The organism is Micromonospora avicenniae, assembly GCF_900156065.1.
Taxonomy (GTDB): Bacteria; Actinomycetota; Actinomycetes; order Mycobacteriales; family Micromonosporaceae; genus Micromonospora; species Micromonospora avicenniae.
The window spans coordinates 1-86566 of record NZ_FTNF01000023.1 but is presented as its reverse complement, the minus strand read 5'-3'; the positions used below and the strand labels follow the sequence as shown (position 1 = coordinate 86566).

At 69.2% G+C, this 86566-nt stretch carries 66 protein-coding genes and 1 pseudogene; 35 read left to right on the top strand and 32 right to left on the bottom strand.

Annotation, left to right across the window (positions count from 1 at the left end):
• Positions 1 to 369 precede the first annotated feature (369 nt).
• Positions 370 to 2109, top strand: a complete 1740-nt coding sequence (locus BXA10_RS25635) for an amidohydrolase (RefSeq protein WP_076473407.1) — start codon at positions 370 to 372, stop codon at positions 2107 to 2109.
• 32 nt (positions 2110 to 2141) lie between these two features.
• Here BXA10_RS25635 and BXA10_RS25630 read toward each other — a convergent pair whose 3' ends face one another.
• The gene (locus BXA10_RS25630; protein WP_217696849.1) at positions 2142 to 3113 is read right to left on the bottom strand and encodes an NADP-dependent oxidoreductase; all 972 of its coding nucleotides are present in this window, start codon (positions 3111 to 3113) and stop codon (positions 2142 to 2144) included.
• Positions 3114 to 3299: 186 nt separating this feature from the next.
• Here BXA10_RS25630 and BXA10_RS25625 point away from each other — a divergent pair, with 186 nt between their 5' ends.
• Positions 3300 to 4331: a questin oxidase family protein gene (locus BXA10_RS25625; protein ID WP_076473406.1), complete on the top strand. Its 1032-nt coding sequence runs from the start codon at positions 3300 to 3302 to the stop codon at positions 4329 to 4331.
• Between the two features lie 121 nt (positions 4332 to 4452).
• Here BXA10_RS25625 and BXA10_RS25620 read toward each other — a convergent pair whose 3' ends face one another.
• The 6 genes from BXA10_RS25620 to BXA10_RS31040 form a co-directional block, all read right to left on the bottom strand.
• Positions 4453 to 6264, bottom strand: a complete 1812-nt coding sequence (locus BXA10_RS25620) for a glycoside hydrolase family 15 protein (RefSeq protein ID WP_076473405.1) — start codon at positions 6262 to 6264, stop codon at positions 4453 to 4455.
• 34 nt (positions 6265 to 6298) lie between these two features.
• Entirely contained in the window at positions 6299 to 6775 is a 477-nt protein-coding gene (locus BXA10_RS25615; RefSeq protein ID WP_076473404.1) for a hypothetical protein, read from the bottom strand.
• Positions 6776 to 7173: 398 nt separating this feature from the next.
• A complete protein-coding gene (locus tag BXA10_RS25610; RefSeq protein ID WP_076473403.1) occupies positions 7174 to 7929 on the bottom strand; it encodes an SDR family oxidoreductase in 756 nt (251 codons plus the stop codon).
• A gap of 163 nt (positions 7930 to 8092) precedes the next feature.
• The gene (locus BXA10_RS25605; protein ID WP_076473402.1) at positions 8093 to 8707 is read right to left on the bottom strand and encodes a TMEM175 family protein; all 615 of its coding nucleotides are present in this window, start codon (positions 8705 to 8707) and stop codon (positions 8093 to 8095) included.
• 140 nt (positions 8708 to 8847) lie between these two features.
• The gene (locus BXA10_RS25600; protein ID WP_076473401.1) at positions 8848 to 9612 is read right to left on the bottom strand and encodes a DUF427 domain-containing protein; all 765 of its coding nucleotides are present in this window, start codon (positions 9610 to 9612) and stop codon (positions 8848 to 8850) included.
• Between the two features lie 168 nt (positions 9613 to 9780).
• Positions 9781 to 10218: a hypothetical protein gene (locus tag BXA10_RS31040; protein WP_139338142.1), complete on the bottom strand. Its 438-nt coding sequence runs from the start codon at positions 10216 to 10218 to the stop codon at positions 9781 to 9783.
• A 216-nt stretch (positions 10219 to 10434) separates the two neighbouring features.
• On the opposite strand from BXA10_RS31040, the gene BXA10_RS25590 reads away from it, so the two are divergent.
• Both BXA10_RS25590 and BXA10_RS25585 read left to right on the top strand, forming a co-directional pair.
• Positions 10435 to 13599, top strand: coding sequence for a glycoside hydrolase family 97 N-terminal domain-containing protein (locus tag BXA10_RS25590; protein ID WP_175649313.1), 3165 nt, complete (start codon positions 10435 to 10437; stop codon positions 13597 to 13599).
• A 220-nt stretch (positions 13600 to 13819) separates the two neighbouring features.
• Entirely contained in the window at positions 13820 to 15490 is a 1671-nt protein-coding gene (locus BXA10_RS25585; protein ID WP_076473412.1) for a GAF domain-containing sensor histidine kinase, read from the top strand.
• Positions 15491 to 15513: 23 nt separating this feature from the next.
• On the opposite strand, the gene BXA10_RS25580 is transcribed toward BXA10_RS25585, so the two are convergent.
• Positions 15514 to 16152 carry a response regulator gene (locus BXA10_RS25580; protein ID WP_076473398.1) on the bottom strand — a complete coding sequence of 213 codons (639 nt, stop codon included), beginning with the start codon at positions 16150 to 16152 and terminating at the stop codon, positions 15514 to 15516.
• A gap of 165 nt (positions 16153 to 16317) precedes the next feature.
• Here BXA10_RS25580 and BXA10_RS25575 point away from each other — a divergent pair, with 165 nt between their 5' ends.
• Genes BXA10_RS25575 through BXA10_RS25565 form a run of 3 tightly spaced genes read left to right on the top strand, consistent with a single transcriptional unit; the run spans position 16318 to position 18974 of the window.
• Positions 16318 to 17325 carry an Acg family FMN-binding oxidoreductase gene (locus BXA10_RS25575; protein WP_076473397.1) on the top strand — a complete coding sequence of 336 codons (1008 nt, stop codon included), beginning with the start codon at positions 16318 to 16320 and terminating at the stop codon, positions 17323 to 17325.
• Positions 17326 to 17341: 16 nt separating this feature from the next.
• Positions 17342 to 18361 carry a hypothetical protein gene (locus BXA10_RS25570; RefSeq protein WP_076473396.1) on the top strand — a complete coding sequence of 340 codons (1020 nt, stop codon included), beginning with the start codon at positions 17342 to 17344 and terminating at the stop codon, positions 18359 to 18361.
• A gap of 49 nt (positions 18362 to 18410) precedes the next feature.
• A complete protein-coding gene (locus BXA10_RS25565) occupies positions 18411 to 18974 on the top strand; it encodes a hypothetical protein (RefSeq protein ID WP_076473395.1) in 564 nt (187 codons plus the stop codon).
• A gap of 142 nt (positions 18975 to 19116) precedes the next feature.
• Here the strand turns inward: BXA10_RS25565 and BXA10_RS25560 are convergent, their stop codons facing one another.
• Positions 19117 to 19851 carry a GNAT family N-acetyltransferase gene (locus tag BXA10_RS25560; RefSeq protein ID WP_084753261.1) on the bottom strand — a complete coding sequence of 245 codons (735 nt, stop codon included), beginning with the start codon at positions 19849 to 19851 and terminating at the stop codon, positions 19117 to 19119.
• A gap of 153 nt (positions 19852 to 20004) precedes the next feature.
• Here BXA10_RS25560 and BXA10_RS25555 point away from each other — a divergent pair, with 153 nt between their 5' ends.
• The 3 genes from BXA10_RS25555 (at position 20005) to BXA10_RS32615 (ending at position 21987) form a co-directional block, all read left to right on the top strand.
• Positions 20005 to 20703: a hypothetical protein gene (locus BXA10_RS25555; protein WP_076473394.1), complete on the top strand. Its 699-nt coding sequence runs from the start codon at positions 20005 to 20007 to the stop codon at positions 20701 to 20703.
• Positions 20700 to 21047, top strand: a complete 348-nt coding sequence (locus tag BXA10_RS25550; RefSeq protein ID WP_076473393.1) for a transcriptional regulator — start codon at positions 20700 to 20702, stop codon at positions 21045 to 21047. The genes BXA10_RS25555 and BXA10_RS25550 overlap by 4 nt, the downstream gene beginning before the upstream one ends.
• Before the next feature lie 412 nt (positions 21048 to 21459).
• Positions 21460 to 21987, top strand: coding sequence for an HAD domain-containing protein (locus BXA10_RS32615; RefSeq protein WP_076473410.1), 528 nt, complete (start codon positions 21460 to 21462; stop codon positions 21985 to 21987).
• 45 nt (positions 21988 to 22032) lie between these two features.
• On the opposite strand, the gene BXA10_RS25540 is transcribed toward BXA10_RS32615, so the two are convergent.
• A complete protein-coding gene (locus BXA10_RS25540) occupies positions 22033 to 22845 on the bottom strand; it encodes an alpha/beta hydrolase (protein WP_076473392.1) in 813 nt (270 codons plus the stop codon).
• Positions 22846 to 23027: 182 nt separating this feature from the next.
• Positions 23028 to 23450, bottom strand: a complete 423-nt coding sequence (locus BXA10_RS25535; RefSeq protein ID WP_076473391.1) for a MarR family winged helix-turn-helix transcriptional regulator — start codon at positions 23448 to 23450, stop codon at positions 23028 to 23030.
• 144 nt (positions 23451 to 23594) lie between these two features.
• Between BXA10_RS25535 and eno the strand changes: the two genes are divergently transcribed.
• The 3 genes from eno to BXA10_RS25520 all read left to right on the top strand — a co-directional run bounded on the left by eno (position 23595) and on the right by BXA10_RS25520 (position 26487).
• Positions 23595 to 24902, top strand: coding sequence for a phosphopyruvate hydratase (eno, locus tag BXA10_RS25530; protein ID WP_076473390.1), 1308 nt, complete (start codon positions 23595 to 23597; stop codon positions 24900 to 24902).
• A 209-nt stretch (positions 24903 to 25111) separates the two neighbouring features.
• Positions 25112 to 25429, top strand: coding sequence for a DUF6176 family protein (locus BXA10_RS25525; protein WP_076473389.1), 318 nt, complete (start codon positions 25112 to 25114; stop codon positions 25427 to 25429).
• Between the two features lie 179 nt (positions 25430 to 25608).
• A complete protein-coding gene (locus BXA10_RS25520) occupies positions 25609 to 26487 on the top strand; it encodes an oxidoreductase (RefSeq protein WP_076473388.1) in 879 nt (292 codons plus the stop codon).
• A gap of 93 nt (positions 26488 to 26580) precedes the next feature.
• Here the strand turns inward: BXA10_RS25520 and BXA10_RS25515 are convergent, their stop codons facing one another.
• Positions 26581 to 27177: a helix-turn-helix domain-containing protein gene (locus BXA10_RS25515; RefSeq protein WP_076473387.1), complete on the bottom strand. Its 597-nt coding sequence runs from the start codon at positions 27175 to 27177 to the stop codon at positions 26581 to 26583.
• Between the two features lie 66 nt (positions 27178 to 27243).
• Here BXA10_RS25515 and BXA10_RS25510 point away from each other — a divergent pair, with 66 nt between their 5' ends.
• The 8 genes from BXA10_RS25510 (at position 27244) to BXA10_RS25475 (ending at position 36689) form a co-directional block, all read left to right on the top strand.
• A complete protein-coding gene (locus BXA10_RS25510) occupies positions 27244 to 27870 on the top strand; it encodes a class I SAM-dependent methyltransferase (protein ID WP_076473386.1) in 627 nt (208 codons plus the stop codon).
• Positions 27871 to 27944: 74 nt separating this feature from the next.
• Complete coding sequence (locus tag BXA10_RS25505; protein WP_076473385.1) at positions 27945 to 29537, top strand: MFS transporter; 1593 nt, start codon at positions 27945 to 27947, stop codon at positions 29535 to 29537.
• Positions 29538 to 29681: 144 nt separating this feature from the next.
• Positions 29682 to 30059 (top strand): hypothetical protein, encoded by a 378-nt coding sequence (locus BXA10_RS25500; protein WP_076473384.1) that lies wholly within the window; start codon positions 29682 to 29684, stop codon positions 30057 to 30059.
• 12 nt (positions 30060 to 30071) lie between these two features.
• Complete coding sequence (locus BXA10_RS25495; RefSeq protein WP_084753258.1) at positions 30072 to 30719, top strand: hypothetical protein; 648 nt, start codon at positions 30072 to 30074, stop codon at positions 30717 to 30719.
• A gap of 405 nt (positions 30720 to 31124) precedes the next feature.
• The gene (locus tag BXA10_RS25490) at positions 31125 to 33617 is read left to right on the top strand and encodes an NPCBM/NEW2 domain-containing protein (protein WP_175649312.1); all 2493 of its coding nucleotides are present in this window, start codon (positions 31125 to 31127) and stop codon (positions 33615 to 33617) included.
• 27 nt (positions 33618 to 33644) lie between these two features.
• Positions 33645 to 34892 carry an ABC transporter substrate-binding protein gene (locus tag BXA10_RS25485; RefSeq protein WP_076473382.1) on the top strand — a complete coding sequence of 416 codons (1248 nt, stop codon included), beginning with the start codon at positions 33645 to 33647 and terminating at the stop codon, positions 34890 to 34892.
• Positions 34889 to 35821: a carbohydrate ABC transporter permease gene (locus tag BXA10_RS25480; protein ID WP_076473381.1), complete on the top strand. Its 933-nt coding sequence runs from the start codon at positions 34889 to 34891 to the stop codon at positions 35819 to 35821. Before BXA10_RS25485 ends, BXA10_RS25480 begins: the two co-directional genes overlap by 4 nt.
• Positions 35814 to 36689, top strand: a complete 876-nt coding sequence (locus BXA10_RS25475) for a carbohydrate ABC transporter permease (protein WP_084753254.1) — start codon at positions 35814 to 35816, stop codon at positions 36687 to 36689. Before BXA10_RS25480 ends, BXA10_RS25475 begins: the two co-directional genes overlap by 8 nt.
• Before the next feature lie 99 nt (positions 36690 to 36788).
• On the opposite strand, the gene BXA10_RS25470 is transcribed toward BXA10_RS25475, so the two are convergent.
• From BXA10_RS25470 to BXA10_RS25445, 6 genes are all read right to left on the bottom strand, one after another.
• The gene (locus BXA10_RS25470) at positions 36789 to 37718 is read right to left on the bottom strand and encodes an AraC family transcriptional regulator (RefSeq protein WP_076473379.1); all 930 of its coding nucleotides are present in this window, start codon (positions 37716 to 37718) and stop codon (positions 36789 to 36791) included.
• 212 nt (positions 37719 to 37930) lie between these two features.
• Positions 37931 to 38314 carry a VOC family protein gene (locus BXA10_RS25465; RefSeq protein WP_076473378.1) on the bottom strand — a complete coding sequence of 128 codons (384 nt, stop codon included), beginning with the start codon at positions 38312 to 38314 and terminating at the stop codon, positions 37931 to 37933.
• A gap of 130 nt (positions 38315 to 38444) precedes the next feature.
• Positions 38445 to 39524, bottom strand: coding sequence for a hypothetical protein (locus BXA10_RS31925; protein WP_217696848.1), 1080 nt, complete (start codon positions 39522 to 39524; stop codon positions 38445 to 38447).
• Positions 39525 to 39814: 290 nt separating this feature from the next.
• On the bottom strand, positions 39815 to 41044 hold the full coding sequence (locus BXA10_RS25455; protein WP_076473376.1) for an erythromycin esterase family protein: 1230 nt from the start codon (positions 41042 to 41044) through the stop codon (positions 39815 to 39817).
• 77 nt (positions 41045 to 41121) lie between these two features.
• Positions 41122 to 41421, bottom strand: coding sequence for a DUF6069 family protein (locus BXA10_RS25450; protein WP_245828488.1), 300 nt, complete (start codon positions 41419 to 41421; stop codon positions 41122 to 41124).
• A 68-nt stretch (positions 41422 to 41489) separates the two neighbouring features.
• The gene (locus BXA10_RS25445; RefSeq protein WP_425436116.1) at positions 41490 to 42491 is read right to left on the bottom strand and encodes an RNA polymerase subunit sigma-70; all 1002 of its coding nucleotides are present in this window, start codon (positions 42489 to 42491) and stop codon (positions 41490 to 41492) included.
• A gap of 322 nt (positions 42492 to 42813) precedes the next feature.
• Here BXA10_RS25445 and BXA10_RS25440 point away from each other — a divergent pair, with 322 nt between their 5' ends.
• Together BXA10_RS25440 and BXA10_RS25435 are read left to right on the top strand one after the other, a co-directional pair.
• A complete protein-coding gene (locus BXA10_RS25440; RefSeq protein WP_175649311.1) occupies positions 42814 to 44109 on the top strand; it encodes an endonuclease/exonuclease/phosphatase family protein in 1296 nt (431 codons plus the stop codon).
• 25 nt (positions 44110 to 44134) lie between these two features.
• A complete protein-coding gene (locus BXA10_RS25435) occupies positions 44135 to 44827 on the top strand; it encodes a class F sortase (protein WP_076473372.1) in 693 nt (230 codons plus the stop codon).
• An 89-nt stretch (positions 44828 to 44916) separates the two neighbouring features.
• Here the strand turns inward: BXA10_RS25435 and BXA10_RS25430 are convergent, their stop codons facing one another.
• Positions 44917 to 45195 carry a YciI family protein gene (locus BXA10_RS25430; RefSeq protein ID WP_076473371.1) on the bottom strand — a complete coding sequence of 93 codons (279 nt, stop codon included), beginning with the start codon at positions 45193 to 45195 and terminating at the stop codon, positions 44917 to 44919.
• A 59-nt stretch (positions 45196 to 45254) separates the two neighbouring features.
• Between BXA10_RS25430 and BXA10_RS25425 the strand changes: the two genes are divergently transcribed.
• Positions 45255 to 45917 carry a Crp/Fnr family transcriptional regulator gene (locus BXA10_RS25425; protein ID WP_084753251.1) on the top strand — a complete coding sequence of 221 codons (663 nt, stop codon included), beginning with the start codon at positions 45255 to 45257 and terminating at the stop codon, positions 45915 to 45917.
• Positions 45918 to 45977: 60 nt separating this feature from the next.
• On the opposite strand, the gene BXA10_RS25420 is transcribed toward BXA10_RS25425, so the two are convergent.
• A complete protein-coding gene (locus BXA10_RS25420; protein WP_245828485.1) occupies positions 45978 to 46658 on the bottom strand; it encodes a carboxymuconolactone decarboxylase family protein in 681 nt (226 codons plus the stop codon).
• 885 nt (positions 46659 to 47543) lie between these two features.
• On the opposite strand from BXA10_RS25420, the gene BXA10_RS25415 reads away from it, so the two are divergent.
• Complete coding sequence (locus BXA10_RS25415; RefSeq protein ID WP_076473368.1) at positions 47544 to 49082, top strand: TROVE domain-containing protein; 1539 nt, start codon at positions 47544 to 47546, stop codon at positions 49080 to 49082.
• 145 nt (positions 49083 to 49227) lie between these two features.
• On the opposite strand, the gene BXA10_RS25410 is transcribed toward BXA10_RS25415, so the two are convergent.
• The gene (locus tag BXA10_RS25410; protein ID WP_139338140.1) at positions 49228 to 50493 is read right to left on the bottom strand and encodes a hypothetical protein; all 1266 of its coding nucleotides are present in this window, start codon (positions 50491 to 50493) and stop codon (positions 49228 to 49230) included.
• Between the two features lie 630 nt (positions 50494 to 51123).
• On the opposite strand from BXA10_RS25410, the gene BXA10_RS25405 reads away from it, so the two are divergent.
• On the top strand, positions 51124 to 54093 hold the full coding sequence (locus BXA10_RS25405) for a PxKF domain-containing protein (protein WP_076473366.1): 2970 nt from the start codon (positions 51124 to 51126) through the stop codon (positions 54091 to 54093).
• Positions 54090 to 54635, top strand: coding sequence for a hypothetical protein (locus BXA10_RS25400; RefSeq protein WP_139338138.1), 546 nt, complete (start codon positions 54090 to 54092; stop codon positions 54633 to 54635). Before BXA10_RS25405 ends, BXA10_RS25400 begins: the two co-directional genes overlap by 4 nt.
• Before the next feature lie 232 nt (positions 54636 to 54867).
• Here the strand turns inward: BXA10_RS25400 and BXA10_RS25395 are convergent, their stop codons facing one another.
• A complete protein-coding gene (locus tag BXA10_RS25395) occupies positions 54868 to 56178 on the bottom strand; it encodes an RNA polymerase sigma factor (protein WP_084753248.1) in 1311 nt (436 codons plus the stop codon).
• A complete protein-coding gene (locus BXA10_RS25390) occupies positions 56175 to 56537 on the bottom strand; it encodes a YciI family protein (RefSeq protein ID WP_076473364.1) in 363 nt (120 codons plus the stop codon). Before BXA10_RS25390 ends, BXA10_RS25395 begins: the two co-directional genes overlap by 4 nt.
• Before the next feature lie 169 nt (positions 56538 to 56706).
• Here BXA10_RS25390 and BXA10_RS25385 point away from each other — a divergent pair, with 169 nt between their 5' ends.
• Positions 56707 to 57183: a DUF6069 family protein gene (locus BXA10_RS25385; RefSeq protein ID WP_076473363.1), complete on the top strand. Its 477-nt coding sequence runs from the start codon at positions 56707 to 56709 to the stop codon at positions 57181 to 57183.
• A gap of 563 nt (positions 57184 to 57746) precedes the next feature.
• Here BXA10_RS25385 and BXA10_RS25380 read toward each other — a convergent pair.
• On the bottom strand, positions 57747 to 58250 hold the full coding sequence (locus tag BXA10_RS25380; protein WP_076473362.1) for a MarR family winged helix-turn-helix transcriptional regulator: 504 nt from the start codon (positions 58248 to 58250) through the stop codon (positions 57747 to 57749).
• A 46-nt stretch (positions 58251 to 58296) separates the two neighbouring features.
• Between BXA10_RS25380 and BXA10_RS25375 the strand changes: the two genes are divergently transcribed.
• Positions 58297 to 59376, top strand: coding sequence for a bifunctional NAD(P)H-dependent oxidoreductase/GNAT family N-acetyltransferase (locus tag BXA10_RS25375; RefSeq protein WP_245828494.1), 1080 nt, complete (start codon positions 58297 to 58299; stop codon positions 59374 to 59376).
• 208 nt (positions 59377 to 59584) lie between these two features.
• Here the strand turns inward: BXA10_RS25375 and BXA10_RS25370 are convergent, their stop codons facing one another.
• Positions 59585 to 60739: a serine hydrolase domain-containing protein gene (locus tag BXA10_RS25370; RefSeq protein ID WP_175649310.1), complete on the bottom strand. Its 1155-nt coding sequence runs from the start codon at positions 60737 to 60739 to the stop codon at positions 59585 to 59587.
• 153 nt (positions 60740 to 60892) lie between these two features.
• Here BXA10_RS25370 and BXA10_RS25365 point away from each other — a divergent pair.
• The 3 genes and pseudogenes from BXA10_RS25365 to BXA10_RS25355 all read left to right on the top strand — a co-directional run.
• A pseudogene (locus tag BXA10_RS25365) lies at positions 60893 to 61003 on the top strand (ATP/GTP-binding protein); the annotation flags it as partial.
• Between the two features lie 45 nt (positions 61004 to 61048).
• On the top strand, positions 61049 to 61501 hold the full coding sequence (locus tag BXA10_RS25360) for a hypothetical protein (protein ID WP_076473408.1): 453 nt from the start codon (positions 61049 to 61051) through the stop codon (positions 61499 to 61501).
• A gap of 274 nt (positions 61502 to 61775) precedes the next feature.
• The gene (locus BXA10_RS25355; protein WP_076473359.1) at positions 61776 to 62312 is read left to right on the top strand and encodes a hypothetical protein; all 537 of its coding nucleotides are present in this window, start codon (positions 61776 to 61778) and stop codon (positions 62310 to 62312) included.
• 179 nt (positions 62313 to 62491) lie between these two features.
• Here the strand turns inward: BXA10_RS25355 and BXA10_RS25350 are convergent, their stop codons facing one another.
• From BXA10_RS25350 to BXA10_RS25340, 3 genes are all read right to left on the bottom strand, one after another.
• Positions 62492 to 64405 (bottom strand): transketolase, encoded by a 1914-nt coding sequence (locus BXA10_RS25350; protein ID WP_139338137.1) that lies wholly within the window; start codon positions 64403 to 64405, stop codon positions 62492 to 62494.
• A 216-nt stretch (positions 64406 to 64621) separates the two neighbouring features.
• The gene (locus tag BXA10_RS25345) at positions 64622 to 65443 is read right to left on the bottom strand and encodes an alpha/beta fold hydrolase (RefSeq protein ID WP_076473357.1); all 822 of its coding nucleotides are present in this window, start codon (positions 65441 to 65443) and stop codon (positions 64622 to 64624) included.
• A gap of 188 nt (positions 65444 to 65631) precedes the next feature.
• Positions 65632 to 66264 carry an MBL fold metallo-hydrolase gene (locus BXA10_RS25340; protein WP_076473356.1) on the bottom strand — a complete coding sequence of 211 codons (633 nt, stop codon included), beginning with the start codon at positions 66262 to 66264 and terminating at the stop codon, positions 65632 to 65634.
• A gap of 236 nt (positions 66265 to 66500) precedes the next feature.
• Between BXA10_RS25340 and BXA10_RS25335 the strand changes: the two genes are divergently transcribed.
• Positions 66501 to 69512 carry a S8 family serine peptidase gene (locus tag BXA10_RS25335; RefSeq protein ID WP_175649309.1) on the top strand — a complete coding sequence of 1004 codons (3012 nt, stop codon included), beginning with the start codon at positions 66501 to 66503 and terminating at the stop codon, positions 69510 to 69512.
• Positions 69513 to 69829: 317 nt separating this feature from the next.
• On the top strand, positions 69830 to 72784 hold the full coding sequence (locus tag BXA10_RS25330; protein WP_084753246.1) for an immunoglobulin-like domain-containing protein: 2955 nt from the start codon (positions 69830 to 69832) through the stop codon (positions 72782 to 72784).
• 413 nt (positions 72785 to 73197) lie between these two features.
• On the opposite strand, the gene BXA10_RS25320 is transcribed toward BXA10_RS25330, so the two are convergent.
• Entirely contained in the window at positions 73198 to 76656 is a 3459-nt protein-coding gene (locus tag BXA10_RS25320; RefSeq protein WP_076473352.1) for an alpha-glucuronidase family glycosyl hydrolase, read from the bottom strand.
• Between the two features lie 631 nt (positions 76657 to 77287).
• On the opposite strand from BXA10_RS25320, the gene BXA10_RS25315 reads away from it, so the two are divergent.
• Complete coding sequence (locus BXA10_RS25315) at positions 77288 to 78277, top strand: LacI family DNA-binding transcriptional regulator (RefSeq protein WP_076473351.1); 990 nt, start codon at positions 77288 to 77290, stop codon at positions 78275 to 78277.
• Between the two features lie 190 nt (positions 78278 to 78467).
• Here BXA10_RS25315 and BXA10_RS25310 read toward each other — a convergent pair whose 3' ends face one another.
• The 3 genes from BXA10_RS25310 to BXA10_RS25300 form a co-directional block, all read right to left on the bottom strand.
• A complete protein-coding gene (locus tag BXA10_RS25310) occupies positions 78468 to 80222 on the bottom strand; it encodes a family 43 glycosylhydrolase (RefSeq protein WP_175649308.1) in 1755 nt (584 codons plus the stop codon).
• Positions 80223 to 80313: 91 nt separating this feature from the next.
• The gene (locus BXA10_RS25305) at positions 80314 to 83049 is read right to left on the bottom strand and encodes a beta-L-arabinofuranosidase domain-containing protein (RefSeq protein WP_076473349.1); all 2736 of its coding nucleotides are present in this window, start codon (positions 83047 to 83049) and stop codon (positions 80314 to 80316) included.
• Between the two features lie 148 nt (positions 83050 to 83197).
• On the bottom strand, positions 83198 to 85912 hold the full coding sequence (locus BXA10_RS25300) for an arabinofuranosidase catalytic domain-containing protein (protein ID WP_084753244.1): 2715 nt from the start codon (positions 85910 to 85912) through the stop codon (positions 83198 to 83200).
• Between the last annotated feature and the right edge of the window lie 654 nt (positions 85913 to 86566).

The window sequence follows — 86566 nt, the reverse complement described above, 5'->3', positions numbered from 1 at the left end:
TGCGTCGACTGGCCCGACGCGGCGAGGCTCTGCACGTAGTGCGCCTCGGCCTCGGCCCGCCACGGCTTGTACTGATCCTCGGTCATCGGCTTCAGTCGTACGTCCGTCATGATCGACAACCTACCGAGTCAGAAGCACCCGCGTCAGTTTGGACGGGAGCCCGCGCCGATCTCAGTCCGTGACCGTGGCGTCCTGAATGTGGGACCGGGTCGGTCCGCATGGCCCGCCCCACCGATCTTGACCATTGATCTTCGTCGCTGATAGCGTCGGTGCGAAGGAAGCCGTCGATGTGACGGACCTCTGCCGGGCCTACGCCGCCCGCCCGTCGCGTGGACGACTCACGCTGCTCGAAACCGCCGAGGAGTCCCCGTGTGTGAGGCCTGCGCCACCCCGCCCCCCAGCCCGAACCTCACCCGCGCCCAGCTCCTGAGACTGCTCGGCGTCGGTGTCGGCGCCGCCGTGCTCCCGGCGCTGCCGGGCGGCGCGGCCCAGGCCGCCACGTCGCACGGCACCGGACGAGGACCGGTCCTGGTGGAGAACGTCCGCGGCTACACCCTCACCCGCAAGGGGCGGCTGCGGGAGTTCTCCAGCATCCTGATCGCGCCGGACGGAAAGGTCGCCGGGCTCGACGCGCACGCGGGCCGGGGGGTACGACGCGTCAACGGTAAGGGCCGCGTCCTGCTCCCCGGCATGCACGACGCCCACGGCCACCTGTGGAGCTACGGTGCGCTGGCCTCGGAACTGGACCTCAGCGGCACCCGGTCCCTCGCCGAGGCGCAGCAGGCCCTCGCCGCGTACGCGGCCGCCCACCCGGACCTGACCTGGATCACCGGACGGGGCTGGAACCAGGTCATCTGGGGACTGGGGCGATTCCCGACCGCGGCCGACCTCGACGTGGTCGTCAGCGACCGGCCGGTGTGGCTGACCCGGGTCGACGGCCACGCGGGTGTGGCCAACACCGCGGCGCTGACTGTCGCCGGCGTCACCCGGGACACCCAGGACCCCGCCGGCGGCCAGATCATCCGCGACGCGGACGGCAACCCGACCGGGACGTTCATCGACAACGCGATGGGCCTGGTCTCCTCGGAGCTTCCCGCACCGACCATCGAGGACGTACGGCAGCGCGCCCTCACCGCACAGCAGAAGCTCAACGCCGTCGGTATCACCTCCATCTCCGACGCCGGGACCGACGCCGCCGGCTACCTGATCCTGCGCGAGCTGGCCGGCGCGGGCACGCTGACGATGCGGGTGAACGCCTTCCTGAGCTGGGACGCGTTCACCGAGGTCGGCGCCGACGTCCGCACGGACTCGTTCGCGGCCGACATGCTTCGCGTACGCACGGTGAAGCTCTACGTCGACGGGGCGTTGGGCAGCCGAGGCGCCGCCCTGCTCCAGCCCTACAGCGACGACCCCGCCAACACGGGGCTGCTGCGCATCGAACCGGAGGAGTTGGACCGGCGGGTCCTGGCGATCCTCCGCCAGGGTTACCAGGTGGCGGTCCACGCCATCGGTGACCGGGGCAACCGGCTCGTGCTCGACGCGTACGAGAAGGCCTTCCGCCGGGTCGGGGACCGGGGCCTGCGGCACCGGATCGAACACGCCCAGGTCGTCGCGCTCGACGACATCCCGCGGTTCAAGAAGCTGGACCTCATCGCGTCGATGCAGCCGGTGCACGCGACCGACGACATGAACATGGCCGAGGACCGGGTGGGCCCGGAGCGCATCAAGGGTGCGTACGCGTGGCGCAAGCTGCTCGACCAGGGCACCGTCATCGCTTCCGGCTCCGACCTGCCGGTCTCCTCCGCCCTGCCCTTCGAGGGCATGCACGCCGCCGTGACCCGCACCGACCGGGAGGGCCGGCCGGCCGGCGGGTGGTACTCCGAGGAGGCCATGACGCCGGTCGAGGCGCTGCGGTCGTTCACCCTGGACGCCGCGTACGCGGCCCACCAGGAGCGGGTGATCGGCACCCTCGAGCCGGGCAAGTGGGCCGATTTCGTGATCACCGACATGGACCCGTTCCACCTGCCGGCCGGCCGGGCGATGTGGCAGACCGGCATCCTGCGGACCTGGGTCGGTGGGCGGCAGGTCGGCGACTACGGCGACCTCTGAGCAGTCGCGCCGAGGGTTCCGCGGCGGAGCGCCTAGCGCACGGTGAGCAGCAGCTTCCCCGGGTAGGAGGTCTGCAGGCGCCGATGCGCCTCCGCCGCCCGGCCCAGCGGGAACTTCTCGGCGACGTGCACCTGGAACGGGCCGGCCTCGATGAGCTGGTTCAGGCGCTGCAGCTGCTCGGGGCCGGTCTGTCCGTCGTACGCCTGGACCGTCATGCCGGGCCGCTCGGACGGCACCGGTTGCACCCCGTTGGCGTACGCGAGCACGCCGTCGTCGCGCAGCGTCTCGCTGAGCCGGTCCACCGTCTCGCCGCCCGCCATGGCGAGCAGGCCGTCGACGCCGTCCGGCGCGACCTCGCGGATCTGCGCCAGCACCTGGGCGATGTCGCCGTGCCCGTCGAGGGCCACGTCGGCGCCGAGCCGGGTCACCAGTGCCACGCCGTCGGCGCCGGACGCCACGGCGATCACCTTGAGGTCCTGCCGTTTGGCCAACTGCACGGCCAGATGTCCCTGACCGCCACTCGCGCCGAAGATCAGCAGCCAGGCTCCGGCCGGTAGGCCGAGGACGTCCAGCCCCGTCAACGCGGTCAGCGCGTCGGTGGGCATGGCACCTGCGTGCTCCACCGGCACGCCTGCCGGGAGCTTCGCGGCGTACTGCGCCTTGGTCGCCGCGTATTCGGCGTAGAAGCCGCCCTTGGGGCGGGTGGAGTCGTACACGTAGACCAGGTCGCCCACGGCCACGTTGGTCACCTGACCGCCCGCGGCGACGACCGTCCCCGCGCCGTCGGTGCCGGGCACGATCGGAAACGACGCGCCTTCGGGCACCAGCATGCCCTCACGCTCGAGGGCGTCCCACACCCCCACGCCGGCGCTCCAGACCTTGATCAGGATCTCGTCGTCGGCGATCTGCGGCACGGGCAGGATGCGCGGGGTGATCACCTCCGGACCGCCGAACTCGTCGAGGGCCGCCGCCTGCATCCGGTCGGGCACGTCGCCGTCTGCCATCTGGAATTCCTCTCCGCCCCGGCATCGTCGATCGCAGTATGCCGTAAGCCCATCCCCGCCGGTCGGTGCTGAGCGCTGTTCACCCGGTCGGGCTACCACCCACGGGGCGATGTCGGGAGCCTCATGGCGGTCATTCGACCTGCTGTGCTTGACCTCAAGCATTGTTCAGCTTGCAAGGTCGTTCACATGACGGATTCAGTGCTTGACGAGGTGTACGAACGGGTGCGCCACACCGGCCCGGAGCGCAACGGCTGGCTGTCCAACCACGCGCCGATGGCGGCCGAGGCGCTGGCGCAGCGCGGCCACGAACGGGCCGTTCACCGATGGTTCGACTCCTACGCCCACCTGTTGGAAGAGCGCCCACGAGGAATCCGCACCATCCCGGAGGACGAGTGGCGTGATCCGCTCGGCGACCCGGTACGTACCGGCGACTGGCTTAACCACTTCGACCGCGCGCTCGCCGGTGAACAGTGGCGAGACGTACTCGTCCGATGGTGGCCGCGGTTGCTGCCGGGCATCGCCGCAGGCGCCACCCACGGGGTGATCCGCGTCGGTCACGCCGTGCGGGCCCTGCTCGACGGCGAGACCGAGCCGCGAGTCGCCGAACTCGGCCAGGGGTTGGCCTACTGGGCCGCACGGTGGCAGCCCCTCGCGCCGCCCGGCGCCGGACCGTACCGGGCGACCGACGCGCGGTCGGCGCTCGACACGGTTCCCCGCGTACCCGACCAGCGCTCCGGCATCCGGGCTCGCCTCGCCCAACTGGCGGACCTGCCCGCCTGGCCGGCGGCGGCCGGCGCGGTGCCCGGCAGTTCCAGCGACGACGTGTCGGCCCGGCTCGCCGACATCGTGGACGCCGCCGTCGCCCGGCACGGCACGCACGGGTACGCCAACCCGGTCATGCTCGTGCACGCCGCCACCGCGCCGAACGCCGTCCTGCGGACCCTGCCGGCCCTGCCGTCCGCCCTCTGGGCACCGAGCCTCGCCGCAGCCTGGGCCGCGACGGCCGCGGTCACCGCCGCCTACGCCCCGGCCGAGGCGCGGCCCGTCCCGACCGTCGACAGCGGGCTGAACTTCGACGAGATCATGCTCCGTGCGGTGGACAGCGGGGACGCTCACGCGATCAAGTTCGTCGACACCGCCATCGACGCGTACGCCCGCATCGGGGATCCCACCCTGCGCGCTGTCGCCGCCCAATCGGTAGCGCAGATCGCCGAGTGACGTTCTCGTCCGTCGCGTCTCGGGCGAGCGGCTGGCGGCGGCTCCTCGGTGCGGGCAGGCGCACCGAGGAGCGGCGCCGCCTGTCGAGCGCCGTTCGGGGGACGCGGGGCACCCTGCCCGGCTAACCGGGCGCGTCGCGAATGGCGAGTGCGGCTTGGACGAGCGCGGCGTGGGTCAGTGTCTGCGGGTAGTTACCGAGGTGAGCGCCGGTCGCGGGGTCCAGCTCCTCGGCGTAGAGGCCGAGTGGGCTGGCGAGGTCGAGCATGCTCCGGAACAGCTCGACCGCCTCGCTGCGGCGTCCGGTGCCGGCCAGAGCCTGGACGAGCCAGAACGAGCAGGGCAGGAAGGCGCTCTCGGTACCGGGTAGGCCGTCGCGTCCCGGGGGGTAGCGGTACAGCAGCGGACCGCCGGCGGAGAGCCGGTCCCGGATGGCGTCGACGGTGCCGCGAACCCGGGGCGGATCGCCACTGTCCATGCCGAGCAACGGCAGGACGAGCAGGGCCGCGTCGAGGTCCCGGGATGCGTAGCCGCGGACGTAGCTGGTCGCTGTCGGGTCGAAGCCGGATACCCGGACCTCGGCGGCGATGGCGTCTCGTGCTTCCTGCCAGCGTCGGCGTTGCCGGCCGGGCAGGGGGTGAGTGTCGGCGATACGCAGGGCCCGGTCCAGGGCGAGCCAGCCCATGAGCTTGGAATGTATGTGTTGGGCGGGTTCGCGAACCTCCCAGATGCCGGCGTCGGGTTCCTGCCAGCAACGGCTGACCACGTCGGCGAAGCCGCGCACCGCCCGCCACGTCTCGCTGTAGAGGGGCTGCCCGGCCTGCACGAACGCCCAGGCGGCGTCGATGACCCAGCCGTAGCCGTCGAGTTGGTGTTGCCCCGCGGCGGCGTTGCCGATCCGTACGGGAACGCTGTCGAGGTAGCCGGGCCAGCCGGGCAGTTCCCGCTCTGGCGGTACGTGCCGGCCGTGCAGGGTGAGCAGTGCCGGCAGCCGTGGCCGCTGCAGCCGACTGGCGTGCAGCAGCCAGGCGAGGAACCCGCGCGCCTCGCCGGGTTTGCCGACGCTGAGGAAGGCGCTGACGCAGATGCTGGCGTCACGGGGCCAGACGTAACGGTAGTCCCAGTTCCGGGTTCCGCCGGGATCCTCGGGCAGGGACGTCGTGGGTGCGGCCACCGGGGCTCGCGAGGGCGAGTAGGTCAGCAGCCGCATGGTGAGCAGGCTTCGTACGACGTGTTCCCGGAAGGGCAGTGACTCGTCGATCTCGGCGGTCCAGGCTCGCCAGCGGTCCTCGTCCTCGTTGAGCAGTTCCCAGGCGGATGCCGGCTCGACGTGGATCAGCGGTTCGCGGTGCGCCACGGCGAGCGCGAAGGTGACCGGCCGGCCGGGTCGAACCGTGATCACGGTAGGCCGGCCCGGTTCGATGGTGAGAGCGGGACTGCTGCTCAGCGAGACGGCGAGCGACCCCCACTGACACACCAGGGCCTGGTGCCGGTGGTGGACTCGGGGGCGCCGGTGCCGTACGCCGAGGCGAGGGTCGAATTCGACGACCGCGTCGACCGCCGCGTCCTCGGTCGACAGCCGCCGCACGATCAGCGTCGTGGGTAGCAGGCGGCCGCTGACCTCGGCGATCATGCCCTCGGTGAGGGTGAGCCGGCTGCCGCCCACCGCCCAGGTCGTTTCGAGGGTGGCGCTGTGCCGGCGGTAGCGCCGTTCGACGACGGTGGCCGGTCGGGCCGGACCGATCCGGAACGTTCCCGCGTCCCGACCTCCGATCAACCGGCCGAACAGGGGCTCGCCGTCGAAACGCGGAACGCAGAGCCAGTCGAGGGCGCCGTCGCTGGCGACGAGGGCGGCGGTGCGGGTGTCTCCCAGCAGCCCGTAGTCGCTGATCGGCGCGGGGGATCGGGGGCTGGTCGTGTCGGACCGGCCGGTCATGGAGATCGCCTCCTGAGGAGTCGCCGGACGCGAGTCAGTGGGGTTGGAGGAGTACTCCGAGGACCACCCCGTACATGATGTGAACGACGGCCGCGACCGCCGGCGTCTGGTTTCCGTAGTTGAGGGCGAACAGGCCGGGCGGCTCCAGCACGGCCGTGCTGGCCGGCCCCGCCCGCTGCGAGGCGATGCGCGGGTGGACGCCCGGAAGCAGCGGCAGGAGCACCGTCAGCGCGATTCCGACGTGGATGGTCCCGAGCAGCGCCCCGATCCACCAGGTGGCGCGGTGCAGCAGGGCGAACGTGGCCGTGTAACCGAGGGCGAAGCCCTGACCGGCGGCGAGGTGCATGAAGAAGCCGACGACGCGGGCGCGGTCGGGGTCCTCGGTGACGAGGGTTCCGAGTAGCAGCGGAAAGTCGATCCGAGTAAGGCCGGCCAGTTGGGCAGCGGTCAGTGCCGCGGTGAGCGCCGTGGTGGCGACCAACCCGAACAACGCCCATCCGGCCCAGTCCATCTCAGCAGTGGTGGACGACGCGCGCGTTCGGTGTCGGCCCGGTGCCGGCCGCGTAAGGGCCGGCGACGGCGGCCCTGGCGTGCGACCTGCTGGCGCGGGAGGGGTGGTCCGTCGACACCCGGCGCCGCGACGTCAGCTTGGTCATCGGTCCGCCCTCCGGCTGGACAGGGTGAGTCAACGGCCATGATCGTGGTGCTCGTGTCGCGCCGCCTGGGGCCGACGGCGGGGGTGCCGGTTTTTCACCATAAGTCACCGGGCCCCGACCTGTGGTCAGCTTGTGGAGATGCAACCGGGCCACGGGCACTTCGAGCGCAACGGCCTTCGAGTGGATCCGCATCGGGGACAGGGCCGCGTCGAACCGTTGCCGCCGCTCGGCGATCGCGCGGCTCGGTGTCGCGTTACCTGCCGGACCCGGCCCGGCCCAGCCAGTCGGCGTACTTGATCTCCCCGAGCACCGCCCCGTCGTCCGGCACCAGGCTCCGCTCGTCCAACTCCGAGCCGAAGTAGCGCGCGTGCGGGTCGGTGACCACCTTTCGCGGATCACCCAGGGCAGCCAGGGCGTTGCGGAAGAACTCGTCCATCCGGAGCCGCTCAGGCCCGGCGATCTCGAGCCGACCGTTCAACGGCGACCCCACCGCCACCCGGTCGAGGGTCTGGGCCACCTCGTCGCCGGCGATGGGTTGGAAGAGCACAGGTGCCATCCGGACCGTGTCGCCGTCCGCGGCGGAGTCGGCGATGCCCTTGACGAACTCGAAGAACTGCGTCGCGTGCACGATCGAGAACGGGATCGACGACGCCTCGATCAGCTTCTCCTGCGCGACCTTCGCGCGGAAGTAGCCGTTCTCCGGCAGTCGATCGGTCCCCACGATCGACAGCGCCACATGGTGCCCGACGCCGGCAGCCGCCTCCGCGGCGAGCAGGTTCCGGGTGGAGGTCTTGAAGAACTCGAGCACGGCGTCGTCCTCCCACGAGGGGGCGTTCGCCACGTCGACCACCACGGACGCGCCGGCCAACGCCTCGGCCAGGCCCTCGCCGGTGATGGTGTTGACGCCGGTTTTCGGTGACGCCGGTACCGCCTCGTGACCCTGCTCGCGAAGCTTCGCCACGAGCTTCGACCCGATCAGGCCGGTGCCGCCGATTACCACGATCTTCATGACGATCCTTCCTGTTGGCCGGGGCACCAGTTGCCATCCGGTACCAGTTAAGACCGGGAATCACCCGGCCTGTGACAGCTCCAGGGAAATGCCGCCCAAAGGCGCGCTACCTGCGTCCCGGCGGTCCGCGGTGTGACCGGCTCCTGTCCACGGCCGCGGGCTCTCAGGCGGGAACCTCGTTCTGACGCAGCGCACGGTAGATACGGCGGTCGGGGACGACCCAAATGATCACGACGAGGACGAAGCACGACATGGCGAGCCAGACGCCGACGTGCCCGTCGCGGTCGATCGTCAGGGCACTGAGGACGCCGGCGACGTCGAACGCTATGGAGAGTTTGCCCTTGAGGTCGGCTCCGACGGCCCGGTGTAGCGGTGAGTCCGGTCCCTCCCGCCGGATGATCACCGTTTGGAGTACGACGTAGGCGACGGCGGCACTGAGCAGGTCCAGGCCGTAGATGACGACCGGAGTCTGTTCGAACCTCGATTCGGAGACCCAGGCCGTCGTGAACGGGACAAGCGACAGGCAGAACAACAGCCCCAGGTTCGCCCACAGCACACCGCCGCTGACCTGCCGAACCAGGTGGAACAGCTGATGGTGGGTGTTCCAGTAGATACCCACGAACACGAAGCTGAGCAGATACACCAGCAGCCCGACTCCGCTGGTGTGGATGAGGTCGGTGTAGCTGTGCCCATCCGGGACCTTCAGCTCCAACACCATGATCGTGATGATGATGGCGAGCACGCCATCACTGAACGCCTCAAGCCGACCGGTCCTCACCGCGGCACCCGTCCTTCTCCTGCTGATACTCGACGCCGTCGTGGCTTCGGGGGACTTCTTCAGCAGCCGAGACAGGATTGCGACGCCGGCCGTGACGAGGTGTGCCCGCCGTCACAGGACTCTCGCCGGTGCGGCCGCGGTCAGGAGAAGTGCGTCTTCGGCCGGGTGAGCCGCTGGCCGTCGATGACCAGGTCAACTTTCTCGTTGTAGAAGGCGATCAGCCCGGCGATCGGGATGAGCGCGCTGGTGGGGAACTCGTACGACCAGGCCAGGTCCGGTTGGACGGTGCCGCCGACGCGTACCGACCAGTAGCGGCTCGTCCGGCCCTTGTACGGGCAGGCGGTCGTCGTCTTCGACGCCACGAGGTGCTCGAAGTTCACCTCGGTCCGGTTGAGGTAGTAGCGGATGGGCAGCCCGGTCTCGAAGACCAGCACCGGTGACGCCGACTCGGCCAGTACGAGCCCGTCGAGTTCCACCCGTACGTGCCGGGTGGACCGCAGCGCATCGACCCGGGAGTACGGGTTGCGGGGGTGCACGAAGACCTCTTCGTCCTCCTCGAACCAGCTGTCCATGGCGGCCCAGTCGAATCGAACCGTGTCCGCCAGTCCGGGCAGCGCGTCGTCTCCATAGCATCGAGCGGACGACGGGCGGGACGTCTCACCGACCTGCAGCCCGTACACCCGTCCGGTCCCGCACGGGATCCGCTCCGTGCGGTGCTCATCGACCAGCAGGCTGCGGTTCACGTCATTGAGCGGGATGTAGTAGTGGGGGTAGAACGGCCACTCCCACACGTACTGTGCCCGTGTCGTGTCCAGCACCAGCTCGCCGGCGAGGTACGCGCGGATCCGGCGCGGCACCGGCTCGACGCGGTCGTCCGGGCCGATCGCCTGCGGATAATCTCGCACCTTTCCTCCAGTTCACGACGGGCCGGGTTCGGGTGGCACCGGCTCAACGATCAGGGGGCCTATGACGTCTCGCGGCGGTCGACCGCCGACCACCCGATCCTGGAGTGGCGCCGTGGCCGTGCCGACGTGTCGCGCGTGCCGCTCGACGAGGGTGCACCGCCAGGAAGCTCAGTGCCCGGCACCTCGGTCCGGCCCGTTGCGACCGCGAATGGCGGCCTCCAACCGCAGGCCAAGACCGATGACGACGAACAACCAGGCCAGGATGAATGGACGGTCAGTGGTCGTGCCGAGGGTGAGCATGGCGATGAGCAGCCCGACCACGATTGCCGCGGTACCGACGTTCCGCAGGGTCACGGTGATGAACACGCCGCTGAGTGTGTCAGGAGCCAGGGCGGCCCGCGGTTCGGCCGCGCTGCCGGCGGCACCCCCGCCGACGCGACTGTGGACGTGCCACGTCGCGCTGTCGCGCAGGCGCCTGCCGCCGTCCTTCGAGGATTGCCGATTCTCCGTGCGCAGCCCGTCGATTGGTGACGCGCATAACAACAGACAGCAAGGTATTTCCAGCGTAAAGGGCCCTGAATCCTCGGAATTCTGAGGATTGACCACCGGCGCACGGCATCCCTAGGGTCCCTGATTGTTTCGGTCGGGTTACGGCCGCTTCGGTCGAGGATGGGACAGACGATGAACAGTGCTGGCCGAAGGCCGACGCTGAGGACCGCTTTGGTGGCAACGACAGCCCTCGCGCTCTCAGCCGGGATCCTCGCGGCGCCTGCGCGCGCGAACGAGCCGCTGGTTCCAGCCGTACCGGCAGCTATGATCGCGGTGCCGGAGAGCGCTGGGCAGGTGGTGAAGTCTCCGGACGGATCGCTGGGCGTCGCGATCAGCGCTGACGGCGGGCGGCTCACCTACAGCGTCACGAATCGCGGCCAGGTGGTGGTCGGCGCCTCCGGGCTCGGTATCGACCTCGCGGGACGACCCAGCCTGACCCAGGCCATGAGCATCGAGTCCGTGCAACGCCGCACCATCGACGAGACGTGGAAGCCGCTCTGGGGGACTGACAGCAAGGTCCGCAACCACGCTCGTGAACTCACGGTCCACGCCGTGCAGGCGGACACCGGGTTCCGTCTGGACGTCATCGTTCGTGTCTTCGACGACGGCGTCGGGTTTCGCTACCACATCCCGGCCCAGCCGGGACTCGACGCCTACACGGTGACCGCCGAGCGAACCGAGTTCGCTTTGGACCCTGCCTCGCGAAGCTGGTCGCTGGCCGCCGGCACGGACTGGAACGCCGACGAGCAGCACTACCGCGACCAGCCACTGTCGGCCGTACCGACGGCCCAGACGCCCATCACCCTGGCGGCCGGCGACACCTACCTGGTGGTGCACGAAGCCGACCTGACCGACTATCCGAGCATGACGCTGAAGGCGGTGCCGGGCCAGCCGGGCCGGTTCACGAGCGACCTGATCAGTCTGCCGGACGGCACGAAGGCGAAGCTGCGCGGCGAGTTCTCCACCCCGTGGCGCACCCTGACCATCGGTGAGCGGCCCGGTGACCTGGCCGAGTCCCACCTGATCGAGAATCTCAACGACCCGTGCGAGATCTGCGCCGGCGACACGTCCTGGATCAAGCCCGCCACGTACGTCGGTGTGTGGTGGGAGCTTCAGCGCCGCCAGACCACCTGGAACTACGGACCGAACCACGGAGCCACGACCGCTCGCGTGAAGCAGTACATCGATCTGGCGAAGCGGGCGGGTTCCAAGTACGTACTCGCCGAGGGTTGGAACACGAACGCCGGCGGCACCTGGGCGAACCAGGACTTCCTCACCCCGCAGCCCGACTTCGACCTGCCCGCGGTGCTCGAGTACGCCGAGCAGAACGGTGTCGGGTTCATCGCGCACAACGAGACGCGGGGCGACGTCGACTACTACGACACGCACATCGAGGAGATCTTCTCCCGGTACGAGGAACTCGGTATCCACGCGATCAAAACCGGCTACGCCACCAAGTTCCTGCTGGGTGGGGTGAACCGCAGCCACTTCGACCAGGAAGCCGTGCGGCACTACCAGCGCGTGATCGACGCGGCGGCCCGCCACCACATCACGATCGACGCCCACGAGGCGATCAAGCCGACCGGGCTCGCCCGCACCTACCCCAACATGATGACCGGTGAGGGCGTCGCCGGGATGGAGCAGCAGAACCACAAGGGCGTGAACGGCAACCCGCCGGCGCAGGCCACCATTCTGCCGTTCACCCGGTTCATGGGTGGCCCGGCCGACTACACCCCCGGTGTCCTGAACGTCACCTGGGACCCGGCCAAGCTCGGCACCCGCGTCCAGACCACCTCGGCCGCCCAGTTGGCGCTCTCCACGCTCTTCTACAGCCCGATGCAGATGCTCGCGGACACCCCTGAGAACTACGCCGCGCATCCGGGCTTCGCGTTCCTGAAGGACATGCCCACCACGTGGGACGAGAGCCGGATCCTCGACAGCGCGATCGGCGACTACACGACGGCGGCCCGACGTCACGGCGACACCTGGTACCTCAGCGCGATCACCGACGAGAACGACCGCACCCTCGAGATGCCCCTGTCGTTCCTGGCGCACGGCGAGTACGTGGCCGAGATCTACTCCGATGCGGCCGAGACGACCTGGCGCGGGAATCCGCTGCCGATCGAGATCAGTAAGGTGCTCGTCCGCTCGTCGACCGTGCTCAGCATGTCGATGGTCGGCGGAGGCGGGCAGGCGGTCCGGATCCGGCCGGCGACCAAGGAGGACCGGCGCACGCTCGACCGGTACACCCCGCCCCGCCCCAGCTTTGGAGCCGCCCAAGCCACCCTGGACGCGGGCACGCAACGCCTGACCGTGACCGCGCCGCTCACCAACCCCGGAAGCACCGTGGCGGCTGTCCCCACCCAACTGGTCCTCGACGGACGTGCCGTCGGCGAGCCGCGGACCGTACGGATCGCCGGAGCCGGAACCAGCACCGTCGAGCTGACCCTGCCGGCGAGCCAGGTCCCTGACCAGGATTTCAAGGTCGCCGTCGGCTCACCGAACGGCGAACGCGGTAAGCCGACCCGGGTCACGCAGACGCGGTCGATGTCGCAGCTGATCCGCCAGCTGCACAAGTCCGGCGCGGTGACGGGGTCGGCGCTCACAACGCTGCAACGCCGAGTGAACAATGCCGAGTCCGAGCTGCGTCACGGCGATGTGACGGGACGGCTGCTCGCGCTTCAGGACCTGCGCATGGATCTCTACCGTCTGCCGGTTGCGCAGGTGAGTGCGGAGGCGCGGACCGCGATCGACGAGCTGCTCAGCATCCGGCTCGGCTCGCCTCGCGGGTTGCTCTCGATCGCCGGGAACGTACGACTGGCAACCGACCAGGGGAGCATCGCCCCAGCACTGTCGCAGCGGCTTCTCGACGAGATCACGGCTGCGGCCCAGTCGGCATCCGCGAACGACAACGCGGCGATGCGGGACGCACTCGAGCGGTTCGGTGCCCTCATCACGGCCGCTCCGGCCGGACAGGTCGACCCTGACGTCGCAGCGGACCTGCTCGCGTCCATCGACGTGATCGCCGCCGGTCCCCGTATCCACGAGGCGGAGGCCGCGCAGCTGCTCGGTGCGGCCTGCCTGCGTACCGATCACACCGGTTACACCGGCAGCGGCTTCGTGGCCTGTCTCAAGACCAAGGAGAGCGGCCTACGGTTCAACGGCGCCGTGGCGGCGGACGGCGACTACACGCTGCGAATTCGGTACGCCAACGCCATGGGTAACACCCGGACCATGACCCTGAGCAGCGGAGCCGAGTCGCTCGTGCTCCAGTTGCCGACCCTCGCGAACTGGGACACCTGGTCCGAGCACACCGTCACACTCCCGATCGCCGCCGGCGACGCCGTGAACATCGTGTTCGGTCCCAACGACGACGGCAACGTCAACGTCGACTCGATCACCCTCGAACCAGACCTGGGGGTAGTCAAGCGAGCGTGAGGTTCAAGGTGGGGAGGGCTGGCCCATCGGGTCCGCCCTCCCCGCCGTTTCTGCCCGCTGGTCGGCGCGAGGCGCCGGCCACGAACACAGGGGAGACCGGGTCCCGAGCCAGGAAGTGCCTCATCAGGGCTGCCGGACCGACCTGGGCCGCCGATACCATCAGCGCGTGACCGAGTCGACGCCACCGGCCGAGGAAGGCTTCTCGCCTTTGTCGCTGGGCATCACCCCACTGTCCCGGGTCCGGCTTGACGAACTGCTTCAGGAGACGCTGGACCGGGTCGGCGAGGTGGTCACCAGCCGGGAGCGGCTACGTGCGCTGCTGGACGCGGTGGTCGGAATCAGCACCGACCTGGATCTGCACAGCACCCTGGACCGGATCGTGGCCGCGGCCTGCCGGCTCGCCGGAGCCCGGTACGGCGCGCTGGGCATCATCGGCGCCGACCGGGAGCTGACCGACTTCATCACGTACGGCATCGACGCCGGGACGAGGGCCCGGATCGGTGACCTGCCTCATGGGCGCGGGGTGCTCGGCCTCCTGATCGCCGACCCTCGCCCGGTCCGGATGCCGGACATCACCCGGCATCCCCAGTCGTACGGCTTCCCCCCGAACCATCCGCCGATGCACAGCTTCCTCGGCGTTCCGGTGCGGATCCGGGACCAGGTGTTCGGCAATCTCTACCTGGCCGAGAAGCAGGGCGCGGCGGAGTTCACCGACGACGACGAGGAGATCGTCGCCGCGCTCGCCGCCGCCGCCGGGGTGATCATCGAGAACGCCCGACTGTTCGCGGTGGCGCATCGCCGGGAACGGTGGTTGGCGGCTGCGGCCGAGATCACCGGTGTCCTGCTGGGCGAGGTACGCCGTACCGACGCGCTGCGGCTGATCGCCCGACGAGCCCGGGAGGTCGCCGGGGCCGAAGTGGCGATGGTCCTGCTCTACGACGACGAAGCCGGAGTGTTCACGGTGGAGGTCGTCGACGGCGCCGCGGCGTCCGGCGAGTTGGTCGGTGCGGTGCTGGCCGCGGCGGACACCGATTTCGTGGAGCCGGTGACCCGGCGCCGGCAGGCCGTGGTGGAGAGCCTCGCCAAGGCGGCGCCGTGGCCGTCGCCGGTCGGTACGGGCCCGGCGTTGATCTCGCCGTTGACGGCCGGCGACGCCCTGCACGGTGTGCTCGTGATCGCCTACCCGCCCGGGCAGCAGGCGGGCAGCGATGTGGAGGGCACCCTGTTGGCGACGTTCGCCGGGCAGGCTGCGCTGGCCCTGGAGCGGGCCCGGGCGCAGGAGGAACGGGAACTGCTGGTGGTCCTGGAGGACCGGGAGCGGATCGCCCGGGATCTGCACGACGTGGTGATCCAGCGGCTGTTCGCGATGGGCCTTCAGCTGCAGACGGTGGCGCCGCTGGCCGGTCGGCCGGACGTACGGCAGCGACTCAACGCCACAGTCGACGACCTGGACTCCACGATCCGGGACATCCGGCGGGCGATCTTCGAGCTGCGTACCCCGATGACGGCCGCCCTTCGCACCGAGATCCGGGACCTGGTCGCCAGTTCCGCAGAGGCGTTGGGCTTCCGTCCGGAGCTGGAGCTGACCGGCCCGGTCGACAGCGCCGTGCCCGACGGGCTGCGTCCCGACCTGCTCGCGGTGCTCAACGAGGCCCTGTCGAACGTGGTACGGCACGCGCGGGCGAGCCAGATCACGGTCGTTGTCGATGTCCGCGACGGCGAGCTGGTCGTACAGGTGGCCGACGACGGTGTCGGCACCGATCCGGCGCGGGCTCGCGGTGGTCTGGTGAACCTCCGGGAACGCGCGGAACGGTACGGCGGGACGCTGCGGATCGACCAGGCAGAGCCGAGCGGCACGGTTCTCCTGTGGCGGGTGCCGCTGCGCGACTGACTCCCGGGGGCGACCGGGGCGGATCAGCGCCGATCGCCGAGCAGGCGGGTGGCCAGCACCGCGGCCTGGGTACGCCGCTCCAGGCCGAGCTTGGCGAGCAGACTGGAGACGTAGTTCTTCACGGTCTTTTCGGCGAGGAACATCCTTCCGGCGATCTCCCGGTTGGTGAGCCCTTCCGCCACGTACTCCAGGATCCGCCGTTCCTGCTCGGTCAGGGATTGGAACTCCCGGGGCCGCTCCACACCGGTGCGGATGCGTTCGAGTACCCGGGCGGTGACGGCGGGGTCGAGCAGCGACTGTCCGGCCGCCACCCGCCGGACCGCGTCGACCAGGTCGGTGCCGCGGATCTGCTTGAGCACGTATCCCGCCGCTCCCGCCATGATCGCCGCGAACAGAGCCTCGTCGTCCTCGTACGAGGTGAGGATGAGGCCCTTGATCGTGGAGTCGACCGCACGTACGTCCCGGCACACGTCGATGCCGTTGCCGTCCGGTAGCCGGGCGTCGAGGATCGCCACGTCGGGACGGAGCGCCGGAATGCGGCTCGCCGCCTCCCGCGCCGAGCCGGACTCGCCGACCACCTCTATGTCACCGTCGCTCTGAAGCAGGCCGGCCAGGCCACGTCGGACCACCTCGTGGTCGTCGAGCAGGAAGACACGAATCACTCCTCCTTCCTACCCGCCGCTGCCGTCGGCCGGCAGGGTCGAAAGTCCCGAACCGGCGGCTGCGGTGCAGGAGATGCGGCCTGTCGTGGCGGGACCTGCGGCCCTGACGGCACGACCCCGCAGCGGCGCAGTGTTGCTGGAGACAACCGGCGAGGAGGAACGAAGATGACCGCACCACACCCGGGCCCAGAACCGACCGAGGTCCGGTCCGCGCTTGCTGCTGCCGCCGAGTACGCCCTGTTCGCGCCGTCGGTTTTCAACACCCAACCCTGGCGTTGGCGGATCAGTTCCGGTGGCGTGCTGGCTCTGCGGGCCGATGCCGGCCGGCAGTTGCACCGTACCGACCCGCACCGCCGGCTGCTGCTGGTCAGCTGCGGGGCTGCCCTGCACCACGCGCGGTTGGCGCTGGCGGTGGCGGGATACCGCGCGGAGGTCGTGCGGTTCCCGGACGACGCCGACCCGGATCTGCTGGCGGAGATCACGATCGTCGGGCGGCAGGATCCCGATCCGGAGCAGCTGCGCCAGCACCAGGCGGCCGGCCGTCGACGTACCGATCGGCGTGCCTTCGACGACCGGCCAGTGCCCGAGACGGTCCTGCACCGGCTTCGCCGGGTCGTGGAGGCCGAGGGCGCATTCCTGCATCTGGTCCGTCCCGACCAGATGCCGATGCTGGCTGTCGCGACCGCCAACGCCGCCGCGGCCGAACTCGAGGACCCGGCATACCGCAGCGAGCTCCGGCAGTGGACCACACGGCCGTCGGAGCGACGTGACGGGGTACCCGCCTCGGTGGCGGTCCGGCCCGCACCGCGTCGGGTGCCGATCCGCGACCACACGCTGGGCGGCGACCCCGGGCTGGAAGCCGGTCCCGGCACGGATCGCGGTGCCGCCTACCTCATCCTCTTCGGTCGCGGCGACACCCCCGCCGGCCTGCTGACCGGCGGTGAGGCACTGTCCGCGCTGCTGCTCACCGCGGTCGCCGAGGGCCTGGCCACCGCACCGCTGAGCGACCCGATCGAACTGGACTGGCCGCGATGGCTCCTGCGCAACCTGCTGGCCGACGTCGGTGAACCGTACCTGGTCGTCCGGGTCGGGTTCTGCGCCGACAGCGGTCCGCTGCCCGGCACACCACGTCGGCAGCCAGCCGACGTCATCGAGTACACCGACCCGACCTGAACCTCGGAGCCGACGGATGGGGGGATACGGGCAGGCGGACCTGGCCCACGCGGCGGCCGCCGCCGCGCAGGCGCCCGGACCGGACGACGGCAGGCCGACGTACCGACTGCACGACGGTGGCATCGACGTGCTCGTCGACCAGCCCTGGGCGGCAGTCAGCTCCGATTCCGCCGCGCATGCCGGCCGGCTCGCCGCCGGCGCCGGCATCCTCAACGCGCGGCTCGCACTGGCGGTGCGCGGCCGGCCGGCGCTCGTGCGATTACGGCCGCACCGCGACGAACCGGATCTGTTCGCCCGGATACAACCGGGCGCTGCCCGAGCGCCTACCCGGATCGAGCAGGACCTCTTCGCGACGGTGCCGCGCTGCTCGGTCCTGCCCGTGCCGTTCGGCCCGGTGTCCGTGCCGATCGAGGTGCGGCGGCGTCTGGCCGCCGCGGCCGAGGCCGAACATGGTTGGCTGGACCTCATCACCGGGCGTTCGGCGGTGGCCGCGGTGACCCAGATCGCCGCGACCGCCCACCAGGTTCTGGTGGGTGCCCATTCCCGGGTACGCCCGGCTGAACGCGGGAGCGTCGGGTCCTCGCACCCCGTTCCGGGCCACGGTCCCTGCCCCGCGCTACCGGGCAGACCGAACGCGGCCTCGTCCGCGCGGGCATTCGTCCCGAGTGGCGGCGATCAGTCGGAGTGCGACCCGTTGGCGGTGGTGCTCGGCAGCCCGATGGACACCCCGACCGAAGACCTGCGGGCCGGTCAGGCGCTTCAACGCGTACTGCTGACCGTCGCCGATGTTCACCTGGCGGCCTATCTGCTACCCCAGGTGATCGACGTGCCGGCGGCGCGGGAGCAGCTCCGCCTGGCGCTCGGACGCTCCGGCCCGCCCCAGATGGTGCTCCGGGTCGGCTACGCCAGGGCGGCCTCCGAGTCACCCGCGACCGCGGCAGTCACCACCCGTACGTCCCGCGAGGACGGGTCCAAGGTCTCGTGGGCGAACGGTCCGGCGGCCCTGCCCCGACCGGTGGCCGGAGATGTCGAATGAAGACAGCCGCGAGGGATCACCGCGGAGGACCAGAGAGGACGTGGCCAGAATGACCGCGATCAGCCAGCCGCCCGTCACCCGCCGGACCGCCCCGGGGGCCCCTCAGTTGGGTGTCGAATCCACGGCCCAGAAGGCCACCCGATACGTGTTCGCCGGTATCCGGCTGGCCCTGGGCTGGACCTTCCTGTGGGCGTTCCTGGACAAGACGTTCGGCCTCGGTCACGAGACCGAGAGCAAGGCCGCCTGGATCAACGGCGGCAGCCCGACCAAGGGATTCCTGGCGTTCGGCGCGGAAGGCCCCTTCGCCGGGTTCTACCGCGCCATCGCCGGTACCGCCTGGGTCGACGCGCTGTTCATGCTCGGCCTGGCCGCCATCGCCGTCGCCCTGCTCGCCGGGGTCGGACTGCGCGTCGCCGCGGTGGCCGGCGGCATCCTGTACGTCATGATGTGGACGGTCGTCCTGCCCCCCGAGAACAATCCGTTCCTCGACGACCACCTCATCAACGCGGCCATGCTGGCCGGGCTCGCCCTCACCGCCGCGGGCGACACCTGGGGATTCGGCCGGATGTGGGCTCGCCTTCCGATCGTCCGACGCTGGGCCTGGCTGAAGTAGCTGGACGTCCCGTCGGGCCGGTGTGGGCGCCACCAACAGGTGGTGCCCACACCGGCTTGTGCGCCGGTACCGCAACCATGTCGGGCACCCAGCCGACTTCGGTCTTCGGCTTACCAACGGTCGTCATCGGAACCACTGGTGGTCAGAACGACAGCAGCTGGAAGCTGCCCACGGTGCGGAAGCCCAGGTTGCGGTAGACGGGTTCGCCGATGGCGGTCGAGGTGAGGGCGGCGGTGCGTACGCCGCGCTCGCGGGCCAGGTCGAGAGCCGCCCGGGTCATCGCGGCACCGATGCCCTGTCGCCGATGTTCAGGTTGGGTGCCCACGTAGTAGAGCGTGACGACGTCATGGCTGAGCCAGGCGACCGCCGTCCCGACGATTCGGCCGTCGTCGAGGCGGCCGGCCAGCCTGACCAGGATGCCGTCCCCGGCGAACGACCGCTCCCGGGTGATCGCCGCCGGCACGCCGGCCGCCGGAATGCCGGAAACCCGGGCGTAGGCGGTGACGAACTCGTCCACGTCGGTGGTCTCCGTGATGCGGACACCGGCGGGGACGGGGGCGGGGGAGGCCTGATCGATCGACACCGCCATGATCGGCAGGGTCATGATCGCGACGGCCCCGAGGGACGCCAGAGCGTCGGCCGTCCCGGCGTCGCTGTCCGGTCCGACCCACCAGACCCGCGGCACGCCGTCGAGGCGTCGGCGGGCCTCGGCGAGGGCGTCCGCAGGGTCGCGCCCGAGCAGGCGGAGCACGCCGTTGAGCGGCGGGTGCGGCACGTCGCTGCGGTAGGTCACCAAGTCCGCGCCGCCGGCCTCACCGATGTTCCAGCCGAGAAGGTACGCCCGGTGCGCCGCGAGCAACGTGTCAATCGACTCCACGAGTCGATCTTATCGAGATTCCGCTGGCGACCCGATGTGAGCTGGGGCAACTCCCGCAGGTGACGCCCGAGAGCGCCGGAGCCGGTCCGGGCATTCGGGCGGCAGTCACGATTGGCGCTAGCGCCAACTGGTTTGTTGTGCAAACCTATTGGCATGACTACTCATCCGATGGCCGCAGGGGACGACCCTCACCGGCTGCTCGCACACGTGCGGCACCTCACGCGTCGGGTCCGGGTCGCCCAGCGGGTGACCTGGCTGCCGCTGCTGGTACTGGCCGTGGTCACGCTCGCGGCCATCCCCGCCCACCGCTACGGCTGGCGAAGCACCTGCGTGACCGTCGCCGACGGCCAGATCTGCCGAGGGCGCAACCTCGCCCTGATCGTCTACTGGCAGGTGGCGCTGGCGGTGGCCTACGCGGCGATCGCCTACGGTTACCTGCGGGCCGCCCGGGCACGCGGGCTGGGTGGCCGCGTGATGCCGTACGTCGTCACGGGCATCGCGCTGAACGTCCTGGTCCAGGTCGTGGCGCTGCTCGTCACACACGAAGGATGGGGAATGCCGGAGGGGTTGGAACGGCCCGACGGGCTGGCGATGTTCCTGACCCGCCTCATCGACTGGGGTCCCGCCATCGGCGTGGCACTGCTGGTCCTGGCGTGGCTGGAACGTCACCTCGCGCTGCTGCTGTTCACCGCCGCGTATCTGGCGGTGCTGCTGGTGCCGGTGAACTTCGGCTGGGGTACGCACTGGGGAGGCGACTGGAGATTCCTGCCACCGCTGGTCATCCAGGGCGGCCTGCTCCTGCTCGGCGGGCTCGGCTTCGCCCTGGCGCAACGACCGTGGCAGCACCGATGAGCGACCCGCTCGCCGAGCCGGAGCCCGCCGCCACGCACCCGGCCACCGGGCTCGACGACGTGGTGCACCAGCGCGTCCGGCTGGGCATCCTCACCATCGCCCACGAGGCACGGCGGGTCGAGTTCGGCTTCCTGCGCACCCAGCTGGGGCTGACCGGCGGCAACCTGTCCCAGCACCTCGGCGTCCTCGAATCGGCTGGTCTGATCGGGGTCGAGAAGGGCTACGCAGGCCGGCGCGCCCGCACCTGGATCACGCTCACCCACGCCGGCCAGGCCGCGCTCGCCGACGAGATCGCCCGGCTCAAGCAGCTCATCGTCCGCGTCGAGGCCGCCGACGGCCGGTAGCGACCACCAGCACCCGCCAATCCAACACCGACACCCGCCGCTGGTCACGGGCCCTGCGCTGTGTTTCCATGCCCGGGTGGTGAACGAGGACGGGTCCGGCGCGGACGTACCCCCGATCGTCCGTACGCGGACTGATCGCGATCTCGGTGACTGTGTGCGGGTGTTGGCGGACGTCCATGAGCGCGACGGTTATCCGGTGAACTGGCCCAGCTTCCCGGACGCCTGGCTCACGCCGCCGTCGCTCGTGGCCTCCTGGGTGGCGGAACTGGATGGCCGCGTAGCCGGTCATGTCGATCTTGCCCGGAGCGAAGCGGGAGACGCGGCACCTGGGCTGTGGGGCGCCCGTGCAGGCGTGACCATCGACGCGACGGCCGTGGTCAACGACTCTTCGTTGCTCCGTGGGCCTGCGGCCGTGCTGCCCGGCCCGACCCGACCCCCGCTGATATTCCTCGATGTGGACGGACCGCTGATCCCGTTCAAGGCCCGGCTGGTCGGCCGCGAGCAAGCCTTCCGCCGTGCCGTCGCGCAGCCGCCGGCCGACGGGGGCAACCCACTTCTCGACCGGCTCGACCCGGATGACGGTCGCCGGCTCTTGGCTCTCGGGGGTCAGCTGGCCTGGGCGACGACGTGGATGGCGGAAGCGAACGAGGTCATCTCGCCACGGCTCGGGCTTCCGGACCTGCCGGTCGTCGAATGGCCCGACAGCGACGGCGATACGAAGCACGGCCTGCACTGGAAGACCATGCATCTGGTCCGGTGGGCGGCGGGACGCCCATTCGTGTGGCTCGATGACGAGATGACCGATGTCGATCGCCGATGGGTGGCCACGTACCACCCGGAGCGGGCGCTGCTACGCCGTATCGACCCCTACGTGGGTCTCACCGAAGCCGATTTCTCGGCTGTCCGTCACTGGCTTGTGCAGGACGAAGGTGCAGCTTGATCACCTGCACCTTCACTCCGCGAATCGCGTGTTCCCGCACGTCCTTCAGGCGCCGTTCGCCGCCCGCCAGCCGGCGTGTTCCACCGCCCACGCCAGGACGTCGTCGGCGACCTCCTCCCAGCCCTTCTGCGCGGGCAGCAGGTGCGCCATGCCCTCGTATTCCTTGATCTCGGTGGTGGTCTTCGACGACTTGTAGTGCTTGGCGTTGGACCGCTGCACGCTCGGCGGCATGAGGTGGTCCTCGCTGCCGGAGACGAACAGCAGCGGCGCCCGGTTGTCGTTGTGGTAGTCGACGTAGACGTCCTGCGGGCCGGGCTGGAAGTTCGCCAGCACGCTGTTCCAGAGGATCCGCCCGGACGCCGGGACGTGGTACCGCCGGTAGAGCTCGAGGGACTCTTCCTCAGTACAGGTGTTGGCGAATGTGTACTTCCACTGCTCGGGCGTCAGACCGACGGCCTTGTGCCGGTTCGCCGGGTTCTTCAACACCGGGAACGTCGACTTGATCTGCGTCAGTGGCGTGACGAGCACGCCCTCGGTCGCCGCGGAGTTGATCGCCACGCCGACAGCGCCGAAGCCGTGGTCCAGCAGGACCTGCGTGAACGCGCCACCCGCGGAGTGGCCGATGATGATCGGCGGCTCGTCGAGGGCGCCCACCACCGACTCGAGGTGCGAGATGATCGCCGGGACCGTCACCTCCTCGATCGGCGTCGGGTCGGCGTTGAGTGCCTCGACCTCCACCTCGAATCCGGGGTATGCGGGCGCGATCACTTGGTAGCCGGCCCGCTGGTAGCGGTCGATCCAGTGTTCCCAGCTGCGCGGGGTCACCCAGAAACCGTGGACGAGAACGATTGTCTTCATGTGGGGCCTTTCCTGCGGAGCATTCGAGCTGCCGAGTTACACCCATTAGACCGAACAGCCCGGTGAGGTGTGACAGGAAAGGATTCGGGGCCTTGGTGCGCGGCCCATTCACCGCGTCGGACGTGTTCGCTGCGGGTGCGGAATGCCCCGGTGGTGGAATGCTGACGCCGGCTGTCGGCCCGCTAGTGTGCGGCGAGCCGCTCCAGCAGGGCGGCGCTCCGCGCCAGCAATGCCCGCTCCTCATCCGTGAGTTCGGCCTCGATGGCCTGCGCGAGCCAACCGGCCCTGCGGCCGCGCTCCGCTTCGAGCGCGGCTCGGCCGGCGTCCGACAGTTCGACCAGCGACTTGCGGCCGTCCGTCGGGTGCGCCCGGCGGGTGATCAGGTTCTGTTCTACGAGCAGCCCCACGGTCCGGGCCATCGACTGGGGGCGTACGCGCTGATCAGCGGCGAGGTCGCTGGTGGTCATGGCGCCATCGCGGTCGAGTGCACCGAGCACGGCGACCTGGCCCAGCGGGATGCGGTCCTCGTGCTTGACACGTCGGGTGAGTTTGCCCATCGCGGTACGCAGTTCGGCGGCGACGGTGGCGGCTTCCGAGGTGGGCATGCGGCACTTTACCAAGTTGGCTGGCTGTGCAGCCGACCTGTACAGCAGCACTGAACAGCATTGCTGTATGGTTTGCGGCTGTCGGGCCCAGCGCCAGCGTTGTCGCAGCCGGGCCACGGCACACGACAACGGGGAGGAACTCCCATGTCCGCAAAGGCAGTCGGAAGCGTCGACGCCGCCATCGAGACCGTCACCGCCCGCCGGATCATCGACAGCCGAGGCAACCCCACGGTCGAGGTCGACGTCGTCCTGACGGACGGGTCCCTGGGGCGCGCGGCTGTCCCGTCCGGCGCCTCCACCGGTGCCCGGGAGGCCGTGGAACTGCGCGACGGAGACCTCACGCGCTGGCACGGCAAGGGTGTCGACCGCGCGGTGGCCCACGTCAACGGGGAGATCGCGGCGTCCGTGCGCGGCCGCGACGCGGCGGACCAGGCGGGGCTCGACGCCGCGCTGGTCGCTCTCGACGCCACCGCCACGAAGTCTCGACTCGGTGCCAACGCCATCCTTGGCGTCTCCCTCGCCGCGGCCAAGGCCGCTGCGGCGGCGCACCGCCAGCCCCTCTACCGCTACCTCGGTGGCGCCGACGCCCACCTGCTGCCGCTGCCGATGATGAACATCGTCAACGGCGGCGCCCACGCCGACAATCCGCTGGATTTCCAGGAGTTCATGATCGCGCCTGTGGGTGCGGACACCTTCGCCGAAGCCGTCCGAATGGGCAGCGAAGTCTTCCACACCCTGCGCCGCGATCTGCTGGCCGCCGGGCACTCAACGGGCGTCGGCGACGAAGGTGGCTTCGCGCCCGCGCTGCGTACCGCTGAGGAGGCGCTCGACTTCGTGATGGCCGCCATCGAGCGCACCGGCTACCGTCCCGGCACGGACATCGGCCTGGTCATGGACCCGGCGTCGTCGGAGTTCTTCCGCGACGGGGTGTACGACTACGCGGGCGAGGGGGTGCGCCGCACCTCCTCCCAGCACGCCGACTACCTGGTCAGGCTCATCGACGCCTACCCGGTCGTCTCCATCGAGGACCCGATGGCGGAGAACGACCTGGACGGCTGGCGCGAGCTGACCGCCCGCGTCGGCGACCGCTGCCAGCTCACCGGCGACGACGTCTTCTGCACCAACGAGACGCTGCTGCGCGAGGGCATCCGTACCGGCGTCGGCAACTCAGTTCTGGTCAAGGTAAACCAGATCGGGACCCTGACCGAGGCGCTGGCCGTGGTCGCCACGGCCCACGAGACGGGCTGGACGGCTGTCATGTCGCACCGGTCGGGCGAGACGGAGGACACCACCATCGCGGATCTGGCGGTGGCGACCGGCTGCGGTCAGATCAAGACCGGCTCGCTCTCCCGCTCCGACCGCACCGCCAAGTACAACCAACTGATCCGGATTGAAGAGGAGCTCAGCGACTCGGCGCGCTTCGCAGGCCGCTCCGCACTGCGCCGAGCCTGAACAGCAGGTAGCGGTGGAGACCACGCGGGGCCCCCGAGCACGATCGGGGGCCCCGGTCCCGTGCCAGGGAGACAAGCCTTACTGGGCTGTCCACCTCCACGTCGTCGTGGCCGGCGGCAGTGCGCCGTGCGGGCGCGGCGATCCGGCGACGGGCACCTCGATAGCCTCGTGTGGGTAGTCGTGACCGTGGCTCAGTAGGAGAGATGCGAATGCTCAAGATCAAGGTGTCGCGGGTGCGGCCGGACAAGGTCGAGCAGCTCAGGGCATGGCTCGCCGAGGCCACGCGCCGGGCCGACGAGATCCGGGAGACGTTCGTCAACGAGGGCGTCACCCACGAACAGGGCTTCATTCTTGAAACGACGAACGGGCCGGTCTTCGTCTACGCCGTGGAGTCGGCCGACTACGAGGCGGCCGCGCGCGCTTTCCAGGAGTCGCCGTTCCCTATCGACGCCGAGCACAAGGCGGTCCTGGCCGAGGTGCTCGATGGCGAGGTGAACGTGCCACTTCTTCTCGATGTGCGCCTCTGACCGGCTGCCACTGATCGGCGATCCAAGTCGCCGCATCGGCCCATCGGGAACCCGTGGGGCCCGCCATGCTCCGGGTCGCACAACCCCCTGCCCATAAGTAACGTAACAGTGATCTTGGTGGGGCGCCATCGGGCACGCGACCGACTGCGCAGGTCAGCGGGCGTGGCTATGTTCGTCCGATGCCTACTCATGAGATCACTGCGGCGTCGGCGGGGACCTGGACGCTCGGCGACATGACAGTCAACCGGATCGGGTTCGGCGCGATGCGGTTGACGGGCGGCGCCGCGTTCGACAGCGGCGGCACGCCGAGCGACCGCGATCGGGTCATCGGCGTGCTGCGCCGTGCCGTCGAGTTGGGCGTGAACCACATCGACACCGCGGCGTTCTACTTCTCCCGGCTGCGTTCGGCCAACGAGCTGATCAACCGGGCGCTGGCGCCGTACCCCGACGATCTGGTCATCGCCACGAAGGTCGGTCCCGGCCGGGACCCGTCCGGCGATTGGTTGCCGCTGGCCCGGCCGGATCAACTACGGGGGCAGGTCGAGGAGAACCTGCGCCAGCTCGGCCGCGACCACCTGGACGTGGTGAACCTGCGCCAGCACGGCCTCGACTCGATCGCCGAACACTTCGGCGCGCTGGCCGAACTGCGCGACGCCGGCCTGATCCGGCACCTGGGCATCTCCAATGTCCGCCCGCAACATCTCGCACAGGCCCAGGCGATCGCCCCCGTCGTGTGCGTGCAGAACGCGTACGGCATCGACAATCGCCTCAGCGACAAGACCCTCCGCACGTGTGGCGAGCAGGGCGTCGCGTTCGTGCCGTTCTACTCGATCGCCGGTGACGGACGTGACGCCGGCGGTGTCGCCGACAGCGAAGCGATCCTCGCCATCGCACGTGCGCACGGCGCCACGCCGGCGCAGGTCCGGATCGCCTGGACGCTGGCTCGCGGACCGCACGTGCTGGCCATCCCCGGTACGGGCAATCCGGACCACCTGGTCGAGAACGTGGCCGCCGGGGCGCTTCGCCTGTCGGCGGACGAACTGGCGAGCCTGGATTAGCGGTCACCGGGCAGGTGCGACCTGGCTGATCCACCTCGTTTGATGATCGTCGCCTGCCGCACCGCCGCCGGCTGTCCGGCAGGCCCACGATCACTACCGGCTCGGAGTCGATCCCGGTGCGGCGCGGACGTGCACGCGTTCGCCCTGCCTGCCGACGAGGCTGAGGAACTCGACGGGACCGGCGCTGGTGGACCCGAACCAGTGCGGGGTGCGGGTGTCGAACTCGGCGGCCTCCCCGCCTCGAAGGATGAGGTCGTGCTCGCCGAGGACCAGACGTAGCGTGCCGTTGAGGACGTACACCCAGTCGTAGCCCTCGTGGGTGCGCAGGTCCGGTTCGCGGTCGTCGCGCCCGGCCGGGAGGACGAACTTGTAGGCCTGGATGCCGCCGGGCCGGCGGGTCAGCGGCAGGATGGTCGATCCGTCGCCGGCGGCGATGGGGCGCAGGTTGACGCGGGGATCACCGGTCGGTGGCGCGCCGACGAGCTCGTCGATGGTGACGCCGTAGACGCGGGCGAGCGGGAGGAGCTGTTCGAGCGTGGGGCGCCGCAGGCCCGCCTCGAGCCGGGAGAGCGTACTGGCGGAGATGCCGGTCTCCTTCGCCAGGTCGGTGAGCGTGATGTCGCGGCGGGCTCGAAGCTGCTTCAGCCTCGGGCCGACGGCGTCGAGCGTCCGGTCCACGTCCTCGTTCATCGCCCCAGTTTTCCATTCGGCAAAGAACTTTGCCGGTTCGTCCGGTACGCGGTCAGGATCGCCGACATGACCCACGCATTCGACAAGGACTACTGGGACCAGCACTGGCACCGGCGGCACGGTGACTCGTCCACCGCCATGGCCGGCAAACCGCCGAACCCGTACCTCATCCAGGAAACCGGCGACCTGGCGGTCGGCAGCGCGCTCGACGCTGGATGCGGCGCCGGCGCCGAGGCGATCTGGCTCGCCGCCCGCGGCTGGCAGGTCACCGCTGTCGACATCGCCCCCGAAGCCCTCGCCCTCGCCGCCGAGCGTGCGGCGACCAGCGCCACGGCTGGGGAGGTGCGGTGGGTCGAGGCGGACCTGACCGTCTGGGAGCCGGAGGTGCGCTTCGACCTGGTCACGACGCACTACGCGCACCCGGCGATGCCGCAGCTGGCCTTCTACGACCGGATCTCCGCCTGGGTGGCGCCCGGCGGCACCCTGCTGATCGTCGGGCACCTGCACACCCCGACGGCTGGCGAGCACGGGCACCACCCGCCCGCCGAGGCCTCGGTCACCCTCGTGGACATCACCGCGGGCCTGGACCGTACCCGGTGGGAGATCACCACCGCCGAGGAGCAGCTCCGCACGGTCCCCGGCCGGCCGGTCCCGCTGCACGACGTCGTCGTACGCGCCACCCGGCGCGCGTGATCACACCACCTGCTCAGCGCCGGAGCACCGCTCCGGCGCTGTATCAACTTGCGCTTCTCGAAGGGAAACCGCGCATGCTCTCCCCGGACCTGTCCGCTCAGTCGGACGCCGTCGACCCGACGGTCCACGACCCGCGTCGGCGTCGCGCGATCCTGATCGCGGTCTGCATCGCCCTCATGGCGGTCATCGCTTCCGTCTCCGGGCTGAACGTCGCCCAGCAGGAGATCGCCGTCGCGTTCCACGCCTCGCAGAGCACCGTCCTGTGGATCATCAACATCTACACCATCAGCCTGGCCGCGCTGCTGCTACCGCTCGGCGCTCTCGGCGACCGATGGGGACGCCGACCCGTACTCCTCGCCGGCCTGGTCGTCTTCGCGGTCGCGAGCGCGGCCGCCGGCCTCGCCACCTCGTCGGAAGTCATGATCGCGGCGCGGCTGCTCGGCGGTGTCGGCGCAGCGATGATCATGCCGGTCACCCTGGCCGTCATCACCTCGACGTTTCCGGACGGCGAGCGTGCCAAGGCGATAGGTGTCTGGACCGGCGTCGCCGGCGGTGGCGGCATCCTGGGGATGTACCTCTCCGCGACCCTGGTGGACCTGGCCAGCTGGCGGTGGCTGTTCGTCCTGCCGGTCGTACTCGTCGCCGTGGCCATCACCATGACGCTGCGTTCGGTACCGAACTCGCGGGAGAGGTCGGAACACGGGTTCGACGTCATCGGTTCGCTGACCTCCGTGGTCGCCGCGGTCGGGCTCATCGTCGTCCTGCACGAGGGCCCGGTGCAGGGGTGGAGCGCTCCGGTGACGCTGCTGAGCCTGCTCGTCGGCGTCATCGGCGCCGTCGGGTTCGTGGTGTGGGAGCGACGCCGGTCGGCTCCCTTGCTCGACGTCCGCCTCTTCCGTGAGCGGTCCCTCAGCAGCGGCTCCGTGACGCTTCTGGTGGTCTTCGGCGTGCAGGCAGGGATCTTCGTCGTCCTCTTCCCGTACTTCCAGGCGGTCCTCGGTTGGTCCGGACTGCGCGCCACCCTGGCGCTCATGCCGATGGCGGTGACGATGATGCTCACCTCCGGCCTCGCCCCACGGCTGGCCGCGCACATCGGTGGACGTTCGACGATGGCCGCCGGCATCTTCCTCGGCGGTGCGGGTCTGGCCCTCATGGCCGCCTTCGTCTCCGTCGATGGTGGATATCTCTCCGTCCTGCCCGGCATGCTCCCCATGGGGCTCGGCATGGGGTTGAGCCAGACGCCCGCGACCGAGGCCATCACCTCCGCCCTGCCGCGGGAGCGTCAAGGTGTGGCCTCCGCGCTCAACGACGTCACCAGGGAGTTCGGCACCGCGCTCGGGGTCGCGCTGCTCGGCGCCGTGCTGTCCGCCGGCTACCGCAATGCCATCGGCTCCCGGCTCGGCGGTATGCCGGACAGCGCCGCCGACGCCGCCCGCGACGGCATCGCCAACGCCATCGCCTCCGCTGACGGAGCCGGGCCCCGGGCCGAAGCCTTGATCCGCGCCGCTCAGGATTCCTTCGTCGACGGCTGGCGGCAGGCCATGTGGGCCGGCGTCGCCGTCATGGCCGTGCTCTTCGTGTACGTCCTCGCCCGAGGTCACCGGCCCGGCCTAGCCGAGGCAGCGACGACCGGAGCGCGCGCGACGAGGGACACCGTCGCCCGGTAAACGCCCCTCGTACGCGTAGGTCGACGGTTGGATTCCGTCATGGGTTCGATCCGGGAAACGGCCCCGACCCTCGGAGAACTCCGATAGTCGGGGCCGTTCGGAACTGGACGACGGTGCAGCCGTGGGAGGTGTCAAGATCGCCAGGTGATTCATCGAGAGTGGAAGCGCCTGTCGAACGTTGAACGGGCCTTCTTCATCAACGCCTTTGAGATGGACATCTTGGCGGGCGTTTTCGGGGACCTGGACCCGGTCGAGCAGGACGTGCCTCTGGAGGAACTGGCTCAAACCCTGTTGTCGCTGGTTGATCGCGGCCTCGTCGAGGTCCGCCGTTATGCTCGGTGGATCGCCGATGATGGACGAAAAGGGTTGGTTCCAGGTGACCCCATACCCAGGCATGACCTTCCACAGGTACTCGCTGACCCTGCGGCCTGGGATTATCCCGATGACACCAGCTGGATCGGAGCCATCACCCTGGTCGAGACGGACGCCGGCAGGACAATCAGTCACTCCTCGCAGGGCTGAAATGATCTGCACGTGAAGGCTGATGGCGCGGGCCGGCCCGACCTGGGTGAGGTGCGTGAGTACCACGTGCGGCGGCTCAACCACGCCCTGCGCCGGCCGGGGATGTACGGCGGTGAGATCACCTTGCGACTGACCATGGACGCGGTGGCCTACATCGATGGTCTCGATGAGGTCTGGCAGGCGGAGTACGGGCAGCTCGGAAAGCGGGAAGCGTTCACCTCTCTCGGCGTGCACGGAGCCTTCGCTCAGATTCTGCCTGGATACCGCGACGACGGCGCGGTGGCCTCTGTCTACGCCGACATCGCCTGGCGCCACGGCTGGCTCACGGTCGACCGGACCCTCCCCGAAGACGACCTCCGGCCACTGCGCGACGAAGCCACCCGGTGGTGTGCACAAGACCGCTCCCTCGACGAGGTCCTGGCGGAACTCGGGTCACCCTCCGTGTCGTTCGGCAGCAGCAATCCCCGCTATCCCAAGACCTTGGCCTACGCCACCGACCGTGCTAGCGGGCTGGTTTGCCTGCACTTCGCCAGCACCTACGACTGGACCGCCACAGAGCCACAGTCCGAATCCCCGCCAGTGCTTCTGGCCGTCCGCCACGGTGACGGACCCTTTGCTGAGACCTTCGTCTTCACGCCGACCGGCACGACCTACCGCTGACCATCCACCAGACAGAGGGGCACGAGGTGCGCCCGGCAGGATCCGGTGGAGCCGTTCCACCTTACGATCACCAGCCCGGTTGCTCCCTCCGGCCTCCCCGCCGGCCAGTCGGACTGTCGTAGTCAAGCAAGCTCCCGAGGTGGTCCCAGTCCCGCGGAGACCACGGTCACGCTGAGCAATAACCGCGTCGGAGAGCGCCCGCGCAGTCACCCGTCGCGCGCTGATCGTCCCTGTGGAGGGGGCCGCATGCAGCGTTTCGCTGCCGCGCGGCCCTCCATAGAGCAGCGAATCGTCCAGGCCGCGAATGCGATTGAACATTCCCGCCGGGCTGCCGTGAACCTAGCGTCGGAAGCCGCCGAGCAGGGGATCCGCCCGTTCGGCCCCCTCGCACGGCACGGAGACGGTGTGGTCAACGAAATTGGGACGGCGGCGCTGCCCGAGCGCGTCGAGCCGCAGGTGGAGACGCGAGCGGACGCCGTCGTCCTGACGGTGCGGCGCGCCGGACGGGTCGTCCTCGACGGGGTCCGGCTGGGCATCCGCGTCGGCGGCGTCGACCTGGACGCCGGTTCCGTCCTCCTCCGGTCCCACGTCCGTGAGATCACCGACGAGTGGACCGCCCGCTCCGGCAAGGCGACGGGCACCCACCGGTACACGCACCTCGAGACGGTTCACGAGCTGCGCCACGACAGCGGCGTCGAGTGGCAGATCCACGTCCGGGCGAGCGGGGACGGGGTGGCCGTCCGCTACGCGCTCGCCCGGCTGGAGGGCCACGGCCGCCTCGACGCCGACCGCACCCGACTCACCTTCGAGCCGAACGCCCGCGTGTGGGCGCTCGACTACCAGACCTGGTACGAGACGCCACGTTTCGGCGCCGACCTCGCCGAGCTGCGTCCCGGGGCATACGGGTTCCCGCTGCTCGTCCGCTCACCCCGGGCAGGGGTGTACCTCCTGCTCACCGAGGCGGCGATCGACGGCCGCTTCAGCGGCGCCCACGCCGAGATCGAGGGCGGCGGCGAGGTGCGGTTCACGCTGGCCGACGAGCCGGTCGAGATCACCCGCGGCCCGGTGACCCCCTGGCGGGTCTTCATGATCGGGGACCTCGCCGGGATCGTCGAGAGCCGTTTCGTGGACGAGTTGGCGCCAGCCCCACTCGACTCGTTCGCCGGCGCGCAGTGGGTGCGGCCGGGACGTGCGGCCTGGTCGTGGTGGTCGGACTTCTACTCCGGGGCGCAGCTGCACCGGCAGCGGCACTTCGTCGACGTCGCCGCCCGACTCGGGTGGGAGCACCTCCTGATCGACTGCGGCTGGGACGAGACGTGGGTGCCCGAGATCGTCGCCTACGCGAGCCGACGCGGCATCCAGGTGCATCTGTGGGTGGTCTGGCACGACCTCGACGGGCCGGAGAATCTGGCGAAGCTCGCCCTGTGGCGGTCGTGGGGCGTCGCCGGCATCAAGGTCGACTTCATGGAGTCCGAGTCGAAGGACCGCTACCGCTGGTACGACACGATCCTCGCCGAGACCGCCCGGCTCGGCCTGCACGTGAACTTCCACGGCTCGGTCATCCCGCGCGGGTGGTCGCGGACCTGGCCGCAGGTCATCGGGTACGAAGCCATTCGCGGCAGCGAGTACTACGTCTTCTACCAGGACACCCCCCTGACCGCCGCGCACAACGTGATCCAGCCGTTCACCCGCAACGTCGTCGGCGCGATGGACTACACGCCTGTCGCGTTCGGCGCGCCGGGACGGACCACGAGCGACGGCCACGAACTCGCGCTCAGCGTCGCGTTCGAATGCGGCATCACCCACTTCGCCGACGACGTCGACGCGTACCTCGCCAAGCCGGACGCCGCGCGGTTCCTCGCGGAACTCGCGCCCGCATGGGACGAGACGGTGCTGCTGGCCGGCGACCCCGACCACGAGGCTGTCATCGCCCGCCGTCACGGCGACCGCTGGTTCGTCGGCGGCATCGCCACCGGCCCGGCGCGTCGTCTCACCGTCCCGCTCGACCGGCTGGCGCTCGGGCCGGCCGACGCGTGGATCGTCGGCGACGGCGCCGAGGGTGGCCTGGTCTCCGACCGGCGGCCCGTCGACGACAAACTGGTCGTCGACGTGGCGGACGACGGCGGCTTCGTCGCCATCGTGGCCGCCCGCGGTACGCGGCTGCACCGGGCCGTCGAGCGGCCCGAGCACACCGCCCCGAGGGTGGACCCGCCCGTTCAACTGCTCGGCCCGGACGGCACGGCCGTCCTGCGGACCGGCGGACACCTGCGGCTACCGCCCGGCTGGTCGGCGCAACATCTCGACGGCGACCGCTGGAAGCTCAACGCGCCCGCCGCCCTGGCACCCGGCCGAGCCGGGGTGATCACGGTCGAGATGCCGGGCGAGGACGGCGTCCCGGTCGTGGCGCACGCCCGCCTGTTCCGACCGCTGACGCCCGGACCCCATCGCCTGTCGGCCATGACCATGGTCGCGTTCGACAACGAGAGCGGCCCGATCGAACGCGACCAGAGCAACGGTGGCGGCAACCCGGGCGACGGCCGCCGCATGAGTATCGCGGGCACCGAGTTCGACGACGGGTTCGGCGCGTCCACGCCGTCGCGGATCGAGCTCTACCTGGGCGGTTCGGCCGACCGGTTCACCGCCCGCATCGGCGTCGACGACGAGACCCCCGGCACCGCCGCCCGGATGAGCGTGCACGCCGACGGGGCCGAGCTGTTCAGCGCCGACGTCCGCGCCGGTGAGCCGCCACTCGACATCGACGTCGACATCACCGGCGCCGCCGCGCTGAGCCTGCGCGCGGACACCCTGCCTGACCACCCGGAGCCGGCCCACGTCGACTGGGCATCGGGTCGCCTCCACCGCACCGGAACTGCCACCACCACCCCGGCCGAGCGCTGACGCTCGGCCTCCCACCAAGGAGAAACCATGCGACACGGCAAGAGATGGATCGCCGCCGCGGCCGTGCTGGCCGCCCTCGCCGCCACCGGCTGCGGCAGCAGCGGCGGGGGAGACGGCAAGGTCACATTGAGCTACGCGACCTGGAGCGACGACCAGAAGCCGGCCATGGAGGCGATTGCCAAGGCCTTCGAGGACAAGCACCCCGACATCGACGTCCAGGTGCAGGTACTGCCGTGGCCCGAGTACTGGTCCACCCTGCAGGTCGGCGCGGCGGGACGTACCGCACCGGACGCGTTCTGGATGCTCGCCGACCAGTTCCCGGCCTACGCCAAGGGCAAGCAGTTGCTCGACATCACCGACGCGGTCAAGGCAGCAGGCGTCGATCTGGCCGCGTACCCCAAGGCCGTCCTGGACCTGTACGACGTCGACGGCAAGCTCTACGGCCTGCCGAAGGACTTCGACACGAACGCGATCTGGTTCAACAAGGCCCTTTTCGACAAGGCCGGCGTGGCCTACCCGGACGACAGCTGGACCTGGGACGACGCGCGCGAGGCAGCCCGTAAGCTCACCAACCCCGCCGCCGGCGTGTGGGGCATCGCCGCCCCGATCGACCGCCAGGGTGGCTACTACAACAGCATCTACCAGGCCGGCGGCAAGGTGATCGGCGACGACGGCAAGGCCGCCATCGACAGCCCGGAGGCCATCTCCGGCCTCCAGTTCTGGACCCAGATGCACGCCGACGGCTTCTCACCGACGCTCAAGCAGCTCTCGGACACCGAAGCGGTGCAGATGTTCATGGACCAGAAGGTCGCCATGTACTTCTCCGGCTCCTTCTGGGCCCAGCGCCTCTACGGCGACCAGGCGCTGCGCCCCAACGTCGGCGTCGCACCGCTGCCGAAGGCGAAGCAGCGGGCCACGATGATCAGCGGCATCCTCAACGCCGGATACGCCGGCACCAAGCACCCGAAGGAACTCGCCGAGTTCCTGATCTTCGCCAGCGGCAAGGACGCAGCCGTCATCCAGGCCAAGAGTGGTGCCGTGCTGCCCGCGTACCAGGACACCCAGCAGGGCTGGCTCGACGCGATGCCCGAGTTCAACCTCAAGGTCTTCGTCGACGCCGTCGACTACTCGGTGCCGCTGCCGATCGCCGGTGACGCCGCCAAGTGGACCGGCCTCGAGACCCAGTACCTCGGCCCGGCATGGGAGGGCAAGCAGAGCGCCGCCGACGCCGCCCGCGCCTACAACACAGCGATCAACGAGGTCCTCGCGCAGTGACCACCGACGTCGCCAGCCCTCCCGCGCGGCAGCGTACGCGCCGCCGCGCGGGAGGGCTGCTGCCCTCACCCGGATGGGGCTACCTGATGATCGCCCCGGCGTTCATCGGCCTCGTCGCCTTCTACGTGTGGCCCTTCCTCACCACCTTCGGCAAGAGCTTCATGGACGTTCCGGCCTTCGGACCTGGCACGTTCACCGGAGTCGACAACTACACCGAGCTGCTCGCCGACGACCGGTTCTGGCAGGCCCTGCGCAACTCCGCGCTGTACACCGTGATCCTGCTGCTCGGCGTACCCGTCGCGATAGTCCTCGCCGCGCTCATCGAGCAGGTCAGCCGCGGCCGCGCCCTCTACCGGGTCCTGTTCTTCCTGCCGGTCGTGACCCTGCCCGTCGCGGTGAGCATGGTCTGGCGTTTCATCTACAACGGCGACTTCGGCCTGCTGAACTACGTCCTGTCCCTGGTCGGCGTTCCCGGGCAGTACTGGGTCGCCGACGCGACCTTCACGATCTACGCGGTCGGCGTCGTCGGCATCTGGATGAGTCTCGGCATCAACCTCATCATCCTCGGCGCCGGACTCCAGTCGATCCCGCAGGACCTCTACGAGGCGTCCTCCCTCGACGGGGCGGGACGGGTCCGCCAGTTCTTCCGGATCACCCTGCCGCTGCTGTCGCCGAGCGTGTTCCTGGTGACGGTGCTGACCGTGATTTCCGCGCTGCAGATGTTCGACCTGATCTTCGTCATGCTCCGCAGCGTCAACAACACCGCGCTCGCCGACTCGAAGACCATCGTCTACCTCTTCTACGAGAAGGCCTTCGTGGAGTTCGACCAGGGCTATGGCGCCGCGATCGCGATCGTGCTGCTCATGGTGATCATGGCCGCGACCCTCGTCCAGTTCCGACTGCAACGCCGGTGGGTGTTCTATGACTGATCGGCTCACCCGTAGCGGACGCACGGAGCGCGTGGCAGCCGGGTCGAAGGCCTCCCGTCGCGGCGAGTGGGTCATCCACGTCGTCCTCGCCGTCGCGGCGGTGGTCATGGTGGCGCCGTTCGTCTGGCAGCTGCTCACCATCTTCAAGTCCAACCGCGAAGCGTCCCAGATGCCGCCGACGCTCCTGCCCGAGGATCCGACGACCGGCGCCTTCGCCACCTTCTTCGGCTCGGTGCCGTTCTGGGCGCAGCTCACCGTGTCGCTGTCCGCGCTCGTGCTCCGCGTGATCGGGCAGCTCGTCGTCTCGGCGCTCGCCGGTTACGCGTTCGCCCGGCTCCGGTTCCCCGGACGCAGGCTCCTGTTCGGGCTGTTCATCGCCATGCTCATGGTGCCCAGCCAGCTGTTCCTCATCGGGCAGTTCGAGATCATTCGGGACTTTCAGCTGCTCGACACCATTCCCGCGCTGGCCATCCCGGGCATGTTCTCGGCCTTCGGGATCTTCCTGATGCGGCAGGCGTTCATGTCCATTCCCGCCGGATTCGAAGAGGCTGCCCGCCTCGACGGCGCCGGGCCCCTGCGCACGTTCTGGTACATCATGTTGCCGATGGCCCGCCCGACGATGGCGGCGCTGGCCGTCCTCACCTCGCTCTACTCGTGGAACGACCTGCTCTGGCCGCTCATCGTGACCCCGCGTGGTGACAGGCGCCCGATCACCGTCGGCCTGGCCGGCCTCCAGGGCCAGTTCGGGACCGATTACCCGACGCTCATGGCCGGGGCACTCGTCGCGTCGCTGCCGCTCATCCTCATCTTCCTGGCACTTCAGCGGCAGTTCTTCTCCGGCATCGCCAGCAGCGGATTGAAAGGCTGAGCCATTGCCGGGCCGCGCCGGAGCCCCGCGATCCGGCGGTGCTGTTGGTTCGTCCGGATGCCACGCCGGTGTCCGGACGAACCCGCCGCGCATGCGCGGTCACATCTCAAAGGCGGCATCGGCGACCTCGTAGCCCTCATGGCGGCGGCGGAAACCGCTCGGGCTCACCCCGTGGTGCTTCCGGAAGACCCGCGAGAAGTAGAACGCGTCGTCGAAGCCGATCTCGGACGCGATCTCCGTGACCGTCGCGTCCGTCGTGTCGAGCAGTTGCCGTGCCCTCGCCATCCGCAGCGCGGTGTGATGCGCCAGCACCCCGCCTCCGGTCGCCCTGCGGAACAGGGTGCTCAGGTGCGACGGTGACACGCCCACCAGCCGGGCCAACTCCGGCACCTTCACCTTCCCGTCCAGCCGCTCGGCCAGGTAGCTCATGGCGCGCTGCAGCGGGTCTCCCGGTTCGGGAAGCAACCGGTCGACGCTGATCTGCGTCAACAGTTTCCAGGCGGTGCCCGCCGCGTCCAGCAGGCGGATGGGTGACTGGTCGCGTTCGATGCAGGTGACGATCTCGTCCAGCAGCGCCACCGCCCGACCGATCGCCCGCACCGGCACCACGGGCCGCTCGGTCGTGGCCTCCATGCAGTCCGCGAGCTTCGACACATCCGATCCCATCAGATGCGCCCACCAGATCGTCCAGGGATCGCGCTCGTCGGCACCGTACTCGTGCGGGACACCGCGGGGGATGACCAGCGCCTGCCAGGCCCCGATCCGATGCATGCCCGACCCGACCCGCGCCCAGCCCATGCCGGAGGCACACACGATCAGGACCACCTCGGGGGTGCCTCGGGGGCGCTGCATGCGGTGGTCAGCGGCATCCGGGTAGTACCCCGCGTCGGTGACGAGGAGCCGCCCGGTGATCGGGCGTCGAAGCGCCTCGGCGACGAGCGGACGGGGCACCGAGGCCAACCGTTGCCCCCGAAATCCCTCCTGGAGCGGCACCGAGACATCGTGCGCGCTCGCCGGCGGATTGTCCATCCGATGAACCATCCGATGCGCTGCGGCGAGTACCCCGGACAGTTCGGGTCTGGCCATCGCGATTCCGCGTACCGCTGGTTGCACCTCGTGCGGCCGCTGCCCTTCTCGTCGCGGCCCGCCGTCGATGCGCCCGTTTCAGCAGAAACGGGCGCATCGAACGTGACGATCGCGGCTGGTCCGTCGTGGAAACCGGCCAGGGTGGCGCGTGCGCTTCAGGAACTCATCGCGGCCCGGTCGGACTCGCTGCGAAGAACGCAGAACTCGTTGCCTTCAGGGTCGGCGAGGACTGCCCAGCCAGAGCCGTCAGGATTGCGGCGATCGGCGACGAGCGTGGCACCGAGGCCCAGCAGCCGCTCCACCTCCTGGTCACGTGAAGTCTCAGGGCGCAGGCACACATGTACCCGGTTCTTGATCGTCTTGGGCTCCGGCACCTGGTTGAAGTACAGCGCCGGGCCCTCCGCCAGCGGCAGCTGAATCTCCGGGTCGCCCGGTTTGTCCTCCGGATGCATCGGGCGGCCAGTCACCTTGCTCCAGAACTGGGCCAGCGCGTAGGCATCCGCACAGTCGATCGCCACGTTCTGCAATACCGAAACCATGCGCCCAAGCCTCCCTGACTTCCGCTCCGGACGCCACCGGTTGCGCTCAGCCTTCGCACAGCTCAGGCTGCCGAGGGCTGCACTCGACGTGCGACACAGCCGCGTTGCTCGACGGGTCTCCGGCTTCCGGTCAGTCGCGCGGCAACTGCTCGATGAGCCGGTGGAACTCGTCCGGCGGGAATATCTGCTCCAGCTGCCCGTTCTTCATCTCGGCACGCAGGGGGTGCAGACGGCCCTGGTGGAACCAGTGCACGTCGAGGCTGACCCGATCCAGGGCATTCGAGCCGACGTCCTGCACCAGTCGCAGTACGGGCTCGATGGTGGCGAGATCGCGTGCCTTGCGGATCGGGACAGCGATGATCTGATGCTCGCGGGGGACACCGACGATCGCTCCGTGCGGAAGATCATCGCCCAGCAGTTCGTTCAGCCGCACCAGCTGCGCGACACCCGATACGCCCTGGTCCACGACGACGTACAGCGGCGAGAACTCGCCCTGGTCGTAGGGTTCGACCATGACACTGTCGCGTCGCATGTTGTCGATCGCGCGCCTGAGCAGGTCGGGATGGGTGGTGTTCCAGCGGGACGTCACATGGCCGAGGACGGGATAGGCCTGCTGAAACCGGCCGGATTCGTCCGGTCCCATGACGACCAGGAGCGCGACCAACTCCTCATTGAGGTGGACGTATATCCCGTCGGGGCCGAGATCAGAGGTTCTCGCAGGAATCAGGCGGAGCAGGGAGTCACGCTGTGCGGCGGGTATCGCCAGCAGCTCGCGGCACGGGCTGTGACTCGTACAGTCGTCTGCCGGGGCTGCCGGGGCACCTGGCGCGCGGCTTTCCGGCGACCTGTTCCCCAGCTCGGCGCGCAGCCGGATCGTGACCCGCCCGGCCTGATCGGTGTCCAGGGGATAGATGGTGTTGTTCATGATCGGACCCGTGATGACTGCGGGGCCGGTGACCGGGGGTGCGCCATACTCGGCAGCGAGCCCGCTCGCGGCAGGGTTGGGATGCCCAGCCCGAGGCCGGCCGGGGCTGTCTTCGGCGTGCCACAGGGTCAGATCACCGCCGAGCCTTGTGGACCGGATGTTCTCCGAACCGAGCAGGCGGGCCACCTCCTGCACCAGATCCATTCCGAAGGATTCGGTCGTCCGCTGCTGAGGGCCATCAGTGGTCACGAGCACGAGCTGGGAAGCGCTGCCTTGAGCTGCCATCCACGCATGATATGGCGGACATCGAAATCCGCGATAGCCCGATATGCACCGCGGCCCGGCAACGCCGTGCTGGTGGACGAGTGGGATCGAGTCCCTCATGGACAGATGTCGGCCTCTGACGCGTTCCTCGGCAGACCGGCCCGCCGGGCTCGGCCGAGCCCGACGGACCGCGATCGTGGACCAGCCACGAGCGCCGGTCCGGCATCCCTCGCCACGCGTTCAGGGGCGATCGTCGAGCTGTCGCACGTCGTGCCAGCCCGATCTGAGTGCGAGAGCCCGCCGGTCCGTGATCAGGTGTTCGGTGACCACTGGAGAATCGGGTTCTGCCGGGCGTCCTTGACGAAGACGAGCCCGTCGATGCTGGGCAGATGTGCGGGGTCCAGCGGTGCGTAGCCGTACCAGGGGGAGACACGGTGGCCAGACGTCGTGCCGGCGAGCGCGGCGGCCAGCCGGCGGGTGTCGATGACGCAACGCTGCTGTGGGAGCGCGTACAACCGGCCCTCGATGGTGTCCGGGGGAGGGGCGTCGACTCCCCGGTGGGGCATCGTGCCGAGGGCGGTGGCGAGGAAGGCGTACTGGTCGCCGAGGTGGGCACTGACGATCGCGCCGGCGCTCCACCATTGCACCGGCAGATCGCCCAGCCGCATGCTGCTCTTGTCCCGTTGCAGGTGGCTGTTGTGGGCGTTCACCAGTGTCGGGCCTCGTTCGGCGAGGGCGAGCAGGTTGGCGGCCATCATCGAGTCCCGCAGGCCGACCAACCGCGGGATGCGGCCGGGTGACGTGTCGGCCATCCAGAAGTGGTACCGCAGCAGCCCGACGGCGGTACGACCGTACAGGCGTGCCCGGTCCCAGTCGTCCTGAGTCGATGTCGCGATCAGGTGTGGAGTCTGCGCGTCGAGCAGGGCTACCAGGTCATCGGCGAGCAGCCGCAGTTGGTCGGCCTCGGGTGTCCGCCCCACGGACTGGGTCGGGTCCATCATCGCGGCGCTGTTGGTCCATCGCTCGTCGGAGCCGAAGAGGCGGTCGAGCGTCTCCGCCGTGCAGGGAAGCAGGTCGGCGTCGACCCGGGCGGCGAGATAGGTGTGGAGTGCGGTGAGGGCCTGCCTTGGGCTTGCTGCTGCGGTGATCTCCAGCGGGCCATCGAAACCGGCGAAGCGTACCTGCTCCGACGTGGGCCGGCCCTCGTTGTACGCGCGCATCCAGCGCACCAACTCACGGTTGCCCGCGAAGGCGCCCCACTCGTGGCTGAAGCCGTGCCGCATGACGTGGTCGAGGATGCCGGTGCCCGAGGTGACGTAGTCGTCCACGAGTTGGCCCATCACGCAGTCGCTCTCGATCGCGATCGTCCGGTAGCCCTCGCGTTCGACGAGTTGCCGGAAGAGACTGTTTCGCAGTTCGAGCAGGTCGTTCTCGCCGTGGGTGGGCTCGCCCAGGGCGAGCAGTCGCGGCCTGGCAGAGATCAGTTCCAGGACGGTCGCAGCGTCGACGGCATGGGCGGTCTCGGTGATGCCAGCAGTCATGCCCTCGACGCTATCGTTGAACCGACGGTGGAGACTTTTCGCTGATTCCAGTGGGACAGGGCGGCGAAACCTTCAAACTATTGCTCAGGACCGTCCGGGCTGGCCCGTCCGACCGCCGGCGACCATAGGAACCGCTTGGCGGGACGAGCGCTCCACCGAAGCAGAGCGGCGGCGATGACGATGCCCACGAGCGAGAAGAAGCCGGTCACCACGGCGAAGCCGGGCAACGGGATCGAAGCGCCGACGCCGGGGCCGGGATTGCGCAGGGCACGGACGCCGGTGCCGCGCAGCCAGAACCCGGCACCGCGTTCGAGGACGGGACCGGGCTCGCCGTCGCGCAGCTCCAGCTGCACCTGCCCGCGGGTGACGACACCCAAGGCGTGGTGCCACCGCGCCGGGACCACCGCCACGCGCGCCGCCGCGCAGCGTGAACGTCCGCACCGGACTACTCGGCGCCGTCCGTCAGCAGGTGTTCCGGCAGCCCGAGCCGCGGGAACTGGTCGTCGTGGAAGGTGGTGATCTCGGTGATCGCGCCGCCGGTGATGCGCAGGACGTCGATCGTCAGCGGCAGGTAGGCGTGCGCCTGCTCCCGCCACAGGTAGAAGGCGACGGCGGGCTGCCGGTTGACAGCGGTGGGAACGGCGCGTAGGCGTCCCAGATCCGCGAAGCCGTCGACGGTCCAGTCGTTCACCACCGCGTCGCGGCCGACCTGCAGGCCCGGCGTGGGCGGCATCGAGCAGCGGACGTCCTCGCGAAGCATGGCAGCGAGACCGGCGACGTCCTTGGCGATGCTGGCGTCGGTGAAGCGGCGTACCAGCTCGCGGGTCCGGGTGTCCGTCTCGTCGCCGGTCCAGTCCTGCCGCTCGGCGGGCAGGTGCTCCCGCATGCCGGCGCGGGCCCGCTGGAGTGCGCTGTTCACGGAGTTGACGGAGTCGCCGAGAAGTTCCGCCACGTCCCTCGCCGGCCAGCCGAGCACGTCGCGCAGGATCAGCACGGCCCGCGGGCGTGGCGCGAGATGCTGGACTGCGACCAGGTACGCCAGCTCGATCGTCTCCCGCGCGACCGCGACGGTCTCCGGATCGTCCGCGTCGCCCGCGGGCAGCTCGTCGAGCAGCCGGTCGGGGTAGGGCTGCAGCCAGGGCACCTCGCCGCCGGTCGCGGGTTGCGGGCGGCACCTGGCGAGCAGGTCCAGGCAGGCGTTGGTGGCGATCCGGTACAGCCAGGCCCGGAACGTCGACCGCCCCTCGAAGGTCTCCCGCCGCCGCCAGGCACGCAGGAACGTCTCCTGCACGGTGTCCTCGGCGTCCTCGAAAGACCCGAGCATCCGGTAGCAGTGCACGTGCAGCTCTCGCCGGTGCCGCTCCGCCAGCCCCGAGAACGCCGGCTCGTCGACCTCGCCCAGACCGCTCACGCCCAGCTCCTCCAGCCGCGTGTCCGCACTCATCAAGTGATCCTTCCGCCTCGCGGTGTCCTGTCACAGGTGTGACGGGTGCGGGCGCGACAACTCATCACTCGGGTCGGCCAGCGTGACTGATCCGTGTCGTGAAGGCCTTGAGGTTCGCGCTGATATCTCGTCGCGGGCGCGGTGAGTGCCGCCACATCCCGACTCGGGAGTCGACTCGGGATGTGGCGAGAGCAGTTCGACCGAAAGCTCCCTTAGCATCACATTTCGGTGTCAATCGGACGATATGACGCTACGGTTCGTGCCGGAGGTTCTGCTGGCATCAGCCGCGCCGCACGAGGCCGGAACCTGTGATGAGGAGAAGGCAATGACACGAAGACTCATGGCGCTGCTCTCCGCCATCGGACTGGTCGCCGCAGTGGCCGTGGGCGTGGCGGCACCGGCCCAGGCCAGCAGCGATCAGCAGCTCAAGGTCGCCACCTACAACATCTACTTCGGGGCCGATTTCGCCCCCTTGGCTACTGCACCGACGCAGGAGGAACTCGTCAGGCGAGCCGGGCTCGCGTACGACCAGGTGGTGGCGACCGACTTCCCAGCTCGCGCCCGAGCCATTTCGCGTCTGCTCAAGCAGGAGCGGCCCCACGTTGTCGGGCTGCAGGAGGTGGCTCTGTGGAAGAAGGGGCCACTGAACGGCCCCCTCAAGGTCACCTACGACTTCCTGGACATTCTGCTCCGCGAGCTGCGCAAGGCGGGCCTTCACTACCGAGCCGCCGTGACCGGCACGACGTTCAGCACCGCCCTGCCGATCAGCGCCACGGAGCAGGTCAGCTTCACGGACCGAAATGCCATCCTCGTGCGGGAGGGAGTTCCTGTCGCGAACGCCCAGTCGCGTGTCTTCGCAGCGAAACTCGTTGTCAACACCCCGTTCGGTGTCACCTTCACGATCCCCAGCGGGTGGGCCGCAGTGGACGTGAGCCTGGCCAAGAAGCGGGTGGTCCGGGTGGCCACCACGCACCTGGAGTCCGCTGACCCGACCGTCCGCAACGCGCAGGGGCAGGAGCTGCGCGCCACGCTGGCGCGATCGCCCTATCCAGTCGTCGCTGTCGGTGACTTCAATTCGCCGCCCACTGACGCGACCGGCCCGTACGGCACGTTCACCACTGCGGGTTACGACGATGCCTGGCGGATCGTCCAGGGCCCGGAAGGCGGCTTCACCTCTGCCCAGGACCCCGACCTCCGCAACCTGCCTTCCAAGCTGAGTGAGCGCATCGACTACGTCTTCTACCAGCCGGCACACCTGTCGGCGGTCTCCGCCCGGTTGATCGGAGAGCAGGTGCGGGACCGCACATCCAACGGATTGTGGCCGTCGGATCACGCTGGTCTGGTGGCGTCGTTGCGACTCAAGCCAAAAGTGCCCACCAAGATCCCAGCCGGTGACGGGAGCAACGGCTCCACGCTGAACGCGATAGGTGACATCCCGACAGATGCACCTGCGGCCGGACAGGCGCCGACAGATGTACGGGCCGACGGGATCGCGCAGACCCGAACCGAGAACGCGTCCGGCGCTCTTGCCGGGTCGGCGATCGCCCTGTCCGCTCTGGTCCTCCTGTTGAGTCGTCGACGCTTGCGGTCGAGCCGTCAGCAGGAGGCGACCATCCAGTGAGATCCATGTCGGAACACGACGACGGATGAACAGTCGGTTGAACTGGTCCCGGCGGACCGCGCGCCGGGGACACGCACCGGCGGCGGCGGTGGTCCTCACCGCCGCCGTCCTGTCGTTGGCGCTCTCCCACCATGCCCCGGCAGCAGACCCGGTGACACCGCACGCCGTTGCCACGCCGAACTCGCCGTCGGTGCGCCCGCAGGAACCGCCCGCGACCACCGAGTCCGCTGCGGGCAACGGGATCGCCACCGCCGACAACCGGCCGAGCAAGCCCTCGCAACTGGACGGCCCGGCCGTGCGACTGCCGCAGGGTGGCACCGCCCGACTCGTGCGCCGTGATGTCGATCCGGACGGCACCCTGCCCGTGCCCGACTCGGTGGGTGAGGCTGCGTGGTGGGGCGTGAGCCTGGACGCCGGTTCGGGGGCGGCGGTCCTCGCCGGGCACGTGGACTGGCAGTCGGCGAGTGGCCCGTTCGCCGAACTCTGGCGGGCCGAACCTGGTGAAAGCATTGACGTCGTCGACGAGCACGGGCAGACCCGCCGGTATCGGATCGGCGAGGTGCACACACTGTCGAAAGACGACCTGCCGCAACGCGCGCCCACCCTCTTCGGGGAAGAAGGACCCCACCGCGTCGTGCTGGTCACCTGCGGCGGCCGATGGCTCGGTGGGAAGATCGGCTACGAATTCAACCGCATCGTCACCGCCTACCCGAACTGACCGCGGCGGCGCCTGCCTGACCCCGGCGGGCAGATGTGTTCGGGTCCTCGTTCGCGGTGGCTCGGGGGCGCGACGCGGGTGCCGGCCGCTCAGGGTCGTCCGGGCTGGTCCGGTCCCACAACCGGCGACCATTCGCGTACCGACGTCACTTCGACGCCGGGCGTGGTGTAGTACGGGTCCTCGGCGAGGATCTGCTCCACCCTCGCCCGGTCCGCGATGAAGACGAGCAGGGCGCCCGAGTCGTCCGCCCAGGGGCCCGAGGCGAGTACTTCGCCTGCCGCGTAGAGGGCGTGCAGGCGCTCCCGGTGGGCGGGGCGGGCCTCGAGGCGCCGCGGATCGTCGGTGAAGCGGAGTTCGACACAGATCATGACCCGTACGGTAGGCAGTCGGCGATCGCGCCGCTGTATCGCGGGATACAGTCCGCGGAATGAGGGATCAGGGCCTGGCCAGGGTGCCGATGTTCCGGACGCTCGACGACGCCCTGCTCGGCGAGATCGCACGGCGGCACACGGCCCGGTCGGTTCCCGCCGGCGTCGCGCTGGCCCATACCGGAGACCCGGCCGAACATCTTCTGGTGGTCGAGAGCGGCACCGTGTCCGCCGCCTGCCACGGCCGTGACGGGTCCCGGGTACGGTTCGTGACGGTCACCGGGCCCGCGGTGGTGGACAAGGCGGCGGTGCTGGCCGGCGGCCGGCACACGGCGACCTGGACGACGGCCTCCCCGTGCCGGGTTAGCCGGCTCCCGGCGAGCCTGCTGCGTCAGCTCATCGACACCGTGCCGTCGATGCGTGACCACGTGCTGCGCTACCTCTCCGAGCAGGTCAACCAGGACCGGCTGGCGATGACCCGGCGGGCCTCCGGACGCCCGGTCGTTCGGGTCGCGTCCTGGCTCCTCGAGACCGGCCGGGGGAGGGCGGGCCGGGTCGGGCTGCCCGGCTCCCAGGAGGGTCTCGGCGAGGAGATCGGCCTGTCCCGGGTGAGCGTCAACCGGGCGCTACGGGACCTCGCCGCGTCCGGCCTGGTCCGGGTGGAACCAGGAGCGGTGGTGGTGCTCGACCCGCCGGGGCTCGCCGCGGTCCGGGACGGCTGAGCGGGCGGGCTGTCGTCCTCGGGGTGCGCGGTGCGCCCTCGACCCCAGCGAACGCAGCATCTAGGTCGGTGATCCCGCCGAGGCCGGCCGGCCGTAGGTGACGGCTTCGCGGACGAGCTTCGGCGCCTTCTCCGCGAGCTGCGCGTCCGGCCGCGCACCCAGCGCGTCATTGACTGTGGAGAACGCCAGCCGGAACGCGATCAGGGTCGTCGCCTCGAAGATCTCCCGGTCGTTGAGACCCGCGTCGCGCAGGCGGTCCAGGTCGGCCCCGGTTGTGGCATTCGGATCGTGGACGACCTGACGGGACCAACCGGCCAGTGCGGACTCCCGCTCGGACAGGTCATCATCGATGCCTTGCAGGACCCTTGCGGCGGTGACCTCGTCGCTGAGTTCGGCCAGCCTGGACCCCCACGCGAGCGCACAGTACGCGTCGCCACGGGCAGCTGCGGTGGCGGCGACCATCACGGCTACCTCCCGGCTCGACAGGCCGGATTCGCCCAGGAGGTCGGCACGCAGAGCCTCGAAGGACGTGAGCACGTCCGGACGCCAGCACCAGACACGAGTGAGGTTGTTGACGTACCCGTCGGAGGTGACATCGGCGTCGTAAGCGGCAGCCACCGCCGGGCTCTGCGGCGGATCGGCGAGGAAGGAAGCCGGACCGTTCATAGAGCTCAGTGTGCTCCGCGTCGGAATCACCACCCAACGACAGATCAACGACAGGCGTCTGTGCTCGGCGACCAAGGGTGCGGGCAATGCTGGGCGTCTGCACGCTGGTCGTCGGACCGACGCCTGCCTCCTCCGCATGTCCGCGCTGACGCGTGGCTAACGAGCATCGTCCGGTTGCCGGGCCTGACGGCGTGGAGTGGAGGATCGCAAAACCGTGCTGATCAGCTGCCTCGAACCACGTTGTCCGTACGAATTTTGGCTTGCCGACGCGCGTGGGATCCCATACCGTGCATTCGGCACCTCCCGGTGCGCAGGCAACGGCTACTCCGCTCATAACGGGGAAACGCGGGTTCGAATCCCGCCGCCGCCTTCTGGTGGTGTCGACCAGCGGCCCAGGTCACCTTGGCCCGCAGGGGCCAGTCTCCGTCGCCGCTTCGATCTCGGGAGGCGCCCACGCCGAATGCCCGGTGCGCAGAAGACGGATACTTCTAATCTATGGGTCGGGGGTTCAAGTCCCCTCCAGCCTGTAAGGGCTGGTAGCTCAGATGGCAGAGCAATAGGCACTTCCGTCGTCGACTCTTGATCTCGGGTATGCGGCGTGACTTCTGCCCATGATCACGGGATGGCTAACTCTGTTGCCCGACCGCAGTTGTCGCGGCTAGCGTCACGCACGCACTTCCCGGTGCGAAGGTGACGGTTACATCTTGGAGGGGCCCCACGGCCTCGGTGAAGAGCCCGTCCGTCACCGGCTTCTGATCTCGGGAGGCGCCACCACACCGCATACCCGGTGCGCAGGCAACGGTTACTTCACGGATCCGCGGGTTGGGGGTTCGAGTCCCTCGAAGCCTTCGGGCTGATAGCTCAATCGGATAGAGCAGCGGGCATAGTCCGTCGCCGACTTCTGATCTCGGGTGTGCCCTGTGGTGGCGTCTCCTCGTCTTCGACGGGCATGGGGGCGTCATGGGCAAGTTCAACTTCAAGCTGCGCCAGAACCGGCACCAGGTCGATGAGACGGTGACCGCCGAGGGGGCGCCGGGGTTCGCCCGCGAGCCGCGCGCCGAGCTCTTCCTGCTGGGTGTGTCGAACATGGTCGGCGAGGACACCTTCTACGAGGACGCCGCCGGCCGCGATGCTCGGTTTCGTGAGTTGATCGCCGCCGTCGCGGTCACCGACCCCGACTGGTTTGCGCGGTTCGTGTCGTGGCTGCGTACCGGTGCGATGCTGCGTTCGGCGGCGGTGGTGGCGGCCTTGGAGGGCGCTCGTGCGCAGGTCGCGGCGGGTGTTCCGGGCTCACGGGCGATCGTGGACGCAGCGCTGCAGCGTGCCGACGAGCCGGGGGAGGCGCTGGCGTACTGGCTGGGTCGCTATGGTCGGGCGCTGCCGAAGCCGGTCAAGCGGGGAATCGCCGATGCCGTCGCGCGGCTGTATCACGAGCGCAGCCTGCTCAAGTACGACTCCGAGAGCTGCGCGGTGCGGTTCGGTGATGTCATCGACCTGACCCACCCGGCGGCAGAGGACGAGCGGCAGGGCGACCTTTTCCGGCACGCATTGGACCGGCGTCACAAGCGCGACAACCCGCCACCGGCGTCGCTGACGACGTTGGCGGCCCGGGCCGAGCTGATGGGTATGCCGGTCGAGCAGCGCCGGGCTGTCATCGACCCGGCGGTGCTCGGCGCAGCCGGGATGACGTGGGAGGCCCTCGCCGGTTGGCGGCAGGCCGCCATGGACGCTGCGGCGTGGGAGGCGATCATCCCGAGCATGGGTTACCTGGCGCTACTGCGTAACCTGCGTAACTTCGACCAGGCCGGTGTGCGCGACGCCGTCGCCGAGTCGGTCGCGCAGAAGCTGGCCGATCCGGGCGAGGTCGCGAGGTCGCGGGTGCTACCGATGCGTTTCCTGTCGGCGTACAACGCCGCACCGAGCTTGCGGTGGGCGTACGCGTTGGAGAAGGCGTTGCAGCATGCGCTGGTGAACGTGCCGGCCCTGGACGGGCGGACCCTGATCCTGATCGACACGTCCGGGTCGATGACCAGTTCGTTCAGTAAGGACGGCACGTTGCGCTGCTGGGACGCGGCCACGGTGTTCGGTCTCGCGCTGGCCGCCCGCGCGCAGGACGCGACGGTGGTGTCCTTCTCCAATGCCAGCAGAGTATTCCCTGCCGTGGTGGGTGAGTCGGTGCTGGCGGCGGTGCGCCGGTTCAAGGACGGCGGCTACTTCTACGGTGGCGGGACCGAGACCGAGAAGGCGGTGCGGGGGCACTACGACCGTCATGACCGGGTGGTCATCCTCACCGACGAGCAGGCGCACTGGCACGGCTCGGAGGATGTGGCGGCGGCGGTGCCCGCGCAGGTGCCCGTGTACACCTGGAACCTGGCCGGCTACCGGGTTGGGCATACGCCGGTAGTCGGCAACCGGCACACGTTCGGCGGTCTGTCCGACGCCGCGTTCGCGATGGTCCCGCTTATCGAGGCCGGGTCCCACGACCAGTGGCCGTTCTGACGTCCGTTGCGGCGTCGGCCTGAGGAGGCCGACGCCGCACGTGGCGCAACCAGTTGTCGATGGCATTGGCCGTTGTGTCGGGCGATGCCGTTGGGCGGCCGCGACGTCCTGCGCTTTGACTGGTACGCCGGTGCGGGGACCTGGCTTACAAGTGGCCGCCGAAAGTGTGGCCGGTGATGCTGCTCGGCCATGTGGTGGCGTGCGGGGCCGACGACCGGTCGCGCGACGGTGCGGGCTCCTCGGGCGGCCAGGGATCCGGGCGGCCGGCCCGCTTCGCGACGACCCGGAAATGCTTGCGCTTGTACTCGTGACCTCGCTCGGCGAGGACTGCGCGCAGCTTCGTGCCGTCCGGGTCCTCGCGGTCGTACCGTTCGAACTGTTCGGTGAGGAAGAGCAGCGGGAGGATCTCCGGCTCGCCGTCTTCGGGCAGGTAGCCCGCGTCGACCACGGTGGCGATCGCCTCACGCTTGAGCTTGAGGGCGCGATCCAGGATTGCCCTTCGCATCCCTTGGCGTCTGACATCCTCGAGGGAGTGGTCGTTCAGGGGACCGAGGTCGCGCAGCGAGCGCCGCACGGCCGCGGCCACGTCGTCGGGTAGGTCCGTGCTCAGGATGGCCAACACCCGGCGGATGATGACGTCTTCATTGATCCTCGGCTCGCCGGCGGTGCACGCCAGTTGCAGGACCCGCCCGTCCGGATCGGCTTCGCGATAGGCCGCGAACTGCCGGGTGAGCAGCAGGAAGACAGGCACCCAGGCGGGGTCGGACGGCCGGTACCCCGCGTCGCGGGCGGCGGCAGCGGCTTCGGCGTCACCACGCAGCGCCCGGTCACACACCGCCGCAGCGCCCTCGCGGGACGACAGGTCACGCAACGCGCGGCGGCACCGGTCGTGAACCTGTTCGGGCAGCCAGGTGGCGAGATATTCCTGCAGCCGCTGCGCCAGAGCAGCCTGGTCGAATGCCGGCAGCAGATCGAGTCGGTCCTTCAGCAGCGGGAGCAAGGCCAGGTCGATGTCGTCCGGTTTTGCGGGTGGGCGGGGCAGGTGCGGGTTGGCGCAGATGATTTCCAGGAAGGAGTCCGGTTCGCCGCCCAGCCACAGGTCGCACCGGGACTCGTGGCCGGGCGGCGCCACGCCGACATAGGTCGGGCCTGGCCGCGCCCGGCTCCGGAACTTGATCTCCAGGGCGTCCAGCAGGCCGGGCTGGTCGGTGACGGACAACAGGTCGGCCAACCGTTGGCGCAGTTCGGCGTCGGGGAACCCCAGCGCGGCGTCGACCAGCTCCCGAACTTTCGGATCTCCCACGTACACGCCGAGCGGCGGTTCGACGGCAACCTGCGGGAGACAAGCGGTCAGCCGGACCTGCGGCTGGTACGGGGACGTGGGGTCGGCCTCGAGCAGGAACTCCAGCACCGGAGCGACCCGCTTCGGCCGCTCGTGGTTGCCGAACCTGAAGTCCGCCTCGATCAGGAGGAACCACGCGCCGCGCCAGACCTTGTCGCGGTCGTCTCCGCCGGCCGCCCACCACCGGTCGATTCGTTCCCGGGCCCGGCTGTTGCGTTCGTAGAGTGCGGCAGCCAGTACGTCCTGGCCGCGTTCCGGGGTGTGCCACCGACGGAACAGCATTCATCCATGATGCGTCGCTCGCACGTTTGATGGCCAGCCGATGGCTGGTGCCCGCGGCTCAACGACGGCTTGTTTCGACTGCACGGCGGTTCGTCGCAGCCCGCCGAACAGGTGACCCGCGCCACCGGCCCGGTGTCGTCATTCAGATTATTCGATGGATTGTGAGTGGGTGGGCGGCCAGACTGCGGGGGCGCCCGTACGGGGACCGGGCGCGCGGACGTCGGCCATGGCGACGGTGCTGCCGGTCCCGTGCGCGCGCACTCGCCGATGCCAGACCAAGGGAGAGCCGTGCGCCGCAGAGCCCGAAGTAGACGCCTCGCCGCCGTCGCCACCGTCCTCACATTCGCCCTCGCGGGCGTGGGGGTTGCTGGTGCCTCGGCGGCCGCACCCGTGCCGTCCCAACAACCAACCGACCTGATGCTGCTCGTCGATGGGTCCTTCTCACTTACCGACGCCGACTGGCAGGTGCAGCTCGAGGGCTTCGCCCGCGCGGTCGAGGATCCGCTGGTCTTTCCTCGCTCGGACCGGGTCGCCGTCGGGGTCCTGCAGTACTCCGGTACCGATGTGGCCAAGGGCACGCGGTTGGAGATTCCCCTGACCCGGCTCACCGACGACGAGGCGGTGAAGGCCTTCACCACCAGGCTGCGGTCCATTGAGCGGCTGAATGACGTCTCCAACCCGGGTGACGCCGTCCACGCCGGCGCCGACCACCTGGCCACCGCCGGCCGGTCTGGCACGACGTGGTCGATGTGCATGTCCACCGACGGCGAGCCGAACGCCGGTGAGGGCCTCGCCGACGCCGTCGCGTACGCCAAGAACAAGGGTGTCGACCGGTACAACGTGCTGGCACTCACCAGCGGCGTCTTCACCGAGGAACAGGCCCGCGCGGTGTACGGGCCGCACGTCTTCGGCGGCGGCCGGGTGAACGCGGCGCGGAGCATCGCCGAGTTCAGTTCGCTGATCTCCGGCTGCCTGAACTACGCACTGGACCTGGCTGCGATCGAGGTCAACCAGGCCGTTCAGGACTGGCAGAACAGCGTTCCGTTGATCCGGGCGAAGTCCACCATCGTCCGGACATTCTTCAAGACGGTGGACAGCCAGGAGGTACGCACCAGCGGTCGGCTGCGCGGATACCGGGACGGCCAGGAGCTGCCCGGCAGCCCGTTGACCCCGATCGACGCGACCGAGATCGTTGTCGGCCCGGACGCCGCCGCCGGCCGCGAACGGTTCTCCGGCAGTCTGAACTTCTCGTTGCCGGCCATCTGGACCACCGGGCGCGTGAAGCTGGTGCCGGAGCTGCCCGGCGGGGTGCGCTGCGAGGGCGGTCGGTGGACCGCCGACTGTGGCACCGAGGTCGAGTTCCGGCCCGGTGGGAACTTTCGGGTGAGCCTTTTCGCTGCCAGTTGGAACGAGAACGGCACGGTACGGGAACCCAGCTTCGCGGACCTGTACGAGCAGTACCAACGCATGCACGACGTGTTCCCGGTGAGCAACGCGAGCGCCTCGTTCGAGACGCTCAACCTGGACGGACGGCCCGCGAACGACGACGAAGGGCTGGAGGAAGTGAACAGCCAGCTCTGGGTCGACTGGTGGACGGACTTCCGTTCCGGCACCTACGACACGAGGACCATGTACCACGCGGCGATCCTCGGTGACGGTGGTGGCGGTCTGGCCATGGGGATCGGGAGCCCGATCTCCTCCGGGTGGCTGTCCGGTGCCGAGGGCTTGTACGGCACGGGGTACGCCCGCAACCGGGGCGCGCACGAAGTGGCGCACTCCCTCGGCCGGGAGCACATCGTCAACGCCGACCAAAACGGCCGCACCTTCCCGGTCCTCGGCGCGAAGCGAGGCTGGTGCGGCGAGGTCGCGGGGACGTTCACCGACGACTACCCCTACTGGACCGGCACCAGCCAGGGCGACCGGCCGACGCTCGGGCCCAACGGCGACCGGGACCGGGAGATCTGGGGCGTGTCAGCGCGGTACTTCGGTGACCGTGAGGGGTTGGCGATCACCTCGCCGCACACCACCTACCCGATGATGAGCTACTGCAACTCCACGAGGGGAGACAGCCAGGGGCGCTGGATCGACGTCCGGGACTACCAGGCGCTCTACGAGGGCCAGCTCGGGCCGGACGCCACCGCGGTCGCCCCATCGCGCGCGCCGGCCGTGGCGGCGGAACCGGCCTCCGTGGTGCTGCGGGGTCAGGTCGACACCGCCACCGGCACCGCCACCTTCCGGCCCACCATGCCCGCCTTCGGCGTCACGGCTGCCGCGGACGACCCGGAGGGAGGCTATGAGCTGCGGGTGCTCGACGCGGACGACCAGGTGCTGCACCGAGTGCGCTTCCAGCCCCGGTTCCCCGAGGCCACCGACGAGCCGCCGGGCGGCGACGGGCGGGATGAGCCGACCGTCGGCACGTTCGAGGTGGCCGTGCCTGCGGTGCCCGAGTCGGCGGCTCGCGCGGTCGTCGTGCGCGACGGCCAGGTGATCGGTGCCCTGGCCGCCGAACGGAAGAAGCCGGACGCCGACCGGCCGACGGCAGCCGTGGACCGCGACGGCGAGACCGTCCGGTTGAGTTGGAAGGGGCGGCATGCCGGCCCGCACGCGCCGACGTACACCGCGCAGTACAGCGCGGACGGCGGTGACAGCTGGCGTACCTACGCGGCCGACACCGGGGCGACCGAGGCCAGCGCCCCGCGGTGGATGGTGCCCGGCTCGCCGGCGGCCCTGGTCCGGGTGATCGCCTCGCACGGGCTCGATGCCACGGTGGTCACCTCCGAGCCGCTCGCGATTCCCGACGCGGCACCCCAGCTGGCCATCCGGAACCCGGCCGACGGTGCCGCGTACCACGGGGCACAGACGATCCGGCTCGACGCCGGGGCGTACGACGCGGAGACCGGCCTGCTGGCGGATGACGCCGTGAGCTGGCGGTCGGACCGTGACGGCGAGCTCGGCTCCGGCCGGATCCTCATGACCCGCGCCGACCAGCTGAGTGAGGGTGCGCACCGGATCAGCGCGACGGTGACCGACGCCGCCGGCCAGACGGTGACGCGCGAGATCACCGTCAGCATCTCCCGGCTGCCCGCGCCGACTCCGCGGTACGAGTTCGGTGGCTTCCGGCCGCCGATCGACCCGGACGGGCTGACCGTCGTCGAGGCCGGTCGAATCATCCCGGTCAAGTGGACGGTCGGGGGCGAGGAGCCGGGCAAGTCGGCCGTCGTCTCGGCGACCTTCGATACGCCCGGTGCCGACTACCGGTGGATCTCGACCCTCGGGTCGTACCATCTCAACGTCGACACCCCGCGCTCCTGGGCCGGCAGCCGGCACCGGCTGACGGTGACCCTCGCGGACGGCACCCAGCACAGTACGGAGTTCGAGTTCCAGTGAGCGACGATGGGGCACGGAGGCCGGTGGCGCTCGTCGCCACCGGCCTCGGTGCCGCCGTATTCATCGCCGCCTTGGTGACCGCCGGGCTGTGGGCCACCGGCCGGGGCCCGTTCGGCGAACCGCGTCCGCAGGCCGACGAGGTGCTCGGCACGATGCGCGACGCGTCCGACCAGTCAGACGGCGGGGGATCGCCCACCCGGGGCGGCACCATACTCGCGGTGCCCGCGACCGCGGTGCCCGACTTCTGGCGCCGGACCAGCGCGGGCGTCGCCCCGGCGGCCGACCAACTGTCGTACGCCCAGTTCACGGTGCCGACGTCCGCGGTGCCGGCCGTCGGCGGGGTGCCCGGCGCCGTCGAACGGGGCGGCCGGTTCTCGCTGCGACCCGTCGCCCCGGCGACGTACCTGCTCTGCTACGCCGCCGGCATCGGCGCGGAAGGCTACCAGGTGCAGGGCTGCCGTGAGGCGTCCTTGAGAGTGCCTGGGCGGATCGACGCACGCCGGGGTGAGGCCGGCTTCCGGGTGAGCGTCTCCGCCGATTGAGCCGAAGGTCAGCCAGCCCCGGTACACCAGAGGCCGCCCGGTTAGCACGTCAGAAGGGACACCTCGTTCCGATCACCGCTTACCCCAAGCGGTTAAGAGGTGAACCCCGAGACGGTCAACAGTTCCCAACCGGATCTCTTCGAGGACCTCGGCGGCCGCGACGGCTTGCGCCACCCGGCCGTGCACCGTGGCGATGTGGTCCGGCCGGGCCCGCCGCACGTCGGCGTGTCCCTTACCGAGGAATGCTGGAGGCGGATCCAGCGCCGCGATCTCCAAACCATTCTGCGTGGGGGATGCCCTCTGCTGCGAGTCGCGTGGCGCGAGTGGTCAGGTGGCGGCGCTCTGGCAGGCTGGTGGCGCGTCGGGCGGCCTCGCGGTAGTCGGCTGCGGCGGCGGTGTGCTCGCCTGCGAGTTCGAGCAGATGCGCGCGGGTCGCGAGGAAGCGGTGGTGACGCACCAGCCGGTTGTCGGATTCCAGCGCTGCCAGCAGAACCAGCCCTGCTGACGGGCCGTACACCATGGCGACGGCGACCGCACGGTTGAGCGTGACCATCGGACCCGGCGCCAGCTGCTCCAGCAGGTCGTACAGGGCGAGGATCTGCGGCCAGTCGGTCGCGTCCATGTTCTCGGCCTCGTCGTGGACAGCGGCGATGGCCGCCTGCACCTGGTACTGGCCGACCGGGCCCCTGGCCAGGGCCTCGGTAACGAGTGCGACCCCGTCGCCGATGAGCTTCGGGTCCCAGGTGCTGCGGTCCTGCTCGTCGAGCGGCACCAACGCCCCGTCCGGTGTCGTACGGGCGGGTCGCCGCGCCTCGGTGAGCAGCATCAGGGCCAGCAGCCCGGCCACCTCACTGTCGTTAGGGAGCAGCCGTCGCAGCCACTTGGTGAGCCGGATCGCCTCGTCGGACAGTTGAGGTGCGGTGAGGTCCGGGCCGGTGGTGGCGGCGTAGCCCTCGTTGAAGAGCAGGTACAGGACGTGCAGGACGGCGCGCAGTCGCTCGGCGCGTTCGGGCCCTTCGGGCATCGCGAAGGTCGTACCGCTGGTTCTGATGCTTTGTTTTGCTCTGCTGATGCGTTGTGCCATGGTCGCCTCCGGGACCAGGAACGCGGCAGCGATCTGCGCGGTGGTGAGGCCGCCGACCGCGCGCAGGGTCAACGCGATCTGGCTGGGCGGCGACAGCGCCGGGTGGCAGCACAGGAACAGCAGGGTCAGTGAGTCGTCGCGGTCGGCGCCCCGATCGGCGTCCGCCGGCCGGCCCAGCAGTTCCGATTGCGGGGTTGCGGCGACGATCGCGTCCTCGCGCCGCCGCCGGGCTTGGTGGCTGCGCATCTCGTCGAGCAACCGGTGGGAAGCAACGGTGACCAGCCAGCCGCGAGGGTTGTCCGGAATGCCTTCGGCGGGCCACCGCATCGCGGCTCGAAGAAGCGCCTCCTGTGTCGCGTCCTCGCACGTGTCGAACTGCCCGTATCGGCGAACCAACGCGCCGAGGACCTGCGGCGCCAGCTCGCGCAGCAGGTCCTCGACGCCTCTGTCAGGAATCACAGGTCGGCGGCCGCCTCGTGCAGGACTGGCCACACCTCGACCGGCTCGACGTCCGCCCACGGCATGTCCGCCGCGATTTCGTACGCCCGCTCTTCGTTCTGGCAGTCCAGGAGGTAGAGGCTGGCGAGGTACTCCTTCGTCTCCAGGTACGGCCCGTCGGTGACCGCGGGGGGACCGTCCGTGCGCCGCACCAGGCGGGATGCTGCGGCGTCGGCCAGGCCGTACGCGCCCAGCAGTTCACCGGTTTCCTGGTATTTCCTGTTGAACGCGTCCTGCTTGGCGATCTCCGCGGGCCAGGTCTCAGCCGGGATCGCGCTCCACTTCTCCTGGTTCCCGTAGATAAGCAGCATGTACTTCATCAGGCTCATCCTTCCGGTCCGCGCACCGTCGGCGCGCTTTCACTTTGCAAACGGAGCCGGCACGCCACCCTCGACATCCCTACCAGAAATTTCTGTGCCGACGATGTCGAGCCCAGTGTCACCGCTCCGTCTGTCTCACGAAGGCAGCCACGACTGAGGGAGAACCATCATGGGTAGCACCCCGATCCCGTCCACCGACGTCCTCGCCACCCGGCCGGTGTGGCTGGTCAGCGTGCTGGCCGGACTGGCCGCAGCCATTGCGACCGAGCTCTACGGCCTGGCCGCCCGTGCGGTGGGAATACCGATGGTGGCGGGGAACATCGGTGCGTCCGTCCCCGGGCCGATCACCACCGGCATGTTTGCCATGGGCACGGTGACGTCGGTGTTCTGGGGCACGATCCTCGCGGTGCTTCTCGCCCGGTACTCCCGCCGCCCGGCGCGCACCTACCTATGGACCACCATCGCGCTGACCGCGGTGTCCATGGCCGGGCCGTACCTCGCCGGCGCCACAGCGGCGTCCACCAAGGTGATGCTCGCCTTGGCGCACATCGTCGCTGCGGCGATCGTCATACCGCTCGTCAGTAGCCGGCTCAGTCACGTCCCCGGCCGTGTCGACCCGGCCGAGGCGGCGTCAGGGCAGGGATGAGATTCGGCGGCCGCCGCTTATAGACACGGACGTATCGCCATCGACCGGCTCGGCTACCGGCCGAACCTCGCCACCCGGCAGCTGCGCACCGGGCGCACCGGCTGGCTTGCCCTAGGTGCTCCCGGCTGGAGCCACCGCCGGAGCCTATACCGGTCCAACCCCTGACCCTCGTCCGACCAGGCGACGGCAAACCGATGTGAACCCGCACGGCGGCCAACGGTCGCCGGCCGTACACCCGCCGTTGGCCGACTGCGTTTAGCTTTCGCTGGACCGATCCAAATCCACCCGAAAGTAGAGCAATATGAGCGCAATTCTCATCAAGATCGGCGTGGAGGTCCTTGCCAGCGTGCTGGTGGGCCTCATCGTGACGCTCGCCAGGCGGGCGTTCCACGCCGCCTGACCGCTCAACGCACCCGCGAGATCTGCGAGTCGTTGGCCGGACGCTTCCGGCGCCGGAACGCCGGCACATGGCGGGCCAACTCTGCGCCACAGGTTGGCGTTTGACCAGCAGACCATGCACGACAACGACGGTGGGCCGCGGCCAATCTCCGACCCATTGACGATCATGTCGACCGGCGCTCGTTGAGTGGTCGATCGTCGCCGGCTTGGGGCTCTCCCACCTTCCGAGCGATCCGTTCGATGGCGACCAGGTCCTCCGCGTCCAGCCGGTCGATGAAATGGTGCCGTACCGAATCGACGTGGGCCGGTGCGGCGTTGCCGAGTGTGTCCAGGCCGTGCTCGGTGAGTACGAGGAGGCAGCCTCTGCCGTCGGTCGGATCGGGTGAGCGCCTCAAGAGACCACGCGCCTCCATCCGGGTGGCGTGCCGGGACAACCGACTGCGTGACCAGCCCATCTTGTCGGCCTGTTCTCCCAGGGTGCTGGTGTGGTCGGGCCGCTCCGACAGCGTGCTGAGTACTTCGTAGTCGGGTTCGGAGAGCCCGATCGCAGCCAGGTCGCGGGCCGTGCCGGTCCGAACGGCGACCATCACGCGTAGAAACGCCCGCCACGCGCGCTCCTCGTCAGGTTTCAACCAGCGTACGGCCCCAGCTGACGGTTTCGTTGACATGTAATCAACCTAGCACCTACACTTCGTTTCCATGTCAACGAAACCGATGCGCGTCCTTACCCTGGTCTGCAGTACCCGTCCGGGTGCCCTCGGCCCCGTCGTCGGACAATGGCTGCTCGAGACCGTCACCCCTCGTGCCGCGGAACTCGGCGTCGAGCTTGTGCCGGTGGCCCTCAGTGATCTGAACCTGCCGTTCCTGGACGAAGAAGAACACCCATCGTCGGGCGTGTACCAGCATGAACACACACGCCGGTGGAGCGCGGTCGCCGACTCGGCCGACGGGTTCATCGCGATCACACCGGAGTACAACTACGGGATGCCAGCGACCCTGAAGAACGCGCTGGACTACCTCAGCCGCGAATGGGCATGGAAGCCGATCGGTTTCGTCAGCTACGGCAACACGTCGGCGGGAACCCGGTCGGTGCAGCACGCCAAGCAGGTGGTGACCACGCTGCGCCTGGTTCCGGTGGGCGCCACGGTCGCGATCCGTATCGGTGACGCACTGCAGAACGGGCGACTGCGACCCGACGCTGCCCGTGACAGGGCGGGTGTCGGTCTGTTGGACGAACTGGTCCGGGTCGCCCACGCCCTACGGCCGATGCGGGAACGCGCACGGCCCGGGGCTTTTTACGGCCCGCTGCCGGGGTCCTACGCGAGACGACTGACCCCCGACGACGCGCCCCAGGTCACGGTACTGCAGCGGTGCTGCTGGGTGGACGAGGCCCTCGTCAACGGCACCATGGCCATACCGGCCCTGCACGAGTCGCCGGACCAGGTGCACGAATGGCTGGCGACCTGGCACACCACAGGCATCTGGCTGGACGGCCGACTACTGGGCATGGTGCGGACCCGTCGTAGCGGCACCGACTGGCACGTGGGTCGGCTCGCCGTCGTGCCTGATCTGCGAGGCCAGGGGCTGGGCCGGTGGCTGCTGCGTACAGCCGAAGCCGCCGCCGACTCCGATTGCCGCCGAATCGTGCTGGTCACCGGTACCAAGAGTCTGCGGAACATCGACCTTTATCGCAGCGAGGGATACCAGTCGGCAGCAGTTGCCAGCTCTGACGGAACCACCTGCCTTACCAAGGACCTGTCCGGTGAGGCGGGGCTGACGACGTCGGCCGATTGAACCCACGGAGGTCTGTTGAGCCGAAGTCGGTCTGCCCTGCTCGCCGTTGCTAGGCAACCCTTGCAGTCCTCATGAGGAGGATTCGTGCCCTCCACCTAGATCCCGGCGCCGTGCTCGGCACCGTGATCGATCATCCACCGCCCGGTCGACGACGCCACGAAGATCCTTCCCGCCGCCGACCGGGTGCGCATGGATTCCCCGCTGGCTGTCAGCTGCAGATCAGGTCGTCCAGCAGTGCCATCTCCCGCTGCGTGACCGCCGGTGCCCGGTCCGGGTCGGCCAGCACCGTGGTCCGGTAGAAGACCGCCGAGCGGTGCCCGTCCGGGGTGACCGCGTTGAGGGTGCTCACCCCGGGCATGTCGCCGAAGTGCGCCCAGTAGCCGCCGCACCGGTTGGGAATCCACATGATGCCCAGCCCGTACGCGATTCCGGGCCGGATCTCCTGGACCGATTCGGCCAGCACGGTTTGGTGCAGCTCGGCCATCTGTCCCGGCCGCAACAGCTGGCCGCGCTCCAGTGCCTGCCAGAAGCGGGCCAGGTCGTTGGTGGTGCTGACCAGGCCGCCGGCCGAGGCAGCCACGGTCGGATTGAAGACGGTCGTGTCGACCAGCGGCCCGCCCGGCGCGAACTGCTGGTATCCCTCGGCGTGGGGCTTGGGCAGGGTCGGCCGGTCGCCGGGGTAGAAGGTACGGGTCAGGCGCAGCGGCATCAGGATCCGGGAGCGCACCTCGTTGTACCACCGGTGTCCGGTGACCCGTTCGATGAGCATCCCGGCGATGAGGTAGTTGGTGTTCGAGTAGCTCCAGTGCGTGCCGGCGGCGAACAGTGGCGGGTGCTGCATCGCCATCGCCACCAGTTGCGCCTCGGTGTAGTGGTCGAACCGGTGCTCCAGGAATTCGTCGGCCGATTGCAGCGCGGGGAGGTCACCGGTGGGGTCGTAGAGACCGCTGGTGTGCTGCAGGACCTGGCGTACGGTGACGTGCCGGCCGTCGTTGCCGTTGCCGCCGACCACACCGCGCAGCCATTGTTCGATCGGGTCGTCCAGCCTGATCCGGCCCTCGCCGACGAGCTGAAGCAGTACCACCGAGACAAAGGTCTTTGTCTCGCTGCCGATTCGGAAGTACCCGTCAACCGGCATCGGCGCGCCGGTGTCCAAGTCGGCGACGCCGCTGCGGGCCACGGTCGTCTGTGCGCCGTCGCGGACCAGGCCCTGCGTCCCGGATACGCCGAGGCCGTGCAGATCGTCGAGGCCGTGCTGTAGCACCGTGGCCGTGGACCGGTGATCCAGGGCCGGCGGGGCGGCCCACCCGGCCCCACCGCCGACCGTGGCGGTCAGCACCGCGCCAACCGTCGCGGCCGCCACGAATCTCCGCCACCTCGCCGTTCTCCGGACTGCGGAACGTGCGTTCACATCGAGGCTCCTCTCGGAAAAGTGTGCCTCGACCGTATGAAGGTCGCCGATGGCTGCACCAGCCGGAGAACCCGAAGCCCGACATGGGGCTACCCCCCCTACCCGTACCTCTTCGGCACTCCTGGACAGGACCGGTTCTGGTTCGTCTGGGACGAGCTAGCGCTCGGTGCCGTCGGCGCGGTGGTTCTCGCTGACACCCGCCGTCTGGCCGACTGCGTCCGTCATGCCCTGGTACCTCCTGGTTGCCGTACGATCGGCGCCATGTCCGGGCCGACTCCGCACTCGTGTGAACAGACCTGCGTCGTGTGTCCCGCCCAGCAGCTCGGGCCGGGCGAGTTCGACGTGGCCGACCGGCCGGGACCCGACTTCGCGTACCGCCCGAACCTCGGGTGGCGCGCCACCACCGACGGCGTCGGCGTCCACCCTTACCGGGTAAGCCTTCCACCCGGCCGGTACGCCTCGGCCGGCGAAACGATCCCTGACCAGGCGCCCCGGCCGGCACCGACGCCGGAGGCTCTGGAGCTGCCCGCCGACGTGATGGATCTGGAAGGCTGGATCGTCGCCGTGCTGCGGGCCGCACCCGTCGACCAGATCTTCAGCGCGTCCGCCCGTGCTGAACGGCTGGCTACAGAGCGGTTCGGAGCGAAGGCGACGGTGGCGGCCCTGCGACGGGTGCTGCCGATGGAGTTGGCTGCCCGCTTACCCCAGCCGTGACGGGCTCCGACTGATCAAAGACGGCCGATCCGGCAAAGCTCGCAGCCCTTGCCACAGACAACAGGGCCGCTCCATGCAGCCGCCAGAGGACGTCACCGTGGGCGACCCGTACTCTCTCGCAGGAGTACGGCTGTAACTGGTGCTGCGTGCATGAGCGTGCGTTCGAATATGACGCGCAAAACCGCACGGGGGCAGAAGCCGCGGCGTCGGGGACTCGTTGGCGACTGGCTCCGGGGTCATTTGACGCGGCGATGAGCAGGTAGGCTGCCGCCTCATGGCACGCAGGTTCGAGGCGATCGTATGCACGGATGTGACGTTGCAGGCGGCGGCGGAGGTCGGCGAGCGGCTGCGAGAGTGGTTGTTGCGGGAAGAGATTCTGTTGCCGGAGCTCAATGCGGAGCAGGCGCATCCGGCGGGATCGCAGGCCGTGCAGACCATCACTTGCTCCTGTGGGCAGGCAGGGGTCGACGGGGATTTCCCCGGCGCGGCGAAGCTCATCATCGGCCGCAACATCTACTGGTCTGAATGGGGCCACAACCTGCACTGTCCGGTCTGCCAGTACGCCTTCGAGCCAGAGGATGACGAGGCCTTGGAGGCTATGGCGCAGTGGGAGCGCGGGGAGCCGGCGGGCGAGGTTGGTTGTCCAGATTGTGGGTTACGTAGGCCGCTGACCGACTGGGACAGCGACTGGGGCTACGGCAATCTCGGGATCGAGTTCTGGGATTGGCAGCCTTTGGCGTATTCGTTCGTGCACCGAGTGGGCAGGCTCACGGACTCTCGGGTCACCGTCGCCCACGGTGGTCGCGGCTGACACACCTTGAAGCAGGTTTCCATCCGCTATTCCAGCCCGAACCACCGGCCGCATTGCGCGCTGGCGACCCGGCTTCTCCTTTGTCGGGGACTCGGCCGTTGCGCCAGCCTCGCGGTCCGGTAGTGCGCACCGACGATCTTGGCGGCTTCGGCGCGGATCCTCGTACGCGGGGCGCCGCGTCAGCCGTGCACCAGGTGCCGAGCGGCGGAGGCGATGTGGTCGCCGTCGATCCCTGCCCAGGCGAGCTGCTCCTTGCTGGACCCGGATCCCGGCATGCCGCGTACCGCTAGATGGACGAGGGACGGCAGGGCGCGCCCGCCGGCGACGAGGCTGTCCTTGACCGCCGAGCCGAGGCCGCCCTCGGCGCGGTGATCCTCCGCCACGACGATCCGTCCGGTGGTGGCCGCCGCAGCGGCGATGGCCCCGCTGTCGATCGGCTTGACCGAGTAGCAGTCGACGACCCTGGCCCGGATCCCCTCGCCCGCCAGGGTGTCTGCGGCCGCGAGACAGGCGTGCAGGGTGACGCCGGCGCCGACGAGCGTCACCTCGTCCTGGTCGGACGAGCGCAACGTCTTGGACCCACCTACCGGGAAGCTCTCTCCGTCCGGGTAGAGCACCGGGTACTTGCCGCGGGTGGTGCGCAGGTAGCTGATTCCCGGAAGTACAGCCATCGCCTGAGTGAGGGCCACCGTGCTGGTCGCGTCGCTGGGGTAGAGGACCGTCGAGCCGTCCAGCGCCCGCATCATCGCGAGGTCCTCGAGCCCCATCTGGGACGGTCCGTCGGGGCCGATCTCGACGCCGGCGTGCGAGCCGACCAGGCACAGGTCGACCCCGGAGACGGTGCCCATCCGGATGAAGTCGTACGCCCGGGTCAGGAACGCGGCGAAGGTGGATGCGAAGGGGCGGTAACCGCGGACCGCGAGCCCGGTCGCCGCGGCCACCATCTGCTGTTCGGCGATGAACATCTCGAAGTACCGTCCGGGGTGGGCGCGCGCGAACTCGAAGGCGTACGTGGAGTTGCTGACCTCGCCGTCGAGGGCGACGATGCGCGGGTTCTGGGCGCCGAGCGCGACCAGGGCGTCGCCGTACGCCTTGCGGGTGGGTACCTTCTGGCCCAGGTCGTACCGGGCGGGCGTCGCCGGTTCGGTCGGTTGGGTGGTGACGGGCCGGGCCGCCGGGCCGCTGCTGGGGCTGGAACCGTCCACGGAGGACGGCTCGGGCCGTGGCCCCCGTACCGTCAGGTGGCGTTCGCCCCCGAGTTCGCGGATGGCCCGCTCCGCCATGTCGGGCGGGAACGGCTTGCCGTGCCAGTCGTTGCTGTCCTCGACCTCGGAGAATCCGCGTCCCTTGATCGTCCGGGCCAGGATCACGGTGGGTCGGTCCCCGCTCGGGTCGGCGGCCGTGGCCATGGCGTTGTCGATGGCGTTCAGGTCGTGGCCGTCGACGACGAGCACCCGGGCGCCGAACGCCTCGGCCCGGCGTGCGTACGTGTCGAGGTCCCAGCCCAGGTCGGTGGCGCCGCGCTGGCCGAGCCGGTTGACGTCGACCATCGTCACGAGGTTGGCGAGCTGGTAGTAGGAGGCCTTGTCCAGCGCCTCCCAGATGGAGCCTTCCGCCATTTCGCTGTCTCCGCAGAGCACCCATACCCGGTAGGGCCGCTTGTCGAGGTACTTCCCGGCGAGGGCGATTCCGACGCCGTCGGGCAGCCCCTGGCCGAGCGAACCCGTGGCGACGTCGACCCAGGGCAGGGCGGGTGTGGGATGGCCCTGCAGGCGCTGCCCGAACCGGCGGTAGCCCTGCATCAGCTCGTCGTCGGAGATTGCTCCGGCCGCCTTGAACAGCGAGTACAGCAGCGGGGAGGCGTGCCCCTTCGACAGGATGAGGTGGTCGTTCTCCGGCGAGCGGGGGTCATCCCAGTCGTACCGCAGGTGCCGGGTCAGCAGCACGGCGAACAGGTCGGCAGCGGACATACCGGAGGTCGGGTGCCCGGACCCGGCGCTGGTGCTGGACCGGATCGAATCGACCCGTAGCTGGGCGGCCACCTCGGCGGCGATGTCGAGGCCGATGGTGGCGGTGGGCGCGGTGAGGGTCACGATGCCTCCTGTTACTGCGCGAACCGGATGCTGCCGCCGCGCTTACCCCCGTCGGCCTCGATCAGACGTCGGTCGGCCCGCCGTGCCCGTGTACGCCGATCCTCAGGGGTCCGGGGCGGCGAATGGCCGGCGAGCCGCCGGGGGCGGGCGGGTCATCAGCACCCGCCCGCCCGTTCCCGACCCTCTCCCGACGCGTCCCATCGGACAGGTCGCGGGTCAGCTGCGCACGAAGGAGAGCAGATCCTTGTTGACCCGGTCCTGAAGCGTGGCGGTCATCCCGTGCGGCGCGCCGGGGTAGTAGATCTCCTGGGCGTTCGCGACGAGTTGGGCGGTCTTGTGTGCCGAGTCCTTCACCGGGACGATCTGGTCGTCCTCGCCGTGCATCACCAGGGTGGGGATGTCGAACTTGGCGAGGTCGTCGCGGAAGTCGGTCTCCGAGAACGCCTTGATGCTCTCGTACGCGTTCTTCAACCCGGCCTGCATGCTCCAGAGCCAGAACTGGTCGAGGATGCCCTTTGTCACCTTCGCGCCGGACCGGTTGGCCCCGTAGAACATCTGCGCCAGGTCCTGGTAGAACTGCGACCGATCCTGGAACAGTTGCGCGCGCATGTCGTCGAAGACGCTGATCGGTAGGCCCTCCGGATTGTCCGGGCCCTGCACCATGATCGGTGGCACTGCGGAGATGAGCACCGCCTTCGCGACTCGGCCGGTGCCGTGTCTGCCGATGTAGCGGGCCACCTCGCCGCCGCCGGTCGAGTGCCCGACGAGCGTCGCATCGGTCAGGTCGAGTGCCTCGATCACCGCGGCCAGGTCGTCGGCGTACCCGTCCATGTCGTTGCCGGCCGAGGCCTGGCCGGAGCGGCCGTGCCCCCGGCGGTCGTGGGCCACGACCCGGAACCCGTTCTGTGCCAGGAACAGCATCTGGCCGTCCCACGCGTCCGCGCTCAACGGCCATCCGTGTGAGAACGTGACGACCGGCCCGCTTCCCCAGTCCTTGTAGTAGATCTCCGTGCCGTCCTTCGCGGTGATGAACCCCATGCCTTCCCCCCACCTGGTGAGCCGGTGACCGACGTCCGACGACCTCCGCCATCGGTTCACGCCGTGCCGGGCGTACTCAGCCCGTCCACGCGGTGGTTCCCCATCCGCCCGGCTTTTCACGAGCGGGAGTGCGACTGAAGTTTCGCCATGTCCTTGACGCGCGGATTGCCGGTTGCTGAGATACGCGCTCAGCGGATTGTCACCGACTCCCCGACCGGGATGCGCGTGTACTCGGTGCCGCCCTTGAAGTCCAACCAGCCGTCGACGTACTCCTGGCCGAGTTCGTTGAGCGTGGCGTCGTGGATCGGGAAGGCCCGTTTCGGTCGCACTGCCCGTACGAAGTCCAACGCCTCGCTGAGCTTGAGCCAGGGTGCTGCGGCCGGTACGAGCAGGGTCGCCACCGGTGACGGCGGGACGAACAGTGAGTCGCCTGGGTGGTAGACCGTGCCGTCGACGACGAAACCGACGTTGGCGCAGCCGGGCAGACCGTCGTAGATCTCGGCGTGTGCCCCGCCCACGACGTCAACGGCGAACCCGGCCGCCGTGAACCGCTGCCCCGCATCGACGGCGACCGCTGCGCTGCCCAGCTCGGGGGTTGACTCGATCGCCGCCGACGGCAGGTACACCCGGAACGCGGAGTTGCGCTGACTCGCCGCCACGAGCTTGGCGATGTCGAGGTGGTCGGGGTGCTCGTGCGTCACCAGCACCTCGTCGACCCCGTCGAGCGCTTCGGCCTCCGAGAACGTCCCCGGGTCGATCACCAGTACCCGGTTGTCCGCCTCCAGGCGCACACAGGCGTGGCCATATTTGATCAAGTGCATGCGCCCACTATGGCAGGGACGACCCGAAGGCGCGCCCGGCACCGCAGCGGAAGCGTGTGACGAGGTGCTGCCAAGGTGACAGTCGCGTAACGGGCACTTCTCAACAGCGCGTTGTTGATCTTAGATTTCGGCGACCGTCACCACCGTGGCAGTCGGCATCGAATGTGGAGGGCAACTACGTGCCACAAGTGAACCCATACGTGCCCGGTCGGGTCAGACGCCGCCTCGTCGGTATCGTGGCCGCCGTCGCACTGACCGCGACGGGCCTGGCGAGCGCACCGGGGACTGCGGCAGCGGCGGGCGTGCCGGCCAGTAGCGGACCGCCCGCCCGCTACCTCGTGCAACTCGCGGATGCGCCGTTGGCCACCTACGCCGGCGGCGTAGCGGGCCTGGCGGCGACGAAGGCTATCCCCGGTGGCAAGCTCGACCGGAAGTCCGGCAGTGCCAGGGCCTACAAGGAGTACCTGCGCCAGAGGCGTGAGTCCGTGCTGACCGGCGCGCGGGTCCCCGCCGGCAAGGCCGACGTCGCCTTCGACACCGCCTTCAACGGCTTCGCCGCAGAATTGACCCGTACGCAGGTCGCCCGGCTGCGCGCCACCCGAGGCGTACGAGCCGTGTACGAGGACGTGCAGGTGCACGCCAACACCGCGGGCACGTCGGATTACCTCGGGCTGACGGGCCAGCAGGGCGTGTGGCAACAGCAGTTCGGTGGGACCAGCCGCGCCGGCGAGGGCGTCATCATCGGCGTCATCGACAGCGGGTTCTGGCCGGAGAGCGCCAGTTTCGCTGCGCTGCCCACCCCGCGTCAGGACCAGGCGACCATCGACGCGAAGTGGAAGGGCACCTGCGACGTCGGCATCGAGGCCCCGGTCACCTGCAACAACAAGGTGATCGGGGCGCGCTGGTACAGCGGCCTCGCCGACCTCTTCCCCGATGAGTACTCCTCGCCGCGTGACCGCAACGGGCACGGTACCCACACCGCAAGCACCGCGGCGGGCGACTACGGGGTGCCGGCCACGATCGGCGGCCAGGCCATGGGCGCGATCTCCGGAGTGGCGCCGGCCGCCCGGTTGGCGATCTACAAGGCGCTCTACGACAACGGCGCCGGCTCGGCGAGCGGCAGCGGCGCGGACATCGTCCACGCCATCGACGACGCGGTCGCTGACGGCGTCGACGTCATCAACTACTCCGTCGGCGACGACTGGGAGAGCTTCACCGCGATCGAGGAGGCGTTCTTCAACGCCGCCGCGGCCGGCGTCTTCGTGGCCGCGGCAGGGGGGAACGCCGGCCCCGAGGCCGCCACGATCGACAACTCCATGCCGTGGGTGACCACCGTGGCGGCGAGCACCACGAACCAGCAGTACAGCCGGACGCTCACCCTCGGCGACGGCAGGACCATCACGGGCGTAGGTGTGGGCGCCATCGGCGTCGGACCGGCCCCGCTGGTCTCGGCCAAGGCCAGCGCGGTGGATCCCGGTGCCGGCCAGGGTGCGGAACTGTGCCAGGACGGCACTCTCGACCCGGCGAAGGTCAAGGGCGCGATCGTGTTCTGCAAGCGCGGGGTCACCGACCGGGTCGCGAAGAGCGCCGCCGTGGCGAAAGCCGGCGGCATCGCGATGGTGCTGTACAACGACGGCGTGAACTCGCTGGACGCCGACCTGCACGCGGTGCCCACGGTGCACATCACCGACACCGCCGCGCGTCCGATCGCCGACTACATCGCCGCCGGCGGTGCGACGGCGACGCTCTCGGCGGGCTTCCTGACCTCGGTCGAAGCGCCGGAGATCGCCGGGTTCTCCTCGGCGGGACCGTCGAACTTCAACGGCGGCGACCTGCTCAAGCCGGACATCAGCGCGCCCGGCGTGAACGTCGCAGCGGCGTTCTCCCCGGCGATCGGCGGGCAGAACTTCGCCCTCGAATCGGGTACGTCGATGGCCGCTCCGCACATCGCGGGCATCGCCGCCCTGCTGCGAGCCCAGCACCCGAGTTGGTCGCCGTCGGCGATCCGGTCGGCGCTCATGACGACCGCGGTGGACACCACGGACAAGGGCAACCCGATCAAGCTGGGCGACGCGGACGCCACACCGTTCAACTACGGTGCGGGCGAGGTCCACCCGGGCGACGCGTTCGATCCGGGTCTGGTGTACGACTCCACCGAACAGGACTGGCGGAAGTACCTGTGCGGGCTGGCCGCGAAGGGCTACCCGGTGCCCGCCGACGACTGCGCGACGACCGGTGCGATCGAGACGAACCAGCTGAACTATCCGTCGATCGCGATGGGCAACATGGTCGGTACGCAGACCGTAACCCGTACCGTCACCAACGTCGGTGACCGGGCCAGCACCTACACCCCGGAAGTGCGGGCACCCGAGGGCTACGCGGTCGAGGTCACCCCGGCGAAGCTCCACGTGCGGGCCGGCGGCACCGCGACTTTCAAGGTGGAGATCACCAACAAGGCCGGTGCGTTCGACACCTGGGCCGACGGCTCGTTGACCTGGCGCGACGAGTTGCAGCACCACGTCAGGATCCCGCTGGTCGTACACAACACCGGGTTGATCGCCCCCGACGAGATCACCGGCATCGGTACCTCCGGCAGCTTCTCGATGACCGCGCAGGTCGGCTACCGAGGCGTCCTGGCCGCGCAGCCCATCGGCCTGACCGCGGGAACCAGCACCACGACCACCCTGCACGGCGACGTGCCGCTCTGGGACTCCCGCTCGCCGGACAACCTGCCGGTACCGTTGCCCGCGTCGCTCTACCGGGGCACGGTGCACGTACCGGCCGGCACGGTCAACCCGCAGATCCTGGTGACCGCAGCGAACCCGGGCTGCACCGAGATCGACTGGGGTGCCGATCCGTTGCCCCCCTGCGCGGATTTCATGATCGACGTCTACGACGGCACCGGCAAGGTGGTGAGCGCCGTCTACGGCGGCCGGAACGGCGCCAACGTGGTGCTGCCAGGCGCCGGTGACTACACGCTGGTCATCGAGCAGCTCTACACCCTCAACATGCCGGTCGGCCAGGAGGACAACACCTACACCATCACCACTCTGCTGCCCGGGGCGCCCGGTAGCGCGGACGGCAAGCTGACCATCGCTCCCGAGAACCGTGCCGTGCAGGCGGGCGCCAAGGCGGATCTGACGCTGCGCTGGTCCGGGCTCACCCCGGGCCGTCTCTACATCGGCGCGCTGGTGCTGGGCAACGGCGACGGCCCGCTCAAGATTCTGCCGATCGCAGTGCGGTCGTAATCCGCGCGCTACGCACCGAGAGCAGGGCGGGTCGGCGAGGTGCCCAGGCACCGGCCGGCCCGCCCTGCCGTATCTGGGGCCGCCGACGCCGGTGGGACCGGCCTCGCTGCTCCGCACCTCGTCGATGCCGGCTGTCGCATAGGCGGGCTCGCGGCAGCGAGGTGTTCCTGGCCCGCTGCGTATGGCTCTGATCCGCGCCATGACGGCATCGGCATCAATCATCTCGTTGACCCGGCGGTACGGCGTTGTTAACGTTAACAATCTGCGTCCATTTGAGAGAGAGCCGGAACCGCCAGATTAAGGAGAATCAATTGAAAATGCGACAGAAAAGGTCGCGCTTCGGGCTGAGATCGAAGGGTCGAGGTGTCGCGTGCCTGGCGCTGGGTGCGCTTCTCTCGATCTCGTTCGCACCGACGCCCTCGCAGGCGGCGGCGGAGGGGCTCAACGAGGGTCTGGTGCACCACTTCGCCCTCGACGAGACCAGCGGGACGACGCTGGTCAATTCGGGTAGCGCGGGTTCGGCGGCGAACGCCACGCTCGTGAATCCTGAGAAGGCGACCTTGACCGGGGAGGGAGTCAGGTTCAACCCCGACACCTACGAGAGCGCCCTCAGTGGTGCGTACGTGGCCCTGCCGCAAGACATCACCGCCGGTATGTCGAACCTCACCGTCGACTACGACGTGTGGATCGACCCTGCGAACGTCGGCGAGCACCAGATGTGGGGCTTCGGCGCGAAGTCCGGCTCGTGCGACGTCGACACCGGCGCCCAAGGCTCCATCTTCGCGTCGAACACCCAGCGGTTCCGCGTTGCGGTGGGTTCGGCGAACCTCCAACAGAACCGGGTCCGCATGCCCGAGGGAGCGTGGACGCACGTCACCTACACCCAGTCGCTGAACGCGAACGGTACGAGCTGGACCGGCAGGCTCTACCTCGACGGCGTGCTGCACGCGACGTCGACGAACCTGACCACGCCACCATCGGTGAATGCGGCGGGGACCAACTGCAACTTCCTCGCCCGCTCGCAGACGTCGGGCCACTACTCGTTCCGCGGCACGCTCCGGGACTTCCGCGTCTACGACCGGGCGGTGAGCCTCGACGAGACGATCGCCCTGGCGCAGCGCACCGTGGCCGACGGCGTCCGCGCCGACGCCGACGCCATCGATCTGGGCCTGACCAGTGCGATCGTACGTGACATCACGCTGCCGAAGGTGGGCTCGGTGGCGGGCTCGGCCATCACGTGGACGAGTTCGGACCCGTCGGTCGTCGCCGTCCAGACCCCGCCACCCGTCACCAGCGCACGCAAGGTCGCGGTGACCGGCCGGATCACCCGACCCGCGCAGGGGCAGCCGGACGCGACCGCCACGCTCACGGCGACTGTCCGCAAGGGCGTCGACGAGGTCACCACCCGGGAGATCCCCGTCGTGGTGAAGGCCGAGTTCGACGACGCGCAGGCGGTGGACCGCGACAGGTTCGACCTGACCCTGTACGACACCGACGACCTGCGCGGAAACATCAACCTGCCCGCCATCGGCGAGTTCGGATCCAAAATCACTTGGAAGTCGTCCACCGAACTCGTCACCCCGACGGGTGCGGTGACCCGCCCGGCCTTCGGCCGTCCGGATGTCGCCGCCACCCTGACGGCGACCATCACCAAGGGCTCGGCCTCGCAGACGAAGTCGTTCCCGGTCACCATCACCGCCATGCCCCGGTCCGAGGAGTACGAGCGGTACTTCATGGGGTACTTCAAGGGCGAGGGAATCGCCGACGGTGAGCAGATCATGTTCGCGACGTCCAACGGAAACACCGCTCTGGACTGGACCGGTCTGACCGGAGGCTGGCCGTCGCTCGTCTCTCAACTGGGCGACCAGGGCCTCCGTGACCCGCACATCGTCCGCTCACCCGACGGCGACACGTACTACATGATCGCCACCGACCTGAACTGGTACGACCAGGGCGGGTACGCCATCAACGACACCCAGTACATCGAGGTTTTCGAGTCGCACGACCTCGTGCACTGGACTCCTCAGCGGCACGTGAAGGTCGCGCCCGACAACGCGGGCAACGCCTTCGCGCCCGAGTCGCTCTGGGTCGATGAGATCGGCGCGTACGCGGTGTTCTGGGCACAGTCGTTGTGGAACGACCCCGTGAACCGTACCGGTCAAGGGAACGCGCAGATGTGGTACACCACGACGCGCGACTTCCAGACGTTCTCCGATCCGAAGGTCTGGCAGAACCCGGCCCCCAAGTCGCGGATCGACACGACCGCGATCCGGGTCGGTGACCACTACTACCGCGTGACCAAGAACGAAGCCGGCAACCAGGGCTCGGACATCTTCTCGGAGAAGCACACCGACTTCCTGGACAGCAACATCGACAACTGGACGCTGGTGGCTCCGGCTCTGGGGCGTACGACCTGGGTCGCCAACCAGGGGTACGAGGGGCCGGTCATCTTCAAGGCCAACCCTGGTGACACCTCCTGCCCCGGCCAGTTCTACCTCTGGGGCGACCGCTACACGAACGGCGGTGGCTACCAGGCCGCGTGCCACGAGAACATCGAAGCTACCACCTGGAACGCCAAGGCGATCACGATGACCAACGCGGGGGTCGTCCGTCCGCGTCACGGCACCGTGATCCCGCTGACCCTCCGCGAGTGGAACGACATCCGCAAGATCCCGAACAGCGACGTCTCGACCACCACCGAGGTTGCTGTGGAGCCGTACGCGAGTGGGGCGCAGACAACCACGGCCACCGCCACGGTCAAGGCGGCTGACGGGTTCGAGACCGGCGGTCAGGTGCGGTTCAGCCTCGGCTCGTGGTCGCAGCTCGCCTACCTGAACGACGGCGCGGCCACGGTCACGCTGCCGACGGGTCTGCCGGCGGGCGCCCGGACGGTCAAGGCCGAGTACCTCGGGTTCGACTACCTGAAGGCGTCGGAGGGGACGGCGTCGTTCGAGGTGCCTTCCGGGCCGGCCGCCGTCAAGGTCCAGGCGAAAGCCGCGCCGGCGTCGGTCGTCCGCGGGGACACGTTCAGCCTGAACGTGACCGTTCGGCCGGCGGGCGGGCAGAGGCAGCAGGCGCCGACCCCGACCGGCGAGGTCACCGTCACCTTCGGCGGCACCGTGCAGGTCGTGCCACTGGTGGAGGGCAGGGCCGTCGTCGCGCTGCCGACCGCCGATCTGCAGCGCGGGACGTACCGGGTCCACGTCGCCTACTCCGGCAACCCGACCTATCAGCCCCACGCCGCCGATTACCAGAATCTGACAGTGCGGTAGCCAGCATAGAAAGGATCTTGATCCACAGGTCGTCCACCTCTTGCACGCGGATTTGGAGGCACCCCGAGGCGTGCTGAGATGAGCCACAAAAGGGAGCGGGCGAGATCGGTTGATCTCGCCCGCTCCCTACTGGATAGCTCAGCCGGCACGGCCAGGCAGCCCAGTTCCGAGTCGGTGAGCAGCGGAGGTCGTCCCCGCCAACGGGGTGCCCGGATGGTGTCCGAGCGAACAGGCCCGACGTGGCTGGTCATTCGCAGCGATTTTCGGGCCCCGGCCGTATTGCTCGATGACGGCGAGCGGGTCGACGTGCTGACACACGCCGACCCGCTCACCTCCTGGCCGTCACAGGCCGGCCGATGTCACCGAGTCCGCCGTCGCATTCGTCCGGCGGGTACTCGGACGCCAGCGGAGGGCTACGGAACCTGTTCGCCCTGGCTCGCGATGCGGAAGTAGTCGTAGGCGACGTTGAGATCGGTGGAGGTCCCGCCCCGGTTGAAGGCCACTAGGCCGGCCCCCGTCGGTTCGACGTTCAGCGTCGTCGATCCAATGTATCTGTATACACTCCCGTTGGTTGAATAGTACGTCTTATACGTGTTCCCCGCCTTCGTGAGCCGGAACCAAATGGCGCCGTCTGCGCCGACGATCTGCTGCGCGTCGGCTCCAGTGATCTGCACCGTAGCCGCCGTGCCGTTTTGTTCGCGGAGGAGCACGACGCGGAGCTTGTTGGTGGCCGCCGTCGCGTTGCTCATCTCCCAGGCCAGCTTCACGTAGTTGTCATCGTTGGCGTAGGCGATGATGCCGCCCTGTTCGTTGTTGTTGGCTAGCGGTCGCGAGAAGACGACCTTCGAGTCCGTGGTCCAGTCGCCGCTCACGTCCTGCAACGCGATGTTCTTCGCCGTGTTGGTGTTGCCCTGCAAGTCGCCTTGTTGGGAGGTGATGGCCAGCGATTCGTCGGCAAGACGCCACTTGGTGTCGTCTGGCCGTACCCAGTGCCACTGGGAGCCCAGTTGCGATGATTCGAATTCGTCGCTACCGGTGATGGCGGTTCTGAGGTTGACCGTGTAGGCCGACGACGCGCCATTGCTGGTGACGGTGATCTTCGCCTGCCCGGTGGGGGTGGTCGCTTGGTCGATGGTGACGGTGGCGGCGGGATCGTTGGCGACGGCCTCCACCTTGGCGACGGATTCCACGCCCGCCGCCTGCAGCGCGTTGTAGCTGAGGACGTCCGGCCTGAAGGAAGCCAGGTCCTTGCCGTTGACCTTGAGGTTCTTCAGCGCCGTGTCGGGTACGAAGTTGAAGACGTAGTTCTTCACAATGGGACCGAAGAAGTCTTCCTTCGTGACCTTGACGATGGCCTGGCCGGGGACGCTGTCCGCCTGAGAGATGATCTCGTAGCGGGCGGCGGGGTCGGCCGTCTTCACGGCGGTGATGGTCGGCGACGCGCCAGCGGACACGGGGATCGTGTAGGAGGCGGCGGACAGGTTGAACCCGCCGATTTCCTTGCCGTTTACCGCGATCTTCGCCGAGAGCGGACCACCGTCCACGGGGATGTCCCTGCCGCTGAACTCCTTCCAGTAGTTGACGCTGGTGTCGCGCCACGTGCCGGCGTCCACCTCGTGGGTTGCCAGCTTGGCCCGCACCTCACTGAAGCGTCGAGCGTCGATATAGGGCTGCAGTGAGTCCCAGGCCTCGCGCATCCAAGTCACGTACTGCACGCCCATCTGGTAGCGGTAGACCAGCTCGTCCCAGAAGGTCCGGCCGCTCTTCATCGTGTGGTCCCACGGCACGTGGTGGAACCACATCATGAGGTTCTCCGGGACCGTGTCGATGTTGCCGTACTGCTCTTCCAGCGTGGGGAAGTACTGGGCAGCGAGATTGCTGCCGGTGGGGGAGCGGTCGAAGCCCAGGCCGGCACTGTCGGCCTTGTTGTAGTAGACCGGGCTCCAGTCGTCCCGGGTGGTCCACTCCGCCGGGTTGGGGCCGTAGTGGTTGCCGGTGAACTGGTGTCCAATACCCAGTGGGGTCTGGTAGCTCACCAGGGCTTCCCGGGAGCCCATCATCATTTTGACGATGGTGGAGACGACGTGGCCGTCGTTGCTCCAGGTCATCCGGGTCCAGTCCTTGGCGATCTCCTCAGACTTGAGGGTCCAGTCCCAGGCCTGCCGTCCGAACGCGAACAGGTTGGCCTGGGAGAAGTGGTGACCGGTCAGGTTCTCGGCGTTGCCGAGGTTGGCCACCCCCACGATCGCGGTGTCTGGTTGGTGCTGGGCCGTGCCGTCCACGATGTTGCCCACCAGGCGGTTCTTCAGCAGTTTTCCGTCCTTGTCGGTGGCGTAGGTGTCGGACTTCAGCACCTCCTCCCACATCGGCGCGAGGTAGGTGAGCATCTTGTTCTGGCCGGTGTACTCCTGGGTGATCTGCAGTTCGATGGCCTGGTTGGTGTTTTCCATCCGGCCGAACATCGGGTGGAACGGCTCCCGGGCCTGGAAGTCCAGCGGGCCGTTCTTGGTCTGCAGGAACACGTTGTCCGCGATGCGTCCCGTCGTTCCGTCAGGCTGGGGCTCGTCGTCGATGTAGCCGAACTCCAAGTAGGCCCGCTTCAACCGGTCGTTGTCCACCTCGGCGTTGTACACGAACGTACGCCAGAAGATCGTCATGCCCAGCGGCGCCACCGCCGCCGCGATGCCGTTGGCGCCGTCCCCGTGGTCATAGCCGAAGTCCTGGGGCCCCGGCTGACCCTCGGAGTTGGCTTTCACCGTGAAGCCCATGAAGTCCGGAATGGACGCTTGGATCTGCTGTGCCTTGCGGTTCCACCATCCCCGGAACGCGGGGCTGTAGGGATCCAACTGGCTGTTGGTCAGCGTGTCCGGCGCGAACCGGCTGTCGGTGGGCGCGGTATATCTGATCGACACGGCCAGCTTGATGCCGTACGGGCGCAGGGCATCGGCCAGCGCCGCCTCCTGCGCAATGTTCCTGGTCGTCAGGTACACGTTATCGGCGTTGACGTTGTTGATCGTGATGCCGTTGACCCCGACCGACGCCATCGCCCGCGCCGCCACGATGTAGCGGTCAAGGATGACGGGCAGGTTACGCCCGGCGCTGGCGCCAGTGGCGGCGAAGTCGAAGATCTGGCCGTTCTCGCCGTTCAACCCGCCGGTCCCGGTCGCGTTGTTACCGGCGTAGAGGCGTTCGGTGTCCCAGTTGTTCAGGACCCGGCGCTTGATCTTCGGGGACTCGGAGATGTTCAGGTTCTGGACGGGCCGCTGCGTCTGGATGAGCCGCAGGAAGGCGAAGGTTCCGTACAGGGCGCCGAGCTCGGTGTTGCCGGCGATGACGGTGACGTGGCTGCGTCCCTTCAACACCGACCGGACGACGTATCCCTCGTCGCCGACCGAGGCAAGGTCGCCGGCGGGAACGAACTGCGCCACTGCCGACGAGCTGTCCGGGGTTCCCACGATGACCGAGCCGTCAGGGATGTCGCCGCCCGAGGTGGCCCGCATCGTTACCGGCTGGTCCAGCAACGTGCCGAGACCCCGCTCCAGTTCGTCCCGCGCCGCTTCCAAGCTGCTCTCCACCAGTTTCTCGGTGGAGCCCGGTTCCATACTCAGATCCGCCGTGTGCCGGTACACCTTGTTCTCGTCAACGTTCTCCACGATGACGGTCGAGGCAACACGCCGGTACTGACGCAGCAGGCCCGGGTTGCTGACAGGCACGTAGTGCAGCCACATCTGCGAACCGCTGTAGTTGTCGTCCAAGGACGTGGCGGAGGCGGGTGATGGCGAGGAGACCACCAGGCTGGCGGCGACCGTGGTGGACGCTATGAACAGCGCGAGAAGCTTCCGCCTCAGTTTGGACTTCGAAAGTATGTTCATTTGCATTCCCTCTTTCGAGTGGCGAAGACTCCGATCGGTGCTAGCGCGAACGCTTCATCGCCATCGGCAATCGCCTCCCCTCGATCACTGGTCACCCGCTTTGTCGAGCACCGTGGGCCCTGTCGACGGCGGACCCACCGGACTGATCGGTCGGGGCCGTGGAGCCCGATGCCGCCGCCCGGTGCCGCGCGAACGGCGGGATGCGCTGTACGCCCGCCGCGAGAACGGAGTGGATGGCCGGCCGCCTGGGGGTTCGATGCGATCGGACCGATCGGACTGCGCCATCCCGCGGATGCCGTGCATGGTTGAGCCGCGACGGGCAGTGACACAGAACGTTGGACATCGAACTCGTGGCGATCTCGGGCAGGTCATGGCTGGACTGGTTGGGTGGGGGTGGAGTGGGTGGGGTGGGTGAAAAGTTCTGGAACCGATTCCAACAGTGGCCCGAGACAGGCAAGCTTGTCAATACTCCGAGCGCAGAGTGGTGAATTCATCGACAGGCATCGTGGTAGGGTTCTCGGTCTGACAACGGGTACTGACAAACACTGGAATCGGTTCCAGCACCTGCGGTCTGGGCAGTGTCCCTGGCTGGTTGTGCCATGCTGGATGGATAAGCGCGAGGGAGAGCCACATGGCGGCGACGATCAAGGATGTCGCCCGGCTGGCCGGGGTGTCGCAGTCGTCGGTGTGTCGCGCGCTGGCCGCGCCGGACCAGGTGCGCCCCGCCACCCGGGAGCGCGTGCACCAAGCCGCCGCGCAGCTGGGCTACCGGCCCAACCGGGTCGCCCGCAGCCTCAGCACCGGCCGCACCGGCAATATCGGACTGGTGCTGCCCGACATTGCCAACCCGTTCTTCCCCGGGGTCGTCAAGGCCGTCCAGCGCCGGGCGCGGGAGTTCGATCTCGCGGTGCTCCTCGCCGACACCGACGAGGACCCGGCCGCCGAGCTCGAGCTCATCAGCACGATGACAAAACAGGTGGACGGCTTCCTGCTGTGCTCCCCGCGCGCCAGCGACGAGGACCTGCGGTCCGTCAGTGGCGACACCCCAGTCGTCTTCGTCAACCGCCGCGTGGGCCGCCTGCCATCGGTGAATTTCGACAGCGCCGACGGCATCCGTCAGGCGATCACCCACCTCGCCGCGCTTGGCCACCGGCGGGTGGCGTACGTCGCCGGTCCCCGCAGCTCGTGGGTCAACCGAGAGCGTCTCCGCAGCATCAGGAGTGTGGCGACGGCAATGGACCTCGAGGTCGTCGAAGCCGGCAACGTGACACCCACCCTCGAAGGTGGCATCGCAGTCGCCGACCAGATCCTCGCCGCCTCGGTCACCGCCGTGATCGCGTTCAACGACATGATCGGCCTCGGGCTCCTCAGTGGGTTCAACGCCCGCGGCGTGAACGTGCCCGCCGACATCAGCGTCGTCGGGTTCGACAACATCCCCACCGCAGGCCTGGTGAACCCGCCGCTGACCAGCGTAGACATGCCCAAGGAGCAGTGTGGCAGGTCGGGCGTCGAGCTACTGGTCCAACTTCTCAACGATCGGGAAGGCCGGGCCGGCTCCCGCAGGCTGCTTCCCACTCAGCTCATCGTGCGCGGCTCGACCGGACCCGCAGCCCGGACGTGAAGCCCGCAACACCGCCGAGAGGTCGCACAACCGTCCCATCGCGGTTTGCCATAAGCGCCCCGAGGCGTGCTGAGATGAGCCACAGAAAGGAGCGGGCGAGATCGGTTGATCTCACCCGCTCCTTACTGGATAGCTCAGCAATCCGCTCCCGGCCGGCAAGCCAGGCTACATCGGGCCCGCCGACTTCAGACTATGGGGTGATCATGCCCTTTGAGGCGGCCAGGTTGTAGTTCTCCCCGAACACGTTGAGCTCGTGGACTCCGACCTTGACGTTCTCGGTCGTGCCGAGGACCTTCAGCCTGACCGCGTTCGTCAGAACCCGGTCGAAGGTGACGTAGTCAGCCGTGTACGCAGTGGTGTTCGTGCTCCTGTCGACCAGCGGCTGCCACGTGTTCGTGGCGATGTCCTTGTATTCCAGCGTGTACTGCACGGCATTGTCCTTGGTGAAGGTGCGCCCGAGTTCCTTCCACTGGATCTGCGCGGCGGAGATGTGGAAGACCGTCCCGAAGCCCCTGATGTACGTGGGTGCGGTGTCGCTGTCAGCCGGCTCCCACCAGGTGGATAGGGACCGGTCCGATCCGTAGTACGGATTGCGCCCGGGGGCGTAACTGCTCGCCCAGTACGCCTGGCTGTTGGTGGCCACGTTGTAGAGCCCGACGTCGTCCCTGCCCGAGATCTTCTTCCCGGGGGCCAGTTGCGGCGTGTTGGACAACTCGCAATCGATCGTGCCCTCCTTCGGGCCGGCGGGAATCACGTTGCAGACATCCATTCCCAGCCGCCGCTCGAAGAACTCCTCGTAGGCGATCACGTAGGTGTAGAAGAACACCAGGTTGCCGGACTTGTCGAGCACGAAACTGCCGTGTCCGGCGTTCGGATAGACGGCGCTCGGGTGGTTGTTTCCGTAGCCGATCGGGTTCTGCTGCGTCTCCTTGAACCCGGAAAGCGGCTTGTCCGACGACATGACCCCCGTCGAGTACGTGGTGAACTCGGTGCCACCTGACGCGACCGAGAGGTAGTACGTGTCGCCCACCTTGAACAGCTGCGAACCCTCCACGTACCCGTGCGTGTAGGTCGCCTTGTTGTCACCGATGTGCTGCCACTCCTGGCGCGGGTCGAAGGTCCACATCACGACCGAGTCGCTGATGAACTGCCGAGGATTGTTCGGGTCGAGTTCGGCACCCATGATCGGCGAACCGATGTTGTACGTCAGGTACAGCCGGCCGTCCGTGTCGAGGAAGAACTGCACGTCGCCGACGCTCAGGGTCTGGCCGTTGGGGCGCAGGAAGTTCCCCATGCTGGTCCACGGCCCGGTGGGCGAGTCCGCTTGGTAGACCGGCGTGTTGTTGCCGGCCATGTAGAACTTGTCGCCGATCTGCACCACGGTCGGTGCGACCAGGCCCAGGTTCATCTGGTGGGGTGTCCAGGTGAGGTAGTCGGTGGTCGACCAAACGGTGCGGTTGTTGTTCGGCGCGTTCTGCATGGCGCCGGATGCGTAGAGGTAGATGGTCCCGTCGACGTTCAGCGCGGACCAGTCCGCCCCGGTCCGGGCCGAGTTCTCCGAGATCCTGCTGAAACCGACGGTGGACCGGCTCGCGAGAGTCCGCCCGGACGCCGCCGTCCACGTCTCCTGGTTCAAGCTGGCTGGGATCTGCGAGGTGTTCGCGACGTTCGCGTCCGTCGGCGGCATCGTCCCTACGATGTTGCGGACCGCCATCCCCGGCAGATTGATCGGGTTCACGTACGTCTGGGTCATGTCGACACCGGCCAGCGGTACCTTGGCGGTCGGGGTCTGCGGCCCGCCGCCCGGCGCGGCCGGCGGCACGGGCTTCTCCGCCGCGGCCGGCCCGATCGGTGTCAGCTGGCCTATCCCTACTCCTACCGCGAGCGCTAGGCCGATAGCCGCCGCGCTTCGTCGACTGATTCCGGCGGTTTTCTCGATAGCCATTGGGCTCCTGACCTTTCTGGTTGCCGAAACTCCGAACGGAGACAACATCCTGTTGCCGCCGACATCTGGTGTGCTGCTGTGCCGGCCACGATCAGACGAAGCGCCAGAGGTGATCACCGGTGCCGCTGTCGTCACCGAGCACGACCTGCGCTCCGGATGCGGTAGAGGCGTCCGCGACGCCGAGGACCCGGCCGCTGACGGCGCACTGGATCCGGAAGTAGCCGCCGGTGCCGTAGCGCAACCGCCACCGGTGGTCGCCGGCGCCGTTGTCGGCCCACTGCACGACGTGGGCCCCGTCGCCGCCGTCGTCCCCCTCGACGCCGAGGACCTTCCCGCTGTACGCGTTGCGCAGCCGCAGGTAGCCGCCGGTGTCCACGACGGCGGTCCAGCGGTGGTCGGCGCCGCCCGTGTCACCCCGCTGGATGACCGGCGCGCCGTCGGCGGTCGACATGTCCTTCACCCCGAGCACCAGCCCGCTGGCCTGGTTCTGCATGCGGCAGGCGCCGTTGGGTACGAACCGCCACTGGTTGTCCGGCGAGCCGTTGTCACCGTCCTGCACCGCCTGCGCGCCCCAGGCGGTCGACCCGTCGAGGATGGCGAGCAGCTTGCCGGTGTGCACGTTGCGCAACTTGTGGGACCCGTCGCCGACGTCGACCACGGTCCACAGGTGGTCGGCGGTGCCGTTGTCGCTCCACTGCAGGACCCGCGCGTTGTCGGCGGTGGACATGTTCTCCACGCCGAGAACCTTGCCGCTGTTGACGTTGCGCAGCCGCAGGGCGTTCCCGTCGACCACGAGCTGCCAGTCGTGGTCGGCGGTCCCGGTGTCACCCCACTGCAGCGCCAGCCCGCCGTCGGCCAGTGACATGTCGCGGATGCCCAGGACCAGGCCGGTGGCGGCGTTGACGAGGCGGAAGCTCGGCGGGCTCTCGCCACCCGGACCGGTGGCCCAGTAGACGGTGTAGTTGTGCCCGTGGGCGTCGTAGAACGGCCCGAGGTCGACGGTGTTCCCGTTCGCGGTGGCGGTGAAGGCGAGCGCGCTGGAGCCGGCGCGGGTGATCGAGGCGGGGTCGAGCGACGGCAGGCCACTCAGGGGCGCGTCACCGTAGTTGCCGGAGAGGACCACCGGGCCGTACGTGATCGCGGCGATGTCGGCGTTGTCGTTGGTGGCCTCCAACACGACCCGCATCGGCAGCCGGACGGTGACGACGTCCCCCGGCGACCAGGACCGGGTGAGGCTGGCGTACGTCCCGGGTGCGGTGGCGATGTCCTGCGCCGCGCCGTTGACCTGGATGCTGGCCCCGCTGGTCCAGGACGGGATCCGGATGCGCATCGTCCACGACTTCCTGACGTTGCCGCGGACGGTGAGGGTGGTGGTGTCGCTTACCGGATAGGAGGTGTGCTGTTCCACCACGATGCCGTGCTGCGACCAGACCAGCCGCGACGGCACGAACAGGTTCACCGTCAGCGTGCTGCCGCTGTGGAAGTAGATGGAGTCCGCCAGCTTGGTGTTGGTCTCGATGCCGGTGCCCTGGCAGCACCAGAAGGAGTCGTAGTCAGTGCTCCAGGTGCCGCCGCCCCAGGCCGGACCCACACCCCGGCGGCCACCCGGGTTCAACGGCGTGAAGTACGTGATGTGCCCGTGCTCGTCGGCCGGGTTCTGCTGACCGATGAGATGGTTGAGCAGGGCCCGCTCGTAGTAGTCGAAGTAGGCGACGCGGTCCGGGTCCAGCAGCCACAGCTCCCGCGTCAGCTTGAGCATGTTGTAGGTGTTGCACGCCTCACAGGTGTCCTGTCGCAGGTAGCCGGCGATGGCGTTCGGAGCGCGGAAATGCTCGGCCTGGCTGTTGCCGCCGATGGCGTACGTGTGGGCGCCGACCGTGATGTTCCAGGCGTTGCTGGCGATGTCGCGGTAGCGGGTGATGCCGGTGGCCTTGAACTCCCGGGCCGCGCCGATCCACTTCGGCACCTGAGTGTTGGCGTGCAACCCGTTGAGCTGGTCCTGGTTGGCGGCGAGCGGGTTCAACACGGCGGCGTGGTCGAAGCGCTGGGCGACGGCGAGCCAGCGGTCGTCGCCGGTCTGCTGGTAGAGGTCGGCCAGGACGGCGCTCATGCCGCCGAACTCGGTGCCCAGCATGGCCTGCATCTGGGTGGCGGTGAGCCGGCTGGTGCGTTCGTCGACCCAGCCGGCCAGCGCCAGGAGCACGTCGCGGGCCTGGGTGTTGGCCATGTGCACCCAGACGTCGAGCAGACCCACCAGCGTCTTGTGGATGCAGTAGTACGGCACGTTGCCGTTGCGCAGCGTCCGTGCCTCCAGGGCGGTGAAGTCCGACTCCGGGAAGCCGGACAGGTATCCCGGGTTGAACCCGACGGCGGCGTTGTTGGCCTGGCACTTCGCCAGTTCGGCGATCATCCGGTCGGCCTTGTCGCGGCAGGTGGTGTCGCCGAGCACCGCCCACGCCTGGGCCCAGGCGGTCAGGAAGTGCCCCTGCATGTGGGTGCGGAACGGGAACGTCGGGCTGTCCCAGCCACCGTTCGGCGCGGCGTCGCCGGTGGGCAGGCCGTGATTGGCACGGAAGTTGTAGAGCAGCCGGTCCACGTCGACGAAGCGCAGATAGTTCACGGTGCGGGTCTGGTTGTCCAGCCAGCGGCTCGGGGTCAGGCGGACCTGGCTGAGGTCGAACGGGAGGGCGCCGGCCCCGATGTCCGGCCGGGCCGGCCGGACGGCCGCGATCGCCGCAGTGCCCAGGGCGAAGGTTCCGGTGGCCGAGGCGGCGGCGATACCGGCGGCTTGCAGCAGCCGCCGTCGACTGAGCGATCCAGATGACACGATGCCTCCTGAGGGCTGGGAGAGGGTGTGTGGCGACCGGCCCACGGCCGGGCGGGGACCGGTCGCCGGACGTGCGGACGCGATGTGGAACCGCACGCCCAGGACTTCCGGTGCCCGCCCTGTCGGGCGGACACCGGGAGTTGCGGAGTTATCTGGTGTTGGCCGCGCCGGGCGTGGGGACCGTGGTCGTGACGAAGTCACGGCAGAGGCTGTCGGTGTCGCTGCCGTCGGGCCAGCGGGCGTTGCTGCGACCCGGGTTGGCGGCCGCGCCGGCCACCACCGCGATACAGCCTCCGCCGGCCTGGTCGGCCTCGAGGATGGCGAGTTCGGGGCTGGTGATGGTGCCGTTGCCGCTCGAGCTGCTCTGCTGAGAGCCGTAGACGATGGCGTCGACTACCACCGAGTCGGTGGCGTCCCGGAGCGCGAGCGAGCCCGCGCTGACCGAGAGGCTGCCACCGAACCACTGGTCGGGCGCCGGCGACCCTTGGTAGCCCGCCGTGGTGATCTGCGGACCGACCACGGGCGCGCCGGTCGGGTGGTCGTTGGCGAGTGGCTGGTCGAGGGTGACGCCGGCGCCGAGCGCCTGCACCGACACACCGCTGCGGTGCGCTCGGGCGGTCGGCGGCCAGAAGCTGACACCGGTACCGGGGCCGGCCAGGTCGACGGCTGACCGGTGGGCGAACCGCAGCGGCGCGGTCAGGTCGACGCCGGTGCCGTTGGCGCCGGTGGTGCCGATCGCCGCGACCGTGACGGTCTCCTTGTATTCCCCGGCGTCGACCGTGAGGGTGTCACCGACGGTCAGGTTGGCGTTGGCCGCGACCTTGAGGTTGGTCGCGCCCGCGGCCGCCGGAGCCGACAGGGTCGTCTGCGTGGCCGCCTTGCCGACCGAGGTGACGGTTGTCTGCTCGTAGCCGGCGCCCGTGTCGATGCCGATCTGCTGGCCGACGGTGAAGCCGGCCGCGCTGGTGACCGGGATGTTCGTCGACCCGGCAGGGATCGTGATCGAGCCGTGGGTGACCGGCACGAACAGGGTGGTCGCGGCGGTGGCCGCGGAGCCGATGTCGACGACCGTGCGGGTCTCCCGGGTTGAACCGGTGCCGACCTCGATCTGCTGGCCGACGGCGAGGCCGGTGGTGCTCCGGACGTTGACGGTGGTCGCGCCGGCGGCGGTGGGAGCCGCCAGCCCCGAGCCGGAGAGACCGAGCAGGTAGTAGTCGCCGCTCGCCAGCTTCGTCCCGGCTGGGATCGTGGCCAGCGTGACTGCGGCCGAGCCGCTCGGGGTGTTGGTCAGGGTCCAGTTGGAGAGGTCGACCTCGTCGGCGGAGGCGTTGTAGAGCTCGACGAACTGGTCTGTCGCGTTGCTGCTGGTGCGGAACCGGACCTCGTTGATCCGGACCGGGAGGGCGCTGCGCACCGCCTGGCTGGTGACCGTCGACTGCCGGCCGCCGCGGGTCGGGTTCGTCCACTGGGCCCGGCCCGTCAAATAGCCGGCACTGGTCGTCGCCGAGGTGACGGTGAAGGTCGCGCTCACGCTCGCGCCGGGCGCGACCGGGTCCTCGAAGGTCACCGAGGTGTCGTCGGTGCCCTTGACCACGGCGGTCCAGCCGGCCGGCGCGGACAGGCTCAACTTGACGCCCACTGCGGTAGAGCCCGTGGTGTTCGTGAACGTCTGGGTGACCTCCTGGGCCGAGCCCGGGGTGAACGTGGTGGCCCGCGACAGGCTGAGCCGCTGCACGTCGTACTTCGCGGCCACGACGTTGGCCTGGACGGCGTCGATGGTGGCGTCGGTCGGGTATCCGGTCGTCATCACACCCTCGTAGAAGGTGCCGGCCGAACCGTTGCCGTTGTCGCCGCCGTTGCCGAGCTGGATGGCGCCCCGCCGGTGCATCGGGAAGTAGTTGCTGTTGGTGAGGGAGCCGGGGCGGATCCCGCTGTAGTAGGTGGTCAGCGGGCCCTCCTGCGCATCGCCGCCGCGCAGGTCCCACTGGTTGCCGCCACCGCCGTTGACCACGCCGGTCACGAAGCGCCAGGAGTCGATGGTCGGGGTGGCGTCGTTCTGTCGGGCGTTGTATCCGGAGAAGAGCCCGGCCTCCATGTCGGACATGATCCACGGGCCGGGGCCGGTGCCGCGCCCCCAGGCGGTGGCGGTGCCGAAATAGACGGTCTCCATGGTGCCGGTGCCCACCGCGCGGCTGTTGGTGGAGGTGTTGCCGTAGTTGTAGCAGCAGCCGCTGTCGTAGTGGGTGCCGTCGAAGACCGTGTAGATCCCCTCCGGCTCGTCCTCCTTCGCGAGGTGCGAGGCGTCGTTGTTGCGGTACCCCATGCCCGGGATGATGTAGACGCCGTACGCCTTGTGGCCGCCGATCGTGATCGGCGCCGTGTCGGCGATCGAGAGGGTGTTGTAGCCGCCCACGTCGGGGCCGCGGAAGGTGCCGGGAGGTGCCTGGTAGAGGTGGTTGCCGTTACCGGACTGGTCGTAGATGACGGTGATCAGGCAGAGCGTGTTCGCGCAGAAACCGTCCTGAGCGTCCGCGTCCGCGTATCCGCCGGCGTCGGCGAACGGCAGCGCGACGGGGGCGACCACGCCGATGTCCTTGACGGCGTTGTCGGAGGTACGCCGGACCTGGTAGAGCGGGCCGTCGTAGGACGCGTACAGGGCGCGGGTCGAGCTGTGCGCGGCGACGCAAGGGGTGCCACCCGCGGCGTAGATGTCACAGGGTCCCTCTGCCCTGGGCGGCGCGGCCGGCTTCGTGGCCTGCGCTGCCGGCGCCATCGTCAGCGTCGCGCCGACCAGGGCGAGCGCCACGGCGGTACGCGCGGCGAGGGTTCGTGTGCGTAAGGGGCGGTGTGGGGCTCTGACCATGTCGCAACAGCTCCTCTTCGCGAGTCCTGAAGGTGGGACGGGCGCTTGCGGTGCCCACTGGCGACGCCCGGTGGCGGTGGTCCTCGGACCGTCCGGTGGGCGGTCGCGGTGGTGGGGGTTTCTGTTACCGCTGACGGAATCGCATCAGGTGGGAAGCGGTCTGCTCCGCGCAATCCGTAGGCAATGCTGTTACCGCTAACTAGCGTCACTTGGGGTACTGGTGTTCGCCTATCCGGGCACGGCGTAGCAGCCCTTCGGTGGGCAGGTGTTCGAGATGATTAGCGGGTTGTGGCGTGAATGTTAGCGTTAACACACGACGGTCAATTCATTGAAACATCGCCGGTACATTGGTGTCAATCGACGTTAACGCCGGACGCTATGGTCACGCTCCCATAGGGACGGCTCAGGTCGTCGTCCGGTGCGCGTTGCCGGTGACTGTCACCGACGTGCGGAGCGGATCGCTGCTACCAGTTCAGGCTTCCGGCGAGGGCTGGCAGAACCCACCCCGCGGCGTCGAGTGGTAGCCGAGCCGGCTGCCTCGTCCATGTGGACGAGCCGCCTAGGGCGTGTCCTGCCGATCTTGTAGCGGTTGGTCGTTGACGATGGGCCGGTGGTGCGTCGTGGTGAGTTGACTGATGAGGCGTGGGCGGTGAT

Excerpts from the sequence above, each read along its gene's own strand:
- BXA10_RS25630 (WP_217696849.1), bottom strand. The coding sequence starts at position 3,113 with ATGGCAGACGGCGACGTGCCCGACCGGATGCAGGCGGCGGCCCTCGAC.
- BXA10_RS25625 (WP_076473406.1), top strand. The coding sequence starts at position 3,300 with ATGACGGATTCAGTGCTTGACGAGGTGTACGAACGGGTGCGCCACACC.
- BXA10_RS25620 (WP_076473405.1), bottom strand. The coding sequence starts at position 6,264 with ATGACCGGCCGGTCCGACACGACCAGCCCCCGATCCCCCGCGCCGATC.
- BXA10_RS25615 (WP_076473404.1), bottom strand. The coding sequence starts at position 6,775 with ATGGACTGGGCCGGATGGGCGTTGTTCGGGTTGGTCGCCACCACGGCG.
- BXA10_RS25610 (WP_076473403.1), bottom strand. The coding sequence starts at position 7,929 with ATGAAGATCGTGGTAATCGGCGGCACCGGCCTGATCGGGTCGAAGCTC.
- BXA10_RS25575 (WP_076473397.1), top strand. The coding sequence starts at position 16,318 with ATGACCGCACCACACCCGGGCCCAGAACCGACCGAGGTCCGGTCCGCG.
- BXA10_RS25570 (WP_076473396.1), top strand. The coding sequence starts at position 17,342 with ATGGGGGGATACGGGCAGGCGGACCTGGCCCACGCGGCGGCCGCCGCC.
- BXA10_RS25565 (WP_076473395.1), top strand. The coding sequence starts at position 18,411 with ATGACCGCGATCAGCCAGCCGCCCGTCACCCGCCGGACCGCCCCGGGG.
- BXA10_RS25555 (WP_076473394.1), top strand. The coding sequence starts at position 20,005 with ATGACTACTCATCCGATGGCCGCAGGGGACGACCCTCACCGGCTGCTC.
- BXA10_RS25550 (WP_076473393.1), top strand. The coding sequence starts at position 20,700 with ATGAGCGACCCGCTCGCCGAGCCGGAGCCCGCCGCCACGCACCCGGCC.
- BXA10_RS25540 (WP_076473392.1), bottom strand. The coding sequence starts at position 22,845 with ATGAAGACAATCGTTCTCGTCCACGGTTTCTGGGTGACCCCGCGCAGC.
- BXA10_RS25535 (WP_076473391.1), bottom strand. The coding sequence starts at position 23,450 with ATGCCCACCTCGGAAGCCGCCACCGTCGCCGCCGAACTGCGTACCGCG.
- eno (WP_076473390.1), top strand. The coding sequence starts at position 23,595 with ATGTCCGCAAAGGCAGTCGGAAGCGTCGACGCCGCCATCGAGACCGTC.
- BXA10_RS25525 (WP_076473389.1), top strand. The coding sequence starts at position 25,112 with ATGCTCAAGATCAAGGTGTCGCGGGTGCGGCCGGACAAGGTCGAGCAG.
- BXA10_RS25520 (WP_076473388.1), top strand. The coding sequence starts at position 25,609 with ATGCCTACTCATGAGATCACTGCGGCGTCGGCGGGGACCTGGACGCTC.
- BXA10_RS25515 (WP_076473387.1), bottom strand. The coding sequence starts at position 27,177 with ATGAACGAGGACGTGGACCGGACGCTCGACGCCGTCGGCCCGAGGCTG.
- BXA10_RS25510 (WP_076473386.1), top strand. The coding sequence starts at position 27,244 with ATGACCCACGCATTCGACAAGGACTACTGGGACCAGCACTGGCACCGG.
- BXA10_RS25505 (WP_076473385.1), top strand. The coding sequence starts at position 27,945 with ATGCTCTCCCCGGACCTGTCCGCTCAGTCGGACGCCGTCGACCCGACG.
- BXA10_RS25485 (WP_076473382.1), top strand. The coding sequence starts at position 33,645 with ATGCGACACGGCAAGAGATGGATCGCCGCCGCGGCCGTGCTGGCCGCC.
- BXA10_RS25475 (WP_084753254.1), top strand. The coding sequence starts at position 35,814 with ATGACTGATCGGCTCACCCGTAGCGGACGCACGGAGCGCGTGGCAGCC.
- BXA10_RS25470 (WP_076473379.1), bottom strand. The coding sequence starts at position 37,718 with ATGGACAATCCGCCGGCGAGCGCGCACGATGTCTCGGTGCCGCTCCAG.
- BXA10_RS25465 (WP_076473378.1), bottom strand. The coding sequence starts at position 38,314 with ATGGTTTCGGTATTGCAGAACGTGGCGATCGACTGTGCGGATGCCTAC.
- BXA10_RS31925 (WP_217696848.1), bottom strand. The coding sequence starts at position 39,524 with ATGGCAGCTCAAGGCAGCGCTTCCCAGCTCGTGCTCGTGACCACTGAT.
- BXA10_RS25455 (WP_076473376.1), bottom strand. The coding sequence starts at position 41,044 with ATGACTGCTGGCATCACCGAGACCGCCCATGCCGTCGACGCTGCGACC.
- BXA10_RS25440 (WP_175649311.1), top strand. The coding sequence starts at position 42,814 with ATGACACGAAGACTCATGGCGCTGCTCTCCGCCATCGGACTGGTCGCC.
- BXA10_RS25435 (WP_076473372.1), top strand. The coding sequence starts at position 44,135 with ATGAACAGTCGGTTGAACTGGTCCCGGCGGACCGCGCGCCGGGGACAC.
- BXA10_RS25430 (WP_076473371.1), bottom strand. The coding sequence starts at position 45,195 with ATGATCTGTGTCGAACTCCGCTTCACCGACGATCCGCGGCGCCTCGAG.
- BXA10_RS25425 (WP_084753251.1), top strand. The coding sequence starts at position 45,255 with ATGAGGGATCAGGGCCTGGCCAGGGTGCCGATGTTCCGGACGCTCGAC.
- BXA10_RS25415 (WP_076473368.1), top strand. The coding sequence starts at position 47,544 with ATGGGCAAGTTCAACTTCAAGCTGCGCCAGAACCGGCACCAGGTCGAT.
- BXA10_RS25405 (WP_076473366.1), top strand. The coding sequence starts at position 51,124 with ATGCTGCTCGTCGATGGGTCCTTCTCACTTACCGACGCCGACTGGCAG.
- BXA10_RS25390 (WP_076473364.1), bottom strand. The coding sequence starts at position 56,537 with ATGAAGTACATGCTGCTTATCTACGGGAACCAGGAGAAGTGGAGCGCG.
- BXA10_RS25385 (WP_076473363.1), top strand. The coding sequence starts at position 56,707 with ATGGGTAGCACCCCGATCCCGTCCACCGACGTCCTCGCCACCCGGCCG.
- BXA10_RS25380 (WP_076473362.1), bottom strand. The coding sequence starts at position 58,250 with ATGTCAACGAAACCGTCAGCTGGGGCCGTACGCTGGTTGAAACCTGAC.
- BXA10_RS25375 (WP_245828494.1), top strand. The coding sequence starts at position 58,297 with ATGCGCGTCCTTACCCTGGTCTGCAGTACCCGTCCGGGTGCCCTCGGC.
- BXA10_RS25360 (WP_076473408.1), top strand. The coding sequence starts at position 61,049 with ATGTCCGGGCCGACTCCGCACTCGTGTGAACAGACCTGCGTCGTGTGT.
- BXA10_RS25355 (WP_076473359.1), top strand. The coding sequence starts at position 61,776 with ATGGCACGCAGGTTCGAGGCGATCGTATGCACGGATGTGACGTTGCAG.
- BXA10_RS25345 (WP_076473357.1), bottom strand. The coding sequence starts at position 65,443 with ATGGGGTTCATCACCGCGAAGGACGGCACGGAGATCTACTACAAGGAC.
- BXA10_RS25340 (WP_076473356.1), bottom strand. The coding sequence starts at position 66,264 with ATGCACTTGATCAAATATGGCCACGCCTGTGTGCGCCTGGAGGCGGAC.
- BXA10_RS25330 (WP_084753246.1), top strand. The coding sequence starts at position 69,830 with ATGCGACAGAAAAGGTCGCGCTTCGGGCTGAGATCGAAGGGTCGAGGT.
- BXA10_RS25320 (WP_076473352.1), bottom strand. The coding sequence starts at position 76,656 with ATGAACATACTTTCGAAGTCCAAACTGAGGCGGAAGCTTCTCGCGCTG.
- BXA10_RS25315 (WP_076473351.1), top strand. The coding sequence starts at position 77,288 with ATGGCGGCGACGATCAAGGATGTCGCCCGGCTGGCCGGGGTGTCGCAG.
- BXA10_RS25310 (WP_175649308.1), bottom strand. The coding sequence starts at position 80,222 with ATGGCTATCGAGAAAACCGCCGGAATCAGTCGACGAAGCGCGGCGGCT.
- BXA10_RS25300 (WP_084753244.1), bottom strand. The coding sequence starts at position 85,912 with ATGGTCAGAGCCCCACACCGCCCCTTACGCACACGAACCCTCGCCGCG.